Raw genomic sequence first — 110,614 nt, 5'->3', positions numbered from 1 at the left:
GAGGTGGTCAGATCCAGCTGCCGTGCGGCGGCGGCAAAGCTGCGCAGCTCCACCACCTTGGCGAAAACCAGCATTTCAGGAAGCAGGCCGGGCTCTGTGCTCATGGTTCAGCTTGATTGTTGATCTATAGGTAATAGTAAGTGGAATAGAGCTGTATTGATGCTTGAAAGTGATTGAGGGACCATGCCATCATGACTTCCCAGACATCTTCCTCTTTGCAAGTGCAGGCCTCCAAGCCGGCTTTGGCCACCACCTCGCCGCCCAATGCAGCAGCCGGCGGTAGCTGGCGCATGGTGCTGGCCATGGCGCTTTCCGGAACCATCGGCCTGCTGGTGGTGGAGAGCGGCCTGCCCGTGCTGTGGGTGGTGTGGTTGCGTTGTCTGCTCGGCGGACTCGGGCTGGCGGCCTGGGTGTGGTGGTCGGGCCAGTGGTCCAGGCCGACCTGGCGCGAGAGCGCCTGGCTGCTGCTGGGGGCTGCGGCGCTTATCGTCAATTGGCTGTGCCTGTTTCGTGCCTATGAATACAGCGGCATTGCCATTGCCACGGTGGTCTATCACGTACAGCCCTTCTTGCTGTTGCTGCTGGCGGCTCTGCTGCAGGGCGAGCCTTTGCCGCTCAATCGGCTGCCCTGGCTGCTATTGGCGCTGGTAGGCGTGGGCTTGAGCAGCGGCCTGGTCGGGCTGACTGATCAGCAGGCGTCGCACGGGCAATCCTTGGGCATTGTGCTGGCACTGCTGGCAGCCAGTCTTTATGCCCTGGCCACCTTGGCCACCCAGCGGCTCAGGCGGCTTGCGCCAGCGCAGATCGCCATGCTGCAGATGCTGCTTGGTGTGCTGAGCTTGCTGCCCTGGGTGTGGGAGCTGCGCGCCCAGGCACTCTTCAGTCCCAAGGTCTGGGCTGCGGTGCTGGTGCTGGGCCTGGTGCACACGGCCTGGATGTACACACTGATGTACACGGCATTTCAAAGACTGCAGGCGCAGGCGATCGCTGGCTTGTCCTTTATCTACCCTGTCATGGCCTTGCTGGTGGATCTGCTCTGGTTTGGTGCCAAGCCGCTGCCGGCGCAGTGGTTGGGGATGGTGCTGATTCTGGGGGCGCTTGCAGCCTACCGGCGTAGCGAGCGCAAGCCTAGTCAAAAATAGCTGCCAGCGGTTATGCATCAAGCGCCAGCAGCTATTGTTTTAAATCCAGGGGGTAATGGCCAGCACCAGTGGCATCAGCACAGCCGTGGCCACGCCGTTCAAACCCATGGCCAGAGCGGAGAACGCGGCGGCCGTGGGGTTGAGCTGAATGGCGCGTGCCGTGCCAATCGCATGGGCCGTAAGTCCTATGGCAAAGCCTTGAACCGCAGGATCCTTGAGACGCAGGACGCGGCACAGCAGCGGTGCCATCATGGTGCCGCTGATGCCGGTAATGGCCACGGCCACGGCGGCCAGCGAGGGTGTCCCTCCAAAACGCTCGGCCATGGGCAGGGCGATGGGAATGGTGGCCGACTTGGGTGCCACGGCGATCAGCGTAGCTTGCGAGCCGCCAAAGGCCCAGGCAATGCCCAGCGCCGAACACAGGGCGACCAGACAGCCCACCAGCAGTGCCACGCTGATGGGCAGCCACAGCTGACGGATGCGCTCGCGTTGGGCGTAGAGCGGGATGGCCAGTGCCACGGTAGCCGGGCCTATCATCAGACCCAGCAGGGATACGCCGCTGCGATAGGTTTCATAAGGCGTGCCTGTGAGCAACAGAATCGCGACGATGACGACCACGCCGGTAAACACCGGAATCAGCATGGGGCGGTTGCCGCTTTTCCTGTAGATGGCCATGGCCGCCAGATAGACCAGCATGGTCAGCACCAGCCAGGGCAGGGGCGAGCCTTGGGCCAGGCTCAGCCAGGCGGTGTGCAGGCGCTCAAGCAGGGGTGTGCTCATAAGCTCTGCTCCTGTCTTGCTGCGGGTTCGTCATCCGGCTTGCGAGTGCGCTGGAGCTGCAGGCAGAAGCGGAAGGTGAGGGCGGTTGCGGTGAATGTGATGGCAGCTCCGGCAATGCAGGCCAGCACAAACGGCAGCCATTCGCGGCGCAGGTGATCGAATTCCAACATTACGCCTGCAATGACGGGGATGAAAAGCAGCATCATGTTCTGCAACAGAACCTGAGCAGTATCTTCCAGTGTCTTGGGTAGGCGTTTGTAAAACAGCAGGCCCAGCAGCAAAAGCAGGATGCCGATCAGCGCGCCGGGCAGGGGCAGGCCCGTGACGCGGGCCAAAAACTCCCCCAGTAGCTGAAAGGCAAAAAGTACAGCAAGCGCATACAGCATAAGGGTAGTCAGCTCCTGAATAATGAGCTGACAGCCTGTTGCCAGGCTGCCAGCTCTGTGAGGGTGGGGTATGGGTTGGGTGAATAAAGGTAAAGCAGGCGTGCAGCTATTGCGCGTCGCAGATGACAGGTTTATCTTGGCTCTCAGGCGCTTCGGAGCCGAAGCGGCCAGTCATCGCACGAGCTTAGGAGAAGTCACCATGCAAACCGCAGTCTATCGCGCACCTGTGTATGAACCTACGGTCGATGAATTGGAAACACTCAAGAAACTGGAGCTGGGCGAGGATGTCTCCCTGTGGTCTGCCGCCAAGGAATATCTTTCCAAGCGCCTGCTGGAGCGGGGGCTGGTGGAGCAGGATGCAGAAAAGCACTGGCATATCACCGAGTCGGGGCGTATGGTGATCCGGCGCCAGCTCTGAATGGACCAAAGGGTTAACCCTTGAATTGCAATTGCCTGATTTGGAGGCAACCTACCTTTCAACCCGCAAGTACAAGGGCTTGTGTGCTGTTATCACCAGGATTTCACTGAATATCCACAATCATATCCACATGATCTGTGGAAAAAAGCGCTGTCATGGACAGCGCTTTTTTTGTGGCTTGACTCAAGCCTGGGTTGCTCGGATTGACAGCAATGGATCTCGTTGACAGTACAAGTGCCGCGATGCGAAAAAGGCATTTTTCAGAGAGAAATGACCCAGGTGAGCAGCTATGTGCTATTGGCTTGAAGCGAATGGATGTTTGCCAGATGGGCGATGTCGTCGGTGCCAGGCATGGCATTGCAAGGCATGGATCCGCACCAGATTGTGCAAAGTTATGCACAGTGGCAGTGCAACTTCGAAAAGATGAGCGAGCAAGAGAGACCCTGCTTTATCCCGGCAAGGGAAAGGCATGGGGCTGTGCGTAATTGATGCGCCGGCTTTTCGCGTGGAGAACGGAAGGCTGGATGGAGCGAAGCTGCCTTCTCGGCTTGGGTATGTCGTGCCGGATTGGACCGGAACACCCTGCTGCGGGGATTTCAATTCCCTGCACTTACCCTGGAGGGATGCGGATTGTATTCGATATTTAGGCGCAAAAAATTGTTGTGGCGTTCCTTTGGGGAAAACGCGTTGCGCCCATGATGTCGACATGGGTAGAAGCTGGGTCGATTTGTCAGCAGGTACTTCGCTTGGTGTCGCTGCCAGTGCTGAGTGGCTGCACATTTGCAAAGCACCAATCAACAAGGGCGGGTTGAAGCCCGCCCTTGTTAGGTGAGTTGCTGTCAGCACCAATGGGGTGCTGCCGTCCTGTGATGCCTTTGACCAGTCTATTCACTTGTAGGCACGAAAAACAGGTACTCACCTGGCCCCATCTGCGGGGTGATCACATAGCCTTCGCACTGCCTGTCCTTGCATTTCACAGGGATAGCACGGGGCCATATCGTTGCTGCAGTCGGGTAGCCAGGCAGGTACTGGGGCACATGCCAGACGCCATAGTCGCCCACCGGCTCGGCTTGCTGCGAGCCTGCTGCACCTTGCTCGCCACTCCCGAAGATCTGGCGTTGAATGCTCAGCGGTTCATTGATGACCCTGGAGTCAGGTGCAGCCAAAGACGAAGCGCAACATAGTGCAATCGCTAAAAGAGCTAGAGTCTTGCCCATAGCGGCCTCCTAGATTAGGAATCAAGCCCACTAATTGTCGTACAGCTGTGCTGTACGTGGATCTTCCATCACAGATGTTACAAGCGAGGGCCGAGGGGCTTCAGGTGTCAAACTTGACTGAACCTCTGCGGGCGCTGAAGCGGGAGTAGGGCTACCTTGTGCCGAAGCATCCGGCCCGTAGTTGTTCCGGCGCTCTTCTACGGTCATGGATTGCGGGCATTTCGAACCCGTGATCTCCAGTGCCACGCGAGCGGCAGGATCCATGCAGTCCATTGCCAGCGAGGCAGCCTTCATGCCCTTGTTCCAGAGCTCACGGCTCATTTTCAGGCGTTTGCAATGCTCGTCCGTCCAGGTTGTGCCGAAGCTCACGCCAAAGCCAGGGCCGTTGGCACTGCCGCTGCTGCTGCCCATACAGGTGTCATTGCTGGTTGTGAGATTGGGGCCGTTCACGCTGGGAACGTTCTTCATGGTGTAAGTACCGGTGTACTCCACAATGTTCTTGGACGTCCCGGACACAGTGCTGTTCAGGTTCTGGGTGGTCGTGCCGTTCGTTGTGATGTTTTGATCGGAGGTTGAAGTGGATCTGCTGTCCATCGTGGATACAGATCGACTTTCCGCCGGGGCAACGACCGGATTGACAATGGTGACCGACTGATTCTGTTGCGCCCCCACGGAAGAGGAGCTAGAGGAGCTTTGCGCGCTGCTGTCGGCACTTTGCGCATAACTGCACAAAGGAACGCAAAGACTTAACAGAGCTATTGAGAATTTCATGCTTTGCTCCTACGTTGCCCGAGCCCGGCCAGGCAGCCAGGCCCGGGACAAACACAACTATCTTGGGACAGCTGCCTTAGTTGGCATTGGCAGTAGAGCCTGCACCAGCAGTACCGGAGGTGCCACCGCCGTTGGAGAAGTAGCCAGCGTTGCCAAATGCTCCAGCGTTCTGATGGACGGTACCCACCGAAGTTGCGCCCGATCCGGTGTTGGTCCATGCGCCGCTAGGTCCAGAGATAGCAGCCGAAGTTGCGCCATAACCGGAAGTGGTGCCAGCATTGCTGTTCACATAGGACAGTCCGCCACCAGGGCCAGCGCCAGTGGCAACTTGGTTGGCTGTGTGCGAAGTGGCCGCACCAGCTGCTCCGCCGCTGACGGGGCCTGCGCTATAGCCAGCCAGGGCCGCAGAACCTGCGTTAGCGTTGGTCGCAGCACCGCCACCCGCAACAGCGTTGCCCGAAGTTGCAGAAAGGCTCTTCACGTTACCGTAGGTCGTTGCGCCACCACTGACCGCAGCACCACCGGCACCGTAAGGGCCTACAGCAATGCCACCACCAGCGGCATTGGCGTTGGAAGTTGCACCGGAGGTTGCACTATTCATGCTCAGCGCAGCACCGTTGCCCGAGCTGGCTGCACCCGACACCGTAGCTGAAGATGCGCTCGACGTCGTGTTTGTGGCAGCGATGCTTGAGCCGCTCACAGCAGCAGATGCAACACCAGCCAACGCAATAACCGCCATGGCAATCAGAGACTTTTTCATGATCATTCCTTTGAATAGCGAGTTCTCAGACAACTGAGAGTGTGTGAGCGAAAGACCGATGCAAATTCGCAAAGGCCAGTGTTAACCGTCAACAAGTTCTGGAGTGCTTTGTTACGTTCCAAAACTGCTTTCGGTGAAGGCAGTTTCAGAAAACGACGGAGAAACAGTAATACCCCATTCAAAGATATTTTTTGAAGAATTTAAAATGATGAGAAAAATGAATGATTTGTTGTGGCTTGTGGATGATGTGCTATTGAAATAATAGTGCTTGTTGGAAAATTCTTACAATGCTAAAAAGTGTAATCTATATTTCTTTTTATTTTTAATGTCCATTGTTTCAAAAATAAAGGGTTTGCATCTATTTTTTGATGAAATTAAGTTAATACCTTGTATTCCAGTATTAATTTGTAAGAATTTAAACCTTATTTTTCATTATTTGTTTTTTGTGGATTTTTAATGGGAGGAATTCTATTTTTTCGCGAAATTCCCAAAAATCGACTCATCAAATGGAGTGTCACATGTATCTATCCGACGCATTTATGAGCTCGCGGTTTGATGATGCAGGCAGTGCAGAAGTCACATCCACTGTCTTTGGGCGCATGTGGCCGTCCGACATGAGGGGGCAGCAGAACCAGCCGGTACGAGTCTTTCTGGTTGACGAAGACAGCCATGTCAGGAATGTGATCTCGCAGGAGCTCATGCGTGATCCGCGCACTCTTCTGGTAGGGCAGGCTTCCAGCTATAGAGAGGCTCGTAAGAACATCTTTTTGCAAGAGTTCGACGTGCTCCTCATTGACCTGTCTCTTGGTGAAGGCCAGGGAACCGAGTTACTGGAATCGATCCAACTAAAGAGGCCTGACGTGCTGAGCATTGCAATTTCTGCAAGTGAAAACGACGATGCGGCCATGAATGCTCTTAAAAGAGGCGCTGTTGGGTACCTAGTGAAGAACTCATGGTTTGGAAGCTACTCGCAAGCTGTGCTGGAGGTTGCGAATGGTGGAGCCGCTATATCTCCAGTAGTGGCGAAGAAACTCATTCCCAAAATATTCAAGGCCAATTTTCACGAGGAAAGTATCTTCAAACACAAGAGCTTTGAGTCTTTGACTGAAAGAGAAGTGGAAATACTGAAATTGATAGCCCAAGGAAAAAGCTCTCTAGAGGTTGCGTCCTACTTGCAAATAAGCCCTTTGACTGTGTCAACGCATATAAAAAATATTTACGGAAAGATGCAAGTAAGAACCAGGGCGCAAGCCGTCAGATGTGCAATATTGATGGGAATTATTTGAATACTGTTGTTAACTGTGTTCTAGGTCTTAAATGTAAAAATACTCTGTCTGAAGTCTCATATTGAAATAATATTTGAGTCTGAAATATTTTTTGCAGGTTTTTTGATAGAGAAATTTCTTTCATGAAGTGGAAGGCGCTTTTACTTGCTCACTTCAAGCATGTGGTCCTTGTTGGACAAAGCTTGCGTGCTGTTTTCACATGGCTGCGATCCAGCTGCTTTGACGCCTCATCGATGCCATGGATGGGTCGGCCGCGAAGTTGCGTATGTCGCACATAGGCATGGCGCGGATTCGTTTGCCAGCCTCTCCATTGTCGGTTGCGGTAGCCCTCAGCGTTGCGGGCATCTCACCAGGGGCGGAAGATTCTGCAATCTCAAATTCAATGGCACCTTTGACTTTCTGGGTCTTATTGATGATGCGTTTGAGCAGGCCGTTTCGGGGTATCTTTACTGCAATCACATCATTCAAAAGCATGCCGGTGGCAAATGCCAGCTCTCTTCCGCCACGTAGCACTTGATCGGTCTGCGCATTGACGGCGCGAAACAGCTCTGGCGTGATCTTGAAAGTGCGGGCATTTTGTCCATGCCCAAGGCGGAAAGCCCAAAGGCCTCAAGCTGATTTCGGTCAACGAGATCGCGGCCAAGGATGATTTCAGCGTGATCGGGTACGCCCGCGAGGCCAATGTGCTGGCTGCACATCGCGTCACGTATGGATTGCAGGGCATCATTCCCAACAACACAGGCAGATTGGGCAATGCCAGCCAAGCCCTGGATGTCTTCTACAAGAATGAGGTTGCCCGTTGCAAGAGCTGTCCGAGACATTCAACGAGTGGGCGGGGCGGGAGATTGTGAGGCTGCCTTCTTATGAAGCAAACCTGAGCTGACCACTGCACTCTATTCGGCGGCACTAGGAGGGGGAGTCAATGAATGGGGATACCACTCCGAAATGACCGATGCTGCATGCGCATGTGCTGATCGCCAGAGGTCGTTCTGGCTGGAGCCAGGATGGTCGGGTAGTTCGATGTGTCTATCAGCAGCCCGAATAGCGAACCAAATGCCATGGTCCCAGTCTTTGTCTCGTCGCTGCTTCTTGAGGGTAGGTGCAGTAATCACGACCACTCTCTTATTGCCCGCTCTTGCATAGCCGATCTCGACCAGCGTTCCAAAAGCCTCCAGGTCTTCGAGATAGGCGACAACAACGTCGGCCCGTGAGATGCCTTGAAGAGCTCCGCGATAGGCAGCGCTTTGTGGGTTGGAGGGAGAGTAAGAATTCGCGCCATGCATGCTGCCATTTCTCGCTTTCCACGGACCTGAATACATGAACCTCGTACGAGTTCCGTGAAATAGCATTTCTTCTGGTGGCGCGATCAGCACATCGGTATCTGAATTCTCGATCCCTAGATCACCGAGTGCCTTGGATCTGGATACGTCGAAGATTCGCCAACAGGAAAACTCTCTGCCAGGGTTCTCATTGTCTAAAGCTGTCCCCATTTTTCCCGCCATGTAGACGACAGGTAGAACCAGGTTCGCTTGGCGAATTGCTTTGCTCGCCTGCAGCCAGCTTTCGACATCCGTTTCGAACCAGCCAATGGCTCTGTTGCTCATCGGTGTGGGATGAGGAAACTTGTCCTTGCGCAACAGCTTGTAGAGCATCGATCTCGATAACCCAGTCCGTGTCAGAACCTCATCCATAGGGATGACATTCTTCGTGAAGCGTGACGTGCTATCCGTAGACATATGGTTTCTTGAGCTCGTGTGCTAGGTGGATGAGCTGACGTTAATTAATGCAATAAGTATTAATTTCTGATAGCCATACCCAATGTAGGATGGGTTCTGACATTGCTGTCGAATACGAACGATTTGTATTCCTTTTGTATTTTGATCTACTTTTACCCTTCGGAGGGGCATGACGTTACCGCCGCGCCTGCCTGCTTCGTGGAGGCAAATTACGAGTTGGTCGGCATATCGCGAACCCGCGCTAGTGCACGGGATGCAAGGTATTGGGGGGGAATTACGAGGCTTGCGGGACGCCAGGTAGGCTGAAGCCTCGTTGGCTGGGGCTTGAGGTCCGCGCCTTTGTCCAAAGCGAGAGCTGCCAGAGGCAAAGCAACTGGTGTGGCAGTGAGTTGGACGGGCATGCCGCTCAATAGTCGAAGACTGTGCATAAATACAGTGCATCAATCGGCGGCGACCCAATGCTAGGTGCCTATTTTTTGCAGAGTGGTCATTGCAACCAGCTCTTTTCACGAACGCGGCAAAACTCAACCACGAACGCGCAAGGGGAAATTGAAAAATAAATGGGCAAAGAAAAAGCCGCTAAGTCCTTGAGACTTAACGGCTTCTTGTATGTGGTGCCCGGGGCCGGAATCGAACCGGCACGCCTTGCGGCGGGGGATTTTGAGTCCCGTGAAGAATTGAGGATTCATGAGGCCTGCGGGCCGATATGTTCCGGTTTTTTGGGCGCACTTCTCTATAGGCAGAGAAGGCAAAACCGGAACACTTTTTAGCCCACTGGCTTCAGCCTCCGGACGCCGCCGTAATGGCGCTCGGTCAGGCGTTCGTCGCTGTGCTGCAGCAGCTTGGATGCCTCTTCCAGGCTGCCCGCTTTCTGTGCGGCGCGCTTGCGCATGTCCCGCAGGTAGAGCTGTTTGATCGCCTCGGCCAGCTCATCGTCGCCGCGTTCGATGGCCTTCTCTGCGGCCGTGCTCCGGGCCTTGTCCCATCCATAGCGAAGCGCCTGTGGTGACACTGGCTGCCCGTCTGCAGTGGAAAGTAGCATCAGGTGATCGGCCCCCAGAGCCTTGCGTCTGCGCACCAGGTCGGGCAGAACTGCGGAAAGGTTCAAGTCCCACTCGGCCTCCTTGCCGGTCTTGCTGGCCTCCAGCGTCAGCAGGTTCCCGCGTGGCATCAGGACCGTGATGCAGTCTGTAAGGCGCATGCCTGTGGCGGATCCGAGGTCCATGCAATCCTTGATGTGCTGGGCCGCCTCGGCATAGATCGCCGCAAACACATCGTCCCGAACCTTGATCTTGCGCGCCTTCTCCTTGTTCTTCCACTTGCTGCGCTCCATCCCGGCCGCCGGCCATGGCATGGAGGTGAGGCCTTCGCCGCGCGCCCAGTTCCAGATGACGGAGAGCAGGGCCATCTCCCGATTGCCCTGGGTCTTCGCCGTGCGCTTCGTCAGGTAGCCCTTGATTACCGGCAGGCTCACCTGGTCCCAGGTGGCTTCGGCAAAGACTGGGCGCATCATTCTGAGATTCTTGGCATAGCCCTTTTTGGTCTCTTCGCTCTTGTATGTTGGCAGGACTTTAGATTCCCAGCCGGAGAAAGCCTCCTCGAGCGTGCCTGTTATGCGCGCGCTGTGGGTGCCGTTTTCAGTGATCTCTTTCCATTGGGCGATTGCTTTATCGAAGTCGGTGCCAAGAGGAATCTCCCCGTTTCCTTCTGTTGATGCGTCATAGAAGTAATACACCACGACCTTGCCGCTTTTACGGCGGCGCGTCCTGGTGCGCAGTCGTGGATAAGCTCCAGTCATCTGACAGCTCCCAAGTTAATCCCGCGCGACGGCGTGAAAACCACTCCGGTCAGCCACGCCCGAGCATGAGCGCGAGAGACAAGAATACGCCTGCCCAGGCGTTTATGAGGGATTCCCTCTTTCTTCAAAAATGCTTCTTGCTGGTCCAGCTTCCCAGCTGACGCCATTCGCTTAATTTCTTGTGGCAACAGGAATTCACCAGTTTGATCCATGGCGACCTCCATTAAAAATGGCCCTTGCGGGCCGGCGGTTGGGTTTCAAAGGTTCGAGCAGAAGGCGTGCGGCCTGGTTGTAAGCATCCCAAAGCAGCAGACCATCGGTGCACCGCTCCTGCTGGCCGCCGGATAAGCCGGCCGCGCAGCAGGTAGGGCAGTTGAAGTGGTGGGCGATGTAGGCCTTGTCTTCTGGAAGGCCCACGGTGCTGGCGCTGGTCGCCATAGTCATGGCTTCATGAAAACAAGCCAGTGAGTCATTCCCGAGCGGCCACTGACTTGGCCGAACAAAGGCTTTTCAGATGTCAGGGCTAGGACTTCCTTCACTTTCACCTGCGTTTCGTTCCACTTGAACACCAAGGTTCCACCTGGCTCCAGCACGCGGAAGCACTCGGCAAAGCCTTGGCGCAGGTCTTCGCGCCAGTCTGGCCCCAGCTTTCCGTACTTGGCTCCAAGCCATGATTTCGGTCCGGCATGAATAAGGTGAGGTGGATCAAACGCCACCAGCTTGAAGGCGCTATCAGGGAAGGTCAGCGCGCGGAAGTCCATCAGACAGTCGGGCTCAATTCGCAGAACACGCTGGCCAGATGCATTTCCCCGCGAGTTGTCCGTCACGATGATGGTTTCGCTGCGCTGGTCAACAAATACCGCGCGCGAGTCGGTCTTGTCGAACCACATCATTCGACTGCCGCAGCAGGCATCGAGGACGCAGGGCGTCATGTTCATATAGGTGGCTCCCAGAAAGAGAAAAGCCCGCTCGATGGCGGGCTGGTGTTGGCATACTTCCCCAGTCAGAGAAGGGGAGAAAAATGGCTTATGACGTGTGGCAGTCTTGCATGCTGATTGATATTGGGCTCAACAAAAGCGAGTGTGCATCCTGGGTTCAGGCTTGGGGGTCAATTGGTGCAATTGCAGGATCCTTTTTGCTCGCAAAACTAACAGACCGTAAGGCGAAGCAATCCTTAGTAACGACCGCCAAACTAAATGCGCAGCTTGAGATGATTCCACTGGCATCTCGTTTGCGAATTAGCGCGGAGATATTTTCAACGTTGCATAAGGACTGCTCGAAACTTCCTGCTGCGGAGTCGAGCTTGAAAGTTGTTTCGGAGATGTTGCGCCGTGTGTTCTTACCCGGAGCAGATTGCATTCAGGTAATCGCATCAGTTGATGTTGAATGCGCCAAGGCCTTGTCTATTGCTGTCGAATCCTTGCGTCAATTAAAAAGCCATATTGAGGTGGAGCTCCGTTACAAGGGTGATCCATCAGAATTCCATTGGGCCTCTATCGTTGGCCTCTTGTCCTACCTCGATGTGAACACAAACGAAGCTAGCAGCAGAGTCGAGAAATTTTTGGAGTCTCAGGGAGTGCCACTAGACAAGCGCTAGCCATGCTTTTTAGCCTTCTCCTTGCAATCAGGGGCGGCGCCTCAGAGGGGCTCAAGCATCAGCTCACCTCTTGAGGTTCAGTGGCTTCCGACTGCTTTTCGCGGAAAACGATTTTCGTCTTCTGGCCAGGCTCTGTTATGGCCACGCATTCGAGTTCTGGCCCTTTTGGCGGAGGGTTGCTCACCCACTCCGGTGGCTCAACATACAGGCCGGCCAGCACCAGGAGGGGAATGCAGGCGAGGCCGGCGTCTGTCAGGCGGATGGTCGCGCCTTCTTTGTGCTGTTCTTCTTGCTTGATGCGCTCCACCAAACCCTTGCGCTCGAGCGCCTGGAACGTGGTGATCAGTGCCCAGGTAGAGCCGAAGTGATGAAGGCTGCACATGCACTGGATCTGACGGTGGCTGATGGTCAGCGCAAAGGCTGTGCTGGTGACGTAATCGCGGAAATTGCTCATTCGATGGTCCTTAAATGCAGAACCCCGCTCAGTGGCGGGGCTCCGGTTATCGATATTCCCGAGCGGGAAATATGTGCGTTCAGGCGGTCTGTTTTGCTGATTCATTCCCGTTCGGGAAAGTCTGGAAAGGGCGCTCACTTGCTCTGCTCCTTTTCAACTCGCCAGCACAAGTCGCACAGAAACTTGCATTCGTTTTCCGACCGTGGATCGCCCACGGCCTGCCCACAGTTGTGGCTGCAAACCTTTGTCGCAGGATCGAACGCGGCAAGCGCTTTGGGGTCGGCACGTGGCCACGGTACTGGATCAACATTGCTCTGCTCCTTCTGTGGCTTGGCGCGCTGGGTGAGCGAATACTGCGGTGGGATAACGTCTTTGACCGTCTTGCAGGCGGGGCAGACATGGCGGTATCCCTTACCTGGCGGGATGTAGAGTCCAGTTGGCGGGTCGTGCTCCGGATGGATGCACGTTTTGTCTGAGGGCAAGTCGAAGAACATCACTCCCCCCCTTGCGCAGCCTGGTCGTGGATGATGGTCGGGCCTTTGCCCCAATCGTCATCGGCTCCCTGCCATGGATCTGGGAGCCACGATGGCCGGGGCGGTACTTGCACTGGGTTATCGGACGCTTTCAGGTGCACGCGCTCGGCATAGATTTCAAACTCTTCGCGCTTTGCTGCATCCCAAGATGCGATCACACCAGCGCTGGCGTCATAGCCAATGCACAGTCCCAGGCTCGATATGCCTTCATTGCTGCGCGCCTCAAAATAGCGCTTGCGCTTTGTCATGGTGCTATCCTGTTTTCCCGTTTTTGGCCGGGAGGTCATATGTGGAAATGCAAACACTGCGGCTTGCTTGTGATGTTCAGTGCCGTTGAACCAGAAGTGGATGCGCAAGGCTGCTACTTCCTGTGCCCGGCGTGTGAGCACAGGAATAAGCTGGAGAACGTGGATAAGTCAGGCGAGGGCATTGCCCTTGCTCAGCCTTCGGACTGATTCGCCGGGGCGCGCCGTTCTTCTTCTGCGCGCTTCCAGTAGCCGTCAACTCGTCCTATGCAGTAAGCCGCGGCTAGAACAGTTGCGCCGAGGCTGATAAATAGGCACGTCTCGCCCATCACTCACCCCCTTGCGCTGCCTGGGCGGCGCGCTGTGCGGTCTTGGGCGGGTGAATGGTCACATCGCGTTGATCGCCGCCGTTGATGGTGATGGGCTTGCTGGTGTCTTCGCCCTTGTGCTTGAGGTATCCAACCACCAAGGAGACAAACATGCCGGTTGCAACCGACATGGCGTCGGCAATCCCGACTTCATCAAGAAAGCGGTCGAATGCCGCGCTGAAATCGTCGTGTGCTTTGGACATCACTCCCCCTTTGCTGCCGCGATAGCGGCGCGGTCGATGCTTATCCAGTTGGTGTAGAAGCCTTTGCCCCATGTGATCGTGTAAAGCACGCACAGAGCAAAGATTCCCCATTGCTGGGTTTCCCAGGCTGCATAGAACCAGAATGGCTGGCCGACGAGGCCGAAGACTGAGGCCCAGCGGCGGCGCGCGGCCATGGTCGATTGAGAAAGCGCCACGGCTGTGACGCCAAACAGTGCGATGAATAGCTGGGCGATCACAGGAGCGCTCCCTGCACTTCTGCATCGCGCCGGTTGTAGCCATGGCGATAGCCGCGCTGATAGTCAGACTCAGCATCCCGCGCGTCTGCCTGAGCCACATGCATGGGCAGGGGCGAATGCTTCGGCTTTGCTGCCTGCTTGGCCCGGATGGCTTCGACCTTTGTCCAGATGCGCGCCAGCTCCGTTTCGCCGCATGCATGCATATCGAGGCCGTTGGCCAGGCACAGCGCGGCCAGAGTGACCATCACGCCGCCGGCTTCCTGAGCGGGCTCACCCCAGGGGCGGCCGTACACGTAGTCAACAAGCTGATGCGCTTCGCTGGCCGTGCAGCCGCACGACTGCACCAGCTCCAGGGCCTCTTCCAGAAAGCGGTGGTTGCGCTCAATGCGGTCAGCGGAGATTTCGGCGCCGAAGCAGGCCATCATCCAGGGCTGAACTCGCTGTTGGAATGCCTGCGCCAGGGGTTCTGCGGCTGGCATTTGCAGCCCGGACACGATTTCGTTGTAAAGGGATTCGTATCCGTATCGCTCATCGTCACTCATTTTGTGAATGTGCAGATACTTGGCTTGGTACTCGTCAACCGTCAGAAGGCCGCTCGGTTTCGCCGCCTGCGCGGGAAGTCCGGTAGCAGTAGCCAGCAGGGCGCGCAGCTTGGATTCGATGGCGTCTTGAGCAGACTGCACATCCACTAAAGATCCTTCTTCATCCATAACCTTGATGATTTCTTGGCGATGCAGCTCAACCAGCGTCATCACTTCCTTGATGGGTGCATCAGGCTCTGGCAGTACCACTGGCGCGGCTGCTGCAGGCGCTGCCGGGGTGGCGGCAAGCGCGGCGCGCAAATTTTCGCGGACGTTGTGCGTGAGGTTCAGGCCGTCCTCTTCCAACCAGTCCAGTGCTGCCTGCGCCGCAGCGCGCAAGTCCTGGGGCTCTGCCACGGCTGCGGGCGCTGCCTGGGGTGCTTCGCGCAGGGTTGCCTTTTTTCTCAGTACACCGGACGCCACGGAGTTCACGTATTGGGCCAGCTTGTCGCCAACCTCGCCTTCTCCCACTCCGTTCTCGCGCCCGAGGAAGATCAAGGCTTCGCGCAGATTTGGGATGTTCACCCCTTCCAGGTATTCGCTCTTGGGCAGCGCTGCCTGGGAAGCGGAGAGGTTGAAGCCTGCTGTGAATGCGGAGGCAAACGCGCCGCCAATATCCGGCACGATCGCGTGCTGCTCGCAGGTTTTCAGGTATTCGCTGAGTGCTGCTGCTCCAGAGGTGAGGACATCTGCTGCGGCTGGCTCCTGAATCTGGTGCAGGCACTGGCCGCGCGCTTCAATCGCCGCTTCATAGCCCAGCACCCACATAGCCTTGTCATTGGTGTTCAAGCAGTCAGGTGCATCAGCGATCGTGATCTTGTTTTGCATATAGGTGGCTCCCAGAATGAGAAAAGCCCGCGGCGGCGGGCTTGGGTGTTGGTGGTCAGGCGACTTTTCGGGCCTGGCCTGCTTCGCTGTAGTTCGCGGCCACGATCAGCCGCATGGGTAGGGGGCTGACGCTATTGCCGGCCATTCGCACCTGTGCCGTTTTCGTCAGGGGCTTGCCTGCGGCCGTGCGGTCGATGATGTAGTTCGGCGGAAAGTCCTGAGCGTTGTAGAGCTCGCGCGGCACCAGCATGCGCAGCGTGATGTCTACGATTACCCAGGGCTCTCCCTTGAGCCAGACGGTCACCAGTGCGAGGCGGTCGCGGGTGGTGATTGTTGTGACCGGCTCGCGCAGGTCCGCCCACTGCCCGCCGCTGCCGTGGTATCGCATCAGGAATGCAGCACAGCGCAGGGCGCCGGCCTCATGCTCCGGGCTCAGTCTCGGCTGCTCCAGCTTTGCGGTAATCAGCTGCTGCTGGCTGCCGCTGGTCGTGACTGTGGACATGCCCTCTCGCAGATCCCTTGCCGGTGTGGTGTTGAATCCGCCATTCGCTTGCACCATGAAGGCCGTGGCAAGGCTCTGCCCGCCGCCGCTGGCCGTCACTGTGCCCACGGACCCGGTGATGTCGTTCGTGCCGTGGCTGCGGCGCTTTGTGGCGCCTGAGCCTTCGCCGTGACCCGCCTGCACAAGATATGCAGACGCCACCGCATGCTTGACGCTGCCCGCAACCATGGTGCCGATGGCTGATTCAATATCCATGGCGCGCGGCTCTTGGCCCTTGCGCTCCCCATACCCAACCTGAACCATGGAAGCGGCAACTAGTCCAATTGTGGTGCCGGTACCGGGCCGCACTGGATTTCCGCCCGCCGTCACGGTAGGCACAGACTCACGTAGATCCACGCCGACAGAGCCGGTGTTGAACTTGGTGATGAAGGCTGCGTGTGCTGCAGCTGGGGCAATGAATGGATCTTTGCTGCCAATCACATACTTCTGCATGCCGTGCTGAATGCGGCGCATCGTGGCATCGGCCAATGGCTTCTTCCGACCGAATATGCTCGTGCCGGGAATGCTCCAGTCGATGCAGTCGGCGGCTGGCTTGTGGGGTTTGAGTTTGCCAACAGGCTTCTTGGCATGGGTCTTTTCGGGCCAGACGATGGGCAGACCGTCCCTGCGCGCGATCATGTACAGGCGAGTTCGGGTGCTGTGGCAGCCTAGGTCTGCATTGCAGATCACGCGCCACTGCACGACATAGCCCTGATTGCGAAGCATCAGCACAAAGCGATTCCAGGTCTTGCCAAGCTGTTTCTTGTCCGGCACAAGGTACTGATTGCCGCGCGGCACGCGCTCGCCTGGCTCAGCCACGCGGTATGTAACCTTGCCTGATGCATCCTTGATCTTGTCCAGCGTAACAACGCGGCCGGTTTCCGGGCAGCGCTTGGCAATCAGCCTGCACCAGAGCAGCATTTGCTCCACGTTCTCCAGGGTGATGACATCAGGCTTGGCGATGCCGCCCCAGCGAGGCACGACCCAGGCCAGGGAGCGAATCTCTTTGCTGCGCGGCTGGCCGCCCAGCGCCTGGCTGTGGTGGGTGCAGTCCGGGGAAGCATGCAGCAGTCCCACCGGCTGACCGCCCGTGGCTTGACGGGGGCAGACCTCCCAGATGTCGGCGCGGTAGTGGCGCGTCTGGGGGTGGTTCGCTTCATGCATGCCGATGGCGTCGGCGTCATGGTTGATTGCAATGTCAACGTGGCGGCCGATGGCCTGCTCAATGCCTGTGCTGGCTCCGCCGCCACCGGCAAACAGGTCAATCACCAGCTTGGCAGACAGTGCCAACACAAATTGAGGGGTAAGCATAGGGCTCCAGAAAGCAAAAAGCCCGCTCAGGGGCGGGCAGTCGATTCATTGATGTGGGCACTCGGCCCAGTTCATGCAAATCTATGAATACATGGTCAGTGGCTGGCGCTGGGCGTCTGGGTAGCGGGCGTCAGGAGCGCGCGTTGCCCGCTGGCATCCATTCGTGACACCAGCCCCTCGGCTTCCATGCGCTCCAGCAGTGCGGCGGCGCGGTTGTAGCCGATCAGCAGCTTGCGCTGCACATACGAGATACTTGGCTTCCGGTCCTTGCGCACCAGTTCCACTGCCTCGGCATAGAGCGGGTCCGGACCGTCGCCAGCAGCTTCGCAGTGAGGGGCGGGCGCGGTCCTGGCAATCCTTACCGGCAGAGTTTCCGCAGGAGGCGCGTTCTGAAGCGAGGCGGGCAGGTCGCCCAGGCCGGTTCGACCTTCACCGCCCAGCGCTTCGATCAGGTCGGGAATCAGGCGGGACAGCTCACCGGTGGCAATGGTCACATCGGTATCAAAGCCGCTGTCATCCTTGCTGTTGCCGTCCATGACCGCATCCAGCAGCGTGATGTTCTTGATCTGCAGGCCCTCGGTCAGCACAAAGCTCACGCGGTCATCCCAGGTCATGGCCAGCTTGGTGGGTAGCTTGCCGTGCTCGATGTGCTGGCGGACCTCATCAATATCCAGCGGGTGGCGGGCATAGCGCACCACGGCCTTTGACTCGTCCGTGGCCTTCAGCTCTGTCTCGCGGTCTGCGGTGAAGCCGGTGGGCGGCTCCTGCGTCATCAGCCAATGCGCCATGGCGGCCTGTGGGCTGGTCTGGGTATCCAGCAGTGCCAGGGCAAAGCCGGGCAGGCCTTCGACCAGCAGCGTTACCACCTCGTCGGCGCGGCCCTGGGCGCTGGTGTCGAGTACCAGAGTGCGGGCCTGCGGATCGATCCAGACCCACATGCTGCCCTGCTTGGTGAAGGCCATGGGCAGCAGGTCCAGCTTGGCCTCGTCCTTGAGGTCGCGCTTTTCCTTCTTTCCTGGCTTGCGGCCCTCGGTCTTTTCGATGTGCTCAGCTTTCTCGTTGACCTTGCGATTGAGCACGCTGGCCGGCAGCACCTTCGCCTCGGTCATGAAGCGCATCACCCATTGACCTGCCACGGATTCGACCAGAGCGCCGTGAGCCTCGCCGCGCGGTGGCACCCAGCCCACGGAGCGCTCCTGGGTCGCACCGCACTCCTCAAAGACTGTCTTTTGCAGCGCATCTTCCAGCAGCTGCAGATCGCTCTGCCAGCTTTCGGCAATACGGTACATGGTCATGTTCTTGAACATCGGGTCTCCAGAAAAGAGAAAGCCACCGGAGCGGTGGCGGATTGGAAGGAGGCGGGCGCCGCAATCACGGCAGCTCTTTCAGGCATTGCACGGTCTTGTCGTCCAGCCATTCGGCATGCATGCCCGGGCAGGCGAACTCATCGCGCAGGTTCTGGGCGATGGTCTGGGGCTCATCGGCCTGGGCATCCGGCACAGCAAGCCAGGCCAGACCCATGCAGAGGGCGACGATCAAGATCAGGGCTTCAAGTAGCTTTGTCATCGTTTCACTCCTTGGCGCTTATGCAGCAAGCGCGATCGGCTATCAAAAATGATTAATCAGACGGGCCATGCTTCGGGCGTGAGGGTCATCACCACGACCGCGCCGACCAGGCAGAAGAGGCCGAGGCCTGTGAGCGCCCATTGCGCCGCGATCAGCAGCTTTGTCGTCGGGGTGGTAGCGGGAGCGGAATGCATGGAGTCTCCTTTGGGCAAAGAAAAAGCCCGCTGCAAACGCTCGCGGGCCTGGATAAAGAGCCGGTGACCTTTCGGGTCACGCCTGGGGAGGAAGGATTGGAGGGATGAGGTAAGCCCCAGACCCGGCTGAAAGGGTAGATGGCGCAGCGGGTTCGCCAGATGAGGGTCCAGCTACAAGTTTGCGCACTTGGGTTTAAGAAGGGTTGCCGCGCCATCTGGCGTGACCACTGTCGCCACGACGCAAGCGCCGTGTTCCTAATTGCCGCCAGCCCAGGCCCATTCCTGAACTGCCGTACCTGCTCGAGTGGTCACGCCGGATGGCCCTGGTATCGCCCAGGGGTGGCGAGTGTTTTGAGTGGTGGGCCGGGTCGTCCGGCCTATTTGTCTCGCATGTGTTCTCCTTCGCAGCGCGCGGCTGCCTGGTTGGGATGCTTTCGCTGGCATCTATTCAGCAGTGCTCTGGTCTCACGCGTTGCACTTCTTTCCGCGTGCAGTCCCCTCTCGGCGTGAACATGCAGGAGTGAACCCACATGCCCGGACTGCTTGCCCCGTGTACCGACTTGCTCGGCTTGGGGACGGGTTTAACCCGCGCCAGACGCTGTTGATCACGGCGGCCGGCCATTTCCACTTTGGATTTTTAAAGACCCGTGGCACGCGGCTCGATCGCTTGGCACCCGGCGCCAGCAACACGGTGATTGCGGCGTTGAATGGATTTAAACATGGTGTTCTGCAGATGTCAACACAGTGTTTGAACATGGTGTTTTTTTATGGGCGTGAAAAAGCCCGCCTAAGCGGGCTGATTACGGAGCGGTAAGGCTTAGAAAACCATGGCGTCAGGGCCAACACAGCCTGCCACGCGGTCGACGCACTCGATGTCCTCTTTGCTGATCGTCATTGGCTCGTAGCCATTGTTGATGCTCACGAACTGCATTTCATCGCCCCGAGTCCAGTTGAACTGTTTGAGCAAGCACTTCCCGTCAATCAGCTTGACGACCACATCACGGCCTGATTGCGCCTCAATGCTGGGGGTGACGACTACGTACTCTCCAGCGCGGTAGCGAGGATGCATGGAGTCGCCCTTGATGCGCAAAGCATATGCGCGAGGGTCGCCAGTCCAGTACTCAACCCAGCCTTCAGTGCCGTTGTCTTGAACTAGATAGCCATCGGGTCCACCGCGGACGCTCCCCGTGACTGGGACGCGACGAGATTTCTTCAGCTCAAGCGCTGGCTCAACGTTAGAGGGTTCGGTTGTTATTGAGTCTGTTGTCATTGGTCCGGTGCCTTGTCGTAACCACTTCACGCTGATGCCCCGCTCAGCAGCGGCCACAAGGCCGTCGCTGGAGGGGCCTCGCGACTCCCAGTTTTTGGCGGTCTGGGAGTTGGCTAGCCCCAGAAACAGGGAAACGTCAGTAGGCCCGATGTCGGACTTACCGGTGATATGGGCCACGGCCTGGTAAATGCGTTCGGTTACTGGATGCATAGGTGTAATTTTTAAACTTATTGTTTAAACATGCTGTTGCGGTTAATCCGAACATGGTGTTTAATTGCAGGCATGAACGCACCAGCCACAAAACTGATTGATCGCCTTGGTGGAAGCACCGCTGTTGCCAACCGACTTGGTTGGTGCTCACTCAACGGATCGCGCCGAGTCAACAACTGGAAGCGCCGAGGCATACCACCCGCCGTGCAGTTGGTGCACGAATGGCTCCGTCCTTCTGCCGAGCCCGGCAATCCGGACCAGCCACCGCCCGCCGCTTAACTGCGCGTCACTCCCTCTTCTTTCGGTTGCATTTATTTCCATGCAGCCAGTGTCTTTCCCCGCGGCCCAGCCCGCAACGTCCTTTTTCTGGAGAACCGGACATGAGCACACTTGATGCCCTGCGCCGTGGCGTAGATAACTATCCTGGCGGCCGCGAAGTGGTGGCCGTTCGTATTGGCAAGACTGGCGAGGTTCTGCGCAAGGAGCTGTCCGGCGCGGCCTCTCACAAGCTGGGCGCGGTGGATGCACTGACCATTGCCCGCATTGCCTGCGAAGAAGGCCGCCCCCACTGCTATGACTATGCCGCGATGGTGGCCCAGGAGTGCGGCGGCCGCTTTGAGTTGGTGACAGAGCCTGCCGGCGAAATTGCCAGCCCCGTTGCCAAGGTCTCGAAGCTGGTGCTGGAGACCTCCCATGTGACCAGCGCTGTGATCGAGGCCATGCAGGACGGCGTGATCACCGATAACGAGATGGCGCAGATCGAGCGCGAGATTGCCGAGGCTGAAGAAGTGCTGCGCAAGCTGCGCCAGGCCGCCCGTGCTGTGAACGAGGCAGGCAAGCCAGCAGGCGAGCGGAGGGCTTCCTGATGAATGCCATCACCACCTCCACGGCTCTGACCATGAGCAGCCGCGACATTGCGGAGCTGACGGGCAAGCGCCATGCTGACGTGATGCGCGACATCCGCAGCATGATGGACGCGCTGCAGCAAAACGCAGAATTGCGTTCTGTTTGTTTTTCAAGCACTTACGTGGGCGAGAACGAGCAGAGCTATCCCCAATACGAGCTGGACAAGGACACCAGCCTGACGCTGCTGCTGGGCTATGACCCAGTGGCTCGCATGAAGGTGGTCAAGCGCTGGCAGGAGCTGGAGGACCTGCAGCCTGCGCCAGCACAGCTGACACGCCTGGACATTCTCAAGCTGGCAATGGACTCGGAGCAGGCCCGCATCGAGGCTGAGGCGCGGCTGGCGCTGGCTGCCCCCAAGGTTGAGTTTGTCGACCGATACGTGCAGCCAAGTACTGGCAGCATGGGCGTTCGTGAGGTATGCAAGCTCCTCGGCGCCAAGCTGAACGCATTCACTGACTTCCTGCTCAAGCGCGGACTGATGTACCGCACCACGCCACAGGGCCCGCTGACGCCGCGCGCAGAGCACATGCACAACGGCCGCTTTGAGGCCAAGACGGGCACGGCGGAGCATGGCGACACTTCGCACGCCTTCGTTCACTACAAGTTCACCGCCAAGGGTGTGGAGTGGATTGCAGGCCTGTGGTGCCAGCATCAGGTGCGCGAGAAGATGAGCAGCGAGGTGGCTGCATGAGCTGGTCTGCACTTGCATGGGCCGTCCGTCAGCAGCTGCCCAGCACCCAAAAGTTGGTGCTCATCATGCTGGCAGAGCGTCACAACAGCGATACGGGACGATGCGACCCCAGTCATGAGCGCCTGGCTGAAGACTGCGGGCTCACTCGTCGATCTGTCATGGATCAGGTCAAGAAGCTGGAGGAGTCCGGCTACATCCGTGCGATGAACCGCGCAAAGGGTGCTCTGAAGCTGTCGAATCACTATGTCTTGAACCTCAGTTTTGGTGTTCCCGAGAAGGCGCCAGCACTGCCGAATGATCCATTTTTGGTAGTGAAGCACGTTCACCAGGGTAGTGAAGCACGTTCACCAGGGGTAGTGAACCACGTTCCAAACGTAGTGAACGACGTTCACCAGGGTGGTGAAGCAGGTTCACATAAACCAGTAACTGAACCTGTAAAAGAACCTTTAAAGAAAGAAAGGGCGCCGCGCATGGCTGCGCCAGCACTACCCCGACCTGATGGCGTCACCGAGCAGACATGGTCTGATTGGCTGGCACTGCGTAAAGCCAAAAATGCGCCGGTGAGCATGACCGTCCTGACGCTGGCTATTGCCGAGGCTGAGAAGGCATCGCTGGATCTGGAGAACTTTCTGCAGATTTGGTGTCTGCGCGGCAGTCAGGGTCTGCAGGCCGATTGGCTCAAGCCAGCTGATTTGACTGGTCGCCCCAAGACCTCCAAAACCCCGGTGCGTGACAACTTCGGCGGCGTGAACTACGGCCAAGCGAGGAAGATCTGATGGACTTGCTTGCATCCCGCATACACCGCCCGCCCTTGACGCGCGAGAGCACCTGCCCGACGCATGGCTTGTTTCTGAGCCGTTGCCATCTGGGCGACATCTGGACCAAGTGCAACCTGTGCGCTGATGAAGCGAAGGCTAAAGAAGATGCTCAGGCCCAGGACGAGCAAAAGCGTCGTGCCCGCGAAGCGTGGGAGAAGCGCCTTGGTTCGGCCGCCATCCCTGAGCGCTTCCAGAGCTGCCGCTTGCGCAACTACATAGCGGAGACCCCGGAGCAGCAGGCAGCGTTGCGCTTCGCCAAGGACTACGCAGACAACTTCTCCGCGGTGCAGAGCAAGGGCCGTGGCGCGATCTTCGTTGGCAACGTCGGCACAGGTAAGACGCACTTAGCCGTCGGTATCGGCATGCAGGTCATGCACACGCATGGTGCTTCAGTGCTGTTTAGCACGGTCGCCCGCGCTGTCCGTCGCATCAAGGACACCTGGGCCAAGCGCAGTGGAGAGACCGAAGGCGAAGCCATTGCTGCGATGGTGTTCCCAGACCTCTTGATCTTGGATGAGGTTGGAGTGCAGTTTGGCAGCGATTTTGAAAAGAACCTGCTGTTTGACGTGCTCAACGAGCGCTACGAGAAGCGTAAGCCGTCACTGTTCTTGTCAAACCTTTCCATAGACGATGTTGCCGCGTTCCTGGGGGAGCGTGTGATGGATCGCCTGCGTGAGGATGGCGGCGACGTTATGCCGTTCCAGTGGGAAAGCTTTCGCGGGAGGGCGACAGAGTGAACAAGAAAATGAAGTTGACGGGACACACGCTGAAACTGGTTCCCAGGACCCCGGGCTCCAAGTACGGCAACAGGAAGATCACTGCAGCGGGTGGCGGCAAGTTCGACAGCTTGGCCGAGCTCCACCGCTGGTCACACCTGCAGATGCTGCAGCGCGGCGGCCACATCAGCGATCTGCGCCGGCAGGTGGTGTTCGAGATGGTTCCATCAGTCAAGTTTGCTGGCGCTGCGCGCGCCCGTCCTGCGATTCGCTACATCGCCGACTTCGTGTACCTGGAGCAGGGCGCCGAGGTGATCGAGGATGTGAAGGGCGTAGAGACCCCTGAATTCAAGATCAAGCGCCACCTGATGAAGGCTCTGCTGGGGCGGGAAGTGCGGGTGATCAAATGACCCAGGCACTGAACCCCGCATTCTTTGGCAAGGTCGTGCCCCTGGCTGGCCAGCGCAAGCCGCCCAGCGCTTCGCGCATCACGCGGCTGGTGTGGCCGACCTATGAGCGCCTGAGCGATGGCCGCTATCTGATCGAGCACTGGATGGAGAACCGCTGCTGCAACCGGGTGCAGGTGGGCGGCAGCATGGTCTGCGTGGTCGACGACTACGGCAGTCTGGTGGCGGTATAGGACAGGGGGCGCGCATGGTGGTGAATGTGACAACGGGCACGATAGAGCAGCGCGACCCGAACGGCTGCAATCCTCATGAGCCCGGCGCCAAGCTGGATGCGGGCAAAGCTAGGCCTGATCTGGTTCTGAACGGCTTTCCACGCGCCTTGCTGGCCGTTGCCGAGGTCGCTGCATATGGTGCGCGCAAGTACACCGAGGAAGGCTGGCGCAGTGTGCCGGATGGGCGGCGCCGCTACGTTGCAGCCAAGGACCGCCATCGTCTGCAGGGTGCGATCGAGGCTTCTGATTCAGAAAGTGGGCTTCCGCATCTGGCACATGAAGCATGGAATGCACTGGCCGCCCTGGAGCTGGCGCTGAGCGCACTGGAGCAGGAGGGCGCCGGATGCTGAATCGACTGAGCGACAAAGAGCGCGCCCACCTGGCAGCGGTCAAGGAGCTGCCCTGCAGCGTCTGCGACCAGGCCGGGCCCAGCGAGGCGCACCACATCGAGCAGCGCCAGCAATACACCGTCGTGGCCTTGTGCGAGAGCTGCCATCGCGGCCCGCTGATGGGGCTGCACGGCCAGCGCCGCATGTGGGCAATCAAAAAGATGAGCGAACTGGACGCGCTGAACGTGACCGTGCGGCGCTTGATGGGCAATTGAAGAAAGAGGACAGGATGACTGATACACCAACGACTCAGGAACGCTACGCCAGCGCGACCCAATCGAGCAGCCTGCGAGTTGAGGCAGGCGTGCAAGGCGATGCCGACTACTTGATTGCCGCCGGCTGGAGCAAGTCGCGCTTCGGCGCTGCATTGATGCGCCTGCACAGCGAGTGGGATGCAGCTGCACGCCGCGGCTGCCAGATCCCTCGTCAGGCGACCCGCAAACAGATTGCGCAGCTGGCTCGGGATATCGCCACGGCGAAGCAATCGAAGCAGGTGGAGAAGGAACACTCTGATGCTGCACGCAAGCGCCTTGAAGACGGGTTTGTTGCTGAGCTCAAGGAAACCATGCGCATGCTCAAGATGCTCCCTGAGGTGCGCTTGCACCTGCAGCTGACTGCAGCGCTGGATCAATGCCCAGAGACGGAGTCCGTTTGCTGTGCTGTGCTCTTGCATTGGCTCAAACCGGTATGCGCCGCATGCAGCGGCCGCAAGTTCCAACTGTCGCCTCGAGCTGGGGAGTTGTCGTCTGTCGCCTGTAGGTCTTGCGGGGGCGCGGGCCATGGCAAGGTTCCAGGCGGTGAGCATGGGCGAAAGCTCCTCGCCTATATGGAAGACTGTGTCGGGCGCGCTCGGCAGGGCATACGCTCCCGGTTGCATGGCAGGGCTTGACACTGGGTCGCCTGCCTTTAGAATTGCGCTGTCGGTCGCAAGAAAAATCTTGCCACCAGTCGTCACCGTCCAATGCCCTGCATGCAGCCCGTAGCGGTGCAGGTAGCTAGAGAGGGGTAGACGCGCCTACAGCCCGCAGCAGATGCTTGTGGGCTTTTTTGTTTGTCTCCTTGCTGGCCGAAAGCCGGCATCTGCCGCCCTGGTTATCCTCGGCGGCTTTTTTATTTTGGAGTTCTCATGACGCAAGCCCGCCCTATCACTGATCACGTAGTCAATCCGGTCAATGACAAGCTGGTCGTTGAAGCAATTGATGAGCCCGGGGTTGGCGGCGCGCACCATGTCTATCAGGTGCGTGGCTATCACGCAAAGGGTGCTGATGAGACTGCGACAGTCATCCGGTTCCAAAACGGCCCCATTAATGAGGTCGGCGTGAATGGGCTGACACAAGAAGCACTGCTTGCGGTTGTCGTTGATCGCCTGCGCAGCTTTCAGTCTGGCCCCTTCTCGTGCCGTGAGAATGCATTGGCACTGACCAAGATTGAAGAAGCCATGCACTGGCTGCAGCAGCGAACCATCCGTCGCATGCGTGCTGGGGTAGAAGGCACGCACCAGATTGCACAAGGCGACGGAGCTGAGTGAAAGACCTGAACCCGTCAGCAATCTGACCTGGCCACCGATGGGTGGCCTTCTTGTTTTCGCTGCCACCGAGCACGCCCGACGATCACGCACATTGCTTCAGGGGCGGATCACTCGGTGGCGGCACCTATCCCGAGGAGAGCGAAGTGCTCTACACAGCAGAGAACGCAAGGGGTGCAACGGTCATTGATGTGGACACCGGCGAGCGCTTTGCCCGCGTGCTGGAGGTCAGCACCTCAGGCGGCTGGATCAAGGTTCACGACAACCCGAGCCGCCTTGATGCCCAGGGGCGCATAGCAGGCAGGCGCATTCGATTCCGTTCTGTCTACGCCATCAAGGGGCTGGAGCTAATGCCCTGCCTGTTTCACTGTTACGGGAGACTTCATGCTGGCTAGCTCTGTATTTGATAGTGTGAAGGTGGCTAACCTGCAGTCTGGTGACATATTGGTTATCAAGTGCCAGCAGGTGATGCCGAAACGCGCGGTAGACGCGCTTATGCAGAGGATGGAAGTACTCCTCCCTGAAGGTGTGAAGGCAGTGGTGCTTGACGGCGGCTTGGATGTTGAGGTGCTTCAGCCTGAGCGAGGCCAACAACAGGCCTCCGAAGTCGCGCTGTTGATCGAATCCGACATCCGTGATGGCGGACCAGTTGCAGACGCGCTGCATCGCACCTACGGGTTGCAGCGCCAGGGTCGCTAGATGCCACAGCGTCCTAACCGGCCGTGCCGGCACCGAGGCTGCAACGCCATTCACCGCAATGCCAACGGCTACTGTGACCAGCATCAGGAGCAGGCTCAGCAGGCCAAGCGCGGGAGTGCCGGGCAGTTCAGCGCCTGGTACACCACGACGAAGTGGCGGGCCCTGCGTAAGCGGCAACTCGCGGCGGAGCCCTTGTGCGCCTACTGCATGAGGAGCGGGAAGGTGGAAGAGGCTGTGGTGTGCGACCACATCACGCCGCACCGCGGCGACCCGGAGATGTTCTGGGCAGGACCTTTTCAGTCCCTCTGCCTCTCGTGCCACAGCGGTGAAAAGCAGCGTGAGGAACGGTCGATAAAGGGAAAACCCTAGGCTCCGATGCGGATTTGCCTCATTTTTGAGCAATAATGTCCGAATGTGTCAAAAAAACGACATTTCGAGGCCCCGGGGGAGGGGTGGGGCGAAAGTCCAGGCCCCTATCGGGAATCAGCCGCGCCCCCAGTCAAATTTTTACGCCCGCGAAAAATGAAATTTAAACCGGAGGCCCGATGGCAGGTGCTGCTGGGCGCTCTGGCCGTCGCCCGAAACCCACGGCCAAGAAAGAGCTGGCCGGCAACCCGGGAAAGCGGGCGCTAAACAAGTCAGAGCCGGACTTTGGTCTGGTTCGCAATATCGATTGCCCGATCTGGATGGGCGATGACGGCCGCGTCCTGTGGGAGACGTTGGCTCCGTTGTTGTGCCGAGAGCGCGTTCTCGAGGCGACCGACGTGCAGAACCTCGAGGTTTACTGCAACGCCTATGACCAGTTCCGCATGGCTCAGGTTGATGTGAAGGAAAACGGCGTAACCGTTGCAGGCGCCACAGGCGGCGTCGTCAAGAATCCGGCGCTCACGGCACTCAAGGAGGCTACCGCGATGATGGCCACCTACGGCGGGATGCTGGGGCTGGATCCATCGAGCCGGCAGCGAATCATGGGCAAGAAGCCAGAAGGGGGCGGCAATCCGTTTGCCGTGTTGATGAATGGCTAAGTATCCCGCTGTTGATGCCGCGCTGAAGTTCGCCAAGGACGTGGTTAAGGGAAAGATTCCTGCGTGCCGGTATGTGATCCTCGCCTGCCAACGGCATCTGGACGATCTCGATCGCGCCAAGGACGATGACTGTCCGTACTTCTTCGACCCAAAGGAGGCTCAGCGAAAGATCGCCTTGATCGAGTTGCTGCCGCACACGAAAGGTGAGTGGGCATTCAAGCGTCAGCTGGTGACGCTGGAGCCCTGGCAGAAGTTCGGCCTGGCCTGCACCTTTGGCTGGAAGCGTAAGCGCGACAAGATGCGCCGCTTTCGCGAGAGCTACTGGGAAGTAAATCGAAAGAATGGGAAGTCGGTGATCGCCGCCGGCGTTGGCCTGGCGATGTTCTGCCTGGACGACGAATTCGGCGCGGAGGTCTACTCGGGAGCCACAACGGAGAAGCAGGCGTGGGAGGTGTTCCGTCCCGCTCGGTTGATGGTCAAGCGTTCACCGATGTTGATCGAGGCTGCGGGCATCGAGGTCAACGCCTCGAATCTGAACAGGCCAGCCGATGGAAGCCGATTCGAGCCGTTGATCGGCAACCCAGGCGATGGTGCCAGCCCGTCTTGCTCCATTGTTGACGAGTATCACGAGCATGACTCGGACGCGCTCTATACCACCATGCTGACCGGCATGGGTGCCCGTAAGCAGCCGCTGATGTTCATGATCACCACGGCAGGCTTCAATATCGAAGGGCCGTGCTACGACAAGCGCCGCGAAGTTCTGGAAATGCTCGAGGGCACTGTCCCGAATGAGGAGCTGTTCGGCTGGGTGTGGACCATTGACGAGGGTGACGATTGGAAAGACCCGGCCGTCCTGGCCAAGGCCAATCCGAACATCGGTGTGTCGGTCTATCAGGAGTATCTGGAAAGCCAGCAGCGCCGCGCTGTTCAGCAGGCGCGCTTCACCAACACGTTCAAGACCAAGCACCTGGGCGTGTGGGTGACGGCCAAGGCCGGCTTTTTCAACGTCGCCCAGTGGGAGGCGCTGAAGGACGTCACCCTGACGCTGGAGCAGTTCGAGGGTCAACCGTGCGTGCTGGCATTCGACCTGGCACGCAAGTTGGACATGAATAGCATGGCGCGCCTGTTCTGGCGGGACATCGACGGGAAGCGGCACTACTACAGTGTGGCGCCTCGATTTTGGGTGCCTGAGGACACTGTGGCCAATCACGACAACCGACGCATGGCCGAGCGGTACCAGAAGTGGGTAAACGCTGGCCTGCTAGTGCAGACCGATGGGGCGGAGATCGATTACCGGGAGATCCTGGAAGAGGCCAAGGAGGCCAACCATTTGAACCCCGTGCAGTCGTCGCCGATCGACCCGCATGGCGCCACAAACCTGGCGCACCAACTGGACGACGAGGGCTTGACGCCGATCACGATCACCCAGAACTACACCAACATGAGCGACCCGATGAAGGAGATCGAGGCGGCTATCGCCTCGGGGCGCTTCCATCATGACGGCAACCCGATCATGACCTGGTGCATTGCGAACGTGATCGGCAAAACCCTGCCGGGCAATGACGATGTAGTGAGGCCGATCAAGCAGGGCAATGACAACAAGATCGACGGCGCGGTATCTCTGATCATGGCTGTTGGCCGCGTGCTGGTGCCGCCAGACGGCGAGGGCGACATGGACGACTGGCTGAGTAACCCAATACGGACGGGCAAGGCATGAACACACAGAAGAAACCGAGCCTTGCGGGTCGCGTGCGCGCGGCCATCGACGGTTGGGTGCGGTCCTTCAGTCTTCGGGACAAGGACCTCTACATAGATCGCGAGATGGCCAGCGAAGCGGGCGTGGACGTAACCCCGAAAGGGGTCATGCAGGTGGATGCGGTCTGGAGCTGCGTTCGTCTCATTTCGGAGACCATCGCAACGCTCCCTCTCTCGATCCATGAGAGAACGTCCTCGGGGAAGCGCCTGGCCAGCCATCACCCTCTGCACTTTGTTATTCACGACCAGCCCAATGCTGACTCTACGGCCTCGGTATTCTGGGAGGCTCTGGTCGCATCGATGCTGCTGCGAGGCAATGGCCGCGCCGAAAAGCTCTACGTGGGCGACAAGCTGGTGGGCTTGGCCTTTCTGGATCCGAACAAGCTGGTGATCACGCGGGACGCGAACGGCCACAAGATCTACCAGTACCCGCGGCCTGGCGGTGTAATGCGACAGATTCCGTCTAACAGGATCTGGAATATCCCAGGATTCACCCTGGACGGCGAGACAGGTGTCTCGGTGATCGCCTACGGCGCCAAGGTCTTCGGGGCTGCAATGGCGGCTGAGCGGTCAGCGGCACGGACATTCCGCAATGGCATGCTGCCGACGGTCTACTACAAGGTTGCGGCATTTCTGAAGCCTGATCAGCGCAAGATGTTCAAGGAGGAAATCGCCGGCTCCGTCGAGCGGGGGGAAACCCCGCTTCTGGAAGGCGGCACGGACGTCGGGACCGTTGGCATCAAGCCATCGGATGCCCAGCTCCTCGAGTCCCGGTCCTTCTCGGTGGAGTCGATCTGTCGCTGGTTTCGTGTGCCCCCCTGGATGGTGGGTCACACCGAGAAGTCCACCAGTTGGGGGACGGGCATCGAGCAGCAGATGATCGGCTTCCTGACCTTCACCCTGGGCCCTTGGCTGCGGCGGATCGAGCAGGCGATCAATACGGACCTGCTGGCGCCGGCCGAGCGCTCGCGCTACTACGCCAAGTTCTCTGTAGAAGGCCTGCTGCGCGCCGACAGCGCCGGTCGCGCGGCCTTCTATGCCGCGATGGTGAACAACGGGATCCTTACCCGCGATGAGGTTCGCGAACTGGAAGACCGCGAGCCGATGGGCGGCAATGCTGCAGTTCTCACGGTTCAGTCGGCCATGACCACGCTTGATTCCCTGGGGCAAGACGCCTCGGCAGCACAAACAAACCAGGCCCGCGCCGCGCTTCGCGCGCTGTTGGGCTTCACCGAAGAGCCGCAGAAAGGCTGAATCATGAGCATGAAGAATTTGCCGGGCGCACCAATCGGGCGCCCGAGCGCTAGCGTGCGCAGTGAAATCCTGCCGCGCGCGCTGGAGCGTTGGAACCCCGAGATTCGCGCTGCAGATCGCGATGAAGACCGGGCAATCAGCATCTACGACGCCATCGGTTACGACCCCTGGACGGGGGAGGGTGTGACGGCCAAGCGCGTGGCGGGCGCACTACGTAGCCTTGGCAAAGGCCCGGTGACGGTGAACATCAACAGCCCGGGCGGCGACATGTTCGAGGGCCTCGCCATTTACAACCTGCTGCGCGAGCACGAGGGCGAAGTCAACGTCAAGGTGTTGGGGCTGGCGGCGTCTGCCGGCTCGGTCATCGCCATGGCGGGCGACACGGTGCAGATCGCGCGCGCCGGCTTCCTGATGATCCACAACGCCTGGGTTGTGGCCATGGGCAACCGCAACGACCTGCGCGAGCTGGCGACCTGGCTTGAGCCCTTTGATGCCGCCATGGGCGACATCTATGCCGTGCGCACCGGGCTGGAGACCAAGGCCATCGCCAAGCTCATGGACTCGGAATCCTGGATTGGCGGCGCGGCTGCGGTGGAGCAGGGCTTTGCCGATGAGCTACTGGCATCCGACCAGGTGGGCCGTGGCAGCTCGAATGCGAGCGCCTCTGCTGTGCGCCGGCTGGAGGCTGCGCTGCGCAACAGCGGCATGCCCAAGAGCGAGGCAATGCGCCTCATCAGCGAATTCAAGTCCAGCGTGGGCGATCCCGCTGGCGGCGGTGAGGGTGATCCCACCGAACGCGGCCGATCAGCCGCAATTGCGACGGGAGCGGCATCCAGCCTCTCTGCGTCTCTTCTCTCTCACCTCCAACCATCCTGAAAGTGCAATCATGAAAAAATCTCGCTTCCTTTCTATCGGCCTGCTGGTGGCCGTTGCTGCAGTGTCCCTGACCGCTCAGGCTGCAGGCTTCGACGTCCCGGCCTTCGTCACCGCCCATGCCGATGTCTTCAGCGGCCTCGCCATGCTTGGCGCCGCTGGCACAGTGGCTGATGTGTCCGCTGAATACAAGCAGGTCCAGAGTGACCTGAAGGTGGTCAGCGACCAGTTGAAGGCGCATGCCGAGACGGCCGCGAAAAACGCCAACCTCAGCGCCGAAACTCGGCAGCAGGTGGATGCATTGCTTTTGAAGCAGGGCGAGCTGCAAGCCAACGTCCAGAACGTCGAGCAGCTGATCGCCAAGCTCGAAGCGAATGGCGCGGGCGCCGATGTCCAGCATCAGTCGCTGGGCCAGCAGTTCGTGAACAACGAGGAGGTGAAATCCTTCCTCGGCAAGACAACCCCGCGCGGCCGCGCCGACATGACCATCAATGCGGCGATCACCAGCGTGACTACCGACACCGATGGCGCCGCTGGCGACCTCGTGCAGACCACGCGCCTGCCCGGCGTGCAGGCCCTGCCCCAGCGTCGCATGACGGTGCGTGACCTGATCACCCCCGGCAAAATGGATGGCAACGCGCTGGAATACGTGAAGGAAACCGGCTTCACCAACAACGCCGGCATGGTGGCCGAGACCGCCAAAAAACCTGAATCGACAATGAAGTTCGACCTAGTGAGCACCACTGCCAAGGTGATTGCGCACTACATGAAGGCTTCGCGTCAGATCCTGAGCGACGCATCCCAGCTGGCCAGCCTGATCGATGGCCGTCTGCGCTATGGCTTGGCCTTCAAGGAAGAGCAGCAGTTGCTCAACGGTGACGGCACCGGCCAGAACCTGCTGGGCATCATTCCGCAGGCGTCGGCGTTTGCCTCCCCCTTCGATCCTGCGGGAGCGGAGACGAACATCGACAACATTCGCCTTGCTTTCCTGCAGGCTGAGTTGGCCGAGTTTCCTTCCTCGGGCGTGGTGATGAATCCCATCGACTGGGCGCGCATCGAGTTGCTCAAGGACTCCACTGGCCGCTACATCATCGGCAACCCGCAGGGTGTCATCGGCGCCTCCCTGTGGAACCGTCCGGTGGTCACCACCCAAGCGATTGAGGTGGACAAGTTCCTGGCAGGCGCCTTCAAGCTGGGCGCCCAGGTGTTCGACCGCTGGCAGGCTCGCGTGGAAGTCGCCACCGAGAACGAAGACGACTTCGTGAAGAACATGGTCACCATCCTGGCCGAAGAGCGACTGGCGCTGGCGGTCTATCGCCCCGAGTCGTTCATCTACGGCGATTTTGGCAATGTGACCTGATGTCCGGGCCCGCTTCGGCGGGCCTGTTCATTTCCACCAGGAGAAACCATGCTCATTAAGTTCAAGAAACCGGATCCGCGCGCCGGCCTGATCGCGCGCATGGACAGCAGCCGCGGACAGCAACTGATCGATGCTGGCGCTGCGGACCGAGAGGCTGAGGGCGCTGCAGCCGTAGCCGGTGCCATGGAGTCTGGCCAGTCGTCTGAAGAATCCGAATCGACTCAGGCATCTGTGGCTGGGGATCAGTCAGTCGAAACGGCCAAGCTCAAGGCAACCCGGGGGCGGAAGTGAGTCTCATCGACCTGGGCACGGCCAAGATTCATCTGCGCACGAATGGCGATGGCGAAGATGAGCTGATCGGCATCTACCTTGATGCAGCGGAGTCCGCTGCCGTCGAGTTCCTAAACCGCAATGTCTACTCGACGCAGGACGAACTGGATGAGGCTGCAGAGCCGGCTGACGCGTGTCCAATGGTCATCACTGGACCCGTGAAGGCGGCCATGTTGTTGATCCTGGGCCATCTGTACGCCAACCGTGAAAACAGCGTGGTGGGCGTCTCGTCCCAAGATTTACCCATGGGTGCGCATTCGCTGCTGTGGCCCTATCGCATAGGACTGGGGGTGTAGAGATGCCAACCGACTGCAATGTGTGCAACGCCACCCGGCTCTGGGCAGAAAAGTGGAGAAGGATCGCATATGAGCGAGCGAAGAAAGTCATCGGACACGCGCCGTCTGATCCAGAGCAACCTGGCAGTGGCCGAGGCCCTGAATCGACAGACTCAGGCGATGAAGGAACTGACGGAGGGCATAGCCTGCCTGCTGGATCAGATGGCTGATGATGCGCAGGAGGTTGCCCAGCCGCGCATGCTGGATGGGAGCTTGCTGTGATCGCCGCCGGGAAACTACGCCACTTGGTCAGCTTGCAGTCTCGTCAGACAGGCCGCGATCCTGACTCGGGTGCCGTGATTGATCTTGGCTGGGTGGAGGTGACCAAGCTCTGGGCGAGTGTAGAACCACTCTCCGCCCGTGAGTTCATTGCAGCTGCCGCCAGCCAGTCCAAAGTCACGGCGCGCATCGTCACGCGGCGTGATTCCCGTGTCACCGCAGCCATGCGCTTGGTGCATGCCGGTCGCATCTACAACATCGAAGGTGTGTTGCCAGATCCTGCCAGCGGTCTTGAGTACCAGACCCATCCAGTAAGCGAGGGCGTCAACGATGGCTGATATCCAATTCAAGCTGACCGGATTTGATGAGGTCTCCAAGCGCTTGCAGGCCTTGCCTGTGGAGTTGCGAAAGAAGCCCGCGCGCTCGGCACTGGGCAAGGCCGCCACTCTTGTGCGCGGCCAGGCTCAGACCAATGCTATCTGGATGGATGACAAGGCCACGGGGCGCAAGATCGCGGACAACATCATCCAGCGCTTTCGCTCCCGCTACTCCAAGCGCACAGGCGACGTGATGATCTCTGTCGGTGTGGGGACTGAAAAGGGGCGCATCCCAAAGGGCAACCCTGATGAAGGCCCCAAGGGCAACACGCCGCACTGGCATCTTAAGGAACTGGGTACTGAGCATATGCCGGCCGATCCATTCCTGAGACCGGCGGCAGAGCAGCAAGCTGAGGCGGCCATTGCTTTGTTTGGCACTGAGCTGGACAAGGCCATCACCCGGCTTGTGAGGCGCATGAAATGAATGCGCCGCCGCTGTACCGCCTGGCCAAGCTGTCGCCCTCTGTGCTCGCCGTGCTGGGTTCGCCAGAGCCCCGCATCTACCCTTGGGGTGAAAACAATGACAAGCCCGTTGTCTACCCCTATGTGACCTGGATAGAGGTTGGTGGTGCTCCATACAACCACCTGGCCGGACGGCCCACGGTTGATCGCACCACAACGCAGATTGATGTCTGGGCGAAAGCCGCAGACAGCGCCCAGGCGCAAAGGATGGTCGAAGAGGCCGCCACGGCGTTGCGGGATGCGATTGAGCTGGACTGCTACATCACATCTTGGCGCCGGCACCCGCGTGACGCCGATACCAAGGTATACCGCATCAGCTTCGACGCCGAGTGGCAATTGAATCGCTGATGCACTGATCACCCGCATGGGCCGCCTAGAGCGGCCCTCTCTGTTTCTTGAAAGGACTTGCCATGGACCGCATCCTCCCGCAGGGCTCCGAGCTTTTTGCGCTTGCGCCCAAAAAAGACGCGCCGACCGAATTTGAGGTCATCAAAGTGGATTGCGCGATTTCTGTTGATTTTGGGGACGACGAGCGTGACGATCTGGAGGACACATGCCTCGAAGAGCGTGACAACCACACCACCATTCCGGGGCTGAACACCCCCGGTGAGTCTGCAGTCACCGTCCGCATTAACCCCCAGAATCCTGGCCACGTGCGCCTGCACCAGCTGTCTGACACTGGTGAGCGTCTGCTGTGGGCATTGGGCTGGTCTGACGGCACAGCGCCTGCCACGCTCAAGTCCGGCGGCACGATGGAGTTTGAGCTGCCCACGTCACGGACCTGGAACGTATTCCAGGGGCACATCAAGCGCTTCAACTTCGCGGGCTTTGAAGTCGGTGGCGAACCCATTCAGGGGGCCATCACCATCAAGCGCGCCACCAAGCCCGTGTGGGTCGTGAAGGTGTCCACACCATGAAGCTCGCAGACCTGCAAAAGAACGGCGGCTTTGTGGATGCCGCCCCGGTGAAAAAGCCCATCAAGTGGAAAGCGCCTGATGGCTCTGAGCAGGCGGGCGACATCTGGATCGTCCGTCAGCCCTTTGGTGTGATCGAGCAGGAGATCGGCAATGCTGCTCCTGATCGCAGCAAGGGAGCAAAGATGATTAGCCTCAGCGTGCGGCTCGATGGCGGTAAAGAGCAAATGACCTATGACCAGGCGTACAGCCTCACCCCGGCCCTGGCTTGGGCAATGGTGATGGCCATTAACGAGGTCAATGCCCCAAAAAACTCACAGCCGTCGATGAGTTCTGGCACGAGCTCGTCCTCGCCGGCATCGGCGGCAAAACCATCGCGGAGGCAAAAGACCGCTTGAGCTTTGATGAGGTGCAGTCGTGGCTGGCATTTCGTGAGAAATACGGTTCGCTGCATCTACAAACTCATATCGAGCGCGCGGCCGCAACTGTCGCCCACACCGTCAGCCAGACGGTGGCGCGCAAGAAAAGCAGCCAGGCTCCCAGGTTCGAGGACTTCTTGCCTCAACGAAAGGGAGCGCAGGCGGCAGTCATCACCCTTGAGGAGGCAATGCGCGAGTGGCGGTAGCCGCTTGCGAGCCTCCCCGACCATCGCAGGATTTTTGAACCATGGCTCGTCAACTTGGCACCCTCACCATCGATCTGATTGCCAAGATCGGCGGCTTTACTGAAGGCATGACCAAAGCCGAGCGGGTGGCAGATCAGAAGTCACGCGAGATGGAGCGCAAGATGAAAGAGCGCTCCGAGGCCGTTGAGAAGGCCTGGACCGGTATCGGTGCGGCCATCTCTGCGGGTATTGCGGGCATCACTGTTGGCAGTGTCTTCAGCAAGGTTCTGACGGAATCCAGGAATGCCGAGCAAGAGCAGGCTTTGCTGGCAGCCGCGCTCAAGGCGACAGGTAACCAGGCCGGCTACTCACAGGATCGCCTGAATGAGATGGCCTCCGTGATGGAGGGGATCACCACCAAGTCGGCTGGAGAATTCAACCAGGCGCAAACGGTGCTGCTTGGCTTCACCAACATCGTGGGCGAGCAACTGCCCCAGGCGCTCAAGCAGGCGGCGAATTTTTCCGTCCGTACTGGTGCTGACATGAAGTCTGCGGCTGAGACGGTTGGTCGTGCCTTGGACATTCCCAGCGTGGGCATGGCGAGCCTGGCGCGTCAGGGCTTCAAGTTCTCCGAGTCGCAGATCGAGGCCGCCGAGAAGCTGGAGCAAACCGGTCGCATCGCTGAAGCCCAACAGATTGTTCTGAATGCGCTTGAGGAAACCTATGGCGGTGCGGCAGAGGCTGCTCGCGATACCTTTGGTGGCGCTGTCGATGGCTTGAGAAATGCCCTCAACGGGCTCATGACTGGCGAAGGTGGCAGCCTGGATGGAGCCAAGAAATCTCTTAACGACCTCACAGATACGCTCGGCTCCAACACCACCAAGGCAGCCTTTGAGTCCATTGTCGGCTGGGTTGTGTCGCTGACCAATATGGTGATCCAAGCCACGGCAAACATCGTGGCATTCATGAACACCGCCGACAAACTAGGTGCCCTGACGGGTACAGACGTGTTCGGAAAAATGAAGTCGGAGGCCGAGGCCGCCGGGGCGGAAGTAAAGCGTCTTGGCGACCAGCTTGAAAGGCACCAGGAGGCACTGAAGCGGGATCCATCCAATGTAATTCTGCAGCGCTCGGTCGCCAATACACGCAAGCTTGTCGATGCGGCAACGAAGCGGGCAGCCGGAGCATCAGACACGCTCAAGGATTGGGCCAACGCTGCCGCAACGGCTGCCAAGGTTGATCCCTTGATTACCCCTGATATGACGCCGAGGAAGCCTGGTACGGTCAATCTCAAGGACGGCACGCCGAGTAAAAAGTCTGGCGGTGCCAAGGTCGACAAGGACGCAAAGGCTGCGGATGACTTCCTTCGATCGCTTACAGAGCAGGTCTACAAAACGCAGGAGCGTACCGCCTACGAGAAGCTGTTTTTCGATATTCAAAGCAAGGGATTAAAGCTTTCCGAGTCTCAGCTGGATAAAGCCACCGGCTTGGCGACCATGATCGACATGGCCAAGGAGGCGGAGGTTTCCCGGGCTGCGGAGGTGGCCCGCAGCAATGACTTGTACGAGGCTCAGAATCGCCTTATTGCCAAAGAGCAGCAGTACCAATTGGAGATGCTGACCTACGGCATGGGAGACAAAGCTGCGACCGAGCTGCGGGAGCGCATCAGCCTGATGCAACAGCACCAGGCCGAACTACGTAAGCTCCAGCAGGATCAGGCGCTTGCGCTGGCGGGTACTGACAGTGAGAAAGAGCAAGAGCGTATCCGTGCTCAGTATGCGATGCGCTTGCAGATTGTCGAGACCGCACAAGCGCAAGAGCTGCAACTGTACGAAGACTTCCTGGCTCAGAAGCGCCAAAAGGAAAGTGACTGGGCGGCCGGCGCAGCGTCGGCACTCAATACCTACCTTGAGAACGCACGCGATGTGTATAGCCAGACGCAATCTATTGCGACGACGGCCTTTGGCGGTATGGAGGATGCTCTTCTCGGCTTTGTCAAGACCGGCAATCTGGACTTGAGCAACATGCTTTCCTCCATAGGAGAGCAGGCAATCCGCATGTTGATCCGCTTCGGTTTGCAGATGGTGGCCAACAAGCTTCTGGGGGATACGCTGCAAGCTGCGGGCGTGGCGACCTCAATCGCTGCGGGCTCAGCGACTGCTGCAGCCTGGGCACCGGCGGCTGCTCTTGCATCGCTGGCTTCTTTTGGCGCTAACGCCGCGCCGGCGGCAGCTGGCATCACCAGTACGGTGGCGCTCAGTCAGGGTATGGCTGTGTTGGGCTTCGCGGACGGCGGCTACACCGGCCCGGGTGGCAAGTATCAGCCGGCGGGCATCGTGCACGCTGGCGAGGGTGTGCTGTCTCAAGACGATATGCGCGCGCTGGGTGGGCCTGGAGCTTTCGAGGCATTCCGCCGGTCTCTGCACTCTGGCTACTCGGCTGGTGGCGTGGTTGGTGCTGCAGTGCCTCCGGCAGTGCGGCGCGACTATGCAGCCGAGCTGCGCGGCCAGGCACCCATCGTCAACGTCATCGAGGACGCCAGCAAGGCCGGCCAGATCGAGCAGACGCAAAACGCTGATGGCAGCTACAGCACCAACGTGTTTGTTCGCAATATCCGCAACGGCCGCGAGGAAGCGCTTGCGCTGGAGACAACTTACGGGCTGACGCGCCGAGGACGATAGATGGCAATCACTTCAAACATTGACTGGCCGCAGGGATATCCCTGCGTGCTGCGTGAAGGGCATACAACCCGGCATGTCAAGCCATTTGTGCGGACCCCTATGGAATCGGGGCGGTCACGGCAGCGGCGCAAATTCCTGAGCGTGCCCAGCATGCACACGTGTGCATGGCTGATGACGGAGGCGCAGGCACTTTCCTTTGAGGCGTGGTTTGTAGAGACGCTGATCGATGGAGCGAAGTGGTTCAACATGCCGCTCAGGACGCCCATGGGGCCGGGAAAGCTGCTTTGCCGATTCACAGATATGTATGAAGGCCCGGATTTGGTAGGGGGCGACCGCTGGAAGATCTCAGCTCCGATCGAAGTATGGGCGCGGCCTTTGCTGCCGCCTGGCTGGGGCTTGCTGCCGGAGCTGGTGATCGGCTCCAGCATCATCGACCGGGCCGTGAATCAAGAATGGCCGGGGGGATAGTCATGGCAACCAGTACAGCTTTGAAGCTGCTCTATGCCGGCGACGATGTGACGACCGTGCGCATCTGTACGCTAGACATCGAGCTGCCTGGTGGCGAGCACATACGCCTTGCCCACAGCTATGAAGACCTCACGCTGGGGGTCGACGGTGTGCCGCAACTCTTCGAGGCCTGCGGCCTGGAGATATCCCTACCGGAGCGCAGCACTATCGGAAATCAGTCCCTGCGCTTTGGGTTGGGCGTTGTCGATGGCCGGGCGCATCGTTTGATCAGTGACGCGCTCGACTCTGGCCAGCCCTCGTATGTGGTCTACCGCGAGTATCTGTCGGACGACACATCGGCGCCGGCGGCCGCTCCCAAGCGCATGCTGATCCAGGGGGGTGATCTGAATAGCAACGTCCTGCAGGTCGAGGGCAGCTACTTCGATCTGCTCAACCTGGCTTGGCCGCGTGATCGCTACACGGCGGACAAGGCTCCTGGCGTTAAGTACCAATGAGGCGGTTTCTGAAGTCGCGCTATGTGCGCGGCGGGCGCGGCCCCGTGGACTACGACTGCTGGGGCCTGGTGCGCGATGCGCGCTCGGCGCTGTTTGGCCGGGCCTTGCTGCCGATCCTGCAGGACGCCAGACCGGGTGAGTTGCGCGGCATCACGCGGGCGGTTGACCAGGTCATAGCCCTGCATGGGTTCGCGCAGTGCTCCCCTCGGGTGGGCGCGGTTGCCACGGCCTGGAGGGCCAGCCTGTGCGTGCATGTGGGGCTGGTGGTGGAGGTGGACGGCCAGCTGCGAATACTCGAAACCGATGAGCCCGATGGGCCTTGTCTGACTGCTCTCAACCGATTTCAGGCCAGCTACACGCGGGTTTTGTTTTATGACGATCAAGATTTACCCCGGACAGATGCCGAGCCAGCCTGTGGAGTCGCACCCCTGGGCGGGCACGATTGCGGGCTGGTTTGAGGCGGTCGGCATTGACTATGCGGCGCGCGAGATCCAGCCCATAACGCTGCATCTCAACGGGGTGCTGCTGCCGGTGGAGGCCTGGGCAGAGACGGTGATCAGCAATGAAGACCAGGTTGATATCCGCCCCATCCCCCACGGCGGCGTCTTCAAGCTGGTGGGCAGCATCTTCAACTTCTTCTTCGGCTGGTTACTCCCATCGACCAGCAACCAGCGCTATGACACGCCGCAAGGCAAGCAACTCAGCTCGGCCGAGGGCAAGGCCAACACGGCAAAGCTCAACGGCGTGGTGCCGGAGCTGCTGGGCCAGTTCATCCGCTACCCCGACTATCTGACCCCGCCGCGCCGCTATTTCAGCACGCCGCGCGAGCAGTGGCTGGAGATGCTGCTCTGTGTCGGCCCCGGCCAGTACCAGATCGACCCGGCCACGGTCAAGATCGGCAACACGCCGCTGCGCACTCTGGAGGGCGCTGAGTTCACTGTGCACGGTCCTGGCGCTGATATCGGCGGCATCACCCAGCATGAAAACTGGTACAGCTGCCCAGAGGTGGGCGGCACCAGCGCCGGCACGGCGGGTCTTGAGCTGAGCGCCATTGACTCGGGCAACGTCAACCCCACGGCTGGTAGCTATGCGCTCAACGGCGCACAGATCACGGCAGATGTGGACTGGCCCAATGCCTGGGGCTCTGGCACCGCCATGTCGCTGATGTTTGAGCAGGACGTGACCGTGGCCCTAGAGCTTGAGCCTGGAGAGGGCAGCAACTACTACAACACATTTACCGCCGACTGGCGCGAGATTGCGCCATCGCTGTGGATGCTGCTCACCGCATCCGGTGCGCTTACCGGTTCGCTGCGTGTGGAGTCCGTCGACGGCAATACGATTACCTTGGCTGAAGCGGTCAGTGATGCCGACGGGGGCTTTACTTATAGGCGCATCAGTCACTTGCCCGCTGGGGTCATATCGTTGGCAGTGTGTCGGGCTGGGCGTACATACACGGCTGCGTCAGTGGCCGGCCAGGTGCTGACGCTTGCACCCAGCGAAGGCGGCAGCTGGGCGGGCTTTGCGCCACGCACAGTGCCGGCGGCAAAGGCCAGCTTTACCGTGCAGGCAGATACTGTCTACGGTGAGCAGGCCGGCCCCTTTGTAAGCTGCCCAGCCGCAGAGGTCAGCAGCACGCTGGAGGTGGATATTTTCTTCAGCCAGGGCCTTTGCTATGTCTCCGACAAGGGGGAGGTGCAGGGCAGATCCGTGGGGGTGGAGATCCAGTACCGTGACTATGCCGCCGGCGGCGCCTGGCAGAGCGTGGTCAAGTGGTACACCGATGCCACCATGGACCAGATCGGTTTCACCGAGCGCATTGCCTTGCCCTATGCCATGCGGCCGCAGGTACGGGTGCGGCGCAGGGGCGCCAAGAGCACCAGCACGCAGGTGCACGATGAGGTGCAGTGGTACGCCATGCGCACGCGGCTGCCAACGCGCACCAGCTACCCGGACTGGACCACGCTGAGCGTGCGGGTGCGGGGCCTCGGGCAGATCGCAGCCAGGTCGGAGAACCAGGTCAACCTGGTGGCCACGCGCATGCTGCCCGTGCTTCAAGGCGATGGCTCCTGGAGCGCAGATCAGCCTACACGGGATATCTCGGCCGCTCTGCGGCACATCAGCAGCACGGTGGGTTATGGCCTGGACAGCATCGACATGGCCGAGCTGCAGCACCTGCATGGCATCTGGATGGCTCGTGGTGAAACGGCAGACCATGTGTTTGACGAAACCACGGTGCTCGCCGCCCTGCAGGCAGTGCTGGCCGCAGGCATGTCCGAGCTGACGATTGATGACGGCCTGCTGCGCTCTGTGCGCGCGGGTGTGCGTACGGTCGAAGACGGCCATGCCTACAGCGCGCAGAACACCACGGAGGGCATTGCGCGGTCATTCAGCGGCATCCGGCCCGACGACAACGATGGCGTGGAGGTGGAGTTCAGCGATGCAGACGACAACTGGAACACCAAGACGGTGAACTGTGTGCTGCCAGGCTCGCTGGGCATCAAGCTGGAAAAGCTCAAGGTGTTGGGGGTGACAGACCGAACGCGCGCCTGGCGCATCGGCATGCGCAGAGCCCGGCAGCAGCGGTATGAGCGCTGGACGTACAGCTTCACCACGGAGCTGGACGCGCTGAACAACAGCTATGGCGACTTTGTCAGCCTGGTAGATGACATCCCCGGCTTCGGCCAATCGGCTCTGCTCACTGGCATCAGCAATGCCAGCGGCCAGGCCCGGTTGGAGGTGACGGAGCCGCTGCGCTGGGATAGCGCAGATCCGTATGTCGTGGCGTTTCGCAGGCCTGACGGCACGCTGGCCGGGCCATGGCCAGCCGCTCAAGGGGCAAGCGCCTATGAAGTGCTGGCCCCGATTCCTGCTGGGGAGTGGCCGCAGATCAAGCTGCCGGAGCCGCCGCATGTGTATTTCGGGCCGGTCGCCCGCTGGAGCTTCCCGGCCATCGTCAAGAAGGTCAGCCCCAGCGGCACCGATGGTGCCAGCGTGCAGTGCGTGAACTACGACGCGCGCCTGTTCGATGACGACAACAACGCGCCACCGCCACTTTGAGTAGCCGGCCACCTGGCCACAGAGATCTTTATCACTCGCCCGCATGGTTCGCCCAGCGGGCTTTTTGTTTTGTGCGAGGACATATGACTACCTACCAAACAGGAAATCCACTAGGCAGCCAGGACCCCCGTGATTTGTTCGATAACGCGCAGAATATCGACGATGCGATTAACTCTCAGACCTCTGAGGTATGGCAAGACCGACTCGGACGACTGCGCAAAACATGGCGCGGCATTGAACAAAAGGCTGAGTTCGATATCGCTCAGGCGGTCTCCAGTGCTACTGCTGATGCTCATGGTTACCGAGATCAAGCCTTAGAAGCGAGAGATGACGCAAGGGCAGCTGCAAGCGCTATCGGCCCCTTGAAGTTCTATGATACCTATGCTCAGGCACTAGGGGACATTGCAGACATTCCCATTGATGGTCTGATCGAAGTGTCCGCGGACGAAACTCTTGATGGTGCTCGCACCCGCTATTTCAAGCGCTCCGGTGACGTTTTGGAGCTCTCTGTAAATCTGGATCAGTTGCGCCTAGATTTAGCGACAGACGCGGGCGCGCAGCTTATTGCAACAAGGCAGCCAGAGGATGGATCGGTAAAACGCTTAGTTATTGAAAAGCTATCTGAAATACCGACATTCGGAGATTATGAAGACATCTCTTCTGCCGTAGCGGCAGCGGTCGAATCGTCTTTTATCTTGGGCGCAATTGATAGCGTTGTTATTCGTGTTCCATCCCAAGCGGCGACGCTCCAATCTGCTTTTGAGAGAATTACTCCTCTTACTCAGCAATGTCGAATTACAGTATTAATTGAATCTGGCTTTCAACCAACAAGCGGGGTAGAGCTGAGTAATGCCGATTACAGCAGATACAAAATTTCCAGTGAAGATTCTGAGGTAACACTGTCTTCTCTGTATGTTGGTGATAATTTTTTGAAGCTGACGAATGCAATCTCTCCTGTTGTTGATGTGCTTATAAATGCGGCAGGTAAAGGCGGTCGAACTTTTTATGCGGAACGAGGTAGCTTCCTTTTAATTAATCCAGGAAAGGGTGTTAAAAACCCTCAGTCCGATGGTATTTATGTAAATATGCGTAGCTCTGCATATATCTCAGGCTGCGTGTCAATTGGAGCTGTTAATGGTCGTAATCTATGGATTACGCGAAACAGCACTTGCGAATGTACAGGGGCTACTTTTGATGGGGCAACGGATTACAACATCTGGATTTCACGGTCTTCGTCAGCATATGGTGAAAGTGTGACTTGCAAGAATGCGGGATCTGCGATAGGTGCAACGAGATATTCTATAGCATCGTTTAATTTAATGACCGCAGATAACCTTGATAGCGTCGCTATTGCTATATCTGCTTTTATTTTTGTAAACGATGTTATTGCGACAAATGTAAAGAAGGTTGGACTGTCGGCATCTGAGGGTGGGGAGGTCACAGGGAGAAATGCCAAAATCACAGGTGTTGTCGGCTCGGCGACTTATGGTTGTGTTGCTGAGAATTTAGGGAAAATAATATGCCCTTCAGCTGAGATTTCAGGATTCAATCTTTCTGGATTGCGTGCATACTATGGAGGCGGTATTGCCGCATTCGGTGCGAAAATAGAAAACTGTCTCATAGGCATTGATGCACGCTATAATGGGAGTGTTGATGCATACTCAGGAACAATTCAAAGTTGTGGGCGGGGTATTTTTGCGCGTGATGGGTCTAAAGTCTCCATGAATTCCGGCAACATATTGAGCAGCACAACGCGCGGTGTTGAGTGCAATAGTGGCTCTGAAGCATACATAGGACTTACTAAAGTCACTGGCTCAGGGGAGCAGGATTTGCGAGTTGCAACTGGTGCGAAGATATATGCGACAGGAACTTCGACAACAAACGGAGCCGGAAGCCCTGCACCTTCAAACACTAACGTGGCAGCGTTTAACACGTTTTATGCGGCCGGTGTCATTTACGTTTGAAATAATTGTCATAACTTTGATAAACCCGCTTCGGCGGGCTTTCTTTTGCCCAGGGAGGGCTATGAGCAACGAAAGCAAAGTCCAAGCATTGATCGAAACTGCCAAAGCCGCGCCGGCGGTGGCGGGGGCTGCAGCGTCCACCATGACACTTAACCATTGGGTCGCCATTGCAACTGGTGTCTATATCGTGATCCAGGCGCTTTATCTACTGCGCAAGTGGTGGCGAGAGGAGCGCGGGAAGGGGGGCTGGCTCAGCGAAGAAGGAGAGGCTACATGATCAGCAATAAAACTAGGGTCGCAGCAGCGGCCCTTTCTCTTTCTGCTGCCGCTGGGATGGCGTGGATTGCATCTGAGGGCGATGGCCCCAAGAGCGTTAGCCAGACCGGCGAGGTTCTGCTGCATCCATATGTGCCCACTCAAGGCGATGTGCCCACCATAGGGCACGGATCCACGCACTATGAAGATGGCCGGCGGGTTAGCCTCGCGGATCCACCGATCACGCGGCAGAGAGCCGTCAACCTGGCTCTGGGCGAGCTAGATCGTACCTATGCACAGTGTGTGCGTGACAGCCTCGGCCAGACGCTGGTGAATCAAACCGAGTTCGACAAGGCCGCGGACTTCGCGGGGCAGTATGGCTGCGGCGCCTGGCGCGGCTCCAGCATGCTGGCCAAAACCAAGGCGGGAGACTACCCGGGCGCTTGCCGCGCCTACCTTGGCTACAGGTTCATGACCAGCGGGCGCCGCGAGGGCTCGGGCTGGGCGGCCTATCAGTGGGATAAGAACGGCAAGCCTACGCGCTGGCGATTCGACTGCAGCACTCCGGGCAATAAGGTCTGCCTTGGCGTTTGGACGCGGCAATTGGGTCGCTACAACGCATGCATGGAGGCGCAGCAATGATGAGTCGCGCCCAGTCCATCGTCTTCGGCCTGCTGCTCGTGTTCGCCTTCGCAATGGGCTGGCTCGTCAGCGGCTGGCGGGCTGGCGAGAAGATCGCGCGCATTGAGCTGGCTCAGTCGTCAAAAGAGCTGCAGCAGACACAGCAGACGATCAAACAACTCGACAAGACACAGAAGGACTTCTCAAATGCGCTATCAAACTTCCAGAAAACACAGCAAGTCAATGCACAGTCGCAAGCTGATCTGGGCAAGCTGTTGCTTGATCTCCGCAGCACTACTGCCGGGCTGCGCAGCGACTTCGCAAACTTGCCCGCTCGCATTGAGCGTGCAAGCGGTCACGCCCTCGCTGAGTACGCCGCTACCTGCAGTGCCGTATTCGAAGAAATGGCAGCAGGAGGTCAGCGACTATCAGAAGCTGGTGCAGGAATCTCGGCGAAAGCTGATGGACACGCAGCTGATGCGCAACTAGGAAAATAGTTATTACGAATTATCCAGTTTTATTGAATATAAAAATTCAATCAAATCGCGAATTCCCAGCATGGCTAATTTAATATTTTCCATGCTGTTTTCTTTTACTTGATAATTTTTATGAATGTCTAATTCTCTATATGATGCTGGGCTTTCTGCGCTGTGTTTTTCTTTGTCTTGACAGACTATCTGATTGATTTTTGCATTAGATGAGTTTTCATTTGCAATGCGAAGTATTCTTACAATCTCTTCTAGTAGGTTTCTTGTGTAGATGCTTGCTAGCAATTTGTTGCCTGCGGTAATCGCATCGCAGCAATCTTTATATATTTCCCTCGCGCGAAATGAGGTTTTTTCATTTAAATATGATATTGCGTTGAAGTCTATTTTTCTGATTGAATAAGTTTCTGCTTCAGTTAATTGTTCGTATACTAAATTACCCAACGAATCTTCTACAGGATAAAAATTGTCATCAATGTACTTTTCAGATATAAATGTTTTCTCGTCACAAGAGTTGCATTTTATAATTCTGAAATTATGATGAAATATACAGTCATTCTCTTTTTTAATTAATTCTGAATTTAAATTTACTTTATGGATCTTAAATGATCCACATTTTTCACAATAATATTCACATATACTGTCAATATTGTTATTGATTAGTAATGATTCATTCATTTAATCTCCAGTGGGTAGATTTTCAAAAAACTAAAATCCTACGCTGATTTCGCAGATTTACTATATGCTATCTCGGTTAAATAATTAGAGGCTTCATATATACATGTATTCTCTGATTGATCAAGGCATGTTAATTTTTATTCTGTCAATGATCTGAGAAAAAACCTCTGGTGTTTCGGGGCCGTGACCTCCAATATCATGATATATGATCGACCAGTGCTTGTTATCTGTTGAAGCTCCAGTTACATTTGGAAGACCCAAGGCAATTGCTAATTGTGGGTAGTGATCTTCCCAGTGATGCTTGTCTAGAGTGTTCTGCGCAATCACAAGACGCATTGGCTTACCTGGCAAATGGTCTATCGCATTTAGCCTAGCATCATAGTCGATCATGGCTTGCGACCTGTCTACGCCAGGGAAACAGATTGACATCATGTGACGAACATGACGCGGGTGGTAGTTCAACACATTGGTCTGGGGATTGATGGCGACAGCGGTCGCGCCTTCCAGCTTGGCTGCAAGCATCATTGCCGAAAAGCCGCCTGCCGACGATCCGTAAGTCACAATTCTATTGGAGGGGATGCCGAGGGCCCCCGAGAGTTTCAGGACGAGCTGAGACAATTTTTCTGTCACATCGACATTCGCACTACCAAGATGCCAGCCGATGCCCAATGACTCATCTGCCTGAAGTGTTGGGTCAGAGATGCAGAGTACATGCCCTGGAAGCTTGTTCCGCCAAGTCCATCGATTGAAGATGGGGAGAGGTATCTTTTCTCTGTTCACAGCCCCTGTGAGCATCACGAAAAGCCTAGATTCAGTGCTTGGAGAATACAAGCAGTGGAAGTCCTGTCCTTCAGCATTGACTAGGTAAGGTCCCTGCTCAATAGGCTTCTGTATAAGATCGTTTATTGCTACGCTGTCACCATAAACGAACACGCTAGTGGAAACTTTGCTTTTGACAACACCGTTGTTGCGTACAAAACCTTTAAGCTTGTATGTACCCCTTTTCCCTTCATGAGGGAAATCGATCTTCAGGTCTTTTGTGTACCAGCGCTGATGAATTTTCTGATCATCCTTGAACACATAAAAGGCGGCCTGCTCAATGTCTTCGGCGGCGATAGTCCCAATGAGGTGCGTTTTTGTTGCTTCGGCGGTGACTGTAATTTCCATGGCGCTAAAGTAAAGGAAAATAGAGATTTTAGATTAAAAATCTATTTTTAATTAATTTGATATAAGTGAGTAAGATTCGAATTTAAAAAATTCTTTTTTATTTGAAGTGTTTTTTATTGAATCAATGAACTCAATAACATTCCCAGTAGGGAGATTTTCTAAGTCTTCTTTGGATAGCTCCCACCATTCACTTTTTAATAATTCTTCGATTATTTCGTCTGGAAATCTATATTTTATTATCTTAGCTGGGCAGCCTCCAACTATTGCATAAGGAGGGATGTCTTTTGTCACAACAGAGTTCGCTCCAACAACAGCCCCAGTTCCAATAGTGACCCCTGGCATAACAACCACTCCATCTCCTATCCAGACATCATTCATTAGGATGGTGAAGGGGCGTTTTGTTTTTTTGATAGATAACTGAATTAGTTGATCTTCAGTGTAATTCGTAGCGGTTCCAATTCGTATTGATGGGGAGGAGCTTAACCCGTCAATGTGATGCATGCCAGCACCAATCGTTACTCGTCGTCCAATGCTGCAATAGCGGCCTATAAATATGTTGGATCGCAAATAACCTCCGTCATTCATATAGCTGTGAGCACCAATGAAAACTCTAAGGTGCGGGGTTATTGCTCCGGAGCTTAAAGCTGCCGCCATCTCGAAAATACATTTCCCAATGAATCTATCTTTGGTTATATGAATTTTCGGAAGATCATTTTTTTCTATAGGAATTATTTCTGCAGTCGATTTTTTTTTGAAATTTTCAAGCTTTTCTTTTATTTTCATATCAATTCTAATTGATTCAAATAAATTTAATTTATGCCGTACGTCAATTGATACGAAAACTTTAGACGCAATGCCAAAAATTGCATCATCTCACGAATTTATGTTGCGTGGCCTCAGGCTCCGCTGGTGTAGATAGACTCCAAAGCGCTTCCCAAGCTGAGCGATGCAGAGACCTGGGCGTACTACCTGCGCAACTGGCGCCCGGGCAAGCCCCATCCACAGACCTAGGCCGGCTTCTATCAGCAGGCGCTGGAGTATGTGCGATGACCGGCCCCGCCCAGGCCCTGGTGCTGGCCGTTCTGCTGACCATGGCCTTTGCCTCTGGCTGGTGGTTCAAGGCCTAGCTCGCAGAGGCCCGCATATTGCTCCTGAAAATAGAGCATTCAGAACAGACGATGCGCGCTGGAGCTTCGACTTTAGCTTCCTACTCACGCATGGAGAAAACCAAGGATGAGGCAATCAAATCTGCCCAGGATCGGGCTGATAGCTTGCAGGCTGCTGCTGGTAAGCACTACTTGCTTTGCCAGTGTGATGGTTCAATCTATGGATTCCCCACTGCGATCAAAAGGAGAGCATATGGATGATGGAGCTATGAAGTGGCCTCAGGATTTTCCGGAAAAGCATGATCAGCAAGAGGATTGGCTAGAGCATTTGAAGCGGCCTCCAAAATAGTGCAGTGACTATCCAGCTTGGGACTGAATTTCTAAAAAAGTAAGCCCCGGCGCCTTGATTGGTGTCGGGGCTTTTTTGCGTTTGACGCACTGGCCAGGGTGGATCAGTAGCCTTCCACCAGCGGCATTTCCGTCCCATCGACCGCAATCATCACGCCCGTGGTGTTGGGGTCGATTTCTATTGGGACGCCCCACATTTCATTGGGCTTGGCGAAGGCGTTGACGATGTTGAACTGGCGCAGCTCTTCCGGCGTCATCTTGATTAGCTTGGGGTAGGCGTTGTTGTGGGCCTTCCAGTGCCGTAGGAACGTGTGGCAAACGCGCTTGTGGACTGTGTGGATCGGGGATTCATCGGTCATGGCAGGATTGTTACCGATTCGTCGCGCCGACTGATTTGTGCACCGAGGCGTTAGAAAGGGGCTGAGGACCTCTCAACGCTTGCCGGGCCTGGCCCGAAATACACAAGACCATTCTCGAGAGTGACGACAAGCACCCATCCGGGGCCTACTTCTTCTGTGATGTAGTCGCTGGCGCTGCCTGGCAGGATGCGCTCATTGGGGAAGCCATATCGGCCGGGCGTACGCAACAGGATCGGGTGACTAGGGTTGTGCATCGTGGGCGCGCCCCAGTGCTGGCCCTGGCACGCACCACCAGCTTTGTCTTATGTGTCGATGGTGGACATTCCACTCTTGTCCACTCAGTCGCAGGCCGCCGCCACTGATCAGCTTGAGGTGGCAGTGCATAAGCGGCTTGATCAGCCCTTGAAGAGCGGGCGCATCCGGCTCGGGCAGTAGATAGGCCTTGCAGAGCGGCATGCCAACTACTGGCGTCTTTGAGTGCATATATAGCCAGCCATAGACGCCATTGGCCTTTGCGACCTCTGGAGGCAGTCGTGTGCCGTCTGAATACAGCTGATAGATGGTGCACCACATACTGTAATTTTATACAGCATTTCAGTTTCCATGCTTTATTGGCGAGCGCTCACATTTTTAAGATTGGCGGCCAAAGGGTAAAAAAAGCCTGCGCGATTTGTCATCGTGCAGGCTCTTTCTTTGCTAAAAACCGGAACACATGCCGGAACAGTTCCCGGAACGTCTTCAAAAGTTATAGCATTACATCTGTGGTGCCCGGGGCCGGAATCGAACCGGCACGCCTTGCGGCGGGGGATTTTGAGTCCCCTGCGTCTACCAATTTCACCACCCGGGCTTCGCTTAGCGCAGACGCGAATTATGGCACAGTATTGGACATGAAAACTTATTCGACCATCGAACATGCCATCGGTCACACGCCGCTGGTGGCATTGCAACGCATCGGCGCGGATGCCAACCGTGAACGTGCAAACGTAGTGCTGGGCAAGCTCGAAGGCAACAACCCGGCTGGCTCCGTCAAGGACCGGCCTGCGCTGTCCATGATCCAGCGTGCTGAAGAGCGCGGCGAGATCAAGCCGGGCGACGCACTGATCGAGGCAACGTCGGGCAACACCGGCATTGCCCTGGCCATGGCTGCAGCCATCAAGGGCTATCGCATGATTCTGATCATGCCCGAGGACCTGTCCATCGAACGCGCACAGACCATGAAGGCTTACGGCGCCGAACTGATTCTGACGCCCAAGAGCGGCGGCATGGAATATGCGCGCGATCTGGCCGATCAGATGGTGGCGCAGGGCAAGGGTGTGCTGCTGGATCAGTTTGCCAACCCCGACAATCCCAGGGCCCACTATGAAACCACAGGGCCGGAGCTGTGGGAGCAGACCGGTGGCGAGATCACCCACTTTGTGAGTGCCATGGGTACCACCGGAACCATTACCGGCGTGGCCAGGTTCCTCAAGGAAAAGAACCCGAACATCAAGATCATCGGCGCCCAGCCTTCCGAGGGATCGCGCATTCCTGGCATCCGCAAGTGGCCCGAGGAATATCTGCCCAAGATCTATGACGCTTCGCTGGTCGACGAGCTGGTCTATGTGTCCCAGGACGATGCCGAAGACATGGCCCGTCGCATGGCGCGCGAAGAGGGCATCTTCGCGGGCATCTCGGCCGCCGGTGCACTGTGGGTGGCCCAGGAGATTGCCAAGCGCGAGCAGAACGCCACCATCGTGTTTGTGGTGTGCGACCGTGGTGATCGCTACCTCTCTACAGGCGTGTTTCCGGCATGAGCCATGTCTTTTGCGTGATAGCGCAAAAGCGAATCAAAGCTCCAAATGCCAGTCAGCGCTTATCCATCAGGCGCTGACTGCTATCAATATCAAGAATACGGAGAGCCTCATGGCTTATGAAGTCCGCTTTTGTTCCAACTGCGCGACCGAGTTGCAATGGATTGTGGCCAGCGAGGACAGCGGCGAAGTACAGCGTCTGCGCTGCCCGAGCTGCGGTTTCACGCATTGGGGCAATCCCACGCCGGTGCTGGCGGCCGTGGTGGAAGGCGACGATGGTCGCGTGCTGCTGGCGCGCAATGCGCTTTGGCAGGAGGGCGTATTCGGCCTGATCACAGGCTTTATGGAGGCCGGTGAATCGCCTGAAGCCGGCATCTGTCGCGAGGTGCTCGAAGAAACAGGGCTGCGCGTGAAGGCTCTGCGTCTGCTGTGCTGCTCGGAGTTTCTGCGCATGAATCAGGTGCTGATTGCCTACCATGTGCGCGTGCAGGGCCGACCCGAGGATGTGAAGCTTTCTCCCGAGCTGCTGGAATACCGCTGGCAGACGGCCGAGGAGTCGCTGTGCTGGCCTGCGGGCACGGGCTACGCTCTGGCCGAGTGGATCAAGCAAAAAGGCTTTGAGCCGCGCTTTGGCGCTTTCCGTCCCGGTCAGAATCCCGAGCCTGACCCCGCCAAATGGCCTGTGCGACGCTGGGCCGATGATCCGCGCTTTACGGTGGCCCCTGCTCTGGTTTGAGCAAAGACCGCGCTGGCACTGCCAGCGCCCGGTTTTTCTACAATCGGTGCTGACGAGGAATCCACCCCATGCACGTAGACCAAGAAGTTGACACCCGCGGCCTGAACTGCCCGCTGCCCATTCTCAAGGCCAAGAAGGCGTTGGCTGCCATGCAAAGCGGCCAGTTGCTCAAGGTCGTGGCCACAGATACCGGCTCCATCCGGGACTTCCAGGCCTTTGCCAAGCAGACCGGCAATGAACTGGTCGAGCAGCAGACGGTGGGCGATGAATTCATCCATATCCTGCGCCGACGTTGAAAGCCAGTGGTTGATGCAACAAAGGCCTGCACTTGCAGGCCTTTTTCTTGCCGGCTCGGTGCGCTTACCAGCGCGGGTGCACGGGGTCGAAAACGGGCTTACGCCAGAAGCGCTGCGCAATCTCGGCATAACCGCGGTAGTGGAAGCCGCCATTGCTATGCAGAACGGCTTCACGGTGCTGGCGAAAGTAGCCAGGTATGCGATACCAGGGAAGCGTGGGAAACAGATGATGAACCTGATGCAGGTTGTTGTAGAGGTAGAGTAGACCGCCCACCACATTGGATTCCACGATGGCAGTGCGTTCCACCGGTTTCTCGCCCCAGCGGTGCTCAGTAAAAGTGCGCAGCTGGCCCAGCATCATGCCGGGATAGACAAAGTACAGCAGATATTCCCACCACTGCATGCCTGCTAGAACCAAGGCGAAGTACAGCAAGGGCAGGGCGGATGCCGTATGAATGGCCCACACAGGCAACCGGCTGAAGTCGCCTGAGCATATAAAGCGCCACTCCGTGCGTAGCAGTTTGTGGAGGCGCAGAAAGGGCCCCATGATCAGGCGCACAGGCAGCATTTGGTTGGCCCGGTAGACGGTTCGCCATAGGGGACCGAGAGCTTGCCATTGCGCGGGACCGTGATAGGCGCTTTCGGTGTCTCGCTGTGGGTGGGTCAGGTGAGCGTTGACATGATGGGTGCTGTGGCTGGCGTGATAGAACTGGTAGGGCAGCCAGAGATTGATGGGGAACCATACCAGGACCGTGCGCAACCATGCGGGCCAATGGCGCATGGCATGGATGGACTCATGTTGCAGGGAAAAATGCAGCTGTGCCACATAGCCGCCAAGCAGAAAAAGCAGTGCGCCAGGGATGAGCGCATGCCACCAGATCAGCGTTGCCCAGGTGGCATACAGGATGGCCGCCAGGGCCACCGTGGGAAGCTCCCAGCGATCCCAGAGCTTTGGGGAGCGTTGTGGAGTTGGCAGGCGCTTGACGGGGTGTGCCGAAAGCGCTTCGGATGATGAAGCAGGCTTTGCAGTTTGCGGGGCTGTATATGCAGCCGAAGAGGTGGAGGACATTGAAAGATGAGAAAACGCAGAGACCTCGGACGAGGCTGATAGGGCCGGTTTGCATGGTGGGGGGCCTGGGTAGAAATGCCAAATGCGAAATCCGCATTTGCTTGCTTGAAAAACGTTGTTCTCTCCTGGCGTGAAACGCGCTGCAATGCCGCATTTCCTTTCAACGCTCTTGCGGCCCGCACGTCATGCTTTTCCCTTTCGCTCCTTTCTCGCGCCGCCATGCATCATCTCTGGCGCTGTCCATGACGGCCATCCTGGCGATGCATATCCCGAACACGCAGGCCAAGGAGGCCTATCCCAGCAAGTCCATCCGACTGGTTGTGCCCTATCCGGCGGGTGGCATTGCCGACAAGATTGCCCGTGAAGTGGGAGAGGAGCTGGGGCGTCGGTTCAATCAGACGGTGGTGGTGGAGAACCGTATCGGGGCGGCTGGAAACATCGGTTTCGAATGGGTGGCTCGTCAGCCGGCAGATGGCTATACGCTGCTGCTGGCTCCGTCCTCCAACCTCACGGTGCAGCCGGCCCTATTCAAACAACTGAGCTATAGCCTGGACAAGGACTTCACCCCCGTGTCCCTGCTGGTGCAGACGCCGCAGGTGTTGCTGGTCAATCCCAGTCTGCCGGTCAAAAATGTGCAGGAGCTTATTGCCTATTCCCGCAAGCACCCTGGCCAGGTGAATTACGGCACCAGCATCGGCGCCTTCTCGCATCTGGCCGGGGAGTCTCTGCAGGCGTTGACAGGCGCCAACTTCACCGCCATCCCCTACCAGGGGTCGGCACCTGCTCTCAACGATTTGATGGGGGGGCAGACCCAGTTCATCTTCAACGAAGTGGTCACGGCCATCCCCTACATACAAAGCGGCAAGCTCAGGCCGCTGGCAGTAGCCTACAGAACAAGGGCGCCCTGGCTGCCGGATGTACCCACGACCGCGGAGGCTGGGGTCCCCAACTTTGAAGTGACCTCCTGGTACGCCGTCGTTGCACGTTCAGGAACGCCGCCGGACATTGTGCAGCGTGTTTCCAAGGAGTTGCATGAGATTGTGCAATCGCCCGGTTTCAAGAAGCGCTATGACGATATCGGTGCTTTCACCGTGGGCAGCACACCGCAGGAGTTGGGCCGCTTTATCAAGAGCGAGTCGAAGAAGTGGCTGGCTGTGGTCAGGCAAGCAGGCATACAGCCGAACTGAGCCGGGAGTCAAACATGAGGACCCCTGCTTTGCTGAGCCCCGATGATCTGCGTGTCTGGCTGCAGGATGGCCAGGAATTGGCCTTGCTTGATGTGTCCGAGGCTCGGCACTATGCCTGCTCCCACATCGTGGCTGCACGCCATCTGCCCTTGTCCCAGCTGGCGCAGCAGGCCCCTGCTCTGTTGCCAAGACGCGATGTGCGGATTGTGCTGTGCAGTGCCGATGTGGATGCTGCCGAAGAACAGGTGCAGCGTGCGGTAGATCTTTTGCGGGAGCTGGGCTGCACGCAGCTATGGTCGCTGCAGGGAGGGTTGCAAGCCTGGTTGGCGCAGGGTGGGTTGCTGATTGACGGCTACAACACGCTGGTCAAGGCCTTTGGTGAGAGGGTGCGCCAGCATTTTGCAGTTCCCGCCTTGTCAGTGCAGGCACTGTCGCAGCGCTGGCAGCAGGGCGTACCGACAACCGTGGTCGATGTGCGGACCTTGGGCGAGCATCGTTACAGTGCCTTGCCCCATGCACTCAGCTATCCGGGTACGGAATGGCCGCTGCGCGATCTGGATGCACATGCCGCAGCGGCGCAGCCTGGGCATCTGTGGGCTGTTACCTGCTTTAGTCGTACGCGAGGTGTCATCGGCACCGCCACGCAGCGGGTACTGCATGGCGCCGGTGTACCGGTGGCGTGGGTAGACGATGGCGTCATGGCTTGGGTCGTGCAGGGACATGCCGATGTGAGTGATGCGGAGCAGGCGCAGGAGGTGTTGCCGGTCTTTGCTGAATCGCAGGCGCGTGCCAAGGCTCAGGAACTGGTCGCACGCTTTGCATTGGCGAGCGTGGACGATGAGGGCCTAGCACAGTGGAGTGATGACCGAAAGCGCAGTGTGCAGCTGTTCGATCTTCGCCCCGGAGCCGTTTCCCGTCCCGGCATTCAGGCCGTGGCGGGCGGGCAGTTGCTGATGCATTTCGAAAACCTGGTGGCTGTACGCCATGCCCGGGTCGTACTGCTGGACGATCCTCATCAGCTCCGCTCTGCCGTCACGGCGTTCTGGCTGGCTCAGTTGGGTGAATGCGATGTCTTTCTCTATACGGGCGATGCCAGAACCATCGACGCTGCTGGCTTGCAGGGCGGTCTGCCTCAGTACGAGGATGTGCAGTCCGTCACAGCAGGCGCGCTTGCTTCACGACTGGCACAGCAGCAGGCAAAGGTCGTGGACGTGGGGCCCAGTCTTGATTATGTGAAGACCCACATTGTCCAGGCGGTGCATGCGAATGCTGCGGCCCTGGCGTCGTTGCAGCTGGCTCATGCCGAGGCCCGGGACCAGGGTCAGTGGCTGGTGTTGACATCTCCGGATGGCCAACAGGCGCGCCATGCAGCCCGAGCTTTGGCACGCTCGCTGAGCGCCGAAGCCAGCAAGACCTTGCGCTGGCTGGAGGGGGGAACCCAGGCCTGGATTGCCGAGAACCAGCCTGTGGAAGCCGGGCACAGACCTGAGCAACTGTTGACGGCATTTCTGGACGACTGGGGTTCCATCATGCGAGTGCCGCAGGAAAAGCGTCTGCCAGCCTGGGACAGCTATCTGCGGTGGGAGCGAAGCCTGGCCGCACGGCTGGATGGTGACCCAGGTGTGCGCTTTCGTTTTTTCGATGTCGCAGCCTGAAGAACAAAGAGCAGGTCCGGGCCGCAGTCCGCCTGCTCCTTGGTGCGATCAAGGTCGGCTCAGAGTGCGAGCTGTTTAAGGTATTCGCGAAAGCTGTGGCCCACATCGGGGTGCTGCAGCGCCAGCTCCACCGTGGCTTCCAGAAAGCCTTCCTTGCTGCCGCAGTCATAGCGCTTGCCCGCATACTGGAAGGCATAGACGGCTTCATGAGCCATCAGCCGTTCGATGGCATCGGTCAGCTGGATCTCGCCACCCACACCCTTTGGCTGGTTGCGGATCTCGTCGAAGATGGCGGGAGTCAGCACGTAGCGGCCCGCCACACCCATGCGCGATGGCGCTTTCTCGGGAGCGGGCTTCTCCACGATCTCGTCGATGCGCATCAGCGGGCCGCCAGCGGGCTCGCCCTTGACGATGCCATAGCGCTTGGTGTGCTCGAGCGGAACTTCCTGCACCGCCAGCAGCGAGCGGCCCTGTTTCTGGAAAGCGGCCGTCATCTGCGCCATCACGCCGGGGCCTCCACTCTCTCCTGTCATCAGGTCGTCGGCCAGAATGACGGCAAAGGGTTCATTGCCGACCAGGGGTTGCGCGCACAGAACGGCATGGCCAAGGCCCAGGGAGCGGGGCTGGCGCACGAACAGGCAGTTCATATCGGCCGGGCTGACGCTGCGCACCAGGTCCAGCATGGCTTGCTTGCCGGCATTCTCCAGCTCGTTCTCGAGTTCGTACGAAGTGTCGAAATGGTCTTCGATGGCTCGCTTGCTGCGGCCGGTAACGAACACCATGTCGCGGATTCCGGCCTCATAGGCCTCTTCCACGGCGTACTGGATCAGCGGCTTGTCCACGACGGGCAGCATTTCCTTGGGTGAAGCCTTGGTGGCGGGCAGAAAACGGGTGCCCAGGCCTGCAACAGGAAACACGGCTTTGCGGACGCGGGTTTGATTGCTCATGTGCTTGTCTTTTCTGGATGGAAAAAAGGCGCAGTTGCCTGCGCCTTGTTTTGGGAGGGAGTTTAGCGGGGTTTAGCCCAGACGAGCGAGTTGCTCGTTGATGCGTGTCAGTGTCGCGCCGAAGTCGGCCAGGCGCTTGCGCTCCTGTTCCAGCACTGCGGCAGGAGCCTTGGCGCAGAAGGCCTCATTGCTCAGCTTGCCGTTGGCCTTGACGATCTCGCCTTCGAGGCGCTTGGCTTCCTTGGACAGGCGGGCCTTCTCGGCTGCAACGTCGATTTCGACAAACAAAGCCATGCGGATGTCGCCCAGGACGTTGACCGGAGCAGTCTGTGCGGCGGTGACCCATGCGGCTTCGTCATCGAACACCTTGACTTCGCTGAGCTTGGCCAGGTTCTTGAGCACGTCGGCATTGGCGCGCAGAAATGCCGAGTCCTCGGCATTGCTGGCCACGGTGAGCAGCGGCAGGCGTTGAGCGGGCGATACGCCCATCTCGCCACGCAGCGCGCGGCAGGCATCCACCATCTGCTTGATGCGGCCCACGTAGGCGATAGCGGCTTCGTCAATCTTCTCAGGCTGTGCTTCGGGGTAGCGTGCCACGGCGATGGACTCGCCCTTGAGTCCGGCCACGGGGGCGACCTGCTGCCACAGCTCTTCGGTCACGAACGGAATGATGGGGTGGGCCAGACGCAGAATCGCCTCCAGCGTGCGGATCAGCGTGCGGCGCGTGGCGCGCTGCTGGGCCTCGTTGCCGGTCTGGATCTGCACCTTGGCGATTTCCAGATACCAGTCGCAGAACTCGTTCCAGACGAAGTCGTAAATCGTGTTGGCGACATTGTCCAGGCGGAACTCGGCAAAGCCCTTGGCCACTTCTGCCTCGACCTTCTGCAGCTGGGAGCTGATCCAGCGGTCGGGCTGGCTGAAGTGCATGTAGCCGGCGAACTCGCCGCCGGGCTGGCATTGTTCCTTGGTATGAGGAGCCAGGCCGCAGTCATGGCCTTCGCAGTTCATCAGCACGAAGCGCGAAGCATTCCAGAGCTTGTTGCAGAAGTTGCGATAGCCCTCGCAGCGCTTGCTGTCGAAGTTGATGGAGCGGCCGAGGGACGCCAGGGCGGCAAAGGTGAAGCGCAGTGCGTCCGCACCGTAGGCGGGAATGCCTTCGGGGAATTCCTTTTGCGTGTTCTTGCGCACCTGTGGCGCGGTCTCGGGCTTGCGCAGGCCGGTGGTGCGCTTGTCCAGCAGCGGCTCCAGCGAGATGCCGTCGATCAGGTCGACCGGGTCCAGCACATTGCCTTCGGACTTGCTCATCTTCTTGCCCTGTGCATCGCGCACCAGGCCGTGGATGTAGACATGCTTGAACGGCACGCGACCGGTGAAGTGCGTGCTCATCATGATCATGCGAGCGACCCAGAAGAAGATGATGTCGTAGCCCGTCACCAGCACCGAGGAGGGCAGGTAGAGGTTGTAGTCATCGTCGGCGGCATTGCCCTGCTCGGGCCAGCCCATGGTGCTAAACGGCACCATGGCAGAGGAGTACCAGGTGTCCAGCACGTCGGCGTCGCGGGTCAGCTGCTTGCCGGGGGCCTGGGCCTGGGCTTCGGCTTCGTTCTTGGCAACGTAGATATTGCCTTCTTCGTCATACCAGGCCGGAATCTGGTGACCCCACCACAGCTGGCGCGAGATGCACCAGTCCTGGATGTTGTTCATCCACTGGTTGTAGGTGTTGACCCAGTTCTCGGGAACGAACTGAACTTCGCCGGAGGCCACGGCGTCGATGGCCTTCTGGGCGATGGACTTGCCTGTCGGGTCCTGGTCGCTGACCTTGCTCATGGCGATAAACCACTGGTCGGTCAGCATGGGTTCGATCACCTGGCCGGTACGGTCGCAGATCGGCACCATCAGCTTGTGCTTCTTGATCTCGACCATCAGGCCCAGCTCTTCCAGGTCGGCCACGATGGCCTTGCGGGCCACGAAGCGGTCCATGCCGCGGTATTTCTCGGGCGCCTCGTCGTTGATCTTGGCGGTCAGCGTCAGCACGCAGATCATGGGCAGCTTGTGGCGCTGGCCCACCTGATAGTCGTTCTGGTCGTGGGCAGGCGTGACCTTGACCACGCCGGTGCCGAACTCGCGGTCCACGTATTCGTCGGCGATGATGGGGATCTGGCGGCCCACCAGCGGCAGGGTCACGGTCTGGCCGATCAGGTGCTTGTAACGCTCGTCTTCGGGGTGGACCATCACGGCCACGTCGCCCAGCATGGTTTCGGGACGGGTGGTTGCGACCACCAGATTGCCTTCGCCGCTGGTCAGCGGATAGGCGATGTGCCAGAGCGAACCGTCCTTTTCCTGGTTCTCGACTTCCAGGTCGGAGACGGCGGACTGCAGCACCGGGTCCCAGTTCACCAGGCGCTTGCCACGGTAGATAAGGCCTTGCTGGTACAGCTTCACAAAGGTCTCGGTCACCACCTTGGACAGCTTGTCGTCCATGGTGAAGTATTCGCGGCTCCAGTCCACGGTGTCGCCCATGCGGCGCATCTGCGTGGTGATGGTGTCGCCGGACTTTTCCTTCCACTCCCAGACCTTTTTGGTGAACTCGTCACGGCCCAGGTCATAGCGGCTCACGCCTTGAGTCTGCAACTGGCGCTCCACCACGATCTGGGTAGCGATGCCTGCATGGTCGGTTCCGGGAATCCAGGCCGTGTTGTAGCCCTTCATGCGGTGGTAGCGTGTCAGCGAGTCCATGATGGTCTGGTTGAACGCGTGGCCCATGTGCAGCGTACCTGTCACATTGGGTGGGGGTAGCTGGATGGAGAAGTTGTTGCCTGCAGCGGTAGCTTCGGTACCGGGCTTGCCTGTGCCGCGATAGCCGGCATTGCCGTAGCCGCGCTTTTCCCACTCAGGGCCCCAATGGGCTTCGATGGAGGCAGGTTCAAAAGACTTGGAGAGGCTGTCGAGGCCGGGCTGTTGAATGGTGTCGCTCATGGCTGCGTTACAAGAACTCTGGAAATGAAAACGGCATCCTGAAAAGGGATGCCGTCTGCATGAAAGATAAGGACGGATTGCCAATGATTTTAGCGATCCGATCCGGTGATGAGCGCGGTAGGTCTTATTTCGCCCTTCTGCGCTTATTTGTCAGGCGCTCGTAGCTATAAAACTGATACCGACTGAGCCAACTGCACTTTGAATAAGCATGCCCCGGCAAAGGGACAGCAAGCAAGACCTGGGCGGACCCAACCGCCCCGCAACGAGGCTGTCCTCCCTCACCGCGAAGCAGAGAAGGGGAAGGCGCGGGCCGCCTAGGCATAGCGCCCCAGGGGGAACTTACTTGGGAGGAACAAACTCCGGCCGGTCGTTGTTCTGCGGCTTGAGGGGGGCGCCGGACTTGCCTTCGGCACGTTCCTTGCGCCACTGCTCCTTGCGGGCCGTCCACTCGTCCAGGCGTGCATGGGCGGTCTTGCTTTCCTTGAGCATCTGCAGCTCGTCGGCCAGTTGGGCCGTCAGCTCCAGGCGGATGCCGTTGGGGTCGAAGAAGTAGATGCTCTTGAAGATGTGGTGATCGGTCACGCCCAGCACTTCCACGCCGCAGGCCTGCAGGCGGGCCTTGGTGTTTTCCAGCTCCTGCACGGAGTCCACACGGAAGGAGATGTGATTGATCCAGATCGGAGTGTTGGGTGAGGGCAGGGCCGCTTCGTCGTCGCCAATGTCGAAGAAGGCGATGAAGGAGCCGTCCTTGAGGCGGAAGAAGAAATGGGTGTAGGGGCAGTATTCGCCCGTGGAAGGAACGTAGTCGCTCTGGATGATGTGGTAGAGCGGCAGGCCCAGGATGTCCTCGTAGAAGTGACGAGTCTCTTCTGCATCCTTGGCCTTGTAGGCGTAGTGGTGCAACTGCTGCACGGCGGCAGGTGCGGGCAGCTGGCTCATGTCCGCACGCCGGGGCTGGGAGTAAACCGGGGTAGGGGCGGCTTGGCTCATGCGATGTCTCCTTCGATTGTGTGAGTGAGATTATTCTACTATTCGTAATTGATTAACCTAAAGTAAATTTTATGCTGAAGGGGATTTATGTCTGAAGCACGCCGCAGACGCAAAAAAGCCCGGACCGTTTACACGGGCCAGGCCAAAGAGAGAGCCCGCAAGAGGCTTCACTCGAGAGTCCTTGCGGACCTGGATTACTGCTTCACAGCTTCGATCTGCAGGACCAGGCGCACTTCCTTGGGGAAGCCGTAGGGAATGCCGTAGTTCACGCCCCACTGAGTGCGGTCGATGGTGGCCTCGAAGTCGCCGCCGCAGACTTCACGCTTTTGCAGCATGGGGCTTTCGTAGCAGGTGAACTTGTTGGCCTTGACGGTGATGGGGGCGGTCTTGCCCAGCAAGGTCAGCTGGCCGGTCACTTCCTTGAGCTTGTCGCCGTCAAACACGAACTTGTCGGAGACAAACTTGGCTTCGGGGAATTTCTCCACGTTGAAGATGTCGGCGCTTTGCAGATGCTTGTTGAAGGAGGGCGTGCCGGAGTTCACCGAAGTCATGTCCAGAGTCACTTCGACCTTGCCGGTCTTGGCTGCCTTGTCGAACTGCACGTTGCCGCTTTTCTTGTCGAAACGGGCACGGTTGGTGGAGGCGCCAAAGTGATCGATCTCGAAAGTCGCGAACGTGTGTGTGGGGTCGATGGCGTAAGTGGCCGGTGCCGCCTGGGCAGCGGTGGCAAACAGGGACGCAGCGGCCAGAGCGAACAGAGTGGAACGCATGGTGAATACTCCTTCAGGGATTGGAACTATCAAAACATGAGCTTTCAGCGCTTGCCTATCAAGCGCTGGAGCCGAGAAACGCTTAGAGCTTGCCGACGCCAGTCAGAGCCAGCTTGAATTGCACATTGACCTCGTCGGCCACCATGGAGGTGTCCTTCCAGTCGCCATCGCCGATCTTGAAGTTCAGACGCTTGAGCGCCAGCGTGCCGGCGGCCGTGGTGGTGGCGCCGGACTGGGTCAGCGTCACGGGCAGGCTCACCTTCTGTGCATTGCCCTTGATGGTCAGCGTGCCGTCCACCTGGAACTTGCCACCGCCCAGAGCCTTGACGGCGCTGGAGTCAAAGGTGGCCTGAGGGAATTTGGCAACGTTGAACCAGTCTGCCTTGGGCAGTTCGGCATCGGTTTCCTTGGCGCCCATGGTGGCGCTGCCGGTATCGACCGTGAAATGGATCTTGCTGCTCTCGGGCTTGGCGGCGTCGAAGGCAATCTGGGCGTCGAACTTCTTGAAGTGGCCTTTGAGCGGCACGCCCATCTGCTTGGCTTCAAAGTTGACGGCGCTTTGTGCGGGCACCAGGGCTTGAGCGGCCTGTGCGGTGTTGCCCAGGAAAGCGGCTGCAATCAGTGCGGAGGAAAAAAGGACTTTCATCAAAAACTCCTTGTGATGAACAGAGAAAATTGAAAAGCTGGTGTGATCCAGGTCAGGAGCGCCTAGCAAGCGCCGCCGCGCAGCGATGGCGTGGCGGGGCCGCCCCGGCAAAGCCGCTCAGGAGGTTATTTCCCCGGAACCATGCGTGACAGCAGTCCGTCGCGGTCAATGATCTGATGCTTGATGACGGCAGCGATATGCATCACCACCAGGGCTGCCAGCGCATAGGCCAGATAGCCATGCCAGGGCTTGAGCGCTTCGGCCAGCTCGGGGCTCTTGCTCACCAGGTCGGGCAGGGGCAATTGTCCGAACAGCACGATGGGAAATCCTGCGGCCGAGCTGTACATCCAGCCCACCAGCGGGATGGCAAAGAACAGCGCATACATCAGGTGATGCACGCCATGGTGGGCCATGCGCTGCCAGCCCGGCATGGTGCGGGTGACGGCTTCGGGCAGTTCCGGTGGTCGGTGGGTGATGCGCCAGACCAGGCGCAGCACGGACAGGATCAGAATCGTCATGCCTGCCCATTTGTGCCAGTTGAAGTACTTGAGGCGTGTGGGCGAGAAAGGCAGGCCTGTCATATAGAGGCCAAAGGCGAAGATGCCGATCAGTGCCATGGCCAGAACCCAGTGCAGGGCGATGGCGGTACCGGTATAGCGGGAGCTTGAGTTCATGGAAACTGCAATCAGAAAGTGCGGGTTGCGGGCGCTGGGGGCCTGCTGAAATTGATATGCAGTGTATGAAGCGGCGAATGCAAAAAGGTTCAGCAGGATTGAGGGCTCGATTCAAAAAAGCTGAATGTCCGAACCAAAAAGCGCTGGCTTCTGCAAGTTCATCGAACATTCAATGCGGAGCGAAGTGGGCGCATGCCGTTTTGCACGACAAGCATCAATGAAGGAAGTTGGTGTTGATGAGCATCAATTTTCCGAGTATTTAACTTGTGAATTTAGGTGGCAAAAAATCATGCAGGCCGCTGTTTCTATACTCCGCGCCTCTTAGTCTTTTAAAAGACCAAAGCGTGGCGGACGGCCAAGGCTGGCGATATGTGGGCAGAAATGCCGACAACAACTGCAGCCGTTATCACCTGCTTTTTGACTCTTGGACGCATACAACGTTCAGGAATACATAGTCATCTAGCGATGTGCCCACGCCAGTCCTTGCTGTTGCTGTGCGCATTGCAGCAAGGAGTTGGAACCGTGTCCAAACTGGACTTGAATCGGCGCAGTTTTCTGAAGGCTGCCGCCGCCATGGGCGTGATTGCGAGTGTGCGCCCGGTCAAAGACGCGCTTGCGGAATTGATAACGCCCGCCAGCGGTCAGGAGACTCACTGGATCAATGGCAACACGCTCAACTACCGCCGCGACGGTCTGGCCAAGGTCTCCGGGCAGAAGGTCTTTGCCATCGACCTGCGTGCCAGGGACATGCAGGGCTGGCCCGCGCAGCAGTCGCACGCGCTGACCATCCATATCCCGCGCGCCGACCGCATCTACGAAGGCCTGGATCTGTCGGTGCTGGGCAGCGACTACCAGCCTGATGTGCTGATCGACGCCGAGTCCATCGCCGCCGACGGCGTGGGAATGCCCGAGCCGGGCTTCTACGGCGAGTTCTTCGTCAAGAAGGGCCAGGTCTCTCCCATGCTCGGTCATCCGGTGGCCGTGGCCATCTGGCACGACTACGAGAAGTTCCGCGTGGCCAACCAGCGCCTGCGCTTCAATGACGCGATCTTCCGCTTCGGAGCCGAGGCTGCCCAGCCGCCGCGCGCGCCCTATGTGGCCGCGCGCTACGTACGCGTGCAGGGCGAGGACGGCTATGGCGAGGACAGGTTCTCGCCCATGAAGAACACCGTCATCTGGCCTCAGCTCGATGAAAAAGGGGTGCACTGGCCCGACAGCAGCCACCCCGCCTTCGGCGCGCTGATGGGCGAGTCGGCACGCATCCAGGCCGAGATGAAACAGCCCAAGGACGGCTTGCGCGCGTTTGCACGCAAGTACTACAGCCAGTCCATCGAGCATGTGGCGATGGAAATGGAAAACGGCCTGGCCTGGTATGAGCAGGGCAGCGGTGCACTGCACATGGTGGCCGCGAGCCAGGCGCCCTACGGCACGGCCGAGCATGTGATGCACATGCTCAAGGACAGCAAGCTGCCGCTGAACCAGCTCGACTACATCAGCTCCTACACCGTGGGCTACGGTCAGAAGGAGCACCATCCCTTCCCGTTCTACGTGGCATTGGCGTCGCTGTACGCCCAGGGCCGCCCGGTGCGGCTGGCGCTGGATCGCTGGAAGCACTTCCAGTTCGCACTCAAGCGCCATCCCTTCGATGTAGAGACCGCGATCTCGGTGGACAAGGACGGCAAGTTCCACGCGCTGACCTGCCATATGGTGGGTGACGGTGGCGGCGTGACCAACTTCAGCCCCTCGGTGGGTACGGTGGCGGTGACGGCGGCGCAATCCATTTACTACTTCCCCGAGAGCGACCTGTCGACCGAGGTCTACCCCTCCATCGGCGTCACGGCCGGCTCCATGCGCGGCTACGGCACGGTGCAGTCCATGGCCTATACCGAGATGCTGGTCGACGAGATCGCCCAGGAGATCGGCCTGGACGCCATCGAGCTGCGCCGGCGCAATGTGCTCAAGAGCAGCATGAAGAACACCCAGGGTGCCTCGCCCTCGGGTCATCTGCGTATCGGCGAGATCCTCGATATGGCCGCCAAGGACCCGATGTGGATCGAGCGCGCCAAGCGCAAGGCCGACTTCGAGGCGGCCAACCCCGGCCTGCGCTACGGCATAGGCTTCGGTGCCGTGCAAAAGGACTTCGGCACAGGGGCGGAGGCCTCGATCGCGCAGCTGGAGATCACGCCCGAGGGCCGCATCAAGATGCGCCACATCGCCACCGAGATCGGTACCGGCAGCACCACGGCGCAGCTGGTGGCGGTCGAACCCTTCCTGGGGCGCCCGGCGGACGACGTGGACTTCGCGGTGAACCACTGGGACAACCTGCCGCTGCATACCAAGGACGAGCCTTACACCACGCCCCAGGCCAAGGAGGACGAGCTGGCGCGAGATCCGACCTGGACACCGCGCCTGGTGTCGCCGGTATCGGCATCGAACTCGGCCTACTACTTCCGCCACGCCACGCAACAGGCGGCGCAGTTGCTGCTCAAGCTCTGCCTGTGGCCTGCTGCCCAGTCAATCTGGTCCGGCAAGGACGGTGGTGGACAGTTGCTGCCCAGCACCGTCACCGAAGACATGCTGGAATGGCGTGATCGCATGCTCGTGGCCGAGGGTCTGGAGCCGCTGAGCCTGGAGCGCCTGGCCGAACGCGCACACGAGTTGGGCATCGTGACCGGCGTCTGCGTGCACGCCTTCAATCGCTGGGCCTGGGCCAAGGCCGACTTCACGGTCGAGGGCAGGAAGTTCCAGGCAATGATTGACGCCCTGTCCGTGCAGTACGGCAAGGGTGCGAGCGAGGCCAAGAAGGCCGCGATGAAATCCGGCGGCTATGCCTTCATCGCACGCGACAAGGTCTATTACCCGCCGGTGCAGCGCACCAATGCGGGCACGGTGTACTACGCGCCCTGCGCCACCATGGTGGAGCTGTCCGTGTCCCCGGGCACGGGCAAGGTGAACCTCCTCTCGCACAAGACCTGGCTGGAATGCGGCACGCAAATCGTGCCCGAGCTGGTCTCCGGCCAGATTCAGGGCGGTGTGGCCATGGGTATTGGCCATGCGCTGTACGAAGACCTGCCGCGCCACGAGACCGGCCCCGGCAACGGCCAGTGGAACCTGAATCGCTACCACGTGCCGCGTGCCAGCGAAGTGGCCGTGTGGAAGGCCGAGGGCGTGGTGCTGCCGCCGCTGTCGCGCACCGATCCGCCCAAGGGCATGGCCGAGGTGGTGATGATCCCGGTGGTCGCCGCCTGCGTCAACGCCATCGCCCATGCCACGGGCAAGCGCTTCCATGCGACTCCCGTGACCCCCGACAAAATCAAAGAGGCACTGTGATGCAGGACCGTATCCAATTTTCCGCCACCATCAATCGCAAACAGGTAGGCCCCGTCGACGTTCCCAAGGACTTGATGATGATCGAGTTCCTGCAGGAGTACGCGGGCATGAACGGCACGCGCCTGGGCTGCGGCCAGGGCGTGTGCCGCGCCTGCACCATCATCGTCGACGACCCGGAAAAAGGCTCGATCACCGTGCCCGCCTGTGTGACCGGCGTGACCTGGCTCAACGGCAAGACCATTCGTACCGTGGAAGGCATTGCCTCGGTGGACGACAAGGGCGTGGTCCATCCCTCGCCGGTGCAGAAGGCCTTTCTCGAGCACTACTCCTTCCAGTGCGGCTACTGCACGCCCGGTTTCGTGAACTCGGCCACCGTGCTGGTGGAAAAGCTCCAGAAGCAGCCCGTGCCCGCCGATGAGGTGGAAAAAGCCATCGAGGAGCAACTGGAGCCCCATATCTGCCGCTGTACAGGCTATGTGCGCTACTACAACGCCGTGCGCGACGTGATCCTGAAGACGCCGGGCCTGACCACGGGCAAGCGCAGCAAGGAGGTCGTGAACAATGGCTAAGACCTGGATCAAGGGCCTGGGCGCAGCCGCCGTGCTGGGTGTGCTCGTGGCCGGAGGCATGTATTTGTACGGCAGCGCAAGCGGCGACGTCCCCCCGGCCACGGTGGACTTTGCCAAGCTGGGCCCGCAGGAGTTCGATGCGCTCTACAAGCGCGGCGAGCAGGTGTTCCGCAGTGGTGACTGCGCGGCCTGCCATAGCTCGCCCGCCACGGGGGCGGAGCTGGCGGGTGGTGTGCCCATGGTCACCCCCATGGGCACGCTTTACGGTACCAATATCTCGCCTTCCAAGGAGCACGGCATCGGCGGCTGGACGGCCGACGATCTGTACCGCGCCGTGGCTGCCGGCATGGCGCCCGGCCGCAAGAACCTCTATCCGGCCATGCCCTATGCCAGCTACCACCAGATCACGCGTGCCGATGTCGATGCGCTGTGGGTGTGGCTGATGAAGCAGCCGGCCGTGGAAGTCGCCAACAAGCCCAGCGAGATGAACTTCCCGTTCAGCATCCGTCCTGCCGTGGCCATGTGGAATGCGCTCAATCGCCCCGCTGCCAAGGAGTTCGACATGTCTGTGGACGAACTGGTGCGCGGCAAGTATCTGGTGGATGTGCTGGGTCACTGTGCCGAATGCCACAGCCCGCGGACCAAGGCCACCTTCGCCATGGATGGCTCGCGCTATCTCGAGGGCAATACCATCGAAGGCTCCTACGCTCCGGCGCTGACCCCCGATGCCCTGAGCGAGCGCGGCTGGACCAAGGACGATCTGGTCAAGTTCTTCCGCACCGGACTGTCGCCGCAAGGGGTGATGACTTTCCGCATGTCATCGGTGCTCGAGCATTCCACCTCGCGCATGGCGGAGGCCGATGTGCGCGCCATGGCTGCCTATCTGACCCAGAATCGCGAGATGCCAGGGCCCAAGGTCAAGGCTGCCGAGGGGCAGACCAGCGTCAAGGGCGAGAACCTGTACCTGGGCTTGTGCGCGGGCTGCCACGGTGCACAGGGCCAGGGCCAGCCGCATTCGTCGGTGCCCATGAGCACCAACACCACGGCCATGTTCCCCACGCCCATCAACCTGATTCGTGTGATCCGCGAAGGCGTGCACGAGCGTGACCTGGCCCATGGCGAACGCATGCAGACCATGCCGGGCTATGCCGACAAGCTCAGCAACGAGGAGATGGCCGATCTGGTCAATTACATGCGTCAGACCTGGGGCGGCCGCCCTGGCGACGTGACCGCCGCGCAGGTTGCGGAGCATGTGAAGACCATAGAGCACAGCCAATAAGTCCAGACCTGGCTCGAGGCCACGGTCGCTCGCGGCTTGCCGCGGCGGCCGTGGCCTTTTGTTTTGCAGGGTAGTTGGCCGCACAGCGTTCGCACGACTCCATGCCGCAGTCGCGGCTTCCCTGTTTGCTTGTAAGCCGTATTGGAGAGCGCCTATTCGTCCTGCGCCGGATTGTCCGGCAGCACCACCATGGCCTGGGCTGCGAGCTTCCAGGCGATGGCCGAGGCCTCCATATCGCCACGGTGCTCGGCCATCAGCGCCAGGCGCTGCCAGGCGCGGGTACGCAACTGGGGGTCTTGCAGCAGCGGTGCGGCGCGGGTCAGCAACTGCTGGGCCTTGCCCCATAGCTCGCGCTGCACGCAGGCCATGCCGGCCAGGTATTGCAGGCGCGACTCGCGCGGGTTGGCATTGGCTGCGGCTTCCATGCGAGCCAGCCAGGCTCCATCCAGTTTGCCCAGGCATGACTGCAACACTTCCACCAGCTTGGGCAGATGGGTTTCCGTGCGCGGTCCGGGCTGGGTCAGCAGATGCTCCCACACGGGCAGCAGCCAGGCGCGTGCCTGCTGGGCTTCGCCACCCAGCTCGATCAGGCGTTCCGTGGCAGGGATGGCCACTTCGGGCATGGCGCGCTCGTCTTCGTCCAGCGACAGCCAGAACTGCTGCAGCGACGAAGTGTCACGTGCGTCGCGAATGCTGGCCAGCAACAGGCCGCGGACCACGCTGGCCGAGGCCGCGGGAGAGAAGGCGCGGTGCTTGGCCAGCAGACGGGCGGTGTCGAGCGCAGCCTGCGTGTCGCCAGACAGGCGTGCTGCCTTGAGCTTGATGCGCAGGGCAATCGTGCGGCGGCCTGCGCCCAGTGGCAACTCGCCCAGGCGGCGAATCGATTCGGCGGCATCGCGGTCGTCCAGTGCCCAGCGGGCCGCGCGCATCTGGGCGCCTTCGCGAATTTCCATGTCCTGGGTGTTGCCGGGGATGGGCAGTACGTCCAGAGCCTGTTGCCAGTGCTTGTCGCGCAGGGAGGCATCCTGCAGGGCATGGGAGGCATCGGCGGCGATCAGATGGGCCGTTGCGTTCAGGCGTTCGCCATAAGGCAGGCCGGCCTTTGCTTCGCGCAGCGATTGCTCGGTGGACAGGGCGGCCAAAGCCGATTTGCGGGCGCGCAAAAAGCGGCCGGCCTGCAGGTGCGAGAGCGCTTCGAGCAGGCTCTGGTTCATGCCGCGCTCTTTTTGCTGCATGCGCCAGCGGCGTGCCTGATGCGGCATCTGCAGCAGCACTGCCAGGGCACGCAGCGCGGCATAAAGCAGCACAAAAGCCAGAAAGAGCAGAACCAGGGCAAGGTTCAGCGACATGTCCACCCGATAGGGCGACCAGAACCAGGTGACCGAGCTCTGGTTATTGCCGGCAAACAGAGCCATGGCCACGGCCACGGCAAACAGACCCATCAACCACAAGGCGGCGCGCATCTCTGTGTCCTCCTCGATTAGCGGCCGGCGGCCGCTGTGGTCAGAGCGTTCAGCGTGTCTTCAAGCTCCACGCGTCCGCCCGTATGCAGATTGGCCTGAATCTGCTGCAACTGTGCCTGGGCGATCTGGGTGCGCCGCGAGCGTGCGTCAAAGTATTTGTTGAGCAAGGTGCCTGCAGCGCTCAGGTCGGCGCGCGCCGATTCCCACTGGCGCGACAGCAGGGCCAGACGGGCGTTGAGCAGTTGCAGCTTGAGGTTCTCGCGCAGGAAATAGCCTTGCTCGGGGGCCAGCAAGGCCACCTCGGGGTGATCGATGCGGCGCACGCGCACCAGATCGGCCGCGCCATCCTTGAAGGAATCCCAGACCCGCTGACCCTGGCCCTGCCACCAGGCCCATTGAGTGAGGGAGAGGCTGGCGTCCTCGGGAGTGTCATGAGCGGCCGCCGTCTTGCGGGGCTGGGCATCGCGCGCACGCGGGCGACCCACATCGTTGATGAGAGCCAGGTCGTCCACCTGACGGATCAGGTCTTCGATACGGCTGAGCACCCCCGTGGTGTCCGTCACGCTCATGCGCGAGAGCTTGTCCAGATCCAGATCAATGGCGCGCACGACGGGCGCCAGACGCGGCTGGGCCGTGCTTTCCACGCGCTTTCTGGCTGATTTGAGGCTCGCCACCAGCGGCTGCAGGCTGCCCGAGAGTTCAGCCTGTTGCTGGGCCATGCGTACCGAGGATTCGATATCGGCCACGAGGTTTTCATCGCGCGAGCGCGACATGCTCTGCATCAGTTCTTCAAGCTGGTTGCGCTGCAGGCTGATTTCGGCCACACGTGCTTCCATCACGGAGACGCGCGCAGCACTGTCGCGGGCCAGGTCCTGAGCATCCTTGGCCAGGGTACGAGCCTCCACCGACTGCGCGCCGGACTGCGCCGACTGACGCGCCAGCTGCTCCTGCATATTGCCCACGCGCTGCCACAGCATGCCGCAGGCGACCAGGGCTGCGGCAGCCACCACTCCCAGCGTCAGTACCAGAGCCGTGGGGGCACCACGCCCGGTCTGAGCGGGCGCGGAAGGGTCCTGGCTGGGGGAGGAGGCTGAGGGTTGGTTGTCGGAGGTGGGGATGGCATCGGAGCTCATAGAGCCGATTCTATAGACGCAACCACATCGTCCAGACTTGGGCGACTGTGCAAAACCCGACCGAAACCTGCTGAAAGTGCTTTGCTGGCAATGCGTTCATGGGTGGTGAGCGCTAACCCCGAGTGCCATTGCTGCTGAGGCAGCAGCTGTTGCAGGTTGGCAACAGCTTCCGAGCTGCTGAACAGCCACAGGCTGCCGTCGCTGGCGGCTTGCCGGGCCCGATCCAGCTGTTGCGCCGTCAAGCGGGGAAGCTGGCGCTCATACACGGCCAGCAGTTCCACCTCGGCTCCGGCTTCGCGCAGCCGGGCTGCCAGCCAGTCACGGCCTGCGCCTTGTGTGGACGGGATTGGCATGCTGGCATTGCCAACGATGGGGGCGGCCGGGCTGGTGCCGCGCACGATCAGCACGCGGTCGCCGGCTCGAACCTGGCCGTGGACGTTCTGCCAAAGCGCTTCGGACTCGAACTGAGCCGCGTCAGGCGAAGGGCCGTCGATCTGGAGGGAGGCCAGTCCTGCTTCGAGCAGGGCACGCTCTGTGCCCGGACCGGGGGTCCACGCCCTGGTATCGGGCGCTAGCAGCGTTTCAGCATCCAACGCTGGAGTTTGATCCTGGGTAAAAAAATACTGCACCGCATTGCCGCTGACAAACATCACGGCCCGGTAGTGACCGGGTTTCAGCGCCAACTGGCGCGCCCTCAGCAGAGCCTGGTGTGCAGCCGGGTCTGTGCAGGGCCCTATGCCTATCAGCGGCAAGGCCTCGGCCTGCAGGCCGCGGGCGCGAAACGCATCGACCCAGGGTTTCGCATCATGCAAGGGGCGGGTGACCAGAACGCGGCACATGGGCGGTGTGGCTCAGTCCTGCTTGGGCGCCGCAGGCACGGCACCCGCAGCTTGCAGCTGCGCGGCCAGTTGTTCGCCCAGGGCGTTGGCGCTGGCAAAGTCCGTGACTGGGGCGCTGGCCTGCACGCGAACCAGACCCTTGCTGCCTTCCATATCGCCCCAGGCAGCATCCATGTGCAGGGTGTCGCCTTCAAAGCGGCCGTATGCGGCCAGCGGCATGGAGCAGCTGCCGCCCATGCAGCGGCTGACGGCGCGCTCGGCGGTCACGGTCAGCCAGGTGGGCATATGGGCCAGCGGAGCCAGGGCGCCAATGACGTCCTGACGGTCAGCGCGCACCTCGATGCCCAACGCGCCCTGACCGGCAGCGGGCAGCATCTGGGCAGGGTCGAACCTGGCGCGGATGCGATCACTCATCTCCAGGCGCATCAGGCCGGCGGCTGCCAGCACGATGGCGTCGTACTGACCTTCGTCGAGCTTGCGCAGGCGGGTGTTGACATTGCCGCGCAGGGCCTCGATCCTGAGATCGGGGCGCAGAGCCTGCAGCAGGGCCTGGCGACGCAGGCTGGAGGTGCCCACCACGGCACCCTGGGGCAGCTCGTCCAGCGATGCATATCGGTTGGAGACAAAGGCATCGCGCGGGTCTTCGCGTGTCATCACGCAGGCCAGCACAAAGCCCTCGGGCAGCTCCATGGGCACATCCTTCAAGGAGTGAACGGCCAGATCGGCGCGGCCTTCCTCGAGAGCCACCTCAAGCTCCTTGACGAACAGACCCTTGCCGCCCACCTTGGACAGGGCTCGGTCCAGAATCTGGTCGCCCTTGGTCGTCATCCCCAGCAGATCGACGCTGTGGCCGCGGCCGCGCAAGATCGCCTGCACATGCTCGGCCTGCCACATGGCCAGCTGGCTCTCACGTGTGGCAATGACGATGGATGTGGGTGAGGATGCAGAAAATTTCATGACGGCGCGGTCTCGAGCGGGTAACGGGGAATGCTAGCATGGCAAGTTGCCTTACACCGTGCCCAAGGAGAATAGTTCATGCCTTCCGCCCGCCCCAAGAGCGCCGCACATACAGACAAACATGGCGACAAGCCGGTGCGCAAGACCGACAAGGATTTGCCGCTGATCGAGGACATACGGCTGCTGGGGCGCATTCTGGGCGATGTGATTCGCGAGCAGGAAGGCGGGCCGGCCTACGAGCTGGTCGAGCAGGTGCGCCAGCTATCGGTGGCCTTCCGGCGCGATGCCGACGAAGCGGCCGACAAGGCACTCAAGAAGCTGCTCAAGGGGCTGTCCAGCGATCAGACGGTGAGCGTGATTCGCGCCTTCACTTATTTCTCGCACCTTGCCAATCTGGCCGAAGACCGCCACCACATCCGCCGCCGCGCCGTGCACGAGCGCGCAGGCAACACGCAGGAGGGCAGCATCGAGGTGGCACTGGCGCGCCTGCGCTGGGCGGGCATCTCGACTGCCACCGTGGTCGACACGCTGGCCAAGAGTTTCATCTCGCCCGTGCTGACAGCCCATCCCACCGAGGTGCAGCGCCAGAGCATTCTGACGGCCGAGCGCCGCATTGCCCAGTTGCTGGCCGAGCGCGACGACATCCTGATGCGCGCCCAGCTCTACAACAGTGCCAAGGATGCGCTGACCCCACGCGAGCTGACGCGGGTGGAGGCGCAGCTGCGAGCCTGCGTGGCCCAGCTGTGGCAGACGCGGCTGCTGCGTCATTCCAAGCTCACGGTGGCCGACGAGATCGAGAACGCTCTGTCCTATTACGAGGCCACGTTCCTGCAGGAGATCCCCAAGATCTATGAGCAGCTGGAGCAGGAGCTGGGCGAGAAGCTGCCCGAGCAGAGCTTTTTGCGCATGGGCCAATGGATTGGCGGCGACCGCGACGGCAACCCCTTTGTGACGGCCGAGAGTCTGGAGCTGGCCCTGACGCGCCAGGCCGACGTGGCACTACGCCACTATCTGCGCGAGGTGCACTATCTGGGCGGCGAGTTGTCGCTGTCGGCCAATCTGGTCGACATCACGCCCGAGATGCAGGCGCTGGCCGATGCTTCGCCCGACCACAATGTGCACCGCAGCGACGAGCCTTATCGCCGGGCGCTGACGGGCATCTATGCGCGGCTGGCCGCGACGCTCAGGCAACTGACGGGCGGCGAGGCGGCACGCCATGCCGTGGCGCCCCAGAATGCCTATGCATCGGCCGACGCCTTTCTGGCCGATCTGCAGATCATCGACGACTCGCTGTCGCGCTATCACGGCGATGCCCTGGCGCCGCAGCGCCTGCGCCCGCTGATGCGTGCGGTGCGGGTCTTCGGCTTCTATCTGTCCACGGTGGACCTGCGCCAAAGCTCGGACAAGCATGAGGAAGTGGTGCGCGAGCTGCTCTCGGTCGCCAAGGTCGAGCTCGATTACAGCCTTCTCGAAGAAGACGCCAAATGCGCGCTGCTGGTGCGCCTGCTCGAAGACGCACGCCCTCTGCGCGTGATGGGCGGCGACTACGGCGACCACACGCGCAGCGAGCTGGCCATCTTCGAGACCGCCAGACGCCTGCGCGAGCGCCTGGGCGGAGAGGCGATTCGCCACTGCATCATCAGCCACACCGAGACCGTCAGCGATCTGCTCGAAGTGCTGCTGCTGCAAAAGGAAGTGGGCCTGCTGCGCGGCACCCTGCAGGACGGCGCGCAATGCGATCTCATCGTGGTGCCGCTGTTCGAGACCATCGAGGACCTGCGCAATGCCGCGCCCATCATGCGTCGCTATTACCAGTTGCCCGGCATTGCCGAGCTGGTCCGAAAAAGCGGTGGCGAGCAGGACATCATGCTGGGCTACAGCGACAGCAACAAGGACGGCGGCATTTTCACCAGCAACTGGGAGCTGTACCGGGCCGAGATTGCGCTGGTCGATCTGTTTGACGATCTGGCCGATCACTACGGCATCCGGCTGCGCATGTTCCACGGCCGCGGCGGCACCGTGGGGCGTGGCGGCGGCCCCAGCTACCAGGCCATTCTGGCGCAGCCGCCGGGTACGGTGCGCGGTCAGATCCGCCTGACCGAGCAGGGCGAGGTCATCGCCTCCAAATATGCCAACCCCGAGATCGGGCGCCGCAATCTGGAGACCCTGGTGGCCGCCACGCTGGAGGCCACGCTGCTGCAGCCGACCAAGCCGGCGACCAAGGCCTTCCTGGAGGCCGCGGCGTTTCTGTCCGAAACCAGCATGGCGGCCTACCGTGCTCTGGTCTACGAGACTCCGGGCTTTACCAATTACTTTTTCAGCAGCACGCCGATTCGCGAGATCGCCGAACTCAATATCGGCTCGCGCCCCGCATCGCGCAAGGCGACCCAGGCCATCGAGGACCTGCGCGCCATTCCCTGGGGCTTCAGCTGGGGCCAGTGCCGCCTGACGCTGCCGGGCTGGTACGGTTTCGGCTCGGCGATCCAGGCCTTTATCCATCGTCCGGGCAAGGATGCCAAGGCGCAGCTGGCGCTGCTGCAGAAGATGTACCGCCAGTGGCCGTTCTTCCGCACCCTGTTGTCGAATATGGACATGGTGCTGGCCAAGAGCGATTTGAACCTGGCCTCGCGCTACAGCGAGTTGGTGACCGACACGCGCTTGCGCCGCCGCATCTTCGGTGCGATCGAGGCCGAGTGGCAGAGCACGGTGGAAGCGCTCAACCAGATCACGGGCGACAAGCAGCGCCTGGAGCACAACTCCGCGCTGGCGCGCTCCATCCGCCATCGTTTCCCCTACATCGATCCGCTCAACCATCTGCAGGTGGAGCTGGTGCGCCGCTGGCGCGCGGGACAGACCGACGACAGGGTCAAGAACGGCATCCATCTGTCCATCAACGGCATTGCCGCCGGAGTGCGCAACACAGGTTGAGGTCGCTGGTGACTGCTCCTGAATCAGGAGCTTATTGCGCCAATGAATAAAGGGTTTGAAGCAGATTAATGCTTTAAACCCTTTTATGTATGGCGCTAATAGCTATGAAAGTTGAAGAGTCCTCAAACCAGCAGGCTTGCACAGCGAGCCATCCAGCAAGCGCTGTCGCAACTTCGCAGCCATCAAGGCCGGGCACGCTGAAAGCGTCGCAGTAGGTCGCGGGGGATAGCAAGCAACTTTAGGAGCTGCCTGCGTCAACGCATAAAGGGTTTGAGGCAAGTAAATGCTTTAAACCCTTTTATGTATGGCGCTAATAGCTATGAAAGTTGAGCTTTAAAACTGGCGTGCTCCAGGCCAGAGGCAGCGAGCAAGCGCCGCCGCGCAGCGAGGCTGCCGTCCCCCTCCCGAAGAGAGGGGGAAGCGGCGCAGCCGCTCAGGGGGTTAGTGAAGCATCAAGGAGCCGGCCGCCTTGCTCTTGCCGGCGCGAGCGGGAGGATTGCACAGGCCGCACTGGTAGTGGCGCGCATTCTCGTAAGGCTCGGTCACGAACTGGCCCTTGCAGACCGAGCACTGGGTGCGTGTCAGCATCTGTGCATCGACAAACTTCACCAGGCGCCAGGCGCGGGTAAAGGACAGCAGCACCTCGAGTTCGGCTGCCTGAATCTGTTCGGTGTAGAGGCGGTAAGCCTTGGTCAGCTGCTCGGCCGAGTCCAGCTCCACGCCCTTGGACAGGTATTCGTAGATATTGAGGAACAGCGAGCTGTGGATGTTTTCCTGCCAGGTCAGAAACCAGTCCGTGGAAAACGGCAGCTGGCCCTTGGAGGGAGACTTGCCCGAGATTTCCTTGTACAGCCGGATCAGGCGTTCATAAGACAGCGTGGTCTCGGACTCCAGCACCTGCATGCGGGCGCCCATCTCGATGAGCATGGCGGCGCGCTCGATTTGCTTGGATTCGTTCAGAACGCTTTTGGTGGCAGTCTTGGCGGCGGGCATCTGTCTCTCCTTAAAACCAGGTAGTCGCTAGCGGGTGCTCAGAGCACTTCGGAGACACGGCTGGCCATCAGGATGTTGGCGTGCAGCGTATTGGTGGCGGCGTTGCCGATCTTGTTGCTGCTGTGGTTGGTCAGCAGGCTCCAGACCATTTCGTCGTCGGCACGGAAGCTGGCCAGCAAGGTGTTGCGCGATGCCAGCTTGAGCACCTGGGCCGAAGACAGCGAGCCCAGAAGGTCGCAGGACTCTTCGTTCAGACCCAGACGGAACACGGCCTCGGCCTTGTCCTGGCGGATCAGGGTCTGGGCCAGCATCAGATAGGTGAGGTTGGCTTCGCGGATCTCGGCAAGCAGTTGTTCGTTGTTCATGGGTCCAGTCCTTTCAATCTCGACAGACCGTCACGGCACACACAAACAAGACGTTAGAAGTGTTTCGATCTGTTGAAATGAATTGTGTTTCAAGCCTTGATCGAACTGAAGTCGGGGAGCGTCGGTATCGCCGGTCTGGTTTCACAGGCAGGCATGTAGGATTTCCCTTACTGCCTTGCCGTCCTTCGGGATGACTCGGAGTGCTGGGTGGGGGCTGACATTGCGTCAGGCCGGATTCCGCTGGTGCATGTATTGTGAATCTGTCCGGAAGATGACAAACGAGCAAATAAGCGGCTTTTTATTCGGTATCTGATCGCCTATGAAAAAGGCCGCTGGGGTTTCCTGTGATAGCGGTCCGCATCCGGGTTGCCAAGCTGCATTGACAGCGAGCGCGGACATGGGGCGACCATGTCGCCAAGACCCGCAGCATTGCGATGGAGCGGGCCTGATCTGGCGCTGATCACGTCCCGGGTCAGGGAGTGAACTCCGCAAGCGCGGGAGACGAGCATGTCTGTTTGACGCCGGAGCCTCAAGCGGCACCGGCATGCGTGGGTTCAGCCCCGTTCTGCCGGCCGCGAAGGCTGGCTGCACCACTCGCTCCAACTGCCGGCAAACAAGGCTGTGGGCGCAAAGCCGGCAATGCGCATGGCCAGCACATTGGGGGTGGCGCTGACGCCGCTGCCGCACTGGTGCACCACGCTGGAGGGATCGCGTCCGGCCAGCAACTCGTCAAACTCGGCCTTGAGCAGGGCTGCGGGCTTGAAGCGTCCATCGGCGGCGATATTGCTGCTGAACGGGCGGTTCAGCGCGCCCGGGATATGGCCTGCAACGGGGTCCAGAGGCTCGACCTCGCCGCGGTAGCGGGCCGGGGCCCGGGCATCGATGAGGGTCTGGGTGGCCTGACCCAGATCAGCCTCGACCTTATCTACGGTCTTGAGCGTCTCCAGCGGCTGTCCCAGCTCAAAGTTGGACTGGAAATGGCGGGGCTCTTCCCCGCTGCCCACCGCCTGGCCGGCCGCCTGCCAGGCCTGCAGCCCGCCATCGAGCACCGCCACGGCATCGTGGCCGGCCCAGCGCAGCATCCACCACAGGCGGCCGCAGTAATTGGCAGCGTTGCGGTCATAGACCACGGCCTGCATATCGTTGGCAAAGCCGATGGACGACAGCCAGGCGGAAAAGCGCTCGCGCGTGGGCAGGGGGTGGCGGCCACCGGAGGCCGACTGCACGCTGGTGGCAACCTGGCCGTCTTCGCCGGGCGCTCCGTGCGGTGCGCTGAGGTTTTTGTCCAGATCAGCGAACAGGGCACCATCGATATGGACCCGCAGATATTGCTCGTGGCCGGCGGGCGGATTCATGAGGTCAAAGCTGCAGTCAAACACCATCAAGGGCTTGCCGCTGGCTTTGAGTCTGGCCAGCTCTTCGACGGAAATCAAGGTGTTGTAGTGCTCGGGCGTCGAGTGGTTCATGGCTTGCTGCTCCAAAGATTGAACGGCTGCAGACGGCATGGCGTGCAGTCTTGCGGCATACAAACCATTATGCGATCGGGCCGTAGCGCCGGAGCCCTGCCGGCTTCATTGTTTGGATATGGCAAGCCGCGCAGATCCGGCGTGGACTGCGCGGCAGGCTGGGGCTGCTGACGTGCATGGCGAAGGCGCCAGGCACCGCTGGCATGGCTAGCCCCTGGAGCGCAAGGCGGTGGCGGCGGCGCCGCTGGCGACGATGAGCACGATGCCTCCCCAGCCGATCAGGGGAATGCTCTCGCCGAACAGCACCAGGCTGAGCAGGGCGGCAAACACAATGCCCGAGTACTGCAGATTGGCGGCGACCAGGGTGTTGCTCTTGCTGCCGGCCGAGGCATAGGCCTTGGTCATGCAGACCTGGGCCACGGCGGCCAGCACGCCCACGGGCAGCAGCCACAGAGCGCTCCAGCCGGGGAAGGGAGAGATGCCGGTGAACAGCATGGTGATGCCGCCGGCAATGGCCGAGCCCACCGAGAAATAGAACACCACGCGGGTCTCAGGCTCGCCCAGGCGCGAAAGGGTGGTCACCTGCATATAGGCCATGGCCGCAAACATGCCGCCAAACAGGCCGCCGAGCGCAGCCACCCATTCGCTGGCCGGGGCGCTGGTCGGACGCAATACCAGCAGCACGCCGACAAAGCCTGCTACCACCGTGGACACGAGGCCCCAGGGGAAGGGCGGAATGGCGCGGCGGGTTTCGGGTTCCGCCGCATAGGACTTGCGCAGGGTGTGGCGCATCCACAGGCCCTGGGCGATGAGAAACACCGCCATCCAGATGCTGCTCATGGAGTTGAGCGTGGTGGCCGTGGCCAGCGGCAGATGGCCGATGGCGTAGAACCAGGCGCCCATGGAGATCACGCCGACGAAGCTGCGCCAGGCATGCTCGCGCGAGTACTGGGTGGTCAGCGTCACGCCGCTGCGCCTGGCCAGCCAGACCAGCAGCGCCATGCTGACCAGGCCGCGGTAGAACACGATCTCCGCCGCATTGAAGTCCTGGGAGGCAAACTTCACACACACACTCATGACCGCAAAAATCAAGGCGGCCAACACCATCCACAGGGCTTGCATATCTCACTCAATTCAGCATAAAAAATAGCTGCTGTGCTTATGGGGTAAGCGATAGCAGCTATCAGTCTTGAGGCTTACCTCATTCAGCGTTGGGGGACGCTGTCGCCCATGATGCGGCGATACCACTCATGGAAATGCTGCATGCCGTCTTCCATGGGGCTCTGATAGGGGCCGACCTCGTTGTCGCCGCGTTCATAAAGCGCCCTGCGGCCGCCGTCCATGCGCTCGGCGATCTCGTCGTCCTCGATGCAGGTTTCCATGTAGGCGGCCTTCTGGGCCTGCACGAACTCGGGCTCGAAGGCCGCGATTTCCTCGGGGTAGAAGAACTCGACCACGTTCAGCGTCCGGTCCACGGCCAGCGGGTGCAGGGTCGAGACGGTCAGCACATGCGGATACCACTCCACCATGATGTGGGGGTAGTAGGTCAGCCAGATGGCGCCGCGATCGGGCAGCTCGCCGTTGCGGTAGGCCAGCAGCACCTCGTGCCACTTCTTGTAGATGTCCGAGCCCGGGTTGCCGAAGCTCGGGGCCACGCCCACGGTCTGCACCGAGTACTCGCTGGCGAATTCCCACTTCAGATCGTCGCAGGTGACGAAGTTGCCCAGACCGGGGTGGAAGGGGCCGACGTGATAGTCCTCCAGATAGACCTCGATAAAGGTCTTCCAGTTGTAGTTGCACTCGTGCATCTCGACATGGTCGAGCACAAAGCCGTCGAACCGGAGCTGCTCGCGCAGCTTCATGCCGGCCAGGTCGGCCTCGATGTCGCGGCCGTTGTCCTCGAACAGCAGTCCGTTCCACTCACGCAGCGGGTAGTTGTTGAGGTTCAGGCAGGGATCGTGGCTGAAATGGGGCGCGCCCAGCAGTTCGCCGCTGGTGCTGTAGGTCCAGCGGTGCAGCGGGCAGACGATGTTGCCGCCAGCATGACCCTTGCCCTCGGACAGCAGATTGCCGCGTCCCTTGAGCATCACGGCCTGGCGGTGGCGGCAGACGTTGGAGATCAGCTCGATCTCGCCTTTGGCATTGCGTACCAGCGCCCGCCCCTCTTTTTCCTGAGGCAGGGCGTAGTAGTCGCCTATCTCGGGAACGGCCAGCTGATGGCCCACGTAGCGCGGGCCGCGCTTGAAAATCGTTTCCAACTCGCGCTGGAACAGCGCTTCGTCGAAATAACTTGAAACTGGTAGTTGGCTTGCGGCCTGCTGCAGTTGAAGACTTAAATCAGTCATGGATGACCTGACCTAAAGACTCCCCACAGGGAGGGTGCACGTGCGCACACGGTAAAAAACGAAACCGGCCTTGTCTGGACACGGGCCTCAGGCAATGGACGGTGGCGCATGGCCTGCCGACTCGTTTGCCCGACCAGGATGACCAGGCACGGGGCCGGCTTGACGGGAATGGGATTATAGGCTGTGGGGTTATTTCCGTTTTTCTGGTACGTGTATTGACGTTGTTTCGACGCTGTCGCGAAGGATCCTGTCAGCAAGCTGCCAGCCGTCCGCAAACCGTGGCAGGTCGTCAAAAAGGCCGGCGCGGACGGCATCGACCTGGCCGGAAGTCACAGCCAAGACATCTCCCGCCTGCCGGCTTTGCGGGCATTGCACGCCAATGGTGCAGGGACGCCTAAAATCGTCGTTTTCGTCCAACATAGCCCACACCATCCATGCCCAAGGCCGCTGCCGCCAAAAAATCCGAACAGCCTGTCAGCTATGAAGCTGCTTTGCAGGAGCTGGAACAACTGATTGCGCAGATCGAATCGGGTCAGCTGCCGCTGGAGCAGATGCTCAGCGGCTACCAGCGTGCGGCCGAGCTGCTGGGCTTTTGCCGCAGCCAGCTCGAAGCCGTACAGGAGCAGGTCAAGGTACTGGACGAAGGCAAGCTGTCTGCCTGGACCCAGGACTGATCCCGGCGTCCGCGCTTTTTGCCTTGAAGATGCAGCTCATGAATGAATCAATGATTGCCGAACCATCGACGCCTTTGAACGAGGGCAAGCCTGCCCTGGATTTTTCCGTCTGGATACAGGAGAGACTGGCGCGCACCGAAGATGCGCTGTCGCGCTGGGTGGGCATCAATGCACCTGCGGGCCTGGGCGAGGCCATGCGCTATGCCGTGCTCGATGGTGGCAAGCGCTTGCGACCGCTGCTGGTCTGGGCGGCCGCCGAGGCGGTGGGCGGTCTGGCTGCGGCCACGCTGCGCGCAGGTTGTGCCGTGGAACTGATTCACGCTTATTCCCTGGTGCACGACGACATGCCCTGCATGGACAATGACACCATGCGCCGTGGCAAGCCCACCGTGCATGTGCAGTTTGGCGAAGCCTCGGCCTTGCTGGCCGGCGATGCCCTGCAGGCTCTGGCGTTCGAGCTGTTGCTGCCTGAAGACGACGGAATTCCCTGCTCCATGCAGGCCAAGCTGTGTCGCCTGCTTGGTGCGGCTGCGGGCAGCCAGGGCATGGCCGGCGGCCAGGCCATCGACCTGGCCAGCGTGGGCAAGCAACTGAGCGAGGTGCAGCTGCGCGAAATGCACCGCCTCAAGACCGGAGCGCTGCTGCTGGGCAGCGTGCTCATGGGGGCGGCATGCAATGCACAGACCGATGCCAGGGCACTGGCCGCGCTGACCGACTATGGTCAGGCTCTGGGCGTGGCCTTCCAGGTGGTGGACGACATTCTGGATGTGGTGGCCGACTCCGCAACGCTGGGCAAGACGGCGGGCAAGGATGCGGCCAATGACAAGCCCACTTTTGTGTCGCTGCTGGGGCTGGAGGCTGCGAGAGCCCATGCCGAGCAGTTGCGCTTGCAGGCTCACGCCGCCTTGACGCGAAGCGGCTTGGCCGACACCCAGGCCTTGGCCGCACTGGCCGATATGGTTGTGCAGCGCACCCACTGAAATTTAATAGAGAAGCCCTGTAATCCAGTATTGGTAAGCACCAGCAGCTATTAAAAATATAGAACATGTCCACGAATACTTCTTCCCTGCTGCACAGCATCAACGATCCCGCAGACATGCGCGGCCTCTCGCGTGCCCAGCTCAAGACCCTGGCCGCGGAACTGCGCAATTATGTGATCGACAGCGTCTCCATGACCGGCGGGCACCTCAGCTCCAACCTGGGGACGGTGGAGTTGACCGTGGCGCTGCACTCGGTGTTCAACACGCCCTATGACCGCATCGTCTGGGATGTGGGCCACCAGACTTATCCGCACAAGATATTGACCGGTCGTCGCGATCGCATGGGCACGCTGCGCCAGTTCGGCGGCCTGTCCGGCTTTCCCCAGCGGGCCGAGAGCGAATACGACACCTTTGGCACGGCGCACTCGTCCACCAGCATTTCTGCGGCGCTGGGCATGGCTCTGGCCGCCAAGCAAAAAGGTGAAGACCGGCGGGCCATTGCCGTGATTGGTGACGGCGCGATGACGGCCGGCATGGCTTTCGAGGCGCTGAACAACGGCGGCGTGCATGACGCCAACCTGCTGGTCATCCTCAATGACAACGACATGAGCATCAGCCCGCCCGTGGGCGCGCTCAATCGCTATCTGGCCCAGCTGATGAGCGGCCAGTTCTACGCCAAGGCCCGCGATGTGGGCAAGAGCGTCCTGAAGCAGGTGCCGCCGTTGCTGGAGCTGGCCAAGCGTCTGGAGCAGCAAGCCAAGGGCATGGTCGTGCCTGCCACCATGTTCGAGCAGTTCGGCTTCAACTACATCGGTCCCATCGATGGCCATGACCTCGACTCGCTGATTCCCACGCTGGAGAACATCAAGGGGCTCAAGGGCCCGCAGTTCCTGCATGTGGTCACCAAGAAGGGCCAGGGCTACAAGCTGGCCGAAGCCGACCCCGTGGCCTATCACGGTCCCGGGAAATTCGATCCGGCGGTCGGTCTGGTCAAGCCGGCCACGCCTGCCAAGCAGACCTTCACCCAGGTGTTTGGTCACTGGCTCTGCGATATGGCGGCCAAGGACCAGCGTCTGGTCGGCATCACACCCGCCATGCGCGAGGGCTCGGGCATGGTGGAGTTTCATAAGCGCTTTCCCGGCCGCTACTACGACGTGGGCATCGCCGAGCAGCATGCAGTCACTTTCGCCGGTGGTATGGCCTGCGAAGGCGTCAAGCCCGTGGTGGCCATCTATTCCACTTTCTTGCAGCGTGCCTACGACCAACTGATCCACGACGTTGCACTGCAGAACCTGCCCGTGGTGTTTGCGCTGGATCGCGCCGGTCTGGTGGGCGCCGACGGTGCCACGCACGCCGGCGCTTACGACATCGCCTTTGTGCGCTGCATTCCCAATATGAGCATGGCCTGCCCGGCGGACGAACGCGAAACGCGCCAGTTGCTGACCACAGCCTATGAGCAGGATCACCCTGTCTGCGTGCGCTACCCGCGCGGCGCCGGTGTGGGCGTGACTCCGCTGGAAAGCCTGGAAGGCCTGCCCTTTGGCAAGGGCGAGATGCGCCGTGAATCAGCCTCCAAAAAGGTGGCGATTCTGGCCTTTGGCAGCTTGCTGTACCCTGCCTTGCAGGCCGCCGAAGCCTTGGATGCCAGCGTTGCCAATATGCGCTGGGCCAAGCCTCTCGATGAAGCGCTGTTGCTCCAGATTGCTGCAGACCATGAGCTCATCGTCACGCTGGAAGAAGGCTGCGTCATGGGCGGCGCTGGCAGTGCCGTCATGGAATGCCTGGCCGCCAACGGTCTGAGCAAGAGCATGCTGCAGCTGGGTCTGCCCGACGAGTTCATCGAGCATGGCGACCCCGCCAAGCTGCTTGCGCTGCAGGGGCTGGATGCGGCAGGCATCGAGGCCTCCATCCGAAAGCGTCTGGCTGCAGGCTGACGCGATATGGACATGGTTTGCGCAAGTCCAATGGATTGATACCGGGCCCTTCCATGAAGGGCCTTTTTCTTTGCTTGTCGTCAAGAAAACTGACGGCAACCGCGAATCGCCACACGGCCGGCGTCTGCGTTTCTAGAATGCCTGTGGCTGCGGGCCTGTGATCAGGCTGTTGCAGCCGGCTTTGCAATGGACAACTACTAGCGGAGAAATATTCATGGATCGTCGCTCACTCGTCAAACATGTGGGCATGGCCGGTGTGCTGGCAGCGGGCGTGGCTCCTGCGGTGCGCAGCCAGGAAGTGCTGCGCTGGCGCCTGGTGACGAGTTTCCCCAAGGTCCTCGACGCCATCTCTGGCGGGGCCGAGAAATTTGCCCAGTCGCTGCGTCTCATGTCGGGCGGCCAGATCGAGGTCAGCGTGCACTCTGCTGGTGAGCTGATGCCTGCCTTTGGCGTGATGGAGGGGGTGCAGAACGGCGTGGTCGAAATGGCTTTGACCGCTCCCTACTATTTCACCGACAAGGACTACTGCTTTGCACTGGGGTGCGCCGTGCCCTTTGGTCTGACGGCGCGGCAGATGGATGCCTGGATGGAGTGGGGCGGTGGGCGCAAGCTCATGGATGATTTCTACGCCCAGTACAACATCAAGAGCCTGAGCGCCGGCAACACCGGCACGCAGATGGGGGGCTGGTATCGCAAGGAAATCAGGACCGTGCAGGATCTGCACGGGCTGCGCATGCGCGCCGGCGGCGGCTTGCTCGGCGATGCGCTGCAAAAACTCGGTGTGCAGGCCGTCAACATGCCCATCGGTGACGCACAGCAGGCGCTGGAAAAAGGTCGTCTCGATGCGGTGGAGTTTGTCGGGCCCTACGACGACCAGAAGCTGGGCTTCGGCAAGATCGCGCCCTATTACTACTATCCGGGCTGGTGGGAGGGCGGTGCCGAGCTGGCCTATTTCATCAATGCCAAGGCCTTTGCGGCCCTGACGCCCGAGCTGCGCGCCATGGTGGAGGCCGCAGCGGCGCTGGCCGCCAAGGATCTGACTGCCAAGTACCTGGCGTACAACCCCGCAGCGCTCAAGAAGCTGCTCAGCGAACGCGTGCAACTGCGAGCCTTTCCACGCGAGCTCATGGATGCGGGGTTCAAGGCCGTGATGGCCACCATGGCCGAGCATGAGGGCAAGTCGGCTCAGTTCAAGAAAATTCACAGAAGCATGCGCGGATTTCAGCACGACCAGTTGCTCTGGGATCGTTTCTCCGAGTTCCGCTATGCCAGCTATATGAGTGCGGTACGTCTGTAGTGATTGATTGCTTTCAATTGGGCGTCAGACTTGAGACGCATCACTAGGTAGAACTTCTTAAGCGAACGGTCACTTTTTAGCGCTTGCGAAACGGTTGGCTCGTGTACATTTTGTGCCTGTTGCATAAAACAAGCTGGCATAGATCAGTGGTCTGTATCAGCTCAATTCGTTCCTCAAGGAGACTAAAGTGGATCGTCGTTCCATTCTGAAAAATGCCGGTATCGCCGGCGTGCTGGCCGCGGGTGCAGCACCTGCTGTTCACGCCCAGGCCGCTGTGCGCTGGCGCCTGGCCTCCAGCTTCCCCAAGTCGCTGGACACCATCTTCGGCAGTGCTGAAAAGCTGTCGCAACTGGTCAAGGCCATGTCGGGCGGCAAGTTCGAGATTTCGGTGCACCCCGCTGGCGAGCTGATGCCCGCTTTCGGCGTGGTGGATGCGCTGCAGGGCGATACCATTGACATGGCACAGACCGCTGCCTACTACTTCACCGGCAAGGATCCCATCTTCGCCTTCAGCTGCGCCGTGCCCTTCGGCCTGACCGCACTGCAGATGAACGGCTGGAAGGATCATGGCAACGGCCGCAAGCTCCTTGACGCCTTCTTTGCCAAGTACAACTTCAAGACCGCATCGGCCGGCAACACCACGACCCAGATGGGCGGCTGGTATCGCAAGGAAATCAAGACCGTGGAAGACCTCAAGGGTCTGAAGATGCGTCTGGGCGGCGGTGTGTTCGGCGAAGCCATGGCCAAGCTGGGCGTGGTGGCGCAGAACATGCCCGCAGGCGATGTTTACCAGGCTCTGGAAAAGGGTACGCTGGACGCCGTGGAGTTCGTCGGTCCCTACGACGATGAAAAGCTGGGCTTCAACAAGGTTGCGCCTTACTACTACTACCCCGGCTGGTGGGAAGGCTCTGCCGAGCTGGAGTTCTTCATCAACATCAAGAAGTACAACGCACTGTCGCCCGAGAACAAGGCGATCCTGGACGCTGCCACCCGCGTGGCTGCTGCCGATATGACCAGCAAGTACCAGGTGCTCAATCCTCAGGCCATCAAGCGCCTGGTGGCCAACAAGACCCAGCTCAAGATGTTCCCCAAGCCTTTGATGGATGCCGGCTTCAAGGCCTCCATGGAAGTGTTTGCCGAGCACGAAGCCAAGTCGCCCGAATTCAAGAAGATCCACCAGGACATGCGTGCCTTCCAGCGCGACCAGATTCTGTGGAACCGCTTCTCCGAGTATCCCTTCAATCAGTACATGGCGACTGCCAAGATCTGATTCCGATCAGACTCAAGACTGCCGGCGCCATGCGCTGGCTGCAAAAAAAACCGCAGCGTGCTGCGGTTTTTTTTCATGCGTCCGAAATCATGCGATCCCGATCCGAGCGGCTCCTGCATCGGACAGCGCAAACAGCAAATCCTCCAGGGCTTCGACGGGTGCAGAGCCAAGATCTATGGTCGCTTTCACTCCTCCTGCCAGGACTTGCGGGTCCGACAGGAAGTGAACGACTTGCTGCAGCCCCGCTTCATCCGGCTCGTTTTCATCATCTCCATCAAACCAATCGTTGAACCAGTCTATGAGCGCTTTGGAGGCCTTCTCTTCTGCCAGACCTTGCACTTCCAGTGACAGCCAGTCCCAGACAAAGGGTTGCAACTGCACGGCGGTATCGCCCAGGTGGAAATGAATCGGTTCGAACCTGAGCCGTGTCTGTGAATCCACCTGCACCGCTTCGGTGGTGTCTTCGGATACGCGGATGACATCGGCCCGGCAGGGCAGTTCCCATATTCCTTCGGTCGCCAGCATTCCATCGCTGTTGCGATAGGCCGGCTCCACATGGGAGTCCTGGGCACGGGCTGTCTGAGACAGCAGGTCTGCATAGGGTTGACGGACGGCAGTCAGCAGTTCGGTGATGGTCATGGTGGTTTCCTGAAGGCTAGTGAATCTATCACCCATCAATCTTCAAGCCATGAAAAAGCCCCGGCTCTGGCGAGTCGGGGCTGTGCCTGAAGGGCTGCGGATTTACTTGGCTGCAGGCGCTGCGTTCAGCGAATCCTGCAAGGCCTTGGCCGGATCATCCGAGCCATAGCCACCCGCATCGGGTGCGGCCGGGGCAGGCTGGCTGCCCTCGGCAGGGGGCGCGGGCACTGCAGAGCCTTCTTCACCGCCTTCAGGCGCTCCGAAGGGGTTGTCTGCGCCATAGCCACCGCCGGCATCGTTGAGCTGGTTGAGCATCTCGTCGCCCACCTTGTTCATGTCTACGACCACGGGTTTGTCGAGCGCGCCGGTCACGATGCCGGGGAAGGCGATGAGCACACCCACCATCACCAGCTGAATCAGCACAAAAGGCACGGCACCCTTGTAGATCTGCATGGTGGTGACGGGCTCGATGACCTTGTGCGTGACCTTGTCGACGTATTGCTTGTCGGGAGCGACCGAGCGCAGGAAGAACAGTGCAAAGCCGAAGGGCGGATGCATGAACGAGGTCTGCATGTTCACGGCCAGCAGCACGCCGAACCAGATCAGGTCGATGCCCATCTTCTCGGCCACGGGGCCCAGCAGCGGCACCACGATGAACGAGAGTTCAAAGTAGTCCAGGAAGAAGGCCAAGAAGAAGATCATGATGTTGACCACGATCAGGAAGCCCACTTGGCCGCCGGGCAGGCTGGTCAGCAGATGCTCCACCCACTTGGGGCCGTCTGCAGCCTGGAAGACCAGGCTGAAGGTGGTGGCGCCGATCATGATGAACATCACAAAGCTGGCCAGCTTGGTGGTCGAGGCCAGGGCCTGCTTGAGCAGGTCCATGTTCAGGCGACGGCGGGCAAAACCCATGATCAGTGCCGCCATGGCGCCCATGGCACCGCCTTCGGTAGGTGTTGCAATGCCCAGGAAGATGGTGCCGAGCACCAGGAAGATCAGCAGCAGCGGAGGGATCAGCACAAAGGTCACGCGCTCGGCCAGCTTGGACAGCAGACCCAGCTTGAGGACCCGATTGAGCGAGGCGATCACGAAGGCGATGAAGGTGCCGCCGCACATGGCGGTGACGATCTTCTCGTCGGTGGCGACTTCGGTGATTTCCTTGCCCTGCCACCAGGTGTGCAGGTCGGCCATGTGATTGGCCAGGAAGATGGCCACGATGGTCGAGATGCCCATGACCACGGCCAGCGAGGTATAGCCGGAGTTGCCGTTGGACTCGCGGTAGATGCGCGCTTCGGGCGGCAGTGCAGGCACGGTATGGGGCTTGAAGATGGCCAGGAATGCCACCCAGACCACGTACAGGCCCATGAGCATGAAGCCGGGGATGAAGGCGCCCTTGTACATATCGCCCACGCTCTTGCCCAGCTGGTCGGCCATCAGAATCAGCACCAGCGAGGGCGGGATGATCTGGGCCAGCGTGCCCGAGGCCGCAATCACGCCCGATGCGAGGCGGCGGTCATAGCCGTAGCGCAACATGATGGGCAGGGAGATCAGGCCCATGGAGATCACCGACGCAGCAACCACGCCAGTGGTGGCAGCCAGCAGCGCGCCCACAAAGATCACGGCCAGCGCCAGACCGCCGCGGATGGGGCCGAACACCTGACCGACTGTGTCGAGCAGGTCCTCTGCCATGCCTGAGCGTTCGAGAATCAGGCCCATCAAGGTGAAGAAAGGCACGGCCAGCAAGGTGTCGTTGGCCATGATGCCGATCAGGCGCTGAGGCAGCCAGGCCATCACGGAGGAGGGAAAGACCCCGAGTTCGATGCCCAGAAAGCCGAAGGCCAGGCCCGCAGCGCCCAGGCTGAAGGCCACGGGAAAGCCCAGCAGCAAAAAGCAGATCAGCCCCGCAAACATGATGGGGGCGTAGTTGGTAGCGATGAATTCCATTGATTGTCTCCCGCTACCGTTAGGCCTTGGCCTGGGCGGCCAGCGCCTCAGCCTGCTTGCGATCGGCTTCGGCACGCAGGGCCTCGGCCAATTCTTCTTCGGCGCTCTTGTCGCTGAGCTTGCCCATGGGGTCGGGGCCGTCACCGGTCAGGAAGGCAATGCGCTTGATCAGCTCGGAGATGCCCTGCAGCAGCAGCAAGGTGATGCCTACAGGAATTGCCGTCCATACGGGCCAGCGAATCAGCCCGCCGGGGTTGCCCGACATTTCGCCGGACTGGTACATCTGAATCACCACCGGCATGCTCAGCCACAGAATGGTCAGGCATAGCGGGGTGAGAAAGAAGGCAAAGCCGATGATGTCGATCCAGACCTGGGCCTTTTTGGACAGACGGCTGTTGATCACGTCGATGCGCACATGTTCGCGATGCAGCAGGGTGTAGCCCGCAGCAATCAGAAATGACCATGCGAACAGATACCACTGGACTTCCAGAAAGGCATTGGAGCTGGTGTCAAAGGCCTTGCGAACAATGGCGTTGGCGGCGCTGATGAAGGTGGCGGCAAATATCAGCCAGATGGAATATTTGCCGACAAAGGCGTTGAGCCTGTCGATAGCCCTGGACAGGGCGAGTAAAGCCTGCATGGTGTCTCCAAAAAGTAGGCTGTGTATGCGTCGCGCTGTTGGGGCTGGTAAGCCTCAGGGCGATCTGAGTTTTTGAACCGAACTGGAGATTCTACGGACGCAGGTATGGTGTTTTTTACAAATACGCACGCAAATGTGGCGCCCGAGCGTCAGTTGTGCTTGCTATGTGTACGATAGCTGGAAGTGCATGACTGGTGCAGCTTAGATGATTGTTTTATTGAGGTATTTTGGGTTTGTCATGGGCTTGCTTGCTAGTGTGCGCCTGCTGTCGTGGAGGGTGTTTGCGTACTGGAACTAGGGCAAATCCGTAGAGAGCCAAATTGCATCGGATCCGGTTCAAGACCTCTTATTTGCTGGCCAGCCGGCGATAGAGCGTGGCCCGGCTCAATCCCAGGTTGCGGGCGGCCACGGTTACATTCCCGTGAGCCTCCTGCATGGCCTGCTGAATCAGCAGCAACTCGCTGGTGCGCAGCGGCGTGGTCATGGCACTGGCAGATGTTCCCCGGCAGGCTGTGCCGGAACCCGGCATGACTGGGGCGCGCAGCAAGGGACCGGCCTGCGCCAGTGCCAGCAGGCGCAGACCGGACCACAGCGGCAGTTGCAGTGGCGCCTCGGGCCGTTGGCGCGCATGTTCGATCAGATGACTCCAGGGCAGGGCCAGCAGCTCATGGCTCTGAATGAGCGAGTCCTCCCCTGGGGCTTGCAGAGGACGCGGCACCAGTTGTCTGGCCACGGTATTGCTGCCCAGCAATCGGCCTTCGGCATCAAACACCATCAGGCCTTCGCCTTCCTGGCCCAGAGGTCCGCCGGGCCAGTTCACGCGTAGCAGCAGGGTATGAGGCAGGGCCCGCAGCAATCGATCTTCGATGGCGCGTGCGCAGCGCAGTGCCAGCAGCAGCAGTTCGGGACGCTCGGGTACATCAATGCCCGTGATGTCCAGCATGCCCAGGCATTCGCCCTGAGGGCCGAATACCGGAGCGCCTGCGCAGCTGTAGTCGCGCAGGTCGTCAAAAAAATGCTCTTGTCTGTGCAGCCATACCGGGCTGAGTTCGGCCAGTGTCGCGCCTATGGCTGAGGTGCCCACGCCGCGCTCGGACAGATCCACGCCGACACGGCCTACGGCCAGCGCGCGCAGATCGCTGTGGTCGACGGGGCCTTGCACTTCAAGTGCCAGTCCCTGGGCATCGGTCAGCAGGCAGAAGTAGCGCATGGCGCCCACGGCCGCGACCAGTTGCGTCATGACCGGGCGTGCGGCCTGCAGCAGCAGCTGGTGCTGGTCCTGGGCGTGGCGCAGCGCGTGAGGTCCGACGGCCTCGAACTCCACTTTTTGTGCGGGATGACGGCCCTGCGCCACGCAGCGCTGCCACGAGCGCCACAGCCAGGGAGCCAGGCCAGATGGTGCCAGCGCATGGGATGAGTCCATCGCCAGCAACTGCTGCCTGGCTAGTACAAGCAGTGAATCGCGTGCACCTGGATGGGCTGCGGCTTGCGCGGAAATGGCGGGGCTGGCAGGCGGCATGCGGACTCCGGACAGTGTTTCATTTTGAGAATATCTGTGCGTGTTTCGCCTGGCTTGGGGGTCAACCCTAGCGCCTTGTACCGCGGTAACTGCCCACCATAGAGAGTGCGGTTGTGCTTTGTTACCCAATTCTTCGGATAAAGGCAGGAGGCATCACGATGAATGTTCAGTTCATGGTCAATGGCCGCGCGGCCAGCATTGACGTCCCCCCCAATACCTTGCTGGTGCAGGCGCTGCGTGAACAGCTGCGCCTGACGGGCACCCATGTGGGCTGCGATACCAGCCAGTGCGGAGCCTGCACGGTGCTGGTCAATGGCAAGGCCATCAAGTCCTGCACCATGCTGGCCGTGCAGGCCCAGGGTGCGGAGGTGCAGACCATAGAGGGCATGGCCGCTGCCGATGGAACCATGCATCCCATGCAGGCGGCGTTCAAGCAGTGCCATGGCCTGCAGTGCGGCTTCTGCACGCCCGGCATGGTGATGAGTGCGGTGGATCTGTGCCGCCAAAAGCCTCAGGCCACCGATGCCGAGATCCGCGAACTGCTCGAAGGCAATATCTGCCGTTGCACGGGCTACCAGAACATCGTCGCCGCCGTCAAAGCGGGTCGCGACGGCATGAGCGCCACCTGAGCAGCGCATCACAACTAGAAGAGGAGACACACCATGGGTGCATCTGACTTTTCCAAGCTGCCGCATATCGGCGAAGCCGTCCTGCGCCGCGAGGATGATCGCTTTCTGACCGGCGCAGGCCAGTACACGGACGACATCACGCTGGGCGCACAGGCCTATGCGATATTTGTGCGCTCGCCACATGCCCATGCCAGGCTGCGCAGCGTCAACGTGGATGCTGCCAAGGCGGCGCCAGGCGTGGTCGGCGTGCTCACGGGGGCCGACGTGGCGGCCGCCGGCATCAACGGCCTGCCCTGCGGCTGGCTGATCACCAGCACCAATGGCGAGCCCATGAAGGAGCCGCCGCACCCGATCCTGGCCCTCGATACCGTGCGCTATGTGGGCGACCAGGTGGCCATGGTGGTTGCCGAGACCCTGCAGCAGGCGCGTGATGCCGCCGAGCTGGTCGAGGTCGATTACGAGGTGTTGCCTGCGGTCGTGAACGTGGCCGATGCGGCGGGCGGCAAAAAGCCCGGTGCCGTGGTCCATGAGATCGCTCCCGACAACCGCTGCTACCAGTGGGCGATAGGCGACAAGGCAGCCGTGGATGCCGTGTTTGCGGGCGCTGCCCATGTGACCCGGCTGGATCTGGTCAACAACCGCCTGATCCCCAATGCCATGGAGCCGCGCGTTGCCATCGGCAGCTACAACCGCGCCATGGACGAGTACACGCTGTACGTGGCCAACCAGAACCCGCATGTGGAGCGGCTGCTGATGACAGCTTTCGTCATGGGCCTGCCCGAGAGCAAGGTGCGAGTGATAGCACCCGATGTGGGCGGCGGCTTCGGCTCCAAGATCTTTCTGTACGCCGAGGATGTCTGCCTGACCTGGGCTGCCAAGAAGCTCAACCGCAATATCAAGTGGACGGCCGATCGCAGCGAATCCTTCCTGACCGATGCGCATGGCCGCGACCATGTCAGCCATGCCGAGATGGCCATGGACGCCGATGGCAAGTTCCTCGCCATGCGCGTGCACACCGATGCGAATCTGGGCGCCTACCTGTCCACTTTCGCCAGCGCGGTGCCCACCATTCTTTATGCAACCTTGCTGGCGGGTCAGTACACCACGCCGCAGATCCATATCGAGGTCGATGCCTGGTTCACCAACACTTCGCCCGTGGATGCCTACCGGGGCGCCGGCCGTCCCGAGGCCACGTATCTGCTTGAGCGTCTGGTCAGTCGCTGTGCCTGGGAGATGAATCTGTCCCAGGCCGAGATCCGGCGCCGCAACTTCATCACCAGCTTTCCCTATCAGACCCCTGTGGCGCTGCAGTACGACACCGGCGACTACAAGGCCTGCATGGATCAGGCCGAGCAGCTGGCCGATGTGGCGGGATTTGCAGCGCGGCGTGCAGTCAGCGAGGCCAAAGGACTCAAGCGCGGCCTGGGCTACAGCAGCTACATCGAGGCCTGCGGTCTGGCGCCTAGCAATATTGCCGGGGCGCTGGGCGCACGGGCCGGTCTGTTCGAGTGCGGCGAGGTGCGCGTCCACCCCACGGGCAGTGTGACGGTGTTCACAGGCTCGCACAGCCACGGTCAGGGGCATGAGACGACTTTTGCCCAGGTGGTGGCGGCCCGGCTGGGCATTCCTGTCGAGCATGTGGAGATCGTCCATGGCGATACGGGTCGCGTGCCTTTTGGCATGGGAACCTACGGCTCACGCTCCATCAGCGTGGGAGGGGCGGCCATCATGAAGGCGCTGGACAAGATCGAGGCCAAGGCCAAGAAGATCGCCGCCCATCTGATGGAGGCCAGCGACGCCGACATCGATTTCGCGGGAGGCGAGTTCACGGTACGCGGCACCGACAGAAAGCTGCCGTTCGCCCAGATTGCGCTGACGGCCTATGTGCCGCACAACTATCCGCTGGACAAGCTGGAGCCAGGGCTGGACGAGACCGCTTTCTACGACCCCACCAACTTCACCTTCCCGGCCGGCACCTATATCTGCGAGGTCGAGGTGGACCCGGCCACGGGCGTGGTGCGTGTCGACCGCTTCAGTGCCGTGGATGACTTCGGCACCATCATCAATCCCATGATCGTGGAGGGGCAGGTTCATGGCGGACTGGCCCAGGGCATAGGGCAGGCGCTGCTGGAAAACTGCGTCTACGACCGTGACTCGGGGCAGTTGCTGACCGGCAGCTTCATGGACTACGCCATGCCCCGCGCCGACGATCTGCCCGACTTCAAGCTGGGCACGGTCTGCACGCCCTGTACTCATAACCCGCTGGGTACCAAGGGCTGCGGCGAGGCCGGGGCCATAGGTTCGCCGCCGGCCGTGATCAACGCCGTGCTCGATGCCCTGCATTCCTTGGGTGTCAAGGATCTGGACATGCCTGCCAGCCCGCACCGCGTGTGGGAAGCCATCGATGCTGCACGCCCCTGACCGCTGCCTGAACACCCGACTGAGAGGAAGAGAGGACAACACATATGTATGCCTTCAGTTACTCCAATCCCCGGACGCTGGATGAGGTGAGCGCTGCCAGCGGTCAGTTTCTGGCCGGTGGCCAGAGCCTGATTCCTTCCATGAAGCTGCGCCTGGCTCAGCCCGGCGCGATTGTGGATCTCAACCAGGTCGATGGCCTGGCGGGAATCCGAGTCGGCGGCGATCAGGTCGAGATCGGTGCCATGACCCGTCATGCCGATGTGGCTGCCAGCCGCGAAGTGCAGGCCGCCATTCCCGCGCTGGCCGAGCTGGCCGGCGGCATCGGCGACCGCCAGGTGCGCGCGCGCGGCACCATCGGCGGTTCGCTGGCCAACAACGACCCTGCGGCCTGCTATCCCAGTGCGGTGCTGGGGCTGGGGGGAACCGTAGTCACGAACTGGCGCGAGATAGCGGCAGACGACTTCTTTCAGGGCATGTACACCACGGCACTGGAAGAGGGCGAGCTGATCAAGGCCGTGCGCTTTCCCGTGCCCAGAAAGGCGACCTATATCAAGTTCAAGCAGCCCGCGTCGCGCTTTGCGCTGGTGGGGGTGTTCGTGGCGCAGACGGCGCAGGGTGTGCGCGTGGCCGTGACCGGCGCGGGGCTGTCGGTCTTCCGCCATGCGGGGCTGGAAGCCGCGCTCAACCAGAGCTTCACGGCCGCTGCGGCGGCTGCGGTGCTGATCGACGACAGCGAACTCAACAGCGATCTGCACGCGAGCTCGCGCTACCGGGCGCAGCTGATCAGCGTCCTGACGCAGCGGGCGGTGGATCAGCTGCTCTCAGCCTGAGCGGCTTGGCCGCTTTCCCCTCTCTCGCTTCGCGGGAGGGGGACAGCAGCCTCGCTGTGGGGCGGCCCTTGCTTGCTGTCTCTTTCTTGCAGGGCGCCCCGGCTTGGTTTTGTGCTGAATTTTGAAGAAAAGTGGCTCTGGTCTATATGGATAAAGCGCAGGCAGCTATGAATACTGATGTGAACAGCGCTTTGGAGTCGGTGGATGGGCTGTTGGCCGCCTTGCAGGAGGTGGGCTATTTCGCGGACCGGCGCCTGGCCACGGCCGTGTTTCTGGCGCTCAGGCTTCAGCGGCCCCTGCTGCTGGAGGGCGAGCCGGGCGTTGGCAAGACCTCGCTGGCGCAGGCACTGTCCCAGGTGCTGGCGCGGCAGTTGATCCGGCTGCAGTGCTATGACGGCCTGGAGCAGCGTGAAGCGCTGTATGAGTGGAATTACGCGGCGCAGCTGCTGCATCTGCGAGCCGCCGAGCTGCGTGGCGCGGCGGAACTGGAGGCTGTCGAGCAGGAGGTCTATCAGCCGCGCTATCTGGTGCGCCGTCCTTTGCTGCTGGCCCTGCAGGCGCCCGCGCCCGGCGCGGTGCTGCTGATTGACGAGGTGGACCGGGCCGACGAGCCTTTCGAGGCCTTTTTGCTCGAGTATCTGGGCGAGTACCAGGTCAGCATTCCCGAGCTCGGGGTCATCAGGGCCCAGCTGCCGCCGGTCACGATTCTTACCAGCAATCGCACGCGCGATCTGCATGATGCGGTCAAGCGCCGCTGCCTCTATCACTGGCTGGACTATCCCGAGCGCGAGCGTGAACTGGCCATTGTCCAGTCCAAGGTGCCTGAAGCCGGGGCGGCCCTGACCGAACAGATCGCCCGCTTTGTGGACCGGCTGCGCAGCCGCCCGTTTGCCGATGCGTTCGAGCGCACACCCGGCATTGCCGAAAGCGTGGAGTGGGCCAAGGCGCTGGTGGCGCTCGACACCCTGGTCATAGATCCCGAGCTGGTGCGCGAGACGGCGGGCATTCTGTTCAAGCAGCGCGAAGACGTGGCGGCGCTCACGCCAGAGCGTCTGCAGCAATTGCTGGAGCCCGATGCCACAGCCTGAGCTGCAGGTGCAGTCGCCAGTCCGGCCCGCAAGCGTGAGCTGGTGGGGGGACGCGCGCAGCGGCAAGCTGCCCATCAATCTGCTGGGGTTCGGCCGCGCGCTGCGCCGTGCGGGGCTGGCGGTGGATGCCGAGCGCATGGCGCTGGCCCAGCAGGGCCTGATGCTGGTGGGCATGAACCGCGAGGACGTGGCCGCCGCGCTGGAGGCTGTGCTGGTTTCGCGCGAACAGGACCTGGCGGTCTTTCGTGAGCTCTTCGCGGCCTACTTTCGCAATCCCGAGGTGGCCCAGCAGCTTCTGAGCCAGCTGCTGCCGGGCGCGCCGGAGGCGGCCCGGCCGCGTCACAGGCCGCGTGTGCAGGAGGCCTTGTCGGCGATTCGCGCCGCACGGCAAACACCCGCGAGCGAGGAGCTGACGCTGGATGCCGCCATGTCGGCCAGCGACCGGCACAGGCTGCAGCATGCGGATTTCAACCAGCTCAGTGCCAGCGAGTACCGCCTGGTGCAGCAGCTGGCGCGCGATATTCGCTTGCCGCTGCCCAGCTATCGCAGTCGCAGAAGCGAGCTGCGCGCCTCGGGGCTGCGCGTGCACTGGCCCGCCAGCCTGAAAGCTGCGGCAGCCACGGGCGGCGAACTGGCAAGTCTCAAATGGCGTAGGCGCAAGCGGTTGCCCATGCCCTGGCTGGCGCTGGTCGATGTGTCGGGCTCCATGGAGCGCTATGTGCGCTTGCTGCTGGCATTTCTGCACCAGGCCACCAGCCCTCGGCGCTATCCGCAGCTGCGCCGCCATGTCTACAGCATGGGAACCGGCCTGCAGGAGCTGGACCGGGCTTTTGCCTTCAGCGACCCCGATGCCATGCTGGCCCAGCTCAATCACGACATCGACGATTTCGGCGGCGGCACCTGCCTGGGGGAATGTCTGGCACAGCTGCGCCGCCAGGGGGCACGCCATCTGGTGGGGCGACGTACCCTGGTTCTGCTGGTCAGCGACGGGCTGGATACCGGCGACAGCGCGCTGCTGGAGCGGGAGCTGCAATGGCTGACCCGGCACAGTGCGCGCATTGTCTGGCTCAACCCCTTGTTGCGCTTTGACGGGTATGCCCCGCTGGCCAAGGGCGCGCAGGTGTTGCATCGTCACAGCCATGCCATGCTGGCCGTGCACAACCTGCAGTCATTGCAGCAACTGGCTGCACATCTGGCCAAGCTGCTGCAACTGCCGCACCGAGATTGAAAAGGAGAACACCATGGAAATGCATGCCAGCCGTCCTCTTGCCGTGAGCCAGCAGCAGGCCTGGGAGGCGCTCAACGATCCGCAAATCTTGCAGCAATGCCTGGCCGGCTGCGAGAAGTTCGAGGATGCGGGCGATGGCTCCTACGCGGTGACCATGTCCGTGAAGATCGGTCCGGTATCGGCAAAGTTCAACGGCAGGGTCACGCTGTCGGAGGTGCTGCCGCCCAAGAGCTACACGATTGCCTTTGAAGGGCAGGGTGGTGTGGCCGGCTTTGGCAAGGGCCAGGCCAAGGTGGACCTGACTCCAAACGATGCACGCCACTGCGAGCTGCAGTACGAGGTGCAGGCCCAGGTCGGCGGCAAGATTGCCCAGCTGGGCCAGCGCCTGATCGACGGCGCCGCCAAGAGCATGGCCGAGGATTTCTTTGCGCGCTTCGAGGCCTTGATGCAGCAGCGCCACCCCGGCGAGGAGAGTGAAGACGATGCGGAGGAGCCGGATACACGCTCCTGGGAACACGACGCGGCCTCCACCAGCTACGCCCCGCTGGACGCCACACCCTCGGCCCCGCCGCGCGAATCGTCTGGCATCCCCGTCTGGGCCTGGGGCCTGGGGGCTGTCATCGTGCTGGGCGCGCTCTGGCTGCTGACTCGCTGACTGGCGCATGAATAAAAAAAGCCCCTGAGCCTGAGGCCAGGGGCTGGGCGCAGGTGGCCAAACCTTACTGAGGCTGGGCGTGGAAAGCCTTGTTGGCAATCTTCCAGCCCTGCTCGGTCTTGAGCAGCACAAAGTAGTCGGTGAAGGTCACGGCACCGTGGTAGAGCGTGACCTTGGCCATGGCGGCCGTGCCCACGATGTCCAGGGAGTCGATGACGCGGCGACGCGTGGCTTCGTCGGCGGCGGGCGTGTTCTTGAAGCGCTGGCAGTAGAAGTCCAGGTCCCAGGAAGTCAGCGGGCCTTCGCGCACGGACTCCAGGCGGGCCGTGGGCATGAAGGCTGCGCGCATATGCTCGGCCTTGTCTTCGGCATGGCCGCGCATGTATAGCTCCAGCGGCACGCGCACGGCGGCTTCTTCGGGGTGATTGGTCAGACGTTCGGTGGTCATATGGGTTTCTCCTTGGAGCCGGATTCCTTGCGCCGCATGGCGGACGCAGCAATGGCGGTGTCAGCCGCCAAGCATGAGGCCTGCAAGCGCAATCATTGCTGCTATGAAAGTCAGCACTGTTTAAGTCTCCGAATGCGGAACTTCAGCAGGTAAACCCAAGGTAAAGCGGGGGTAAATGCTGGCAAAGCCGGCGATGCCTGACCCGGGGTTTGATTGCAACTGGATACCATTGGCGCCAATTCAGGCTCGAAATTCCTGCGCTCAACCATGTCCAGCTCATCCAATTTGCACCCCAATCGTCATTTTTTACAGCAGGGCAAGGTCCGGCCCGCGTTGCTTGCCACTGTGGTGCTCGCCGTGGCAGCCGCTGGCGGTGGCTATTGGTGGTATACGCAAAAACAGGGTGCAAGCGGCGATGCGTCTTCGGCTACCGCTCCCAAACAGGGAGTGGGCGGGCCCGGTGCACGTGCCGGACGCAATGGTCGCATGGGGCCGGGAGGCCCCGGCGGCATGAGCCAGGCTCAACCTGTGAGCGTCGGCGTGGTGGAGCAGCGAGACATGCGCGTGCTCGTCAGCGCCATCGGCACCATGAATGCACGTGCGACGGCCGTGGTGCGGGCCAAGGTTTCGGGCGAGCTGCTCAAGCTGCACTTCAAGGAAGGTGACGAGGTCAAGGCGGGTCAGTTGCTGGCCGAGATCGATCCGCGCAGCTTTGCTGCCTCGCTGGCACAGGTGCAGGGCTCTCTGGCACGCGACCAGGCCCAGCTCAAGAATGCGCAGCTGGATCTGCAGCGCTACAAGGAGCTTCAGGCGCAGGACTCGATTGCCCGCCAGCAGGTCGATACCCAGGCCGCACTGGTGCGCCAGCTGCAGGGCACGGTAGCGGCCGATCAGGGCCAGGTCGATGCGGCCAAGCTGCAGCTGAGCTATACCAGGATCACAGCCCCCATCTCGGGCCGTCTGGGTCTGCGCCAGGCCGACCTCGGCAATGTGGTCAATCCTTCCGATACCAACGGGCTGGTGACGATCTCCCAGATTCGCCCCATCGATGCCGTTTTCTCCATCCCCGAAGCCCATGTCGGTACGCTGGCCCAGCAACTGCGCGAGGGCAAGCTCATGCCCGTCGAGCTCTGGGACCGCGAGCAAAAGCAGATGCTGGCCAAGGGCCAGCTCAATGCGCTGGACAATACCATCGACACGACCACGGGCACGGTCAAGGCCAAGGCCTCGTTCGACAATGCCGAGCGCAAGCTGTTCGCGAATCAGTTCGTCAACGTCAAGCTGCAACTGCGCCAGCTCGATCAGGCGCTGGTGGTGCCCGCGAATGCGGTGCAGAACAATTTCGTCTATCTGGTCAAGCCCGACAACACGGTCACTCAGCGCAAGATCACGGTGGGGGTGACGGACGGTGACTATGTCAGCGTGCGCGGCGAGCTGGAGCCCGGCGACAAGGTGGTGACCGACGGCATCGACCGCTTGCGCGAAGGCGCGCGGGTGACGGTGGTGGACTCCGAAAAGGTCAAGAAGGTCGACCAGGCCGTGCAGGATGCCGCCAACCAGCCGCGCGGCATGATGCGCAACCTCAGTCCCGAGCAGCGTGAAAAAGTCGCCAAGATGACGCCCGAGGAACGCAAGGAGTTCTTCCAGAAGCTGCGCGCCGAGCGCGGCGGCAATGGCGCTAATGGCGGCAATGCGGGCCCGGGCCCCCGTGGCGCGGACGCCCGTGGCGATCAGCCGCGTGAAGCTCAGGGCAGTCCTGCCAAGGCCGATGCGAAGCCGGATGCCAAGCCTGCGGCTGCGAACGAGGCCAGGCCCCAGGCCGGCGCCGAGCGTGGTGAAGGCGGCGAGGGCCGCACAGAAAGAGCCGAGGGCCGGGGTGACCGTCCCCAGCTGAGTCCCGAGCAGCGCGCCAAGCTGGAGGCCATGTCGCCCGAAGAGCGTCGCGCTTTCTTCCAGAAGCTGCGTGCCGAGCGCGAAGCCAATGGTCAGACCGGCACGGCCGCCGGCGGCAAGGGCGACAGCAGCGGCACGGGTCGCTGAGCATAGTCAGAGCCTGCGGCCATCATGAATCTCTCGCGCCTCTTCATTCTCAGGCCCATCGCCACCAGCTTGCTGATGGTTGCGGTGCTGATTTCGGGCATTCTTGCCTACCGTCTGCTGCCCATCTCGGCCCTGCCCGAGGTGGATTACCCCACGATTCAGGTCACCACCCTCTACCCCGGGGCCAGCCCCGATGTGATGACTTCCAACGTCACGGCACCGCTGGAGCGCCAGTTCGGTCAGATGCCGGGGCTGGACCAGATGTCCTCGACCAGTTCGGGCGGCGCATCGGTCATCAGCCTGCGCTTTGCGCTCGATATGTCCATGGACGTGGCCGAGCAGCAGGTGCAGGCCGCCATCAACGCGGGCACCAATCTGCTGCCCAGCGATCTGCCCATGCCCCCGCTCTACAGCAAGGTCAACCCGGCCGATGCGCCGGTGCTGACGCTGGCCGTCAGCTCGCCTTCGCTGCCCGTCATCCGGATCAACGACCTGGTGGAGAACCGCCTTGCGCCCAAGCTCTCCCAGGTCAAGGGCGTGGGTCTGGTGGCCATTGCCGGCGCGCGCCGCCCGGCCGTGCGCATTCAGGCCAACCCGGCTGCGCTGGCCAGCTTCGGCATGACGCTGGACGATGTGCGCACCGCCATCTCTGCGGCCAACGTCAAGACCGCCAAGGGCAGTTTTGACGGCCCCAACCGTGCATCGACCATCGACGCCAACGACCAGATGCAGTCGGCGGCCGAGTACCGCAACCTCATCATCGCCTTCAAGAACGGCAATCCCGTGCGCCTGTCCGATGTGGCGCAGACCGTGGACGACGCCGAGAACACGCGTCTTGCCGCCTGGTCGGGCACACCGGAGACCGGCTCCAAGTCGGCCGTGATCCTCAATATCCGTCGTCAGCCCGGCGCGAACGTGATCGAGACGGTCGATGCCATCAAGAACCTGCTGCCCCAGCTCAAGGAGACCCTGCCGGCCTCCATCGACGTGCAGGTGCTGACCGACCGCACCGTGACCATTCGCGCCTCGGTCAAGGACATGCAGTTCGAGCTGGCCCTGGCCATCGCCCTGGTGGTGATGGTGATCTTCCTGTTTCTGCGCAGCGCATCGGCCACGCTGATTCCCAGTGTGGCGGTGCCGCTGTCTCTGATAGGCACCTTCGGCGTCATGTATCTGGCGGGCTTCTCCATCAACAACCTCACGCTGATGGCCCTGACCATTGCCACGGGCTTTGTGGTGGACGATGCCATCGTGATGATCGAGAACATCGCCCGCTATGTGGAAAAGGGCGAGCCGCCCATGCAGGCCGCGCTCAAGGGGGCCAAGCAGATCGGCTTCACCATTATCTCGCTGACCATCTCCCTGGTCGCGGTGCTGATTCCGCTGCTGTTCATGGGGGATGTGGTGGGACGTCTGTTCCACGAATTCGCCATCACCATGACGGTGGCGATCCTGATCTCGGCCGTGGTTTCGCTCACGCTCACCCCCATGCTGTGCGCGCGCCTGCTGCGCCACCAGCCCGAGGGCGAGAAGAATCAGGCGCAGTCCAAGGGTTTCAGCGCTGCGGTCGCGCGCTTTTTCGACAAGATGATTGCCGAATACGGCCGCATGCTGACCTGGGTGCTGGATCACAGCAAGCTGACCTGGCTGGTGTTCATCGCCACGCTGGTGGTCACGGTGCTGCTGTACTTCGCCGTGCCCAAGGGCTTTTTCCCCGAGCAGGATACGGGCACGATTGCCGCGACCACCGAGGCCGACCAGTCCATCTCCTTTGCCGCCATGGCCGAGCGCCAGCAGGCGCTGGCCGAGCATTTGCTCAAGGACCCGGCCGTGGCCTCCATCTCCTCGTTTATCGGCGTCGATGGAACCAATACCACGCTGAATACCGGCCGCATCCAGATCGACCTCAAGCCCCATGCCCAGCGTGACCGCCTGCCCGTGGTGCTCAATCGCCTGGCCGACGATTCCCAGGCCGTGCCCGGCATCCGCCTCTATGCCCAGCCCGTGCAGGATCTGACGATAGAGGACCGCCAGGCCCGCACCCAGTACCAGCTGCTGCTTTCCTCGCCGGACATGAACCAGCTCACGGCCAGCACCAGGATTCTGGTGGAGCGCCTGCAGCAGCTGCCCCAGTTGCTCGATGTGAGCAGCGATCTGCAGAACCAGGGCCGTCAGGCCTATGTGCAGATCGACCGTGCCCAGGCCAGCCGTCTGGGCGTGACGGTCTCGTCGGTGGACTCGGCCCTCTACAACGCCTTCGGCCAGCGCCTGATCTCCACCATCTTCACGCAATCCAACCAGTACCGGGTGGTGCTGGAGGTGGCGCCGCAGTTCAAGATCGGGCCCGAGGCCCTGCAGAACATCTATGCTGCATCCAGCAACGGCGCGCCGGTGCCGCTGTCTTCGATTGCCACGGTGAGCGAGCGCCCGATGGCGCTGGCCGTCAACCATGTGGGGCAGCTGCCGGCGGCCACCATTTCGTTCAACACCGCATCCGGCGTGTCGCTGGGCCATGCGGTGCAGGCGGCACAAGCCGTCATCGCCCAGTTGCGCGACGAAGGGCAGATCCCGCTGTCGGTGGACTCGCAGTTCCAGGGCGCGGCGCTGGCCTTCCAGGCCTCGCTGTCCAATACCCTGCTGCTGGTGCTGGCCGCCATCATCACCATGTACATCGTGCTGGGCGTGCTCTACGAGAGCACGATTCACCCGATCACGATTCTCTCCACCCTGCCGTCGGCGGGCGTGGGGGCGCTGCTGGCCTTGCTGGTGGCGGGGCTGGATCTGGACATCATCGCCATCATCGGCATCATCTTGCTGATCGGCATCGTCAAGAAGAACGCCATCATGATGATCGACTTCGCGCTGGACGCCCAGCGCGAGGAGGGCATGAATGCGCGCGACGCGATCTACCAGGCCTGCCTGCTGCGCTTTAGGCCGATTCTCATGACCACGCTGGCGGCCTTGCTGAGTGCTCTGCCCATGATGCTGGGAACCGGCGTGGGCAGCGAGCTGCGCCAGCCGCTGGGCGTGACCCTGGTGGGCGGCCTGCTGTTGAGCCAGTTGCTGACCCTGTTCACCACGCCGGTGATCTATCTGACCTTTGAAAGCTGGGCCGAGGGCTGGCGCACCAGGCGCGGCCTGCCGGCCGTCAAGCATGTGCCGCATTCCGAAGCCGAGGTGATGGGCGAGACCGAGGATGGCGGCCAGGACGGGGCGCGTCCATGAGCATCTCCACGCCCTTCATCTTCCGGCCCATCGCGACCTTGCTGCTGACCATCGGCATGGCCCTGGTGGGTGGCGTGGCCTATTTTCTGCTGCCGGTGGCGCCGCTGCCGCAGGTGGACTATCCAACGATTTCGGTGACCGCCAGCCTGCCCGGCGCGGCGCCGGACACCATGGCGGCTACCGTGGCCACGCCGCTGGAGCGTGCCCTGGGCGCGATTGCCGGCGTCAACGAGATGACGTCCAGCTCCAGCATGGGCAGCACGCGCATCACGCTGCAGTTCGATCTGACGCGCACGGTGGACAGCGCCGCCCATGACGTGCAGGCCGCCATCAATGCGGCGCGCACGCTGCTGCCCTCGGGCATGCCGGGCAACCCGACCTATCGCAAGGTCAACCCGGCCGATGCGCCCATCATGATTCTGGCGCTGACTTCGGACTCGCTCACGCGCGGCCAGATGTATGACGCGGCCTCCACGGTGCTGGCACAGAAGCTGGCCCAGGTGGAAGGCGTGGGCCAGGCATCGATCAACGGCGGCGCGCTGCCGGCCGTGCGCGTGGAGCTGGATCCGGTGCGTCTGGCGGCCAATGGCGTATCGCTGGATGCCGTGCGCACGGCCATCACCGCCACCAATGCCAATCGTCCCCTGGGCGCCGTGGAGCGCGAAGACCATTACTGGCAGGTGGCGACCAACGACCAGGCCCGCACCGCCGCCGAATACGCGCCCCTGGTGCTGCGCTGGAACAACGGCAATGCGGTGCGGCTGTCCGATGTGGCCGACGTCACCGACTCCGTGCAGGACATACGCAACTACGGCGTCATGAACGGAAAGCCCGCCGTGCTGCTGCAGGTGTTCAAGCAGCCCGATGCCAATATCCTGCAGGCCGTGGACAAGGTGCGCGCCATGCTGCCCCAGCTCAGGGCATCGATCAACCCGGCCATCGACGTCACGGTGATCTCGGACCGCACGCCCACGCTGCGCGCCTCGGTCAAGGAGGTGCAGAACGCGCTGCTGATCTCGATAGCGCTGGTCATCATGGTGGTGTTCGTCTTTCTGCGCCGGCTGCGCGCCACGCTGATTCCGGCCGTGGCCGTGCCTGCCTCACTGATGGGCACCTTCGGCATCATGTACCTGTGCGGCTACACGCTGGACAATCTCTCGCTGATGGCGCTGACGGTGGCTGCAGGCTTTGTGGTGGACGATGCCATCGTGGTGCTGGAGAACGTGATGCGCCACATGGAGCGCGGCAAGTCCGCGATGCAGGCGGCCATCGAAGGCGCGCGCGAGATAGGCTTCACCGTGGTCTCCATGAGCCTGTCGCTGATTGCGGTGTTCGTGCCCATTCTGTTCATGGCCGGCATCGTGGGGCGGTTCTTTCGTGAATTTGCCGTGGTCATGTCGGCGGCGATTCTGGTCTCCATGATCATCTCGCTGACCACCACGCCCATGATGTGCGCGGCCTTGCTGCGCACGCCTGCCGACGAGGAGCGCCGCCGCGCCGAACGTGCCCGGCGCCCGTTCACGCGCCGCTGGGATGCCTTCTGGCTGCGTGTCTCGCTGGCCATGGATCGCTTCGAGGCGCGCGTGACGGCGCTGTACCGTCACACCCTGGCCTGGGGACTGCGCCACCAGCCCGTGGTGCTGCTCAGTCTGGTGGCGGTCATCGGCCTCAACATCCATCTCTACCAGACCATAGACAAGGGCTTCATGCCCAGCGAGGACACGGGCCGCGTCATGGGCTTCATCCGTGCCGACCAGTCCACGTCCTTCCAGGCCATGGAGCGCCGCATCAAGCGTTTTCTCGATGTGGTGCAGCAGGACCCGGCCGTGGAATATGTGACCGGCTTTACCGGCGGCGGGCAGGCCAATTCGGCCAATATGTTCATGTCGCTCAAGCCCATGGCCGAGCGCAAGGTGTCCAGCGACGAGGTCATCAACCGCCTGCGTGAAAAGCTCAAGGATGAACCCGGTGCGCGCCTGTTCATGATGACCCAGAGCGATGTGCGCATCGGCGGACGCCAGAGCATGTCCTCCTATCAGTACACGCTGCAGGCCGACGATACGGCCGAGCTGCGCCTGTGGGAGCCGCGCATCCGTCAGGTGCTGTCCACCCTGCCGGAGCTGACCGATGTCAACAGCGATGTGCAGGACAACGGCATGCAGACCAAGCTGGTCATAGATCGCGACCAGGCCACGCGCCTGGGGCTGACGGTGGCCCAGATCGACAACACGCTCAACGATGCCTTCGGCCAGCGCCAGGTGGGTGTGATCTACAACCCGCTCAACCAGTACCGTGTGGTGATGACGGCCTCGTCCCAGTATCTGCAGAGCCCTGAGACGCTGCGCGGCTTCTTCTTCGTCAACAGCGCGGGCCAGCAGATTCCGCTGACGGCCTTTGCCAAGATCACCACCTCGACCACGCCGCTGTCCGTGCAACACCAGAGCGGCACGCCGGCCAGCACCGTGAGCTACAACCTGGCGCCCAATGTCTCGCTGTCGCAGGCCAATGACGCGATCCGCAATGCCATGCTGGAGCTGGGCGTTCCGGTATCCATTCGCGGCAGCTTCAGCGGCTCTGCCGGGGCCTTCCAGCAGGCGCTGGCGGGCCAGCCTCTGCTGATACTCGCGGCCATCATCACCATCTATCTGGTGCTGGGCATCCTCTACGAGAACCTGGTCCACCCGCTGACGATTCTGTCCACCTTGCCCTCGGCCGGCGTGGGGGCGCTGCTGGCGCTGATGTGGTTCAAGACCGAGTTCTCGCTGATCGCCTTCATCGGCGTGATCCTGCTGATCGGACTGGTCAAGAAGAACGCCATCATGATGATCGACTTCGCGCTGGAGCGCGAGAAAGGCGGCCATGCCACGGCGGCCCAGGCCATCTATCGCGCCTGCCACCTGCGCCTGCGCCCCATTCTGATGACCACCATGGCGGCCCTGTTCGGCGCGCTGCCCCTGGCCCTGGGCCGGGGCGACGGCGCCGAGCTGCGCCAGCCCCTGGGCATTGCGATCGTTGGCGGCCTGCTGCTGAGCCAGTTGCTCACGCTCTACACCACGCCCGTGGTCTATGTGCTGCTGGACCGTGTGCGCCGCAGCGTATTGCGCCTCTGGGCGCGCCGTCCGGCCAGAAGGCGCGGCGGCCAGGCCTCTGCCATGGTTGAGGCGAAGTGAGATGAATATGCCAGCACAGTTTTTGAATCAAATCGACGCCAAGCCCAATCAGGGTAAGCGTAAGCAGCTCACTTTTATGAAGAATTCTCCCAGGACGCTGTCCCGCTGGATGCCGCGTCTGCTGCCGCTTGCTGCGGCGCTGGCGCTGGCGGCCTGTTCCACCCAGCCTGCCTATCAGCCGCCCCGGCTCGATGTGCCGGCCCGGTTCAAGGAGGCCACGCCCGAGGCTGCGCAGTTCGGCGTCTGGCAACCGGCGCAGAGTTCGGCGGCCAGCCCGGCCCCAGCAGTGCCCGACCAGTGGTGGACGGTGTACGGCGACAGCACGCTGGATCAGCTGCAGCAAGCGGCAGCCGCAGGCAATCCCAGCGTGGAGCAGGCCGTGGCCCGTCTGCGCTCGGCCCAGGCCGCCGTCGCCAGCAGCCGTGCCGCGCAATTGCCCACGCTCAGCACCACGGGCAGCGGCTCGCGTGCCTTGACCGGCGGCGGCACCTACAGCAACACCAACGGCGAGAACGTGGCGCGCAGCGGCAGCATCAACAACAACTTCTCGCTGGGCCTGAGCGCCAGCTGGGAGCTGGATCTCTGGGGCAAGCTCTCGGGCGCGGTGGATGCCAGCCGGGCTTCGGCCCAGGCCAGTGCCGACGATCTGGCTGCGGCCCGTCTGTCGGCCCAGGCGTCGGTGGCTCAGACCTATTTCTCGCTGCGTGCCGCCGAGGCGCAGATGAAGTATCTGCAGGAGAGCCTGGAAGCCTACGAGCAAAGCCTGAAGCTCACGCAGAATCGCTACCAGGCGGGCGTGGTGTCGTCGGCCGATGTGGCCCAGGCCCAGTCCCAGTACAAGAGCACCCAGGCCAGCCTGCTGGAAGCCCGGATCACGCGCGCCCAGTACGAGCATGCGCTGGCGGCCTTGTTGGGCAAGGCTCCGGCCAACTTCAGCCTGCCGGTGACTGGCCACCTGCCGACGCCGCCTGCAGTGCCCGAGATGCTGGCTTCCACCTTGCTGGAGAGGCGCCCCGACATTGCTGCCGCCGAGCGCCGCGTGGCCATGGCCAATGCGCAGATCGGCGTGGCGCGTGCGGCCTATTTCCCGTCGCTGACCCTGTCGGCATCGGCCGGCTATCGCAACTCCGTGCTCTCCGATCTGCTCAATGCACCGAATCTGTTCTGGTCGCTGGGGCCGGCGCTGGCCATGAGTCTGTTTGACGGCGGCGCGCGTTCGGCGGCCGTGGAGTCGGCCCGTGCCACGCTGGACCTGAATGCCGCCACCTACAAGCAGACCGTGCTGACGGCGCTGCAGGAGGTGGAGGACAACCTGGTCGCTGCCGTCAATCTGGCGCAGGAGGAGCAGGTGCAGACCGAGGCCCTGGCCGCCGCGCAGAAGTCGCTGACCGTGGCCAACAACCAGTATCAGGCCGGCATCGTGGCCTATCTGAATGTGCTCTCGGCACAGACGACGGTGCTCAGCGCCCAGAACAGTCTCAACAGCGTCAGAAACCGCAGGCTGACGGCCGTGAACACCTTGCTCAAGAATGTGGCCGGACGCTGGGAACCGCTGGAGGCGGGGCTGCGCAAAGAGTGAGCGCGCCGTGCAGGCTTGTGGTCTGGGTTACAACCGTGGCTCTGTTGTTGTAAATATCAAACCATGAGCATTGCTGTTTTCTACCTGCGCAATTCCGAGCCCGAGGGCCAGACACCGGTCTGGCAGCCGCAATGCCGGGCCTTCTCCGATGCGCAGATGAGCGAGGCGCTGGCCCTGTGCCAGCAGCTGCGCAAGGACGAGCGCCATGCCCATGTGGTGATTTCGTCGGAGCTGCGCGATATGGTCGGGCCCGTGGGCGTGTCTGCGGTCGAGGACGGCAAGACGCCCGACGGAGTGGACTATCAGTGGAGCAAGGCCGGGCGTGCCGGGGCCAGTCGCCGAAATGCGGCCGAGCCGCCCAGGCAGCGCCAGGATATGGATCGCTAGGCCGAAAACGGCTGACTAGGCCGCCTGTACTTTGGCCAGATAGCTGGCCAGCAACTGCATGCTGCCGCTCCAGCCCATGTTCATGCTGGCATGCGAGCTGTCGAACACCGCTTCTTCCACGGCACTGGCGTTGAGGGCACGCCATTCCAGATGCAGGCGCGTGCCGCCGGCTTCCTCGCTGAGCGTGGTGGTCGACAGGGTGTAAAGCGGCCATTGCGGTGCCATCGGGTGACGCGTGACGCCGCCGGCGGCATCGCTGAACTGCACCACGACGACGATGCGCTCGGGCGCTTTGAGCTCCCTGAAGCTCCATTTGCCCCACATGGCGGGCGCCAGGGGCATGGCCTCGGCGCGCATGCCGTAGTGAAAGCTGCCGCCTTCGCGTGCATCCACATCGCATTGCGTCATGATCATGCCGGGCGGGCGCATCCAGTGGCTCAGGTGCTCGCCTTGCGTGAAGGCCGCGTAGACCAGCTCGCGCGGTGCCTTGATGAATTGCTCGATGACAAACGGGGCAGAAAGTCGCTCGGTCATGGACATGCCTTTGC

The 110,614-nt window shown here is 60.7% G+C and carries 116 protein-coding genes and 1 tRNA gene (1 of these 117 only partly in view); 67 read left to right on the top strand and 50 right to left on the bottom strand.

Annotated features, from left to right (window positions below):
* On the bottom strand, positions 1 to 104 hold the 5' portion of the coding sequence (locus CTR2_RS20900; RefSeq protein ID WP_087081316.1) for a LysR family transcriptional regulator. It extends 841 nt beyond the left edge of the window; 104 of the gene's 945 nt are visible here — the first part of the coding sequence; the start codon lies at positions 102 to 104; its stop codon lies off the left edge, out of view.
* 87 nt (positions 105 to 191) lie between these two features.
* Here CTR2_RS20900 and CTR2_RS20895 point away from each other — a divergent pair, with 87 nt between their 5' ends.
* Positions 192 to 1,142 carry a DMT family transporter gene (locus CTR2_RS20895; protein WP_087084481.1) on the top strand — a complete coding sequence of 317 codons (951 nt, stop codon included), beginning with the start codon at positions 192 to 194 and terminating at the stop codon, positions 1,140 to 1,142.
* Between the two features lie 39 nt (positions 1,143 to 1,181).
* On the opposite strand, the gene CTR2_RS20890 is transcribed toward CTR2_RS20895, so the two are convergent.
* Together CTR2_RS20890 and CTR2_RS20885 are read right to left on the bottom strand one after the other, a co-directional pair.
* A complete protein-coding gene (locus CTR2_RS20890; protein WP_087081318.1) occupies positions 1,182 to 1,922 on the bottom strand; it encodes an LrgB family protein in 741 nt (246 codons plus the stop codon).
* Entirely contained in the window at positions 1,919 to 2,308 is a 390-nt protein-coding gene (locus CTR2_RS20885) for a CidA/LrgA family protein (protein WP_087081320.1), read from the bottom strand. The genes CTR2_RS20890 and CTR2_RS20885 overlap by 4 nt, the downstream gene beginning before the upstream one ends.
* Before the next feature lie 199 nt (positions 2,309 to 2,507).
* Here CTR2_RS20885 and CTR2_RS20880 point away from each other — a divergent pair, with 199 nt between their 5' ends.
* Positions 2,508 to 2,726, top strand: coding sequence for a hypothetical protein (locus CTR2_RS20880; protein WP_003069105.1), 219 nt, complete (start codon positions 2,508 to 2,510; stop codon positions 2,724 to 2,726).
* Between the two features lie 884 nt (positions 2,727 to 3,610).
* Here the strand turns inward: CTR2_RS20880 and CTR2_RS20875 are convergent.
* From CTR2_RS20875 to CTR2_RS20865, 3 genes are all read right to left on the bottom strand, one after another.
* Positions 3,611 to 3,943 carry a hypothetical protein gene (locus tag CTR2_RS20875; protein ID WP_087081321.1) on the bottom strand — a complete coding sequence of 111 codons (333 nt, stop codon included), beginning with the start codon at positions 3,941 to 3,943 and terminating at the stop codon, positions 3,611 to 3,613.
* Between the two features lie 30 nt (positions 3,944 to 3,973).
* A complete protein-coding gene (locus CTR2_RS20870; protein WP_176391600.1) occupies positions 3,974 to 4,714 on the bottom strand; it encodes a hypothetical protein in 741 nt (246 codons plus the stop codon).
* A gap of 76 nt (positions 4,715 to 4,790) precedes the next feature.
* Positions 4,791 to 5,414 carry a hypothetical protein gene (locus CTR2_RS20865; RefSeq protein WP_254913233.1) on the bottom strand — a complete coding sequence of 208 codons (624 nt, stop codon included), beginning with the start codon at positions 5,412 to 5,414 and terminating at the stop codon, positions 4,791 to 4,793.
* On the opposite strand from CTR2_RS20865, the gene CTR2_RS20860 reads away from it, so the two are divergent.
* Positions 5,332 to 5,511, top strand: a complete 180-nt coding sequence (locus CTR2_RS20860) for a hypothetical protein (protein WP_223305645.1) — start codon at positions 5,332 to 5,334, stop codon at positions 5,509 to 5,511. The genes CTR2_RS20865 and CTR2_RS20860 overlap by 83 nt on opposite strands.
* 481 nt (positions 5,512 to 5,992) lie before the next feature.
* Positions 5,993 to 6,760 (top strand): LuxR C-terminal-related transcriptional regulator, encoded by a 768-nt coding sequence (locus CTR2_RS20855; protein ID WP_176391601.1) that lies wholly within the window; start codon positions 5,993 to 5,995, stop codon positions 6,758 to 6,760.
* 195 nt (positions 6,761 to 6,955) lie between these two features.
* On the opposite strand, the gene CTR2_RS20850 is transcribed toward CTR2_RS20855, so the two are convergent.
* From CTR2_RS20850 to CTR2_RS20825, 6 genes are all read right to left on the bottom strand, one after another.
* Positions 6,956 to 7,234: a hypothetical protein gene (locus tag CTR2_RS20850; RefSeq protein ID WP_087081325.1), complete on the bottom strand. Its 279-nt coding sequence runs from the start codon at positions 7,232 to 7,234 to the stop codon at positions 6,956 to 6,958.
* Positions 7,225 to 7,524, bottom strand: a complete 300-nt coding sequence (locus tag CTR2_RS20845) for a hypothetical protein (protein WP_310221577.1) — start codon at positions 7,522 to 7,524, stop codon at positions 7,225 to 7,227. Before CTR2_RS20845 ends, CTR2_RS20850 begins: the two co-directional genes overlap by 10 nt.
* A gap of 129 nt (positions 7,525 to 7,653) precedes the next feature.
* Entirely contained in the window at positions 7,654 to 8,496 is an 843-nt protein-coding gene (locus CTR2_RS20840; protein ID WP_087081327.1) for an AlpA family phage regulatory protein, read from the bottom strand.
* A gap of 766 nt (positions 8,497 to 9,262) precedes the next feature.
* The gene (locus CTR2_RS20835) at positions 9,263 to 10,294 is read right to left on the bottom strand and encodes a site-specific integrase (RefSeq protein WP_254913234.1); all 1,032 of its coding nucleotides are present in this window, start codon (positions 10,292 to 10,294) and stop codon (positions 9,263 to 9,265) included.
* Positions 10,291 to 10,506, bottom strand: coding sequence for a phage protein (locus CTR2_RS20830; protein WP_034380602.1), 216 nt, complete (start codon positions 10,504 to 10,506; stop codon positions 10,291 to 10,293). The genes CTR2_RS20835 and CTR2_RS20830 overlap by 4 nt, the downstream gene beginning before the upstream one ends.
* Before the next feature lie 228 nt (positions 10,507 to 10,734).
* Complete coding sequence (locus CTR2_RS20825; RefSeq protein WP_087081331.1) at positions 10,735 to 11,232, bottom strand: class I SAM-dependent methyltransferase; 498 nt, start codon at positions 11,230 to 11,232, stop codon at positions 10,735 to 10,737.
* Between the two features lie 110 nt (positions 11,233 to 11,342).
* Here CTR2_RS20825 and CTR2_RS20820 point away from each other — a divergent pair, with 110 nt between their 5' ends.
* Positions 11,343 to 11,891, top strand: a complete 549-nt coding sequence (locus CTR2_RS20820; RefSeq protein ID WP_140400985.1) for a hypothetical protein — start codon at positions 11,343 to 11,345, stop codon at positions 11,889 to 11,891.
* Between the two features lie 58 nt (positions 11,892 to 11,949).
* On the opposite strand, the gene CTR2_RS20815 is transcribed toward CTR2_RS20820, so the two are convergent.
* The 9 genes from CTR2_RS20815 to CTR2_RS20775 all read right to left on the bottom strand — a co-directional run bounded on the left by CTR2_RS20815 (position 11,950) and on the right by CTR2_RS20775 (position 18,972).
* On the bottom strand, positions 11,950 to 12,345 hold the full coding sequence (locus tag CTR2_RS20815) for a hypothetical protein (protein ID WP_087081335.1): 396 nt from the start codon (positions 12,343 to 12,345) through the stop codon (positions 11,950 to 11,952).
* A 493-nt stretch (positions 12,346 to 12,838) separates the two neighbouring features.
* Positions 12,839 to 13,234, bottom strand: coding sequence for a hypothetical protein (locus tag CTR2_RS20810; RefSeq protein WP_176391603.1), 396 nt, complete (start codon positions 13,232 to 13,234; stop codon positions 12,839 to 12,841).
* Positions 13,235 to 13,451: 217 nt separating this feature from the next.
* Positions 13,452 to 13,694, bottom strand: a complete 243-nt coding sequence (locus CTR2_RS20805) for a hypothetical protein (protein WP_087081341.1) — start codon at positions 13,692 to 13,694, stop codon at positions 13,452 to 13,454.
* Entirely contained in the window at positions 13,694 to 13,951 is a 258-nt protein-coding gene (locus CTR2_RS20800) for a hypothetical protein (protein ID WP_087081343.1), read from the bottom strand. Before CTR2_RS20800 ends, CTR2_RS20805 begins: the two co-directional genes overlap by 1 nt.
* Positions 13,948 to 15,360, bottom strand: a complete 1,413-nt coding sequence (locus tag CTR2_RS20795; RefSeq protein WP_254913235.1) for a hypothetical protein — start codon at positions 15,358 to 15,360, stop codon at positions 13,948 to 13,950. Before CTR2_RS20795 ends, CTR2_RS20800 begins: the two co-directional genes overlap by 4 nt.
* Positions 15,361 to 15,415: 55 nt before the next feature.
* Positions 15,416 to 17,212: a DNA cytosine methyltransferase gene (locus CTR2_RS20790; RefSeq protein WP_087081345.1), complete on the bottom strand. Its 1,797-nt coding sequence runs from the start codon at positions 17,210 to 17,212 to the stop codon at positions 15,416 to 15,418.
* A 95-nt stretch (positions 17,213 to 17,307) separates the two neighbouring features.
* Positions 17,308 to 18,519, bottom strand: coding sequence for a recombination-associated protein RdgC (locus tag CTR2_RS20785; RefSeq protein WP_087081347.1), 1,212 nt, complete (start codon positions 18,517 to 18,519; stop codon positions 17,308 to 17,310).
* 64 nt (positions 18,520 to 18,583) lie between these two features.
* Complete coding sequence (locus CTR2_RS20780) at positions 18,584 to 18,778, bottom strand: hypothetical protein (RefSeq protein ID WP_087081349.1); 195 nt, start codon at positions 18,776 to 18,778, stop codon at positions 18,584 to 18,586.
* Between the two features lie 56 nt (positions 18,779 to 18,834).
* Complete coding sequence (locus CTR2_RS20775) at positions 18,835 to 18,972, bottom strand: hypothetical protein (protein WP_176391604.1); 138 nt, start codon at positions 18,970 to 18,972, stop codon at positions 18,835 to 18,837.
* Positions 18,973 to 19,522: 550 nt separating this feature from the next.
* On the opposite strand from CTR2_RS20775, the gene CTR2_RS20770 reads away from it, so the two are divergent.
* Entirely contained in the window at positions 19,523 to 19,786 is a 264-nt protein-coding gene (locus CTR2_RS20770; protein WP_087081351.1) for a hypothetical protein, read from the top strand.
* Positions 19,787 to 19,789: 3 nt separating this feature from the next.
* On the opposite strand, the gene CTR2_RS20765 is transcribed toward CTR2_RS20770, so the two are convergent.
* Positions 19,790 to 20,452, bottom strand: a complete 663-nt coding sequence (locus CTR2_RS20765) for a S24 family peptidase (RefSeq protein WP_087081353.1) — start codon at positions 20,450 to 20,452, stop codon at positions 19,790 to 19,792.
* Between the two features lie 380 nt (positions 20,453 to 20,832).
* Here CTR2_RS20765 and CTR2_RS20760 point away from each other — a divergent pair, with 380 nt between their 5' ends.
* From CTR2_RS20760 to CTR2_RS20590, 35 genes are all read left to right on the top strand, one after another.
* Entirely contained in the window at positions 20,833 to 21,318 is a 486-nt protein-coding gene (locus CTR2_RS20760) for a phage regulatory CII family protein (RefSeq protein ID WP_087081355.1), read from the top strand.
* Positions 21,318 to 22,049 (top strand): phage antirepressor KilAC domain-containing protein, encoded by a 732-nt coding sequence (locus tag CTR2_RS20755; RefSeq protein WP_087081357.1) that lies wholly within the window; start codon positions 21,318 to 21,320, stop codon positions 22,047 to 22,049. The genes CTR2_RS20760 and CTR2_RS20755 overlap by 1 nt, the downstream gene beginning before the upstream one ends.
* Positions 22,046 to 22,825, top strand: a complete 780-nt coding sequence (locus CTR2_RS20750; protein ID WP_087081359.1) for a helix-turn-helix domain-containing protein — start codon at positions 22,046 to 22,048, stop codon at positions 22,823 to 22,825. The genes CTR2_RS20755 and CTR2_RS20750 overlap by 4 nt, the downstream gene beginning before the upstream one ends.
* Positions 22,825 to 23,604 (top strand): ATP-binding protein, encoded by a 780-nt coding sequence (locus tag CTR2_RS20745; RefSeq protein ID WP_087081361.1) that lies wholly within the window; start codon positions 22,825 to 22,827, stop codon positions 23,602 to 23,604. Before CTR2_RS20750 ends, CTR2_RS20745 begins: the two co-directional genes overlap by 1 nt.
* An 8-nt stretch (positions 23,605 to 23,612) precedes the next feature.
* A complete protein-coding gene (locus CTR2_RS20740) occupies positions 23,613 to 23,993 on the top strand; it encodes a DUF1064 domain-containing protein (RefSeq protein ID WP_087084485.1) in 381 nt (126 codons plus the stop codon).
* Positions 23,990 to 24,223, top strand: a complete 234-nt coding sequence (locus CTR2_RS20735) for a hypothetical protein (protein ID WP_087081363.1) — start codon at positions 23,990 to 23,992, stop codon at positions 24,221 to 24,223. Before CTR2_RS20740 ends, CTR2_RS20735 begins: the two co-directional genes overlap by 4 nt.
* A gap of 14 nt (positions 24,224 to 24,237) precedes the next feature.
* A complete protein-coding gene (locus CTR2_RS20730; RefSeq protein WP_217896227.1) occupies positions 24,238 to 24,612 on the top strand; it encodes a dATP/dGTP diphosphohydrolase domain-containing protein in 375 nt (124 codons plus the stop codon).
* Complete coding sequence (locus CTR2_RS20725; RefSeq protein WP_087081365.1) at positions 24,606 to 24,866, top strand: hypothetical protein; 261 nt, start codon at positions 24,606 to 24,608, stop codon at positions 24,864 to 24,866. Before CTR2_RS20730 ends, CTR2_RS20725 begins: the two co-directional genes overlap by 7 nt.
* 14 nt (positions 24,867 to 24,880) lie before the next feature.
* The gene (locus CTR2_RS20720; protein ID WP_310221559.1) at positions 24,881 to 25,540 is read left to right on the top strand and encodes a hypothetical protein; all 660 of its coding nucleotides are present in this window, start codon (positions 24,881 to 24,883) and stop codon (positions 25,538 to 25,540) included.
* Between the two features lie 237 nt (positions 25,541 to 25,777).
* Complete coding sequence (locus tag CTR2_RS20715) at positions 25,778 to 26,179, top strand: Acb2/Tad1 domain-containing protein (protein ID WP_176391605.1); 402 nt, start codon at positions 25,778 to 25,780, stop codon at positions 26,177 to 26,179.
* A gap of 143 nt (positions 26,180 to 26,322) precedes the next feature.
* Positions 26,323 to 26,571: a hypothetical protein gene (locus tag CTR2_RS20710; protein WP_087081369.1), complete on the top strand. Its 249-nt coding sequence runs from the start codon at positions 26,323 to 26,325 to the stop codon at positions 26,569 to 26,571.
* A complete protein-coding gene (locus tag CTR2_RS20705; protein ID WP_087081371.1) occupies positions 26,561 to 26,875 on the top strand; it encodes a formyl transferase in 315 nt (104 codons plus the stop codon). The genes CTR2_RS20710 and CTR2_RS20705 overlap by 11 nt, the downstream gene beginning before the upstream one ends.
* Positions 26,876 to 27,420: 545 nt before the next feature.
* The gene (locus tag CTR2_RS20700; protein ID WP_087081374.1) at positions 27,421 to 27,900 is read left to right on the top strand and encodes a phage terminase small subunit P27 family; all 480 of its coding nucleotides are present in this window, start codon (positions 27,421 to 27,423) and stop codon (positions 27,898 to 27,900) included.
* Entirely contained in the window at positions 27,893 to 29,617 is a 1,725-nt protein-coding gene (locus tag CTR2_RS20695; protein WP_087081376.1) for a terminase large subunit, read from the top strand. Before CTR2_RS20700 ends, CTR2_RS20695 begins: the two co-directional genes overlap by 8 nt.
* Positions 29,614 to 30,909, top strand: a complete 1,296-nt coding sequence (locus tag CTR2_RS20690; protein ID WP_087081378.1) for a phage portal protein — start codon at positions 29,614 to 29,616, stop codon at positions 30,907 to 30,909. The genes CTR2_RS20695 and CTR2_RS20690 overlap by 4 nt, the downstream gene beginning before the upstream one ends.
* A gap of 3 nt (positions 30,910 to 30,912) precedes the next feature.
* Complete coding sequence (locus CTR2_RS20685; RefSeq protein WP_087081380.1) at positions 30,913 to 31,785, top strand: head maturation protease, ClpP-related; 873 nt, start codon at positions 30,913 to 30,915, stop codon at positions 31,783 to 31,785.
* A gap of 10 nt (positions 31,786 to 31,795) precedes the next feature.
* Complete coding sequence (locus tag CTR2_RS20680; protein WP_087081382.1) at positions 31,796 to 33,142, top strand: phage major capsid protein; 1,347 nt, start codon at positions 31,796 to 31,798, stop codon at positions 33,140 to 33,142.
* 48 nt (positions 33,143 to 33,190) lie between these two features.
* Entirely contained in the window at positions 33,191 to 33,433 is a 243-nt protein-coding gene (locus CTR2_RS20675) for a hypothetical protein (RefSeq protein ID WP_087081383.1), read from the top strand.
* Positions 33,430 to 33,768: a head-tail connector protein gene (locus CTR2_RS20670; RefSeq protein ID WP_087081385.1), complete on the top strand. Its 339-nt coding sequence runs from the start codon at positions 33,430 to 33,432 to the stop codon at positions 33,766 to 33,768. Before CTR2_RS20675 ends, CTR2_RS20670 begins: the two co-directional genes overlap by 4 nt.
* A 69-nt stretch (positions 33,769 to 33,837) precedes the next feature.
* Positions 33,838 to 34,029: a hypothetical protein gene (locus CTR2_RS20665; protein ID WP_087081387.1), complete on the top strand. Its 192-nt coding sequence runs from the start codon at positions 33,838 to 33,840 to the stop codon at positions 34,027 to 34,029.
* The gene (locus CTR2_RS20660) at positions 34,026 to 34,364 is read left to right on the top strand and encodes a phage head closure protein (RefSeq protein ID WP_087081389.1); all 339 of its coding nucleotides are present in this window, start codon (positions 34,026 to 34,028) and stop codon (positions 34,362 to 34,364) included. Before CTR2_RS20665 ends, CTR2_RS20660 begins: the two co-directional genes overlap by 4 nt.
* The gene (locus tag CTR2_RS20655) at positions 34,357 to 34,827 is read left to right on the top strand and encodes an HK97-gp10 family putative phage morphogenesis protein (protein WP_087081391.1); all 471 of its coding nucleotides are present in this window, start codon (positions 34,357 to 34,359) and stop codon (positions 34,825 to 34,827) included. The genes CTR2_RS20660 and CTR2_RS20655 overlap by 8 nt, the downstream gene beginning before the upstream one ends.
* Positions 34,824 to 35,213: a DUF3168 domain-containing protein gene (locus CTR2_RS20650; RefSeq protein ID WP_087081393.1), complete on the top strand. Its 390-nt coding sequence runs from the start codon at positions 34,824 to 34,826 to the stop codon at positions 35,211 to 35,213. Before CTR2_RS20655 ends, CTR2_RS20650 begins: the two co-directional genes overlap by 4 nt.
* Before the next feature lie 62 nt (positions 35,214 to 35,275).
* Entirely contained in the window at positions 35,276 to 35,782 is a 507-nt protein-coding gene (locus CTR2_RS20645; RefSeq protein WP_087081396.1) for a phage tail tube protein, read from the top strand.
* The gene (locus tag CTR2_RS20640) at positions 35,779 to 36,177 is read left to right on the top strand and encodes a phage tail assembly chaperone family protein, TAC (RefSeq protein ID WP_087081398.1); all 399 of its coding nucleotides are present in this window, start codon (positions 35,779 to 35,781) and stop codon (positions 36,175 to 36,177) included. Before CTR2_RS20645 ends, CTR2_RS20640 begins: the two co-directional genes overlap by 4 nt.
* Positions 36,174 to 36,404, top strand: a complete 231-nt coding sequence (locus tag CTR2_RS20635; RefSeq protein ID WP_057092921.1) for a phage tail assembly protein T — start codon at positions 36,174 to 36,176, stop codon at positions 36,402 to 36,404. Before CTR2_RS20640 ends, CTR2_RS20635 begins: the two co-directional genes overlap by 4 nt.
* 41 nt (positions 36,405 to 36,445) lie before the next feature.
* Positions 36,446 to 39,064, top strand: coding sequence for a phage tail tape measure C-terminal domain-containing protein (locus tag CTR2_RS20630; protein WP_087081401.1), 2,619 nt, complete (start codon positions 36,446 to 36,448; stop codon positions 39,062 to 39,064).
* Positions 39,065 to 39,532: a hypothetical protein gene (locus CTR2_RS20625; protein WP_087081403.1), complete on the top strand. Its 468-nt coding sequence runs from the start codon at positions 39,065 to 39,067 to the stop codon at positions 39,530 to 39,532.
* A 2-nt stretch (positions 39,533 to 39,534) separates the two neighbouring features.
* Positions 39,535 to 40,026, top strand: a complete 492-nt coding sequence (locus CTR2_RS20620; protein ID WP_087081405.1) for a DUF1833 family protein — start codon at positions 39,535 to 39,537, stop codon at positions 40,024 to 40,026.
* The gene (locus CTR2_RS20615; RefSeq protein WP_087081407.1) at positions 40,023 to 40,484 is read left to right on the top strand and encodes a hypothetical protein; all 462 of its coding nucleotides are present in this window, start codon (positions 40,023 to 40,025) and stop codon (positions 40,482 to 40,484) included. Before CTR2_RS20620 ends, CTR2_RS20615 begins: the two co-directional genes overlap by 4 nt.
* The gene (locus tag CTR2_RS20610; RefSeq protein ID WP_087081409.1) at positions 40,399 to 43,083 is read left to right on the top strand and encodes a host specificity factor TipJ family phage tail protein; all 2,685 of its coding nucleotides are present in this window, start codon (positions 40,399 to 40,401) and stop codon (positions 43,081 to 43,083) included. Before CTR2_RS20615 ends, CTR2_RS20610 begins: the two co-directional genes overlap by 86 nt.
* An 83-nt stretch (positions 43,084 to 43,166) precedes the next feature.
* Positions 43,167 to 45,047 (top strand): hypothetical protein, encoded by a 1,881-nt coding sequence (locus CTR2_RS20605; RefSeq protein WP_140400987.1) that lies wholly within the window; start codon positions 43,167 to 43,169, stop codon positions 45,045 to 45,047.
* A 61-nt stretch (positions 45,048 to 45,108) separates the two neighbouring features.
* Positions 45,109 to 45,324: a hypothetical protein gene (locus CTR2_RS20600; protein ID WP_140400988.1), complete on the top strand. Its 216-nt coding sequence runs from the start codon at positions 45,109 to 45,111 to the stop codon at positions 45,322 to 45,324.
* A complete protein-coding gene (locus CTR2_RS20595; protein WP_087081415.1) occupies positions 45,321 to 45,944 on the top strand; it encodes a glycoside hydrolase family protein in 624 nt (207 codons plus the stop codon). The genes CTR2_RS20600 and CTR2_RS20595 overlap by 4 nt, the downstream gene beginning before the upstream one ends.
* A complete protein-coding gene (locus tag CTR2_RS20590; protein ID WP_087081417.1) occupies positions 45,941 to 46,420 on the top strand; it encodes a hypothetical protein in 480 nt (159 codons plus the stop codon). Before CTR2_RS20595 ends, CTR2_RS20590 begins: the two co-directional genes overlap by 4 nt.
* 3 nt (positions 46,421 to 46,423) lie before the next feature.
* Here CTR2_RS20590 and CTR2_RS20585 read toward each other — a convergent pair whose 3' ends face one another.
* The 5 genes from CTR2_RS20585 to CTR2_RS20565 all read right to left on the bottom strand — a co-directional run bounded on the left by CTR2_RS20585 (position 46,424) and on the right by CTR2_RS20565 (position 50,913).
* Entirely contained in the window at positions 46,424 to 47,086 is a 663-nt protein-coding gene (locus tag CTR2_RS20585) for a hypothetical protein (RefSeq protein WP_140400989.1), read from the bottom strand.
* A gap of 120 nt (positions 47,087 to 47,206) precedes the next feature.
* A complete protein-coding gene (locus CTR2_RS20580) occupies positions 47,207 to 48,253 on the bottom strand; it encodes an alpha/beta hydrolase family protein (RefSeq protein ID WP_087081419.1) in 1,047 nt (348 codons plus the stop codon).
* A gap of 51 nt (positions 48,254 to 48,304) precedes the next feature.
* Positions 48,305 to 49,036, bottom strand: coding sequence for a CatB-related O-acetyltransferase (locus CTR2_RS20575; RefSeq protein ID WP_087081421.1), 732 nt, complete (start codon positions 49,034 to 49,036; stop codon positions 48,305 to 48,307).
* Between the two features lie 775 nt (positions 49,037 to 49,811).
* Positions 49,812 to 50,066 carry a hypothetical protein gene (locus CTR2_RS20570; protein ID WP_045839171.1) on the bottom strand — a complete coding sequence of 85 codons (255 nt, stop codon included), beginning with the start codon at positions 50,064 to 50,066 and terminating at the stop codon, positions 49,812 to 49,814.
* A 762-nt stretch (positions 50,067 to 50,828) separates the two neighbouring features.
* Positions 50,829 to 50,913 (bottom strand) — tRNA-Leu (locus CTR2_RS20565).
* Between the two features lie 40 nt (positions 50,914 to 50,953).
* Between CTR2_RS20565 and cysM the strand changes: the two genes are divergently transcribed.
* The 3 genes from cysM (at position 50,954) to CTR2_RS20550 (ending at position 52,888) form a co-directional block, all read left to right on the top strand.
* Positions 50,954 to 51,859: a cysteine synthase CysM gene (cysM, locus tag CTR2_RS20560; protein WP_087081427.1), complete on the top strand. Its 906-nt coding sequence runs from the start codon at positions 50,954 to 50,956 to the stop codon at positions 51,857 to 51,859.
* Positions 51,860 to 51,968: 109 nt separating this feature from the next.
* Positions 51,969 to 52,592, top strand: coding sequence for an NUDIX domain-containing protein (locus tag CTR2_RS20555; protein ID WP_087081429.1), 624 nt, complete (start codon positions 51,969 to 51,971; stop codon positions 52,590 to 52,592).
* A 68-nt stretch (positions 52,593 to 52,660) separates the two neighbouring features.
* Positions 52,661 to 52,888 carry a sulfurtransferase TusA family protein gene (locus CTR2_RS20550; protein WP_003052800.1) on the top strand — a complete coding sequence of 76 codons (228 nt, stop codon included), beginning with the start codon at positions 52,661 to 52,663 and terminating at the stop codon, positions 52,886 to 52,888.
* A gap of 64 nt (positions 52,889 to 52,952) precedes the next feature.
* On the opposite strand, the gene CTR2_RS20545 is transcribed toward CTR2_RS20550, so the two are convergent.
* Entirely contained in the window at positions 52,953 to 53,957 is a 1,005-nt protein-coding gene (locus tag CTR2_RS20545) for a fatty acid desaturase (RefSeq protein WP_087081431.1), read from the bottom strand.
* A 185-nt stretch (positions 53,958 to 54,142) separates the two neighbouring features.
* Here CTR2_RS20545 and CTR2_RS20540 point away from each other — a divergent pair, with 185 nt between their 5' ends.
* Positions 54,143 to 55,144, top strand: a complete 1,002-nt coding sequence (locus CTR2_RS20540) for a Bug family tripartite tricarboxylate transporter substrate binding protein (protein WP_087081433.1) — start codon at positions 54,143 to 54,145, stop codon at positions 55,142 to 55,144.
* A gap of 14 nt (positions 55,145 to 55,158) precedes the next feature.
* Positions 55,159 to 56,799, top strand: coding sequence for a rhodanese-like domain-containing protein (locus CTR2_RS20535; RefSeq protein ID WP_087081435.1), 1,641 nt, complete (start codon positions 55,159 to 55,161; stop codon positions 56,797 to 56,799).
* Positions 56,800 to 56,858: 59 nt separating this feature from the next.
* Here CTR2_RS20535 and galU read toward each other — a convergent pair whose 3' ends face one another.
* From galU to CTR2_RS20505, 6 genes are all read right to left on the bottom strand, one after another.
* Positions 56,859 to 57,746, bottom strand: a complete 888-nt coding sequence (galU, locus tag CTR2_RS20530; protein WP_087081438.1) for a UTP--glucose-1-phosphate uridylyltransferase GalU — start codon at positions 57,744 to 57,746, stop codon at positions 56,859 to 56,861.
* A 72-nt stretch (positions 57,747 to 57,818) separates the two neighbouring features.
* Positions 57,819 to 60,722 carry a valine--tRNA ligase gene (locus CTR2_RS20525; protein WP_087081440.1) on the bottom strand — a complete coding sequence of 968 codons (2,904 nt, stop codon included), beginning with the start codon at positions 60,720 to 60,722 and terminating at the stop codon, positions 57,819 to 57,821.
* 339 nt (positions 60,723 to 61,061) lie between these two features.
* A complete protein-coding gene (locus CTR2_RS20520; RefSeq protein WP_087081442.1) occupies positions 61,062 to 61,712 on the bottom strand; it encodes a VOC family protein in 651 nt (216 codons plus the stop codon).
* A 194-nt stretch (positions 61,713 to 61,906) separates the two neighbouring features.
* A complete protein-coding gene (locus CTR2_RS20515; RefSeq protein ID WP_087081444.1) occupies positions 61,907 to 62,482 on the bottom strand; it encodes a YceI family protein in 576 nt (191 codons plus the stop codon).
* A gap of 82 nt (positions 62,483 to 62,564) precedes the next feature.
* A complete protein-coding gene (locus CTR2_RS20510; RefSeq protein WP_003069127.1) occupies positions 62,565 to 63,128 on the bottom strand; it encodes a YceI family protein in 564 nt (187 codons plus the stop codon).
* A gap of 125 nt (positions 63,129 to 63,253) precedes the next feature.
* A complete protein-coding gene (locus CTR2_RS20505) occupies positions 63,254 to 63,802 on the bottom strand; it encodes a cytochrome b (protein WP_087081446.1) in 549 nt (182 codons plus the stop codon).
* A gap of 124 nt (positions 63,803 to 63,926) precedes the next feature.
* On the opposite strand from CTR2_RS20505, the gene CTR2_RS20500 reads away from it, so the two are divergent.
* The 4 genes from CTR2_RS20500 to CTR2_RS20485 all read left to right on the top strand — a co-directional run bounded on the left by CTR2_RS20500 (position 63,927) and on the right by CTR2_RS20485 (position 68,980).
* Positions 63,927 to 64,127: a hypothetical protein gene (locus CTR2_RS20500; RefSeq protein ID WP_140400990.1), complete on the top strand. Its 201-nt coding sequence runs from the start codon at positions 63,927 to 63,929 to the stop codon at positions 64,125 to 64,127.
* Positions 64,128 to 64,324: 197 nt separating this feature from the next.
* Positions 64,325 to 67,132: a xanthine dehydrogenase family protein molybdopterin-binding subunit gene (locus CTR2_RS20495; protein WP_087084487.1), complete on the top strand. Its 2,808-nt coding sequence runs from the start codon at positions 64,325 to 64,327 to the stop codon at positions 67,130 to 67,132.
* Entirely contained in the window at positions 67,132 to 67,701 is a 570-nt protein-coding gene (locus CTR2_RS20490; protein WP_003069132.1) for a (2Fe-2S)-binding protein, read from the top strand. The genes CTR2_RS20495 and CTR2_RS20490 overlap by 1 nt, the downstream gene beginning before the upstream one ends.
* Positions 67,694 to 68,980 (top strand): cytochrome c, encoded by a 1,287-nt coding sequence (locus CTR2_RS20485; protein ID WP_087081448.1) that lies wholly within the window; start codon positions 67,694 to 67,696, stop codon positions 68,978 to 68,980. Before CTR2_RS20490 ends, CTR2_RS20485 begins: the two co-directional genes overlap by 8 nt.
* Positions 68,981 to 69,132: 152 nt before the next feature.
* Here CTR2_RS20485 and CTR2_RS20480 read toward each other — a convergent pair whose 3' ends face one another.
* The 4 genes from CTR2_RS20480 to hemC are packed head-to-tail and all read right to left on the bottom strand — an operon-like array spanning position 69,133 to position 73,372.
* Positions 69,133 to 70,443 carry a heme biosynthesis protein HemY gene (locus CTR2_RS20480; protein WP_087081450.1) on the bottom strand — a complete coding sequence of 437 codons (1,311 nt, stop codon included), beginning with the start codon at positions 70,441 to 70,443 and terminating at the stop codon, positions 69,133 to 69,135.
* A 17-nt stretch (positions 70,444 to 70,460) separates the two neighbouring features.
* Positions 70,461 to 71,576 (bottom strand): uroporphyrinogen-III C-methyltransferase, encoded by a 1,116-nt coding sequence (locus CTR2_RS20475; RefSeq protein ID WP_087081452.1) that lies wholly within the window; start codon positions 71,574 to 71,576, stop codon positions 70,461 to 70,463.
* Positions 71,573 to 72,415 (bottom strand): uroporphyrinogen-III synthase, encoded by an 843-nt coding sequence (locus tag CTR2_RS20470; protein ID WP_087081454.1) that lies wholly within the window; start codon positions 72,413 to 72,415, stop codon positions 71,573 to 71,575. Before CTR2_RS20470 ends, CTR2_RS20475 begins: the two co-directional genes overlap by 4 nt.
* Before the next feature lie 12 nt (positions 72,416 to 72,427).
* Complete coding sequence (gene hemC, locus CTR2_RS20465; RefSeq protein ID WP_087081456.1) at positions 72,428 to 73,372, bottom strand: hydroxymethylbilane synthase; 945 nt, start codon at positions 73,370 to 73,372, stop codon at positions 72,428 to 72,430.
* Positions 73,373 to 73,450: 78 nt separating this feature from the next.
* Here hemC and ppc point away from each other — a divergent pair, with 78 nt between their 5' ends.
* Positions 73,451 to 76,300, top strand: coding sequence for a phosphoenolpyruvate carboxylase (gene ppc, locus CTR2_RS20460; RefSeq protein ID WP_087081458.1), 2,850 nt, complete (start codon positions 73,451 to 73,453; stop codon positions 76,298 to 76,300).
* A gap of 441 nt (positions 76,301 to 76,741) precedes the next feature.
* Here the strand turns inward: ppc and flhC are convergent, their stop codons facing one another.
* The 6 genes from flhC to CTR2_RS20430 all read right to left on the bottom strand — a co-directional run bounded on the left by flhC (position 76,742) and on the right by CTR2_RS20430 (position 81,889).
* Positions 76,742 to 77,293, bottom strand: coding sequence for a flagellar transcriptional regulator FlhC (gene flhC, locus CTR2_RS20455; protein ID WP_003052834.1), 552 nt, complete (start codon positions 77,291 to 77,293; stop codon positions 76,742 to 76,744).
* 38 nt (positions 77,294 to 77,331) lie between these two features.
* Positions 77,332 to 77,658 carry a flagellar transcriptional regulator FlhD gene (gene flhD, locus CTR2_RS20450; protein WP_003069145.1) on the bottom strand — a complete coding sequence of 109 codons (327 nt, stop codon included), beginning with the start codon at positions 77,656 to 77,658 and terminating at the stop codon, positions 77,332 to 77,334.
* 554 nt (positions 77,659 to 78,212) lie between these two features.
* Entirely contained in the window at positions 78,213 to 79,124 is a 912-nt protein-coding gene (locus CTR2_RS20445) for a sulfurtransferase (protein ID WP_087084488.1), read from the bottom strand.
* Between the two features lie 207 nt (positions 79,125 to 79,331).
* The gene (locus CTR2_RS20440) at positions 79,332 to 80,246 is read right to left on the bottom strand and encodes a DMT family transporter (protein ID WP_087081460.1); all 915 of its coding nucleotides are present in this window, start codon (positions 80,244 to 80,246) and stop codon (positions 79,332 to 79,334) included.
* Positions 80,247 to 80,329: 83 nt separating this feature from the next.
* A complete protein-coding gene (locus tag CTR2_RS20435) occupies positions 80,330 to 81,469 on the bottom strand; it encodes an aromatic ring-hydroxylating oxygenase subunit alpha (protein WP_087081462.1) in 1,140 nt (379 codons plus the stop codon).
* Positions 81,470 to 81,658: 189 nt separating this feature from the next.
* Positions 81,659 to 81,889 (bottom strand): hypothetical protein, encoded by a 231-nt coding sequence (locus CTR2_RS20430; RefSeq protein WP_176391607.1) that lies wholly within the window; start codon positions 81,887 to 81,889, stop codon positions 81,659 to 81,661.
* 14 nt (positions 81,890 to 81,903) lie between these two features.
* On the opposite strand from CTR2_RS20430, the gene xseB reads away from it, so the two are divergent.
* The 5 genes from xseB to CTR2_RS20405 all read left to right on the top strand — a co-directional run bounded on the left by xseB (position 81,904) and on the right by CTR2_RS20405 (position 87,624).
* Entirely contained in the window at positions 81,904 to 82,143 is a 240-nt protein-coding gene (gene xseB, locus CTR2_RS20425) for an exodeoxyribonuclease VII small subunit (RefSeq protein WP_003069159.1), read from the top strand.
* Between the two features lie 38 nt (positions 82,144 to 82,181).
* Entirely contained in the window at positions 82,182 to 83,123 is a 942-nt protein-coding gene (locus CTR2_RS20420; protein ID WP_087084489.1) for a polyprenyl synthetase family protein, read from the top strand.
* A 65-nt stretch (positions 83,124 to 83,188) separates the two neighbouring features.
* Positions 83,189 to 85,057: a 1-deoxy-D-xylulose-5-phosphate synthase gene (gene dxs / locus CTR2_RS20415; protein ID WP_087081466.1), complete on the top strand. Its 1,869-nt coding sequence runs from the start codon at positions 83,189 to 83,191 to the stop codon at positions 85,055 to 85,057.
* Between the two features lie 214 nt (positions 85,058 to 85,271).
* Entirely contained in the window at positions 85,272 to 86,354 is a 1,083-nt protein-coding gene (locus tag CTR2_RS20410; protein ID WP_087081468.1) for a type 2 periplasmic-binding domain-containing protein, read from the top strand.
* A 187-nt stretch (positions 86,355 to 86,541) separates the two neighbouring features.
* Positions 86,542 to 87,624, top strand: a complete 1,083-nt coding sequence (locus CTR2_RS20405) for a TRAP transporter substrate-binding protein (protein ID WP_003069176.1) — start codon at positions 86,542 to 86,544, stop codon at positions 87,622 to 87,624.
* Positions 87,625 to 87,711: 87 nt separating this feature from the next.
* On the opposite strand, the gene CTR2_RS20400 is transcribed toward CTR2_RS20405, so the two are convergent.
* From CTR2_RS20400 to CTR2_RS20385, 4 genes are all read right to left on the bottom strand, one after another.
* Positions 87,712 to 88,263: a hypothetical protein gene (locus tag CTR2_RS20400; RefSeq protein ID WP_087081470.1), complete on the bottom strand. Its 552-nt coding sequence runs from the start codon at positions 88,261 to 88,263 to the stop codon at positions 87,712 to 87,714.
* Positions 88,264 to 88,365: 102 nt separating this feature from the next.
* A complete protein-coding gene (locus CTR2_RS20395) occupies positions 88,366 to 90,207 on the bottom strand; it encodes a TRAP transporter large permease (RefSeq protein ID WP_087081472.1) in 1,842 nt (613 codons plus the stop codon).
* A 19-nt stretch (positions 90,208 to 90,226) separates the two neighbouring features.
* Complete coding sequence (locus tag CTR2_RS20390) at positions 90,227 to 90,847, bottom strand: TRAP transporter small permease subunit (protein WP_003069181.1); 621 nt, start codon at positions 90,845 to 90,847, stop codon at positions 90,227 to 90,229.
* A gap of 346 nt (positions 90,848 to 91,193) precedes the next feature.
* The gene (locus CTR2_RS20385; RefSeq protein ID WP_087081474.1) at positions 91,194 to 92,366 is read right to left on the bottom strand and encodes a helix-turn-helix domain-containing protein; all 1,173 of its coding nucleotides are present in this window, start codon (positions 92,364 to 92,366) and stop codon (positions 91,194 to 91,196) included.
* 158 nt (positions 92,367 to 92,524) lie between these two features.
* Here CTR2_RS20385 and CTR2_RS20380 point away from each other — a divergent pair, with 158 nt between their 5' ends.
* The 6 genes from CTR2_RS20380 (at position 92,525) to CTR2_RS20355 (ending at position 99,217) form a co-directional block, all read left to right on the top strand.
* Positions 92,525 to 92,995: a (2Fe-2S)-binding protein gene (locus CTR2_RS20380; RefSeq protein WP_087081476.1), complete on the top strand. Its 471-nt coding sequence runs from the start codon at positions 92,525 to 92,527 to the stop codon at positions 92,993 to 92,995.
* Positions 92,996 to 93,028: 33 nt separating this feature from the next.
* Positions 93,029 to 95,416: a xanthine dehydrogenase family protein molybdopterin-binding subunit gene (locus CTR2_RS20375; protein ID WP_087081478.1), complete on the top strand. Its 2,388-nt coding sequence runs from the start codon at positions 93,029 to 93,031 to the stop codon at positions 95,414 to 95,416.
* A gap of 44 nt (positions 95,417 to 95,460) precedes the next feature.
* Positions 95,461 to 96,246 carry an FAD binding domain-containing protein gene (locus CTR2_RS20370; RefSeq protein ID WP_087081480.1) on the top strand — a complete coding sequence of 262 codons (786 nt, stop codon included), beginning with the start codon at positions 95,461 to 95,463 and terminating at the stop codon, positions 96,244 to 96,246.
* 167 nt (positions 96,247 to 96,413) lie between these two features.
* Complete coding sequence (locus CTR2_RS20365) at positions 96,414 to 97,334, top strand: AAA family ATPase (RefSeq protein WP_087084490.1); 921 nt, start codon at positions 96,414 to 96,416, stop codon at positions 97,332 to 97,334.
* The gene (locus CTR2_RS20360) at positions 97,321 to 98,562 is read left to right on the top strand and encodes a vWA domain-containing protein (protein WP_087081482.1); all 1,242 of its coding nucleotides are present in this window, start codon (positions 97,321 to 97,323) and stop codon (positions 98,560 to 98,562) included. Before CTR2_RS20365 ends, CTR2_RS20360 begins: the two co-directional genes overlap by 14 nt.
* A 13-nt stretch (positions 98,563 to 98,575) precedes the next feature.
* The gene (locus CTR2_RS20355) at positions 98,576 to 99,217 is read left to right on the top strand and encodes an SRPBCC family protein (protein ID WP_087081484.1); all 642 of its coding nucleotides are present in this window, start codon (positions 98,576 to 98,578) and stop codon (positions 99,215 to 99,217) included.
* Between the two features lie 64 nt (positions 99,218 to 99,281).
* On the opposite strand, the gene CTR2_RS20350 is transcribed toward CTR2_RS20355, so the two are convergent.
* Positions 99,282 to 99,665, bottom strand: coding sequence for a nuclear transport factor 2 family protein (locus tag CTR2_RS20350; protein ID WP_043004737.1), 384 nt, complete (start codon positions 99,663 to 99,665; stop codon positions 99,282 to 99,284).
* 267 nt (positions 99,666 to 99,932) lie between these two features.
* Here CTR2_RS20350 and CTR2_RS20345 point away from each other — a divergent pair, with 267 nt between their 5' ends.
* The 5 genes from CTR2_RS20345 to CTR2_RS20325 all read left to right on the top strand — a co-directional run bounded on the left by CTR2_RS20345 (position 99,933) and on the right by CTR2_RS20325 (position 110,066).
* Positions 99,933 to 101,705 (top strand): MdtA/MuxA family multidrug efflux RND transporter periplasmic adaptor subunit, encoded by a 1,773-nt coding sequence (locus CTR2_RS20345; protein WP_087084491.1) that lies wholly within the window; start codon positions 99,933 to 99,935, stop codon positions 101,703 to 101,705.
* A gap of 24 nt (positions 101,706 to 101,729) precedes the next feature.
* On the top strand, positions 101,730 to 104,930 hold the full coding sequence (locus tag CTR2_RS20340) for an MdtB/MuxB family multidrug efflux RND transporter permease subunit (protein WP_087081486.1): 3,201 nt from the start codon (positions 101,730 to 101,732) through the stop codon (positions 104,928 to 104,930).
* Positions 104,927 to 108,100: an efflux RND transporter permease subunit gene (locus tag CTR2_RS20335; RefSeq protein ID WP_087081488.1), complete on the top strand. Its 3,174-nt coding sequence runs from the start codon at positions 104,927 to 104,929 to the stop codon at positions 108,098 to 108,100. The genes CTR2_RS20340 and CTR2_RS20335 overlap by 4 nt, the downstream gene beginning before the upstream one ends.
* Before the next feature lies 1 nt (position 108,101).
* On the top strand, positions 108,102 to 109,679 hold the full coding sequence (locus CTR2_RS20330; RefSeq protein ID WP_087081489.1) for an efflux transporter outer membrane subunit: 1,578 nt from the start codon (positions 108,102 to 108,104) through the stop codon (positions 109,677 to 109,679).
* 63 nt (positions 109,680 to 109,742) lie between these two features.
* Positions 109,743 to 110,066 carry a hypothetical protein gene (locus CTR2_RS20325; protein ID WP_012839346.1) on the top strand — a complete coding sequence of 108 codons (324 nt, stop codon included), beginning with the start codon at positions 109,743 to 109,745 and terminating at the stop codon, positions 110,064 to 110,066.
* A 15-nt stretch (positions 110,067 to 110,081) separates the two neighbouring features.
* Here the strand turns inward: CTR2_RS20325 and CTR2_RS20320 are convergent, their stop codons facing one another.
* Positions 110,082 to 110,600, bottom strand: coding sequence for an SRPBCC family protein (locus CTR2_RS20320; protein WP_087084492.1), 519 nt, complete (start codon positions 110,598 to 110,600; stop codon positions 110,082 to 110,084).
* Positions 110,601 to 110,614 lie beyond the last annotated feature (14 nt).

The organism is Comamonas thiooxydans, assembly GCF_002157685.2.
Classification (GTDB): Bacteria; Pseudomonadota; Gammaproteobacteria; order Burkholderiales; family Burkholderiaceae_C; genus Comamonas; species Comamonas testosteroni_H.
The sequence above is the reverse complement of the archived record's forward strand: the minus strand, read 5'-3'. Positions and strand labels throughout refer to the sequence as shown.

Bases quoted from the DNA above. Each gene is read 5' to 3' on its own strand.
- CTR2_RS20895 (WP_087084481.1), top strand. From the start codon at position 192: ATGACTTCCCAGACATCTTCCTCTTTGCAAGTGCAGGCCTCCAAGCCG.
- CTR2_RS20890 (WP_087081318.1), bottom strand. From the start codon at position 1,922: ATGAGCACACCCCTGCTTGAGCGCCTGCACACCGCCTGGCTGAGCCTG.
- CTR2_RS20885 (WP_087081320.1), bottom strand. From the start codon at position 2,308: ATGCTGTATGCGCTTGCTGTACTTTTTGCCTTTCAGCTACTGGGGGAG.
- CTR2_RS20880 (WP_003069105.1), top strand. From the start codon at position 2,508: ATGCAAACCGCAGTCTATCGCGCACCTGTGTATGAACCTACGGTCGAT.
- CTR2_RS20875 (WP_087081321.1), bottom strand. From the start codon at position 3,943: ATGGGCAAGACTCTAGCTCTTTTAGCGATTGCACTATGTTGCGCTTCG.
- CTR2_RS20870 (WP_176391600.1), bottom strand. From the start codon at position 4,714: ATGAAATTCTCAATAGCTCTGTTAAGTCTTTGCGTTCCTTTGTGCAGT.
- CTR2_RS20855 (WP_176391601.1), top strand. From the start codon at position 5,993: ATGTATCTATCCGACGCATTTATGAGCTCGCGGTTTGATGATGCAGGC.
- CTR2_RS20850 (WP_087081325.1), bottom strand. From the start codon at position 7,234: ATGCTTTTGAATGATGTGATTGCAGTAAAGATACCCCGAAACGGCCTG.
- CTR2_RS20840 (WP_087081327.1), bottom strand. From the start codon at position 8,496: ATGTCTACGGATAGCACGTCACGCTTCACGAAGAATGTCATCCCTATG.
- CTR2_RS20835 (WP_254913234.1), bottom strand. From the start codon at position 10,294: ATGACTGGAGCTTATCCACGACTGCGCACCAGGACGCGCCGCCGTAAA.
- CTR2_RS20830 (WP_034380602.1), bottom strand. From the start codon at position 10,506: ATGGATCAAACTGGTGAATTCCTGTTGCCACAAGAAATTAAGCGAATG.
- CTR2_RS20825 (WP_087081331.1), bottom strand. From the start codon at position 11,232: ATGAACATGACGCCCTGCGTCCTCGATGCCTGCTGCGGCAGTCGAATG.
- CTR2_RS20820 (WP_140400985.1), top strand. From the start codon at position 11,343: ATGCTGATTGATATTGGGCTCAACAAAAGCGAGTGTGCATCCTGGGTT.
- CTR2_RS20815 (WP_087081335.1), bottom strand. From the start codon at position 12,345: ATGAGCAATTTCCGCGATTACGTCACCAGCACAGCCTTTGCGCTGACC.
- CTR2_RS20805 (WP_087081341.1), bottom strand. From the start codon at position 13,694: ATGTCCAAAGCACACGACGATTTCAGCGCGGCATTCGACCGCTTTCTT.
- CTR2_RS20795 (WP_254913235.1), bottom strand. From the start codon at position 15,360: ATGCAAAACAAGATCACGATCGCTGATGCACCTGACTGCTTGAACACC.
- CTR2_RS20790 (WP_087081345.1), bottom strand. From the start codon at position 17,212: ATGCTTACCCCTCAATTTGTGTTGGCACTGTCTGCCAAGCTGGTGATT.
- CTR2_RS20785 (WP_087081347.1), bottom strand. From the start codon at position 18,519: ATGTTCAAGAACATGACCATGTACCGTATTGCCGAAAGCTGGCAGAGC.
- CTR2_RS20780 (WP_087081349.1), bottom strand. From the start codon at position 18,778: ATGACAAAGCTACTTGAAGCCCTGATCTTGATCGTCGCCCTCTGCATG.
- CTR2_RS20775 (WP_176391604.1), bottom strand. From the start codon at position 18,972: ATGCATTCCGCTCCCGCTACCACCCCGACGACAAAGCTGCTGATCGCG.
- CTR2_RS20765 (WP_087081353.1), bottom strand. From the start codon at position 20,452: ATGCATCCAGTAACCGAACGCATTTACCAGGCCGTGGCCCATATCACC.
- CTR2_RS20760 (WP_087081355.1), top strand. From the start codon at position 20,833: ATGAGCACACTTGATGCCCTGCGCCGTGGCGTAGATAACTATCCTGGC.
- CTR2_RS20755 (WP_087081357.1), top strand. From the start codon at position 21,318: ATGAATGCCATCACCACCTCCACGGCTCTGACCATGAGCAGCCGCGAC.
- CTR2_RS20750 (WP_087081359.1), top strand. From the start codon at position 22,046: ATGAGCTGGTCTGCACTTGCATGGGCCGTCCGTCAGCAGCTGCCCAGC.
- CTR2_RS20745 (WP_087081361.1), top strand. From the start codon at position 22,825: ATGGACTTGCTTGCATCCCGCATACACCGCCCGCCCTTGACGCGCGAG.
- CTR2_RS20740 (WP_087084485.1), top strand. From the start codon at position 23,613: ATGAAGTTGACGGGACACACGCTGAAACTGGTTCCCAGGACCCCGGGC.
- CTR2_RS20735 (WP_087081363.1), top strand. From the start codon at position 23,990: ATGACCCAGGCACTGAACCCCGCATTCTTTGGCAAGGTCGTGCCCCTG.
- CTR2_RS20730 (WP_217896227.1), top strand. From the start codon at position 24,238: ATGGTGGTGAATGTGACAACGGGCACGATAGAGCAGCGCGACCCGAAC.
- CTR2_RS20725 (WP_087081365.1), top strand. From the start codon at position 24,606: ATGCTGAATCGACTGAGCGACAAAGAGCGCGCCCACCTGGCAGCGGTC.
- CTR2_RS20720 (WP_310221559.1), top strand. From the start codon at position 24,881: ATGACTGATACACCAACGACTCAGGAACGCTACGCCAGCGCGACCCAA.
- CTR2_RS20715 (WP_176391605.1), top strand. From the start codon at position 25,778: ATGACGCAAGCCCGCCCTATCACTGATCACGTAGTCAATCCGGTCAAT.
- CTR2_RS20705 (WP_087081371.1), top strand. From the start codon at position 26,561: ATGCTGGCTAGCTCTGTATTTGATAGTGTGAAGGTGGCTAACCTGCAG.
- CTR2_RS20700 (WP_087081374.1), top strand. From the start codon at position 27,421: ATGGCAGGTGCTGCTGGGCGCTCTGGCCGTCGCCCGAAACCCACGGCC.
- CTR2_RS20695 (WP_087081376.1), top strand. From the start codon at position 27,893: ATGGCTAAGTATCCCGCTGTTGATGCCGCGCTGAAGTTCGCCAAGGAC.
- CTR2_RS20690 (WP_087081378.1), top strand. From the start codon at position 29,614: ATGAACACACAGAAGAAACCGAGCCTTGCGGGTCGCGTGCGCGCGGCC.
- CTR2_RS20685 (WP_087081380.1), top strand. From the start codon at position 30,913: ATGAGCATGAAGAATTTGCCGGGCGCACCAATCGGGCGCCCGAGCGCT.
- CTR2_RS20680 (WP_087081382.1), top strand. From the start codon at position 31,796: ATGAAAAAATCTCGCTTCCTTTCTATCGGCCTGCTGGTGGCCGTTGCT.
- CTR2_RS20675 (WP_087081383.1), top strand. From the start codon at position 33,191: ATGCTCATTAAGTTCAAGAAACCGGATCCGCGCGCCGGCCTGATCGCG.
- CTR2_RS20665 (WP_087081387.1), top strand. From the start codon at position 33,838: ATGAGCGAGCGAAGAAAGTCATCGGACACGCGCCGTCTGATCCAGAGC.
- CTR2_RS20655 (WP_087081391.1), top strand. From the start codon at position 34,357: ATGGCTGATATCCAATTCAAGCTGACCGGATTTGATGAGGTCTCCAAG.
- CTR2_RS20650 (WP_087081393.1), top strand. From the start codon at position 34,824: ATGAATGCGCCGCCGCTGTACCGCCTGGCCAAGCTGTCGCCCTCTGTG.
- CTR2_RS20645 (WP_087081396.1), top strand. From the start codon at position 35,276: ATGGACCGCATCCTCCCGCAGGGCTCCGAGCTTTTTGCGCTTGCGCCC.
- CTR2_RS20640 (WP_087081398.1), top strand. From the start codon at position 35,779: ATGAAGCTCGCAGACCTGCAAAAGAACGGCGGCTTTGTGGATGCCGCC.
- CTR2_RS20630 (WP_087081401.1), top strand. From the start codon at position 36,446: ATGGCTCGTCAACTTGGCACCCTCACCATCGATCTGATTGCCAAGATC.
- CTR2_RS20625 (WP_087081403.1), top strand. From the start codon at position 39,065: ATGGCAATCACTTCAAACATTGACTGGCCGCAGGGATATCCCTGCGTG.
- CTR2_RS20620 (WP_087081405.1), top strand. From the start codon at position 39,535: ATGGCAACCAGTACAGCTTTGAAGCTGCTCTATGCCGGCGACGATGTG.
- CTR2_RS20615 (WP_087081407.1), top strand. From the start codon at position 40,023: ATGAGGCGGTTTCTGAAGTCGCGCTATGTGCGCGGCGGGCGCGGCCCC.
- CTR2_RS20610 (WP_087081409.1), top strand. From the start codon at position 40,399: ATGACGATCAAGATTTACCCCGGACAGATGCCGAGCCAGCCTGTGGAG.
- CTR2_RS20605 (WP_140400987.1), top strand. From the start codon at position 43,167: ATGACTACCTACCAAACAGGAAATCCACTAGGCAGCCAGGACCCCCGT.
- CTR2_RS20600 (WP_140400988.1), top strand. From the start codon at position 45,109: ATGAGCAACGAAAGCAAAGTCCAAGCATTGATCGAAACTGCCAAAGCC.
- CTR2_RS20595 (WP_087081415.1), top strand. From the start codon at position 45,321: ATGATCAGCAATAAAACTAGGGTCGCAGCAGCGGCCCTTTCTCTTTCT.
- CTR2_RS20590 (WP_087081417.1), top strand. From the start codon at position 45,941: ATGATGAGTCGCGCCCAGTCCATCGTCTTCGGCCTGCTGCTCGTGTTC.
- CTR2_RS20585 (WP_140400989.1), bottom strand. From the start codon at position 47,086: ATGAATGAATCATTACTAATCAATAACAATATTGACAGTATATGTGAA.
- CTR2_RS20580 (WP_087081419.1), bottom strand. From the start codon at position 48,253: ATGGAAATTACAGTCACCGCCGAAGCAACAAAAACGCACCTCATTGGG.
- CTR2_RS20575 (WP_087081421.1), bottom strand. From the start codon at position 49,036: ATGAAAATAAAAGAAAAGCTTGAAAATTTCAAAAAAAAATCGACTGCA.
- CTR2_RS20570 (WP_045839171.1), bottom strand. From the start codon at position 50,066: ATGACCGATGAATCCCCGATCCACACAGTCCACAAGCGCGTTTGCCAC.
- cysM (WP_087081427.1), top strand. From the start codon at position 50,954: ATGAAAACTTATTCGACCATCGAACATGCCATCGGTCACACGCCGCTG.
- CTR2_RS20555 (WP_087081429.1), top strand. From the start codon at position 51,969: ATGGCTTATGAAGTCCGCTTTTGTTCCAACTGCGCGACCGAGTTGCAA.
- CTR2_RS20550 (WP_003052800.1), top strand. From the start codon at position 52,661: ATGCACGTAGACCAAGAAGTTGACACCCGCGGCCTGAACTGCCCGCTG.
- CTR2_RS20545 (WP_087081431.1), bottom strand. From the start codon at position 53,957: ATGTCCTCCACCTCTTCGGCTGCATATACAGCCCCGCAAACTGCAAAG.
- CTR2_RS20540 (WP_087081433.1), top strand. From the start codon at position 54,143: ATGCTTTTCCCTTTCGCTCCTTTCTCGCGCCGCCATGCATCATCTCTG.
- CTR2_RS20535 (WP_087081435.1), top strand. From the start codon at position 55,159: ATGAGGACCCCTGCTTTGCTGAGCCCCGATGATCTGCGTGTCTGGCTG.
- galU (WP_087081438.1), bottom strand. From the start codon at position 57,746: ATGAGCAATCAAACCCGCGTCCGCAAAGCCGTGTTTCCTGTTGCAGGC.
- CTR2_RS20525 (WP_087081440.1), bottom strand. From the start codon at position 60,722: ATGAGCGACACCATTCAACAGCCCGGCCTCGACAGCCTCTCCAAGTCT.
- CTR2_RS20520 (WP_087081442.1), bottom strand. From the start codon at position 61,712: ATGAGCCAAGCCGCCCCTACCCCGGTTTACTCCCAGCCCCGGCGTGCG.
- CTR2_RS20515 (WP_087081444.1), bottom strand. From the start codon at position 62,482: ATGCGTTCCACTCTGTTCGCTCTGGCCGCTGCGTCCCTGTTTGCCACC.
- CTR2_RS20510 (WP_003069127.1), bottom strand. From the start codon at position 63,128: ATGAAAGTCCTTTTTTCCTCCGCACTGATTGCAGCCGCTTTCCTGGGC.
- CTR2_RS20505 (WP_087081446.1), bottom strand. From the start codon at position 63,802: ATGAACTCAAGCTCCCGCTATACCGGTACCGCCATCGCCCTGCACTGG.
- CTR2_RS20500 (WP_140400990.1), top strand. From the start codon at position 63,927: ATGTCCGAACCAAAAAGCGCTGGCTTCTGCAAGTTCATCGAACATTCA.
- CTR2_RS20490 (WP_003069132.1), top strand. From the start codon at position 67,132: ATGCAGGACCGTATCCAATTTTCCGCCACCATCAATCGCAAACAGGTA.
- CTR2_RS20485 (WP_087081448.1), top strand. From the start codon at position 67,694: ATGGCTAAGACCTGGATCAAGGGCCTGGGCGCAGCCGCCGTGCTGGGT.
- CTR2_RS20480 (WP_087081450.1), bottom strand. From the start codon at position 70,443: ATGCGCGCCGCCTTGTGGTTGATGGGTCTGTTTGCCGTGGCCGTGGCC.
- CTR2_RS20475 (WP_087081452.1), bottom strand. From the start codon at position 71,576: ATGAGCTCCGATGCCATCCCCACCTCCGACAACCAACCCTCAGCCTCC.
- CTR2_RS20470 (WP_087081454.1), bottom strand. From the start codon at position 72,415: ATGTGCCGCGTTCTGGTCACCCGCCCCTTGCATGATGCGAAACCCTGG.
- hemC (WP_087081456.1), bottom strand. From the start codon at position 73,372: ATGAAATTTTCTGCATCCTCACCCACATCCATCGTCATTGCCACACGT.
- ppc (WP_087081458.1), top strand. From the start codon at position 73,451: ATGCCTTCCGCCCGCCCCAAGAGCGCCGCACATACAGACAAACATGGC.
- flhC (WP_003052834.1), bottom strand. From the start codon at position 77,293: ATGCCCGCCGCCAAGACTGCCACCAAAAGCGTTCTGAACGAATCCAAG.
- flhD (WP_003069145.1), bottom strand. From the start codon at position 77,658: ATGAACAACGAACAACTGCTTGCCGAGATCCGCGAAGCCAACCTCACC.
- CTR2_RS20445 (WP_087084488.1), bottom strand. From the start codon at position 79,124: ATGAACCACTCGACGCCCGAGCACTACAACACCTTGATTTCCGTCGAA.
- CTR2_RS20440 (WP_087081460.1), bottom strand. From the start codon at position 80,246: ATGCAAGCCCTGTGGATGGTGTTGGCCGCCTTGATTTTTGCGGTCATG.
- CTR2_RS20435 (WP_087081462.1), bottom strand. From the start codon at position 81,469: ATGACTGATTTAAGTCTTCAACTGCAGCAGGCCGCAAGCCAACTACCA.
- CTR2_RS20430 (WP_176391607.1), bottom strand. From the start codon at position 81,889: ATGTTGGACGAAAACGACGATTTTAGGCGTCCCTGCACCATTGGCGTG.
- xseB (WP_003069159.1), top strand. From the start codon at position 81,904: ATGCCCAAGGCCGCTGCCGCCAAAAAATCCGAACAGCCTGTCAGCTAT.
- CTR2_RS20420 (WP_087084489.1), top strand. From the start codon at position 82,182: ATGAATGAATCAATGATTGCCGAACCATCGACGCCTTTGAACGAGGGC.
- dxs (WP_087081466.1), top strand. From the start codon at position 83,189: ATGTCCACGAATACTTCTTCCCTGCTGCACAGCATCAACGATCCCGCA.
- CTR2_RS20410 (WP_087081468.1), top strand. From the start codon at position 85,272: ATGGATCGTCGCTCACTCGTCAAACATGTGGGCATGGCCGGTGTGCTG.
- CTR2_RS20400 (WP_087081470.1), bottom strand. From the start codon at position 88,263: ATGACCATCACCGAACTGCTGACTGCCGTCCGTCAACCCTATGCAGAC.
- CTR2_RS20395 (WP_087081472.1), bottom strand. From the start codon at position 90,207: ATGGAATTCATCGCTACCAACTACGCCCCCATCATGTTTGCGGGGCTG.
- CTR2_RS20390 (WP_003069181.1), bottom strand. From the start codon at position 90,847: ATGCAGGCTTTACTCGCCCTGTCCAGGGCTATCGACAGGCTCAACGCC.
- CTR2_RS20385 (WP_087081474.1), bottom strand. From the start codon at position 92,366: ATGCCGCCTGCCAGCCCCGCCATTTCCGCGCAAGCCGCAGCCCATCCA.
- CTR2_RS20380 (WP_087081476.1), top strand. From the start codon at position 92,525: ATGAATGTTCAGTTCATGGTCAATGGCCGCGCGGCCAGCATTGACGTC.
- CTR2_RS20375 (WP_087081478.1), top strand. From the start codon at position 93,029: ATGGGTGCATCTGACTTTTCCAAGCTGCCGCATATCGGCGAAGCCGTC.
- CTR2_RS20370 (WP_087081480.1), top strand. From the start codon at position 95,461: ATGTATGCCTTCAGTTACTCCAATCCCCGGACGCTGGATGAGGTGAGC.
- CTR2_RS20365 (WP_087084490.1), top strand. From the start codon at position 96,414: ATGAATACTGATGTGAACAGCGCTTTGGAGTCGGTGGATGGGCTGTTG.
- CTR2_RS20360 (WP_087081482.1), top strand. From the start codon at position 97,321: ATGCCACAGCCTGAGCTGCAGGTGCAGTCGCCAGTCCGGCCCGCAAGC.
- CTR2_RS20355 (WP_087081484.1), top strand. From the start codon at position 98,576: ATGGAAATGCATGCCAGCCGTCCTCTTGCCGTGAGCCAGCAGCAGGCC.
- CTR2_RS20350 (WP_043004737.1), bottom strand. From the start codon at position 99,665: ATGACCACCGAACGTCTGACCAATCACCCCGAAGAAGCCGCCGTGCGC.
- CTR2_RS20345 (WP_087084491.1), top strand. From the start codon at position 99,933: ATGTCCAGCTCATCCAATTTGCACCCCAATCGTCATTTTTTACAGCAG.
- CTR2_RS20340 (WP_087081486.1), top strand. From the start codon at position 101,730: ATGAATCTCTCGCGCCTCTTCATTCTCAGGCCCATCGCCACCAGCTTG.
- CTR2_RS20335 (WP_087081488.1), top strand. From the start codon at position 104,927: ATGAGCATCTCCACGCCCTTCATCTTCCGGCCCATCGCGACCTTGCTG.
- CTR2_RS20330 (WP_087081489.1), top strand. From the start codon at position 108,102: ATGAATATGCCAGCACAGTTTTTGAATCAAATCGACGCCAAGCCCAAT.
- CTR2_RS20325 (WP_012839346.1), top strand. From the start codon at position 109,743: ATGAGCATTGCTGTTTTCTACCTGCGCAATTCCGAGCCCGAGGGCCAG.
- CTR2_RS20320 (WP_087084492.1), bottom strand. From the start codon at position 110,600: ATGACCGAGCGACTTTCTGCCCCGTTTGTCATCGAGCAATTCATCAAG.